This is a genomic window from Flexivirga meconopsidis, assembly GCF_026162425.1.
Lineage (GTDB): Bacteria > Actinomycetota > Actinomycetes > Actinomycetales > Dermatophilaceae > Flexivirga > Flexivirga meconopsidis.
In genome coordinates this window covers 681762-795216 of sequence record NZ_JAOBQJ010000002.1, presented here as the reverse complement: position 1 = coordinate 795216, position 113455 = coordinate 681762, and the positions used below count along the sequence as shown (strand labels likewise).

110 protein-coding genes and 2 tRNA genes (2 of these 112 only partly in view) are annotated in these 113455 nt (G+C 68.1%); 72 read left to right on the top strand and 40 right to left on the bottom strand.

The features are described from left to right. The 3 genes in view from N2M23_RS09070 to N2M23_RS09060 are tightly spaced (at most 10 nt apart) and all read left to right on the top strand, a layout consistent with a single transcriptional unit that may run on beyond the window. Positions 1 to 1497 carry the 3' portion of an NAD(P)/FAD-dependent oxidoreductase gene (locus tag N2M23_RS09070; RefSeq protein WP_265444888.1) on the top strand. The gene continues 207 nt to the left of window position 1, outside the view, so the window shows 1497 of its 1704 coding nt (coding positions 208-1704); its start codon lies beyond the left edge, outside the window; the stop codon is at positions 1495 to 1497. A 10-nt stretch (positions 1498 to 1507) separates the two neighbouring features. Continuing rightward, the gene (locus N2M23_RS09065) at positions 1508 to 1819 is read left to right on the top strand and encodes an MTH1187 family thiamine-binding protein (protein ID WP_265444886.1); all 312 of its coding nucleotides are present in this window, start codon (positions 1508 to 1510) and stop codon (positions 1817 to 1819) included. Continuing rightward, positions 1816 to 2358: a GNAT family N-acetyltransferase gene (locus N2M23_RS09060; RefSeq protein WP_265444885.1), complete on the top strand. Its 543-nt coding sequence runs from the start codon at positions 1816 to 1818 to the stop codon at positions 2356 to 2358. Before N2M23_RS09065 ends, N2M23_RS09060 begins: the two co-directional genes overlap by 4 nt. On the opposite strand, the gene N2M23_RS09055 is transcribed toward N2M23_RS09060, so the two are convergent. The 5 genes from N2M23_RS09055 to N2M23_RS09035 all read right to left on the bottom strand — a co-directional run bounded on the left by N2M23_RS09055 (position 2349) and on the right by N2M23_RS09035 (position 8012). After that, positions 2349 to 3380 carry an ABC transporter substrate-binding protein gene (locus tag N2M23_RS09055; protein WP_265444884.1) on the bottom strand — a complete coding sequence of 344 codons (1032 nt, stop codon included), beginning with the start codon at positions 3378 to 3380 and terminating at the stop codon, positions 2349 to 2351. The genes N2M23_RS09060 and N2M23_RS09055 overlap by 10 nt on opposite strands. Before the next feature lies 1 nt (position 3381). After that, a complete protein-coding gene (locus tag N2M23_RS09050) occupies positions 3382 to 4410 on the bottom strand; it encodes an ABC transporter permease (RefSeq protein ID WP_265444883.1) in 1029 nt (342 codons plus the stop codon). 40 nt (positions 4411 to 4450) lie between these two features. Further along, positions 4451 to 5986 (bottom strand): sugar ABC transporter ATP-binding protein, encoded by a 1536-nt coding sequence (locus tag N2M23_RS09045; RefSeq protein ID WP_265444881.1) that lies wholly within the window; start codon positions 5984 to 5986, stop codon positions 4451 to 4453. A gap of 65 nt (positions 5987 to 6051) precedes the next feature. Further along, positions 6052 to 7743, bottom strand: a complete 1692-nt coding sequence (locus N2M23_RS09040) for a phosphoenolpyruvate--protein phosphotransferase (protein WP_265444879.1) — start codon at positions 7741 to 7743, stop codon at positions 6052 to 6054. Beyond that, complete coding sequence (locus N2M23_RS09035) at positions 7740 to 8012, bottom strand: HPr family phosphocarrier protein (RefSeq protein ID WP_265444878.1); 273 nt, start codon at positions 8010 to 8012, stop codon at positions 7740 to 7742. Before N2M23_RS09035 ends, N2M23_RS09040 begins: the two co-directional genes overlap by 4 nt. Positions 8013 to 8135: 123 nt before the next feature. Here N2M23_RS09035 and N2M23_RS09030 point away from each other — a divergent pair, with 123 nt between their 5' ends. Genes N2M23_RS09030 through N2M23_RS08995 form a run of 8 tightly spaced genes read left to right on the top strand, consistent with a single transcriptional unit; the run spans position 8136 to position 16111 of the window. Further along, a complete protein-coding gene (locus N2M23_RS09030; RefSeq protein WP_265444877.1) occupies positions 8136 to 8651 on the top strand; it encodes a MarR family winged helix-turn-helix transcriptional regulator in 516 nt (171 codons plus the stop codon). Between the two features lie 32 nt (positions 8652 to 8683). Continuing rightward, entirely contained in the window at positions 8684 to 10429 is a 1746-nt protein-coding gene (gene icmA, locus N2M23_RS09025; protein WP_265444875.1) for a coenzyme B12-dependent isobutyryl-CoA mutase large subunit, read from the top strand. Positions 10430 to 10487: 58 nt separating this feature from the next. Further along, a complete protein-coding gene (locus N2M23_RS09020; RefSeq protein WP_265444874.1) occupies positions 10488 to 11426 on the top strand; it encodes a tetratricopeptide repeat protein in 939 nt (312 codons plus the stop codon). Positions 11427 to 11434: 8 nt separating this feature from the next. Beyond that, positions 11435 to 12448, top strand: coding sequence for an alpha/beta hydrolase (locus N2M23_RS09015; protein WP_265444872.1), 1014 nt, complete (start codon positions 11435 to 11437; stop codon positions 12446 to 12448). Between the two features lie 4 nt (positions 12449 to 12452). Then, on the top strand, positions 12453 to 13196 hold the full coding sequence (locus N2M23_RS09010; RefSeq protein ID WP_265444870.1) for an esterase family protein: 744 nt from the start codon (positions 12453 to 12455) through the stop codon (positions 13194 to 13196). A 23-nt stretch (positions 13197 to 13219) separates the two neighbouring features. After that, positions 13220 to 14458 carry an ATP-grasp domain-containing protein gene (locus N2M23_RS09005; protein WP_265444868.1) on the top strand — a complete coding sequence of 413 codons (1239 nt, stop codon included), beginning with the start codon at positions 13220 to 13222 and terminating at the stop codon, positions 14456 to 14458. Positions 14459 to 14465: 7 nt separating this feature from the next. After that, a complete protein-coding gene (locus N2M23_RS09000) occupies positions 14466 to 15923 on the top strand; it encodes a purine-cytosine permease family protein (protein WP_265444867.1) in 1458 nt (485 codons plus the stop codon). Beyond that, a complete protein-coding gene (locus tag N2M23_RS08995; protein ID WP_265444865.1) occupies positions 15920 to 16111 on the top strand; it encodes a hypothetical protein in 192 nt (63 codons plus the stop codon). Before N2M23_RS09000 ends, N2M23_RS08995 begins: the two co-directional genes overlap by 4 nt. A gap of 13 nt (positions 16112 to 16124) precedes the next feature. Here N2M23_RS08995 and N2M23_RS08990 read toward each other — a convergent pair whose 3' ends face one another. The 3 genes from N2M23_RS08990 to N2M23_RS08980 are packed head-to-tail and all read right to left on the bottom strand — an operon-like array spanning position 16125 to position 18107. Beyond that, entirely contained in the window at positions 16125 to 17138 is a 1014-nt protein-coding gene (locus N2M23_RS08990; RefSeq protein ID WP_265444863.1) for an LLM class flavin-dependent oxidoreductase, read from the bottom strand. After that, a complete protein-coding gene (locus N2M23_RS08985) occupies positions 17135 to 17722 on the bottom strand; it encodes a nucleoside/nucleotide kinase family protein (protein WP_265444861.1) in 588 nt (195 codons plus the stop codon). Before N2M23_RS08985 ends, N2M23_RS08990 begins: the two co-directional genes overlap by 4 nt. Before the next feature lie 25 nt (positions 17723 to 17747). Continuing rightward, a complete protein-coding gene (locus N2M23_RS08980; RefSeq protein ID WP_265444859.1) occupies positions 17748 to 18107 on the bottom strand; it encodes a MerR family transcriptional regulator in 360 nt (119 codons plus the stop codon). Between the two features lie 56 nt (positions 18108 to 18163). On the opposite strand from N2M23_RS08980, the gene N2M23_RS08975 reads away from it, so the two are divergent. Together N2M23_RS08975 and N2M23_RS08970 are read left to right on the top strand one after the other, a co-directional pair. Further along, positions 18164 to 18964, top strand: coding sequence for an alpha/beta fold hydrolase (locus tag N2M23_RS08975; protein ID WP_265444857.1), 801 nt, complete (start codon positions 18164 to 18166; stop codon positions 18962 to 18964). Then, positions 18961 to 20115 carry an MFS transporter gene (locus tag N2M23_RS08970; protein ID WP_265444855.1) on the top strand — a complete coding sequence of 385 codons (1155 nt, stop codon included), beginning with the start codon at positions 18961 to 18963 and terminating at the stop codon, positions 20113 to 20115. The genes N2M23_RS08975 and N2M23_RS08970 overlap by 4 nt, the downstream gene beginning before the upstream one ends. A 10-nt stretch (positions 20116 to 20125) precedes the next feature. On the opposite strand, the gene pgm is transcribed toward N2M23_RS08970, so the two are convergent. Next, positions 20126 to 21763, bottom strand: coding sequence for a phosphoglucomutase (alpha-D-glucose-1,6-bisphosphate-dependent) (pgm, locus tag N2M23_RS08965; protein ID WP_265444853.1), 1638 nt, complete (start codon positions 21761 to 21763; stop codon positions 20126 to 20128). Positions 21764 to 21829: 66 nt separating this feature from the next. Here pgm and N2M23_RS08960 point away from each other — a divergent pair, with 66 nt between their 5' ends. Continuing rightward, a complete protein-coding gene (locus N2M23_RS08960) occupies positions 21830 to 22234 on the top strand; it encodes a DUF2185 domain-containing protein (RefSeq protein WP_265444852.1) in 405 nt (134 codons plus the stop codon). 361 nt (positions 22235 to 22595) lie between these two features. Here N2M23_RS08960 and N2M23_RS08955 read toward each other — a convergent pair whose 3' ends face one another. Continuing rightward, positions 22596 to 24251, bottom strand: coding sequence for an HNH endonuclease signature motif containing protein (locus tag N2M23_RS08955; protein ID WP_265444850.1), 1656 nt, complete (start codon positions 24249 to 24251; stop codon positions 22596 to 22598). Between the two features lie 211 nt (positions 24252 to 24462). Next, complete coding sequence (locus N2M23_RS08950; RefSeq protein ID WP_265444847.1) at positions 24463 to 25092, bottom strand: LysE family translocator; 630 nt, start codon at positions 25090 to 25092, stop codon at positions 24463 to 24465. Positions 25093 to 25159: 67 nt separating this feature from the next. Between N2M23_RS08950 and N2M23_RS08945 the strand changes: the two genes are divergently transcribed. Next, positions 25160 to 25825 (top strand): class I SAM-dependent methyltransferase, encoded by a 666-nt coding sequence (locus N2M23_RS08945; RefSeq protein ID WP_265444846.1) that lies wholly within the window; start codon positions 25160 to 25162, stop codon positions 25823 to 25825. Between the two features lie 95 nt (positions 25826 to 25920). Further along, entirely contained in the window at positions 25921 to 27900 is a 1980-nt protein-coding gene (locus N2M23_RS08940) for a S53 family peptidase (RefSeq protein WP_265444845.1), read from the top strand. An 80-nt stretch (positions 27901 to 27980) separates the two neighbouring features. Here the strand turns inward: N2M23_RS08940 and glgB are convergent, their stop codons facing one another. The 3 genes from glgB to N2M23_RS08925 are packed head-to-tail and all read right to left on the bottom strand — an operon-like array spanning position 27981 to position 35578. Then, complete coding sequence (gene glgB, locus N2M23_RS08935; protein ID WP_265444843.1) at positions 27981 to 31793, bottom strand: 1,4-alpha-glucan branching protein GlgB; 3813 nt, start codon at positions 31791 to 31793, stop codon at positions 27981 to 27983. Between the two features lie 7 nt (positions 31794 to 31800). Continuing rightward, on the bottom strand, positions 31801 to 33567 hold the full coding sequence (treS, locus tag N2M23_RS08930; RefSeq protein WP_425270207.1) for a maltose alpha-D-glucosyltransferase: 1767 nt from the start codon (positions 33565 to 33567) through the stop codon (positions 31801 to 31803). Then, positions 33527 to 35578, bottom strand: coding sequence for an alpha-1,4-glucan--maltose-1-phosphate maltosyltransferase (locus tag N2M23_RS08925; RefSeq protein WP_425270206.1), 2052 nt, complete (start codon positions 35576 to 35578; stop codon positions 33527 to 33529). The genes treS and N2M23_RS08925 overlap by 41 nt, the downstream gene beginning before the upstream one ends. Before the next feature lie 135 nt (positions 35579 to 35713). Between N2M23_RS08925 and glgP the strand changes: the two genes are divergently transcribed. The 3 genes from glgP to N2M23_RS08910 are packed head-to-tail and all read left to right on the top strand — an operon-like array spanning position 35714 to position 39136. After that, positions 35714 to 38308 (top strand): alpha-glucan family phosphorylase, encoded by a 2595-nt coding sequence (gene glgP / locus N2M23_RS08920; RefSeq protein WP_265444840.1) that lies wholly within the window; start codon positions 35714 to 35716, stop codon positions 38306 to 38308. A gap of 26 nt (positions 38309 to 38334) precedes the next feature. Beyond that, a complete protein-coding gene (locus tag N2M23_RS08915) occupies positions 38335 to 38697 on the top strand; it encodes a hypothetical protein (protein WP_265444839.1) in 363 nt (120 codons plus the stop codon). Positions 38698 to 38701: 4 nt separating this feature from the next. Next, the gene (locus N2M23_RS08910) at positions 38702 to 39136 is read left to right on the top strand and encodes a hypothetical protein (RefSeq protein ID WP_341870588.1); all 435 of its coding nucleotides are present in this window, start codon (positions 38702 to 38704) and stop codon (positions 39134 to 39136) included. 2 nt (positions 39137 to 39138) lie between these two features. Here N2M23_RS08910 and glgX read toward each other — a convergent pair whose 3' ends face one another. After that, complete coding sequence (gene glgX / locus N2M23_RS08905; RefSeq protein ID WP_265444837.1) at positions 39139 to 41283, bottom strand: glycogen debranching protein GlgX; 2145 nt, start codon at positions 41281 to 41283, stop codon at positions 39139 to 39141. Between the two features lie 47 nt (positions 41284 to 41330). Here glgX and N2M23_RS08900 point away from each other — a divergent pair, with 47 nt between their 5' ends. The 5 genes from N2M23_RS08900 to N2M23_RS08880 all read left to right on the top strand — a co-directional run bounded on the left by N2M23_RS08900 (position 41331) and on the right by N2M23_RS08880 (position 44958). After that, positions 41331 to 41855, top strand: a complete 525-nt coding sequence (locus N2M23_RS08900) for a hypothetical protein (protein ID WP_265444834.1) — start codon at positions 41331 to 41333, stop codon at positions 41853 to 41855. Further along, complete coding sequence (locus N2M23_RS08895; protein ID WP_265444833.1) at positions 41852 to 42646, top strand: enoyl-CoA hydratase/isomerase family protein; 795 nt, start codon at positions 41852 to 41854, stop codon at positions 42644 to 42646. The genes N2M23_RS08900 and N2M23_RS08895 overlap by 4 nt, the downstream gene beginning before the upstream one ends. A 64-nt stretch (positions 42647 to 42710) precedes the next feature. Then, positions 42711 to 43076 (top strand): hypothetical protein, encoded by a 366-nt coding sequence (locus N2M23_RS08890; protein ID WP_265444832.1) that lies wholly within the window; start codon positions 42711 to 42713, stop codon positions 43074 to 43076. A gap of 105 nt (positions 43077 to 43181) precedes the next feature. Then, positions 43182 to 43967: an electron transfer flavoprotein subunit beta/FixA family protein gene (locus tag N2M23_RS08885; RefSeq protein ID WP_265444831.1), complete on the top strand. Its 786-nt coding sequence runs from the start codon at positions 43182 to 43184 to the stop codon at positions 43965 to 43967. A 34-nt stretch (positions 43968 to 44001) separates the two neighbouring features. Next, a complete protein-coding gene (locus N2M23_RS08880; protein ID WP_265444830.1) occupies positions 44002 to 44958 on the top strand; it encodes an electron transfer flavoprotein subunit alpha/FixB family protein in 957 nt (318 codons plus the stop codon). A 57-nt stretch (positions 44959 to 45015) separates the two neighbouring features. Here N2M23_RS08880 and N2M23_RS08875 read toward each other — a convergent pair whose 3' ends face one another. After that, a complete protein-coding gene (locus tag N2M23_RS08875) occupies positions 45016 to 46062 on the bottom strand; it encodes a hypothetical protein (protein WP_265444828.1) in 1047 nt (348 codons plus the stop codon). Positions 46063 to 46113: 51 nt separating this feature from the next. On the opposite strand from N2M23_RS08875, the gene N2M23_RS08870 reads away from it, so the two are divergent. Genes N2M23_RS08870 through N2M23_RS08840 form a run of 7 tightly spaced genes read left to right on the top strand, consistent with a single transcriptional unit; the run spans position 46114 to position 53924 of the window. Further along, the gene (locus tag N2M23_RS08870; protein WP_265444826.1) at positions 46114 to 47313 is read left to right on the top strand and encodes a cysteine desulfurase family protein; all 1200 of its coding nucleotides are present in this window, start codon (positions 46114 to 46116) and stop codon (positions 47311 to 47313) included. Continuing rightward, positions 47313 to 48389: a tRNA 2-thiouridine(34) synthase MnmA gene (gene mnmA, locus N2M23_RS08865; RefSeq protein WP_265444824.1), complete on the top strand. Its 1077-nt coding sequence runs from the start codon at positions 47313 to 47315 to the stop codon at positions 48387 to 48389. Before N2M23_RS08870 ends, mnmA begins: the two co-directional genes overlap by 1 nt. Positions 48390 to 48439: 50 nt before the next feature. Continuing rightward, positions 48440 to 49351 (top strand): septum formation family protein, encoded by a 912-nt coding sequence (locus N2M23_RS08860; protein WP_265444823.1) that lies wholly within the window; start codon positions 48440 to 48442, stop codon positions 49349 to 49351. A 44-nt stretch (positions 49352 to 49395) separates the two neighbouring features. Then, entirely contained in the window at positions 49396 to 50292 is an 897-nt protein-coding gene (locus N2M23_RS08855) for a septum formation family protein (RefSeq protein ID WP_265444822.1), read from the top strand. 5 nt (positions 50293 to 50297) lie between these two features. Continuing rightward, positions 50298 to 51290 carry a uroporphyrinogen decarboxylase/cobalamine-independent methonine synthase family protein gene (locus N2M23_RS08850; protein ID WP_265444821.1) on the top strand — a complete coding sequence of 331 codons (993 nt, stop codon included), beginning with the start codon at positions 50298 to 50300 and terminating at the stop codon, positions 51288 to 51290. A gap of 32 nt (positions 51291 to 51322) precedes the next feature. Further along, positions 51323 to 53443 (top strand): NAD-dependent DNA ligase LigA, encoded by a 2121-nt coding sequence (gene ligA / locus N2M23_RS08845; RefSeq protein WP_265444820.1) that lies wholly within the window; start codon positions 51323 to 51325, stop codon positions 53441 to 53443. Beyond that, on the top strand, positions 53436 to 53924 hold the full coding sequence (locus tag N2M23_RS08840) for a mycothiol transferase (protein ID WP_265444819.1): 489 nt from the start codon (positions 53436 to 53438) through the stop codon (positions 53922 to 53924). Before ligA ends, N2M23_RS08840 begins: the two co-directional genes overlap by 8 nt. 123 nt (positions 53925 to 54047) lie before the next feature. Here N2M23_RS08840 and N2M23_RS08835 read toward each other — a convergent pair whose 3' ends face one another. Continuing rightward, positions 54048 to 54695 (bottom strand): cytidylate kinase-like family protein, encoded by a 648-nt coding sequence (locus N2M23_RS08835; protein ID WP_265444818.1) that lies wholly within the window; start codon positions 54693 to 54695, stop codon positions 54048 to 54050. A gap of 95 nt (positions 54696 to 54790) precedes the next feature. Between N2M23_RS08835 and N2M23_RS08830 the strand changes: the two genes are divergently transcribed. The 7 genes from N2M23_RS08830 (at position 54791) to N2M23_RS08800 (ending at position 61889) form a co-directional block, all read left to right on the top strand. Beyond that, positions 54791 to 55036 carry a glutaredoxin domain-containing protein gene (locus N2M23_RS08830; RefSeq protein ID WP_265444816.1) on the top strand — a complete coding sequence of 82 codons (246 nt, stop codon included), beginning with the start codon at positions 54791 to 54793 and terminating at the stop codon, positions 55034 to 55036. Positions 55037 to 55117: 81 nt separating this feature from the next. After that, positions 55118 to 55414, top strand: a complete 297-nt coding sequence (gene gatC / locus N2M23_RS08825; protein WP_265444814.1) for an Asp-tRNA(Asn)/Glu-tRNA(Gln) amidotransferase subunit GatC — start codon at positions 55118 to 55120, stop codon at positions 55412 to 55414. Between the two features lie 14 nt (positions 55415 to 55428). Further along, positions 55429 to 56949: an Asp-tRNA(Asn)/Glu-tRNA(Gln) amidotransferase subunit GatA gene (gene gatA / locus N2M23_RS08820; protein WP_265444813.1), complete on the top strand. Its 1521-nt coding sequence runs from the start codon at positions 55429 to 55431 to the stop codon at positions 56947 to 56949. Next, positions 56946 to 58457: an Asp-tRNA(Asn)/Glu-tRNA(Gln) amidotransferase subunit GatB gene (gene gatB / locus N2M23_RS08815; RefSeq protein WP_265444812.1), complete on the top strand. Its 1512-nt coding sequence runs from the start codon at positions 56946 to 56948 to the stop codon at positions 58455 to 58457. The genes gatA and gatB overlap by 4 nt, the downstream gene beginning before the upstream one ends. A 175-nt stretch (positions 58458 to 58632) precedes the next feature. After that, positions 58633 to 59895: a cytochrome P450 gene (locus tag N2M23_RS20965; RefSeq protein ID WP_265444810.1), complete on the top strand. Its 1263-nt coding sequence runs from the start codon at positions 58633 to 58635 to the stop codon at positions 59893 to 59895. A gap of 36 nt (positions 59896 to 59931) precedes the next feature. Then, positions 59932 to 60849: a 2-hydroxyacid dehydrogenase gene (locus N2M23_RS08805; protein WP_265444809.1), complete on the top strand. Its 918-nt coding sequence runs from the start codon at positions 59932 to 59934 to the stop codon at positions 60847 to 60849. Next, the gene (locus N2M23_RS08800) at positions 60846 to 61889 is read left to right on the top strand and encodes a hypothetical protein (protein WP_265444807.1); all 1044 of its coding nucleotides are present in this window, start codon (positions 60846 to 60848) and stop codon (positions 61887 to 61889) included. The genes N2M23_RS08805 and N2M23_RS08800 overlap by 4 nt, the downstream gene beginning before the upstream one ends. Here the strand turns inward: N2M23_RS08800 and N2M23_RS08795 are convergent. From N2M23_RS08795 to N2M23_RS08785, 3 genes are read right to left on the bottom strand one after another with little or no spacing between them, the layout of a single operon-like run. Next, positions 61810 to 62850, bottom strand: a complete 1041-nt coding sequence (locus N2M23_RS08795) for an MAB_1171c family putative transporter (RefSeq protein WP_265444805.1) — start codon at positions 62848 to 62850, stop codon at positions 61810 to 61812. The genes N2M23_RS08800 and N2M23_RS08795 overlap by 80 nt on opposite strands. Position 62851: 1 nt before the next feature. Further along, positions 62852 to 63313: an ImmA/IrrE family metallo-endopeptidase gene (locus tag N2M23_RS08790; protein WP_265444804.1), complete on the bottom strand. Its 462-nt coding sequence runs from the start codon at positions 63311 to 63313 to the stop codon at positions 62852 to 62854. After that, positions 63310 to 63765, bottom strand: a complete 456-nt coding sequence (locus tag N2M23_RS08785) for a helix-turn-helix domain-containing protein (protein ID WP_265444803.1) — start codon at positions 63763 to 63765, stop codon at positions 63310 to 63312. The genes N2M23_RS08790 and N2M23_RS08785 overlap by 4 nt, the downstream gene beginning before the upstream one ends. 180 nt (positions 63766 to 63945) lie before the next feature. Between N2M23_RS08785 and N2M23_RS08780 the strand changes: the two genes are divergently transcribed. The 7 genes from N2M23_RS08780 (at position 63946) to ilvC (ending at position 72038) form a co-directional block, all read left to right on the top strand. Beyond that, positions 63946 to 65007, top strand: a complete 1062-nt coding sequence (locus N2M23_RS08780) for a PrpF domain-containing protein (RefSeq protein ID WP_265444802.1) — start codon at positions 63946 to 63948, stop codon at positions 65005 to 65007. Beyond that, on the top strand, positions 65004 to 66080 hold the full coding sequence (locus N2M23_RS08775) for an AbrB family transcriptional regulator (protein ID WP_265444800.1): 1077 nt from the start codon (positions 65004 to 65006) through the stop codon (positions 66078 to 66080). The genes N2M23_RS08780 and N2M23_RS08775 overlap by 4 nt, the downstream gene beginning before the upstream one ends. Beyond that, positions 66077 to 66607: a SixA phosphatase family protein gene (locus N2M23_RS08770; RefSeq protein WP_265444799.1), complete on the top strand. Its 531-nt coding sequence runs from the start codon at positions 66077 to 66079 to the stop codon at positions 66605 to 66607. The genes N2M23_RS08775 and N2M23_RS08770 overlap by 4 nt, the downstream gene beginning before the upstream one ends. 45 nt (positions 66608 to 66652) lie before the next feature. Then, positions 66653 to 68353, top strand: a complete 1701-nt coding sequence (gene ilvD / locus N2M23_RS08765; protein ID WP_265444797.1) for a dihydroxy-acid dehydratase — start codon at positions 66653 to 66655, stop codon at positions 68351 to 68353. Positions 68354 to 68579: 226 nt separating this feature from the next. Further along, entirely contained in the window at positions 68580 to 70442 is a 1863-nt protein-coding gene (locus N2M23_RS08760; RefSeq protein WP_425270204.1) for an acetolactate synthase large subunit, read from the top strand. After that, a complete protein-coding gene (gene ilvN / locus N2M23_RS08755) occupies positions 70442 to 70954 on the top strand; it encodes an acetolactate synthase small subunit (RefSeq protein ID WP_265444796.1) in 513 nt (170 codons plus the stop codon). The genes N2M23_RS08760 and ilvN overlap by 1 nt, the downstream gene beginning before the upstream one ends. A 49-nt stretch (positions 70955 to 71003) precedes the next feature. Continuing rightward, the gene (gene ilvC / locus N2M23_RS08750; RefSeq protein WP_265444794.1) at positions 71004 to 72038 is read left to right on the top strand and encodes a ketol-acid reductoisomerase; all 1035 of its coding nucleotides are present in this window, start codon (positions 71004 to 71006) and stop codon (positions 72036 to 72038) included. Positions 72039 to 72103: 65 nt separating this feature from the next. Here the strand turns inward: ilvC and N2M23_RS08745 are convergent, their stop codons facing one another. Genes N2M23_RS08745 through N2M23_RS08725 form a run of 5 tightly spaced genes read right to left on the bottom strand, consistent with a single transcriptional unit; the run spans position 72104 to position 77998 of the window. Beyond that, a complete protein-coding gene (locus N2M23_RS08745) occupies positions 72104 to 73741 on the bottom strand; it encodes an ATP-binding cassette domain-containing protein (RefSeq protein ID WP_265444793.1) in 1638 nt (545 codons plus the stop codon). Further along, the gene (locus tag N2M23_RS08740; protein ID WP_265444792.1) at positions 73738 to 75393 is read right to left on the bottom strand and encodes an ATP-binding cassette domain-containing protein; all 1656 of its coding nucleotides are present in this window, start codon (positions 75391 to 75393) and stop codon (positions 73738 to 73740) included. The genes N2M23_RS08745 and N2M23_RS08740 overlap by 4 nt, the downstream gene beginning before the upstream one ends. Continuing rightward, the gene (locus N2M23_RS08735; RefSeq protein ID WP_265444791.1) at positions 75377 to 75586 is read right to left on the bottom strand and encodes a hypothetical protein; all 210 of its coding nucleotides are present in this window, start codon (positions 75584 to 75586) and stop codon (positions 75377 to 75379) included. Before N2M23_RS08735 ends, N2M23_RS08740 begins: the two co-directional genes overlap by 17 nt. Then, positions 75583 to 76632, bottom strand: coding sequence for a cytochrome d ubiquinol oxidase subunit II (locus N2M23_RS08730; protein ID WP_265444790.1), 1050 nt, complete (start codon positions 76630 to 76632; stop codon positions 75583 to 75585). Before N2M23_RS08730 ends, N2M23_RS08735 begins: the two co-directional genes overlap by 4 nt. Then, positions 76622 to 77998 (bottom strand): cytochrome ubiquinol oxidase subunit I, encoded by a 1377-nt coding sequence (locus N2M23_RS08725; RefSeq protein WP_265444788.1) that lies wholly within the window; start codon positions 77996 to 77998, stop codon positions 76622 to 76624. Before N2M23_RS08725 ends, N2M23_RS08730 begins: the two co-directional genes overlap by 11 nt. A gap of 205 nt (positions 77999 to 78203) precedes the next feature. On the opposite strand from N2M23_RS08725, the gene N2M23_RS08720 reads away from it, so the two are divergent. From N2M23_RS08720 to N2M23_RS08705, 4 genes are all read left to right on the top strand, one after another. After that, positions 78204 to 78785, top strand: coding sequence for an NADPH-dependent FMN reductase (locus tag N2M23_RS08720; RefSeq protein ID WP_265444786.1), 582 nt, complete (start codon positions 78204 to 78206; stop codon positions 78783 to 78785). An 878-nt stretch (positions 78786 to 79663) separates the two neighbouring features. Next, complete coding sequence (locus N2M23_RS08715) at positions 79664 to 80719, top strand: 3-isopropylmalate dehydrogenase (protein ID WP_265444784.1); 1056 nt, start codon at positions 79664 to 79666, stop codon at positions 80717 to 80719. A gap of 105 nt (positions 80720 to 80824) precedes the next feature. After that, positions 80825 to 81925 carry a branched-chain amino acid aminotransferase gene (locus N2M23_RS08710; protein ID WP_265444783.1) on the top strand — a complete coding sequence of 367 codons (1101 nt, stop codon included), beginning with the start codon at positions 80825 to 80827 and terminating at the stop codon, positions 81923 to 81925. Positions 81926 to 81929: 4 nt separating this feature from the next. Continuing rightward, entirely contained in the window at positions 81930 to 82733 is an 804-nt protein-coding gene (locus N2M23_RS08705) for an HAD family hydrolase (protein ID WP_265444781.1), read from the top strand. Between the two features lie 3 nt (positions 82734 to 82736). Here N2M23_RS08705 and N2M23_RS08700 read toward each other — a convergent pair whose 3' ends face one another. Next, positions 82737 to 82940, bottom strand: a complete 204-nt coding sequence (locus tag N2M23_RS08700) for a hypothetical protein (protein ID WP_265444780.1) — start codon at positions 82938 to 82940, stop codon at positions 82737 to 82739. A gap of 275 nt (positions 82941 to 83215) precedes the next feature. Between N2M23_RS08700 and cimA the strand changes: the two genes are divergently transcribed. Further along, positions 83216 to 84799: a citramalate synthase gene (gene cimA / locus N2M23_RS08695; protein WP_265444779.1), complete on the top strand. Its 1584-nt coding sequence runs from the start codon at positions 83216 to 83218 to the stop codon at positions 84797 to 84799. On the opposite strand, the gene N2M23_RS08690 is transcribed toward cimA, so the two are convergent. Continuing rightward, on the bottom strand, positions 84771 to 85652 hold the full coding sequence (locus N2M23_RS08690; RefSeq protein ID WP_265444778.1) for a 3-methyladenine DNA glycosylase: 882 nt from the start codon (positions 85650 to 85652) through the stop codon (positions 84771 to 84773). The two genes, cimA and N2M23_RS08690, sit on opposite strands and share 29 nt — an antisense overlap. A gap of 61 nt (positions 85653 to 85713) precedes the next feature. Between N2M23_RS08690 and N2M23_RS08685 the strand changes: the two genes are divergently transcribed. The 4 genes from N2M23_RS08685 to N2M23_RS08670 all read left to right on the top strand — a co-directional run bounded on the left by N2M23_RS08685 (position 85714) and on the right by N2M23_RS08670 (position 89307). Next, positions 85714 to 86805, top strand: a complete 1092-nt coding sequence (locus N2M23_RS08685) for an SGNH/GDSL hydrolase family protein (RefSeq protein WP_265444776.1) — start codon at positions 85714 to 85716, stop codon at positions 86803 to 86805. 38 nt (positions 86806 to 86843) lie between these two features. Next, entirely contained in the window at positions 86844 to 87623 is a 780-nt protein-coding gene (locus tag N2M23_RS08680; protein ID WP_265444774.1) for a fumarylacetoacetate hydrolase family protein, read from the top strand. Positions 87624 to 87691: 68 nt separating this feature from the next. Beyond that, the gene (gene murI, locus N2M23_RS08675; protein WP_265444773.1) at positions 87692 to 88525 is read left to right on the top strand and encodes a glutamate racemase; all 834 of its coding nucleotides are present in this window, start codon (positions 87692 to 87694) and stop codon (positions 88523 to 88525) included. Then, complete coding sequence (locus tag N2M23_RS08670; protein WP_265444771.1) at positions 88522 to 89307, top strand: MBL fold metallo-hydrolase; 786 nt, start codon at positions 88522 to 88524, stop codon at positions 89305 to 89307. The genes murI and N2M23_RS08670 overlap by 4 nt, the downstream gene beginning before the upstream one ends. Here N2M23_RS08670 and N2M23_RS08665 read toward each other — a convergent pair. Further along, entirely contained in the window at positions 89293 to 89649 is a 357-nt protein-coding gene (locus N2M23_RS08665; protein WP_265444770.1) for a GatB/YqeY domain-containing protein, read from the bottom strand. The two genes, N2M23_RS08670 and N2M23_RS08665, sit on opposite strands and share 15 nt — an antisense overlap. A gap of 75 nt (positions 89650 to 89724) precedes the next feature. On the opposite strand from N2M23_RS08665, the gene rph reads away from it, so the two are divergent. The 3 genes from rph to N2M23_RS08650 are packed head-to-tail and all read left to right on the top strand — an operon-like array spanning position 89725 to position 92706. After that, positions 89725 to 90486, top strand: coding sequence for a ribonuclease PH (gene rph / locus N2M23_RS08660; protein WP_265444769.1), 762 nt, complete (start codon positions 89725 to 89727; stop codon positions 90484 to 90486). Beyond that, positions 90483 to 91109, top strand: coding sequence for an RdgB/HAM1 family non-canonical purine NTP pyrophosphatase (gene rdgB, locus N2M23_RS08655; protein WP_265444768.1), 627 nt, complete (start codon positions 90483 to 90485; stop codon positions 91107 to 91109). The genes rph and rdgB overlap by 4 nt, the downstream gene beginning before the upstream one ends. Before the next feature lie 34 nt (positions 91110 to 91143). Then, positions 91144 to 92706: a molybdopterin-dependent oxidoreductase gene (locus tag N2M23_RS08650; RefSeq protein ID WP_265444766.1), complete on the top strand. Its 1563-nt coding sequence runs from the start codon at positions 91144 to 91146 to the stop codon at positions 92704 to 92706. Here the strand turns inward: N2M23_RS08650 and N2M23_RS08645 are convergent. The 3 genes from N2M23_RS08645 to N2M23_RS08635 are packed head-to-tail and all read right to left on the bottom strand — an operon-like array spanning position 92693 to position 95935. Further along, complete coding sequence (locus N2M23_RS08645; protein ID WP_265444765.1) at positions 92693 to 93928, bottom strand: NAD(P)/FAD-dependent oxidoreductase; 1236 nt, start codon at positions 93926 to 93928, stop codon at positions 92693 to 92695. The two genes, N2M23_RS08650 and N2M23_RS08645, sit on opposite strands and share 14 nt — an antisense overlap. Positions 93929 to 93956: 28 nt before the next feature. Beyond that, the gene (locus N2M23_RS08640) at positions 93957 to 95510 is read right to left on the bottom strand and encodes a multicopper oxidase family protein (protein WP_265444764.1); all 1554 of its coding nucleotides are present in this window, start codon (positions 95508 to 95510) and stop codon (positions 93957 to 93959) included. Next, positions 95507 to 95935 (bottom strand): hypothetical protein, encoded by a 429-nt coding sequence (locus N2M23_RS08635; RefSeq protein WP_265444762.1) that lies wholly within the window; start codon positions 95933 to 95935, stop codon positions 95507 to 95509. Before N2M23_RS08635 ends, N2M23_RS08640 begins: the two co-directional genes overlap by 4 nt. A gap of 366 nt (positions 95936 to 96301) precedes the next feature. Between N2M23_RS08635 and N2M23_RS08630 the strand changes: the two genes are divergently transcribed. Genes N2M23_RS08630 through N2M23_RS08595 form a run of 8 tightly spaced genes read left to right on the top strand, consistent with a single transcriptional unit; the run spans position 96302 to position 103451 of the window. Next, positions 96302 to 96805 (top strand): PhzA/PhzB family protein, encoded by a 504-nt coding sequence (locus N2M23_RS08630; RefSeq protein WP_265444761.1) that lies wholly within the window; start codon positions 96302 to 96304, stop codon positions 96803 to 96805. Next, positions 96802 to 98010 (top strand): 3-deoxy-7-phosphoheptulonate synthase, encoded by a 1209-nt coding sequence (locus N2M23_RS08625; RefSeq protein WP_265444759.1) that lies wholly within the window; start codon positions 96802 to 96804, stop codon positions 98008 to 98010. The genes N2M23_RS08630 and N2M23_RS08625 overlap by 4 nt, the downstream gene beginning before the upstream one ends. Next, positions 98007 to 98648, top strand: a complete 642-nt coding sequence (locus N2M23_RS08620) for an isochorismatase family protein (RefSeq protein WP_265444758.1) — start codon at positions 98007 to 98009, stop codon at positions 98646 to 98648. The genes N2M23_RS08625 and N2M23_RS08620 overlap by 4 nt, the downstream gene beginning before the upstream one ends. Further along, a complete protein-coding gene (locus tag N2M23_RS08615; RefSeq protein ID WP_265444756.1) occupies positions 98645 to 100486 on the top strand; it encodes an anthranilate synthase family protein in 1842 nt (613 codons plus the stop codon). The genes N2M23_RS08620 and N2M23_RS08615 overlap by 4 nt, the downstream gene beginning before the upstream one ends. Then, on the top strand, positions 100486 to 101316 hold the full coding sequence (locus tag N2M23_RS08610; protein ID WP_265444754.1) for a PhzF family phenazine biosynthesis protein: 831 nt from the start codon (positions 100486 to 100488) through the stop codon (positions 101314 to 101316). The genes N2M23_RS08615 and N2M23_RS08610 overlap by 1 nt, the downstream gene beginning before the upstream one ends. Continuing rightward, positions 101309 to 101956 (top strand): phenazine biosynthesis FMN-dependent oxidase PhzG, encoded by a 648-nt coding sequence (gene phzG / locus N2M23_RS08605; RefSeq protein ID WP_265444752.1) that lies wholly within the window; start codon positions 101309 to 101311, stop codon positions 101954 to 101956. The genes N2M23_RS08610 and phzG overlap by 8 nt, the downstream gene beginning before the upstream one ends. A gap of 20 nt (positions 101957 to 101976) precedes the next feature. After that, the gene (locus N2M23_RS08600) at positions 101977 to 102420 is read left to right on the top strand and encodes a PhzA/PhzB family protein (RefSeq protein WP_265444751.1); all 444 of its coding nucleotides are present in this window, start codon (positions 101977 to 101979) and stop codon (positions 102418 to 102420) included. Positions 102421 to 102446: 26 nt separating this feature from the next. Continuing rightward, positions 102447 to 103451, top strand: a complete 1005-nt coding sequence (locus N2M23_RS08595; RefSeq protein ID WP_265444750.1) for a methyltransferase — start codon at positions 102447 to 102449, stop codon at positions 103449 to 103451. Here the strand turns inward: N2M23_RS08595 and N2M23_RS08590 are convergent. The 3 genes from N2M23_RS08590 to N2M23_RS08580 form a co-directional block, all read right to left on the bottom strand. Next, entirely contained in the window at positions 103444 to 104361 is a 918-nt protein-coding gene (locus N2M23_RS08590; RefSeq protein WP_265444749.1) for a LysR family transcriptional regulator, read from the bottom strand. The two genes, N2M23_RS08595 and N2M23_RS08590, sit on opposite strands and share 8 nt — an antisense overlap. Positions 104362 to 104545: 184 nt before the next feature. Continuing rightward, positions 104546 to 104959 (bottom strand): hypothetical protein, encoded by a 414-nt coding sequence (locus N2M23_RS08585; RefSeq protein WP_265444747.1) that lies wholly within the window; start codon positions 104957 to 104959, stop codon positions 104546 to 104548. Positions 104960 to 105229: 270 nt separating this feature from the next. Further along, complete coding sequence (locus N2M23_RS08580; RefSeq protein WP_265444746.1) at positions 105230 to 105553, bottom strand: antibiotic biosynthesis monooxygenase family protein; 324 nt, start codon at positions 105551 to 105553, stop codon at positions 105230 to 105232. A gap of 49 nt (positions 105554 to 105602) precedes the next feature. Between N2M23_RS08580 and N2M23_RS08575 the strand changes: the two genes are divergently transcribed. Genes N2M23_RS08575 through N2M23_RS08565 form a run of 3 tightly spaced genes read left to right on the top strand, consistent with a single transcriptional unit; the run spans position 105603 to position 107625 of the window. After that, on the top strand, positions 105603 to 106472 hold the full coding sequence (locus N2M23_RS08575; RefSeq protein WP_265444745.1) for an alpha/beta fold hydrolase: 870 nt from the start codon (positions 105603 to 105605) through the stop codon (positions 106470 to 106472). An 11-nt stretch (positions 106473 to 106483) separates the two neighbouring features. Continuing rightward, the gene (locus N2M23_RS08570) at positions 106484 to 106969 is read left to right on the top strand and encodes a glutathione peroxidase (protein WP_265444744.1); all 486 of its coding nucleotides are present in this window, start codon (positions 106484 to 106486) and stop codon (positions 106967 to 106969) included. 5 nt (positions 106970 to 106974) lie between these two features. Beyond that, positions 106975 to 107625 (top strand): phosphotransferase family protein, encoded by a 651-nt coding sequence (locus tag N2M23_RS08565; RefSeq protein ID WP_265444742.1) that lies wholly within the window; start codon positions 106975 to 106977, stop codon positions 107623 to 107625. Between the two features lie 85 nt (positions 107626 to 107710). Here the strand turns inward: N2M23_RS08565 and N2M23_RS08560 are convergent. The 3 genes from N2M23_RS08560 to bcp form a co-directional block, all read right to left on the bottom strand. Further along, positions 107711 to 107785: transfer RNA gene (locus N2M23_RS08560), tRNA-Leu, on the bottom strand. A 372-nt stretch (positions 107786 to 108157) separates the two neighbouring features. Then, positions 108158 to 108289, bottom strand: coding sequence for a hypothetical protein (locus N2M23_RS08555; protein WP_265444740.1), 132 nt, complete (start codon positions 108287 to 108289; stop codon positions 108158 to 108160). Between the two features lie 52 nt (positions 108290 to 108341). Further along, positions 108342 to 108809 carry a thioredoxin-dependent thiol peroxidase gene (bcp, locus tag N2M23_RS08550; RefSeq protein WP_265444738.1) on the bottom strand — a complete coding sequence of 156 codons (468 nt, stop codon included), beginning with the start codon at positions 108807 to 108809 and terminating at the stop codon, positions 108342 to 108344. 77 nt (positions 108810 to 108886) lie between these two features. Between bcp and N2M23_RS08545 the strand changes: the two genes are divergently transcribed. Together N2M23_RS08545 and N2M23_RS08540 are read left to right on the top strand one after the other, a co-directional pair. After that, complete coding sequence (locus N2M23_RS08545; protein ID WP_265444736.1) at positions 108887 to 109171, top strand: DUF3618 domain-containing protein; 285 nt, start codon at positions 108887 to 108889, stop codon at positions 109169 to 109171. A gap of 45 nt (positions 109172 to 109216) precedes the next feature. Next, positions 109217 to 109516: a GroES family chaperonin gene (locus tag N2M23_RS08540; RefSeq protein WP_265445128.1), complete on the top strand. Its 300-nt coding sequence runs from the start codon at positions 109217 to 109219 to the stop codon at positions 109514 to 109516. Between the two features lie 96 nt (positions 109517 to 109612). On the opposite strand, the gene N2M23_RS08535 is transcribed toward N2M23_RS08540, so the two are convergent. From N2M23_RS08535 to N2M23_RS08525, 3 genes are all read right to left on the bottom strand, one after another. After that, positions 109613 to 110803, bottom strand: a complete 1191-nt coding sequence (locus N2M23_RS08535) for a glycine C-acetyltransferase (protein ID WP_265444735.1) — start codon at positions 110801 to 110803, stop codon at positions 109613 to 109615. Positions 110804 to 110806: 3 nt separating this feature from the next. Beyond that, positions 110807 to 111844, bottom strand: coding sequence for an L-threonine 3-dehydrogenase (gene tdh, locus N2M23_RS08530; RefSeq protein WP_265444733.1), 1038 nt, complete (start codon positions 111842 to 111844; stop codon positions 110807 to 110809). 60 nt (positions 111845 to 111904) lie between these two features. Next, positions 111905 to 111980 (bottom strand) — tRNA-Lys (locus tag N2M23_RS08525). Between the two features lie 133 nt (positions 111981 to 112113). Here N2M23_RS08525 and N2M23_RS08520 point away from each other — a divergent pair. Both N2M23_RS08520 and N2M23_RS08515 read left to right on the top strand, forming a co-directional pair. Then, positions 112114 to 112317: a hypothetical protein gene (locus tag N2M23_RS08520; protein WP_265444731.1), complete on the top strand. Its 204-nt coding sequence runs from the start codon at positions 112114 to 112116 to the stop codon at positions 112315 to 112317. A 54-nt stretch (positions 112318 to 112371) separates the two neighbouring features. Next, on the top strand, positions 112372 to 113455 hold the 5' portion of the coding sequence (locus tag N2M23_RS08515; protein WP_265444730.1) for a YihY/virulence factor BrkB family protein. It continues 1043 nt past the right edge of the window; only the first 1084 of its 2127 coding nucleotides appear in the window; the start codon lies at positions 112372 to 112374; its stop codon lies beyond the right edge, outside the window.

The following is a 113455-nucleotide window of genomic DNA, read 5'->3' as shown; positions in this document are numbered from 1 at the left end:
CTCATCACCATGGACTGTCTGCACGCGGTCAGCGCGACATCGCGTCGTGTCATCCTCTACGGCTGGGGCGAGTTCAAGGTCAATCGGGAGACCTTCCGGGAGGCGCAGAGCGAGGGCCGCATCGAGGCCGCGCTCGCCGTGCCGCGCGGTGAGCGGGACGAGGAGTTCCACACCGCGATCACCGAGCTGTTGTCGGACTGGGCCTGGAGCTCCAGCAAGCCGGTGGTCGAGGCGGTGCAGGTGATCTCGCCGGCCGGCAATGCCCAGGCGGGCCGCATCCGCGACTTCCTGGACCGGCTCGGCGTGCCCTCTCGCAGCTACGAACCGGACGCACCGGTGGCGCAGGAGATCCTGGCCGACGTCGAGTGGCCGGACGGTGCGCCGGCATACCCGGTGGTGACCTCACAGGTGAGCGGACCGATGGTGCAGCCGGAGATCGCTGATCTGGGCCGGCGGCTCTACGCGATGGACGACTTCGACGAGGACGACGTCTTCGACCTGGCGGTCGTCGGCGCCGGCCCTGCGGGTCTGGCCGCGGCGGTGTACGGCGCGTCGGAGGGCCTGGCGACAGTCGTCTTCGACGCCGAGGCCATCGGGGGCCAGGCCGGCACGAGCTCGATGATCCGCAACTATCTCGGCTTCCCGCGCGGCATCTCCGGCATGCGGCTGGCGCAGCGGGCGCGCACTCAGGCGGCTCGCTTCGGTGCCAAGCTCTACTCGGCGCGGCCGGTCGAGGGCGTGGAGTTCGGCACCGACGGCGGCATGCACCGCCTGCGGCTGGCCGACCGCGACGTGCGTGCGCGGGCGTTGATCATCGCGACCGGCGTCGCCTACCGGCGGCTCGGCGTGGAGCGGATCGAGGACTTCGTCGGACTCGGCGTGCACTACGGCGCCGCGACCAGCGCCGCCCGCGACTGCCAGGGCAAGGACGTCATCGTGGTCGGCGGCGGCAACTCGGCGGGCCAGGCCGCCGTGCACCTGTCGCGCTTCGCCCGCTCGGTGAAGATCGTGGTGCGGCGGCCGGACCTGTCCGAGACGATGTCGGACTACCTGATCCGCGAGATCGAGGCCAACCCGCGCATCGGCGTGAAGGGTTGCGCCGAGATCGTCGATGCCGGCGGCACGAACAAGCTGGAGTGGATCACGTTGCGGGACAACGAAACCGGGGCGGAGTTCCAGAAGCCGTGCGCCGGGTTGTTCCTGCTGTTGGGCGCCACGCCGTCGTGCGACTGGCTGTCCGACGAGGTTGCGCTCGACGAGAAGGGCTTCGTGCTGACCGGTCGCGACGTGCCGATGGAATCCTGGGTGGACGGCTGTCCTCCGGAGCCGCTCGGCACCACCGTGGCTGGGGTCTTCGCGGCCGGCGACATACGGTCGGGATCGATGAAGCGGGTTGCGTCGGCCAGCGGTGAGGGCGCGGCCGCGATCCCGTCGGTGCACGCCTATCTCGCTTCGATCGCGCCCCGGGTCGAGCCGGTCGACGTCGCCCCGGCGTAGGTTTGGGGGCATGCTCTTCGCCTTCTCCATCGCACCCGGCACCACCGACGACCCGGACGGCTCGGTGAGCGCGGCCGTCGCCGACGCGATCCGCGTCGTGCGCGAGTCCGGGCTGCCCAACGAGACGACCTCGATGTTCACCACGATCGAGGGCGACTGGGATGAATGTATGACGGTCATCAAATCCGCATGCGAGGCGGTCGCCGCCCGTAGCCCGCGGGTCAGCCTGGTGCTCAAGGCGGATATGCGGGAAGGCTTCACCGGACAACTCACCGAGAAGGTCGAACGCATCGAGGAGCAGCTGCGTCATCCCGGCGCATGAGCGCCGACTTCCGCATCGAGCCGTTCGCAGACGCCGACGCACGCGAGCTCGCCACTCTGCATATGCAGGTATGGCGGGACACCTACGCCGGGATGCTGTCGCAGGCCTACCTGGACTCCATGGAGCTCGAGCCTCGAATAGCTCACTGGCGAAAGCGGATCGGCGTCGCCAATGCACGCGAGCACGAGGCGGGCGGTGAGGTCGGCGGGGTGCGCTATCGGTCGCGGCTAGCGCGTCACCTGCCGAGCGGACGGATCGCCGGTTTCTGCCAGGTCGGCGCCGCCCGCGACGAGGACGCCCCGGTGCCGCAGGAGCTCGGTGCGCTCAACGTGCTGCGCGACTTCCACGGCACCGGGGTCGCCCAGCAACTGATCGACGCGACGCTGGGGGAGCTGCAGGCATACCTCTGGGTCGTTGAGCAAAACCTTCGCGCCCAGTCCTTCTACGCCAAGGTCGGGTTCGTGCTCGACGGCGGCCGGCAGCGGGACGACGAGCTGGCAGCCGATGAGCTGCGGATGGTGCGTCGCGCTCAGCGGTAGAGCAGCGGCTTGATCTTCGGATCGTCGATGTTGGTCTTGTCGTACCAGAAGTAGCCGGTGTCGATCTTCTTCGGAAGAGGTTCGCAGCGCAGCGCTTTCATCGCCGAGGCGACGACCTGCTCACCGATGCCGATGGGGTTTTGCGTGATCGCGCCATACTCCAGCCCCGACCTGATGGCATCCAACTGGGCGCCACCTGAGTCGAAGCCGACGACGACCACCTTGGTGTTGCCGCTCTCCTTGACGCCCTGCACCACGCCGGCGGCGGCACCCTCGTTGGTGCCGTAGATGCCGGCAAGGTCGGGATGGGCGGCGAGCAGTGACTTGGCCAGGTTGGCCGACTTCGACACGTCGCCGGCGCCGTACTGCGGGGTCAGCAGCTTCACCTTGGGCGCGTTTTTCTTCATCCAGTCGACGAAACCGTCACGTCGGTCGATCCCGGAACTGCTGGTCTGATCGTGCACGACGAGGCCGACCGTCCCCTGATAACCGATCTTCTCCGCCAGGTGTTTGGCAGCCGCGGCTGCCGCGGTCCGGCTGTCAGTTGCCGCCGTGGTGAGCGGCACCGGGGATTCGACACCGGAGTCGAAGGCGATCACCGGGGTCTTGGACTGTTGCAGCTGGGTCATGATCGGGGCGACAGCCTTGGAGTCCAGTGCGGCGAAGCCGACCGCGTCGGGGTTCTTGGTGATCGCGGTCTTGAGCATGTCGATCTGCGCCTGGATCTCGGCCTCCGTTGCCGGCCCGTTGAAGGTGATCGTCGCGCCCTCCTTGGCTGCCTGCTTCTTTGCACCGGCATTGACGGCTTGCCAGAACTGATGCTGAAAGCCCTTGGAGATGATCGCAATGTAGGGCTTCTTGCCCTTCGCGATCGGCTTGCAGCCGGCCTCGACACCTGCGGAGTTGCTGCCGCTGCCGGCGACCTCCGCCTGGTAATCGCTGGCCCGCATGCAGCCGGCGGTGCCGGTGGCAAGGAGCGCCGCGGCGATCACCGCGGCCGGTCGCGTCATACGTGGGGACATCTCAGACCACCTCCGAGCTCTTCTTGCGCAGCATGTCGACGTAGACGGCGGCCAGGATGACGACGCCGAGGATGACGTACTGCCACTCCTGAGGGACACCCATGATCTGCAGACCGTTGTTGAGCACGCCGATGATGAGCGCACCGATCACCGAGCCGACGATCGTGCCCTTGCCGCCGGCCAGCGACGTGCCCCCGATAACCACCGCCGCGATCGCCTGCAGCTCCAACCCTCCTCCGGCGGTCGGGCTGGCGCCGATCCGCGCGGACGACAGGATCCCGGCGCACGCGGTGAAGATGCCGGCGACGGCGTAGATGATCAGCTTCCACTTGCGCACGTTGATGCCGGACAGCGCGGTGGCCTCTTCGTTGCTGCCGATGGAAACCGCGTAGCGCCCGAAGATCGTGCGGTTCAACAGCACCCACGCGATGACCGCCAGCACCAGGAAGATCAACACCGCGTTGGGGAATTTCGGGATGAGCGTGCCGCCGGAAAGGTCTGCGTATGGCGGGAATTGGCTGTTCAGGTAGATGGTCGCGCCGTTGTCGCTGATCACCAGGGGCAGGCCCTGACAGACCAGCATCATGGCGAGCGTCGCAATGAATGGCGGCATGCCGAGGATCGAGACATTGAAGCCATTGACGAAGCCGAGCAGCAGGCCGACGAGCAGCGTCATCAGCAGGCCGAGGCCGAGCGGCAGGTCCCAGGTGATCAGGAAAGTGCCCGCCGCCATGCCGGTCAGGGCGATGCCCCAGCCGATCGACAGGTCGATGCCGCCGGTCACGATGACGAACGTGGTGCCGATCGCCAGCACCCCGATCAGCACCGACGACAACAGCACGTTGTTGACCAGGTTGTCGTAGGTGAAGAAGTTGTCGCCGGCGACGCTGAAGAAAATGGTGATGATCACCAGGCCGGCGAACGCGGCCAGCTGTTGCAACCGCATGCGCAGTTGCGGACTCATGCCCCGCGCCGCGGGCGGTGGCTCCTCGGGCTTCTTCTGCAGTCCTACGCCTGCGGTCTCGGTCATCGAAGGGCTCCTCGATCAGCTGTATGACGGTGCTCGCGCCTCACGCAGACGCGGTGTCGTGATGGGTCATGGTGGCCAAGCTCATGACGGATTCCGGTGTGGCGTCGGAGGATTCGAGGGTGCCGGTGATGCGGCCCTCGGCCATGACGACGATGCGGTGGCTCAGCCGGAGCACCTCGGGCAGTTCGGAGGAGATCACGACGATCGCCTTGCCCTGAGCGGCGAGGCGTCCGATGAGCGCGTAGATCTCTTCCTTGGCGCCCACGTCGATGCCACGCGTCGGCTCGTCGAAGATCAGGACGTCGCAGTCCTTCAGCAGCCACTTGGCGATGACCACCTTCTGCTGGTTGCCGCCGGACAGGTTGCCGACGATCGATCGCACCGAGGGGGTCTTGATCCGCAACTCCTCGACATACCGCTCGGCGTCCTTCGCCGCGGGCCCGTCATTGACGAATCCGCTTCGGGAGAAACGGGACCCGAGAGAGGGCAAAGCGATGTTCTGCGCCACGGTCTGCTGCAACAGCAGGCCGAGGCCCTTGCGGTCCTCGGAGAGGTAGCCGATGCCGGCGGCTCCGGCCTGGGCCGGGTTCTGCAGTCGGAGCGGCTTGCCGTGCACGCAGATCGTGCCGGCGGTCCGGCGATCGGCTCCGACCACGGCGCGCGCCACCTCGGTGCGACCGGCGCCCATCAGGCCGGCGAAGCCGAGGATCTCGCCCGCTCGCACCGAGAAGCTGATGTCACGCAGGAGTTTCGGGGTGGCCAGGCCCTCGACTTGCAGCGCCACCGGCGCGTCCTCCGCAGGGGCGTCGGCGTGAGCCTGCTCGACCGGAGCCCGCTCGCGGCCCACCATCAGCGAGACGATCTCCTCCATGGACGTGGTCTCGGTGTCCATCGTGCGGATGAACCGCCCGTCGCGGATCACCGTGGTCCGCTGTGAGATGCCCTTGAGCTCGTCCATCTTGTGCGAGATGTAGATGACGCCGGTGTCCGGGGTGACAAAACGTCGGATCAATTCGTGGAGGGTCGCCACCTCGGCGTCATTCAGCGCGGCGGTCGGCTCGTCCATGATCAGGATCCGGGCGTCCAGGCTGAGCGCCTTGGCGATCTCGACCATCTGCTGCCCGGCGACCGACAGTCGGCCGACCAGCGTGCTCGGCCGCAGCGGGAGCTTGAGTCGCTCGAGAAGCTCGGTGGCGCGCCGCTCCAGGGCGCGTGGGTTGAGCAGCAGGCCGCCGCGCGGTCGCTCCCGGCCGATGAAGATGTTCTGCGCGACGGTGAGGTCGGGCATCAGGTTGAATTCCTGGAAGATGATGCCGACTCCGGCCTCTTGGGCCTCCCGTGGGGTGGCGAACCGGCGGGGGATGCCGTCGATGCGCAGTTCTCCGGCGTCCGGCTGGTAAACGCCGGACAGCACCTTCATCAGGGTCGATTTGCCGGCGCCGTTCTCGCCGACCAGGGCGAGGACTTCACCCGAGCGGAGGTCGAGGTGCATGTCGTCGAGTGCTCGAACGCCCGGAAAGGTCTTGCTGATCCCGGACATGGCGAGCAATTCGGCGGGGTGAGGCTCCGTGCTCATCGGCTCAGGTTAGCGCGAGACATCGGATGGATGTGCCATTTATGTGAGGTGGATCTCGTGGAGTCTCACAGCACGTCACGCAGCCCGGCGGCTGCCAACCGCAGTGCACTCTCCCGCGCGAGTGAGGGGCTGTCGGCGGCGCGGGCGGCGGTCGCCATCTGTTCGCAGGTCGACAGGGTGTGGCCGGCGAGCGCGAACCGCACCAGCCCGACCCGTGCCGCCGTCATCGACAGACTGGTGACCCCGAGTCCGACGAGGACACAGGCCATCAGTGGATCGCCCGCGGACTCGCCACACACGCCGAGCGGCCGGTCCGCTGCACGGGCACCGTCGGCGGCGTGGGCCAGCAGGTCGAGCGTCGCCGGCTGCCAGGGGTCGAGCAGCTCGGCGAGCGGCCCGAGGGTCCGGTCGGCCGCCATCGTGTACTGCGCCAGGTCATTGGTGCCCACAGAGCCGAAATCGACTGCGCCCAGGATGTTTTCGGCGCGCAGGGCGGCTGCGGGCACTTCGATCATCACGCCGACGCTGGACAGGCCCTGTGCGTGCGCCTGCTCGGCGAACCAGGTCGCCTCCGCGGTGGTGGAGACCATCGGTGCCATCACCCGCACGGGCGTGCCGGTGAGTGTGGCCGCTTGGGACAGCGCGCGGAGTTGACCGGTCAGCAGGTCCGGGTTGCGCGCGCTGAGTCGCAGGCCGCGGGCCCCGAGCGCGGGATTGCTCTCCTCGTCGGGTGCGGCGCCAGCTGCGGCCGCGAAGTCGAGCGGTTTGTCCGCGCCGGCGTCCAGGGTGCGCACCACGACTGGCCGGTCGCCGAAGGGCGCGAGCGCCTCGCGGTAGATCTGCGTCTGTTCCTCGACCGTCGGCGCGGTGTGGTGTCCGAGAAAGAGCACTTCGGTGCGGAAGAGACCAACGCCCTCGACGTCGGTCGCCGCCGCGACCTGCGCGTCCTGCGGGGTGCCGATGTTGGCGAGCAGCGCCACCGGGTGCCCGTCCTTCGTGCGCCCGGGGCCGGTATGGCGAGAGGCTGCCGTCATACGGGCAGTCGCCTTGTGCTGCAACGACTCTCGCAGCTCGTCGTCGGGGTCGACGGTGACCGTCCCGGTGTCTCCGTCGACCGCGACGACGGTGCCAGGAGCGAGGGCGGTGGCGCCGGCGACTTGCACCGCGGCCGGGATGCCGAGCTGTGCGGCGATGATCGCGGTGTGCCCGCCGCGCCCACCCGCGGCGAGGACGACGGCCTGGACGAGGTCGCTGTTCAGGGTCGCGGTGTCGGCCGGCGCCAGGTCGTGCGCGACCAGCACGCAGGGTTCGGTGAGCGGTGGCACGCCGGTGTCCGGGGCGCCGAGCAGCCGGGCGACGACTCGATTGCCGACGTCGCGCACGTCGGTAGCCCGGTCGGCGAAGTAGCCGCCGAGTGCGATGAAGGAGGACGAGATCTGCTCGACCCCGCCGGCGACCGCGGTGAGCGGACCGGACCCGGTGGAGATGCGTTCGTCGACCGCACCGCGCAGCGTCTTGTCACGGGCGATCATCGCGGTGGCCTGCAGCACGTCGCGGGCTGCGGCAGTCGCCGACTGGGCGCGGCGATCGAGCGAGGTGGCAACCGCCTCGAAGGCGTCGGCGACCCGTGCCTTGGTGGCGTCGACCGCGGTTGTCGGCTCCTCGTGGTCCGGCAACGGGGGAGGGGCGGCGACCTGCACGACTTTCCCGACCGCCCAGCCCGAGCTGACCGGCACTCCGTGCAGTTCGCGGCTCACCCGGGCGCGTCCAGGTCGGTCGCAAGCAGGGTGATCAGCGTGTCCAGTGCATCGTCGGAGTCGTCGCCCTGCACCGAGACCTCGACCATTTCGCCGTGCTTGGCGCCGAGGCCCATCACCGCGAGGATGCTGGTGCCGTCGACGGCCTCGTCGCCGGGGCGCCCGATCGTGACGGTGTCCCCAGTGGCGGTCGCGGCCTGCACGAAGAGCGCCGCGGGGCGCGCGTGCAGGCCTACTGCTGAGGCGATCTCGACGGAACGGGTCGGCATTGGACAAGTCTCCTTAGGCTCGCGCCGGGCGAGCGACGGTCGGGGCGTTAAGAGTGTGTCAGGCGATCTCGCACCCCGTGTGCCTCTGCGCCGATCGAGTTCATCCGGTTACATTCCCAGACCATGAGCGCGACCACCGGGCCTGGCTTCGACCCGATCCAGCGGGCCACCGAGTTGTGGCAGCAGCGATGGGGTGAGGACTCGCCGCACGCGGCGATGGCGAGCGCCACCTCGATCATGCGCGTCCAGCAACTGCTGATCGCCCAGCTCGACGCGGCCGTCGCGGCATACGACCTGACATTCGCACGCTATGAGGCGCTGGTGCTGCTGACCTTCTCCCGTCGCGGGGAGCTGCCGATGAGCAAGATCGGCGAGCGGCTGATGATCCACCCGACCAGCGCGACCAACATCGTGCAGCGGCTGTCGGCGGACGGGTATGTCGAGCGGCGCCGCAACCCACGCGACGGCCGGGGCACACTGGCCGCGATCACCCCGCGTGGCCGCGAGGTGGTCGAGCTGGCGACGGCCGCATTGCACGGGATCGAGTTCGGATTAGCGGCGTTGGGGGACGGGGAGCACGCGGCGCTCCAGGAGTCGTTGCGCAAGGTGCGCCGGGCGTCGGGAGACCTGCCCGATTAGCGGATACTAGGAAGTCCTAGTAAATTTGCGGTATGGGATCTGACGAGCAGCTGACCGGTGAGCAGCGGTGGCAGGCGGCGTATGACGCAGCCGACGCGAAGGGCAAGGTCCGCGACGCCGACTTCACGACGCTGTCCGGCATGGAGGTCGACCCGGCATACGGCCCCGACGAGGTGCCCGAGTCGATCGGCTGGCCGGGCGAATTCCCTTACACCCGAGGCCTTTACCCGACCGGATACCGAGGTCGGCCGTGGACGATCCGGCAGTTCGCCGGCTTCGGCAACGCGGTGCAGACCAACGAGCGCTACAAGCTGATCCTGAAGCGCGGTGGCGGCGGACTCTCGGTCGCGTTCGACATGCCGACGCTGATGGGACGCGACTCCGACGACCCGCTGAGCCTCGGCGAGGTCGGCCACTGCGGTGTCGCGATCGACTCGGCGGCCGACATGGAGGTGCTCTTCGAGGACATCCCGCTCGGCGACATCACCACCTCGATGACGATCAGCGGGCCCGCGGTGCCGGCGTTCTGCATGTACCTCGTCGCCGCCGAACGGCAGGGCGTCGACCCCGCGCAACTCAACGGCACCCTGCAGACCGACATCTTCAAGGAGTACATCGCGCAGAAGGAGTGGCTCTTCGGCCCCGAGCCGCACCTGCGCCTGATCGGCGACCTGATGGAGTACACGTCGTCGAAAATCCCTGCGTACAAACCACTTTCGGTGTCCGGCTACCACATCCGCGAGGCGGGCTCGACCGCAGCGCAGGAGCTGGCCTACACCCTCGCCGACGGGTTCGGCTACGTCGAGCTGGGGCTGTCCCGTGGCCTCGACGTGGACGTCTTCGGCCCCGGTCTGTCCTTCTTCTTCGACAGTCACATCGACTTCTTCGAGGAGGTCGCCAAGTTCCGCGCAGCGCGTCGCATCTGGGCGCGCTGGATGCGCGACGTCTACGGCGCCAAGACCGAGAAGGCGCAGTGGCTGCGCTTCCACACCCAGACGGCCGGCGTCTCGCTCACCGCCCAGCAGCCGATGAACAACGTGGTCCGCACCGCGGTCGAGGCGCTCGCGGCGGTGATGGGCGGCACCAACTCGCTGCACACCAACGCGCTCGACGAGACGCTCGCCCTGCCGACCGATCAGTCGGCCGAGGTGGCGCTGCGCACCCAGCAGGTGCTGATGGACGAGACCGGCGTGACCAATGTCGCCGACCCGCTCGGCGGCTCCTGGTATGTCGAGGCGCTCACCGACAAGATCGAGGCCGAGGCCGAGGCCATCTTCGACAAGATCCTGCAGATGGGCGGCAGTGAGCTGCGCTCGGCCGACACCGACGGGCTGCGTGCCAAGGTGGAGGAATCGAAGGGCACGTCCGGCAAGGACGCCTGGCCGATCACGGCCGGCCTTTTGCGCGGGATCGAGGACGGCTGGTTCATGTCCGAGATCGCCGAGGCGGCCTTCCAGTATCAGGTTGCCCTCGAGAAGGGCGACAAGAAGGTCGTCGGCGTCAACGTGCACACCGAGTCGCTCGCGAGCGAGCTGGAGATCCTGCGCGTTTCGCACGAGGTCGAGCGCGAGCAGGTCCGGGACCTGGGCGCGCGCAAGGCCGCTCGCGACGACGCCGAGGTGCAGCGCGCGCTGCAGGCGATGGTGCAGGCCGCCCGCTCCGAGGCCAACATGATCGAACCGATGCTCGACGCCGTGCGTGCCGAGGCGACCATGGGCGAGATCTGCGACGCGCTGCGGCAGGAGTGGGGCGTCTACCGCGAGCCCGCTCGGTTCTGAGGAAACCAACCTTCGGGGGCCGCGCCCGCGCGACTGATCGGTCGGTAAGAATGAGGGCATGACTGACCAGCCCATCACGCCCGCCTCGCTGCGCGGCGCCGTCGACCTGTCCAGCCTGGCTCGTCCGGCGGGTTCTTCCTCGTCCGCGCCCGGCGCGGGGGGAGCAAGTGACGACATCGTCATCTCCGTCGACGACGCGACCTTCGGTGAGGTCATGCAGACCTCGACGCAGGTGCCGGTCATCCTGGCGCTCTGGTCGGGCGCGCGGCCGAAGTCGAAGGAACACATCGATCTGCTGGCCACCGAGGTGCGTTCGTATGACGGCCGCCTCCAGCTCGCCACGGTCGACATCGACCGGGCGATGCAGATTCGGCAGGCACTGCAGGTGCAGCAGGTGCCAATGGTGCTCGCCGTCCTGCAGGGGCAGCCGTTGCCGCTCTATGCGGGCGATCAGCCGGCCGACGCGATCCGCCAGGTGCTGGACAAGGTGCTCGAGGCTGCGCAGGCCAACGGCGTGACCGGAAGGCTCGACGCTGCGCCCGCGGGTGAGCAGGCCGAGGCCGACGACGCCGCCGAGCCGGAGTTGCCAGAGACCCACCAGCGCGCCTTCGACGCGATCGAGCAGGGCGACTACGACGCTGCTGTCGTGGCCTACGAGGAGGCGCTCGCCGCCAACCCCGCGGACGACGAGGCGCGGCTCGGACTGGGACAGGTCAAGCTGCTGAAGCGCACCGACGGAGTCGACCTGACACAGGCCCGGGAAGCGGCGGCCGCCGCGCCGACCGACGTCGCCAAGCAGACGGTGGTCGCCGACCTCGACCTGCTCGGCGGGCACGTGGAGGATGCCTTCACCCGGCTCATCGACCTGGTCAAGGCGACGACCGGTGATGAGCGCAATGCCGCCCGCCAGCACCTGATCGAGCTGTTCGACGTGGTCGGCCCGACCGACGAGCGGGTGAAGAAGGCGCGCACGGCTCTCATGTCTGCGTTGTACTGACGTCCTCCGTGATTTTCACCCTGCCCGACGCCGAACGGCGTTGGCGCAGCGTCGATTTCGACTCGGTCGTCGGAGCCGGGCCGTGCCGCTGGCGGGCCGGGGAGTGGCGACGCCAGGTGACCGTGCGCAGCTGGCGGCTGGAATACCAGTTCGCGGCCCGGGACGGGCGCGGGCGCCGTCATACCTTGCTGGACCCTGCGGAACCACGGCGTGCCGACACCGAGTTCGGGGCCCGCTCGGTGTGGACGGCCGCGGACTACCGCCCGCCCGACTGGTTGACCGAGTCGGCCGTCGGCGGACGGCGGCAGCGGGTGACGCTGCCCAGTGCCCTGAGTGATCCGCTGCCGGTCGAGGTGTGGTCACCACACGGACTTCGGGGGCGCGCTGCCGCGCCGATGCTGTGGTGCTTCGACGGCTCGTCGTACGCCCGCACCGGGCAGCTGCTGCAGTGGGCCGGTGCGGCGATAGCGGCAGGCCGGCTGCCGGCTTTTCGGATCGTGTTGGTCGACGCGCGCCGCCGCATGCAGTGGTTTTCCGGATCCGAGCGGTTTCTGCGCAGCGTCGATCTCGGTGTGGCCGCCCTGCACGAGCGGTATGCCGTGACCGGACCGCTGGCGATGCTCGGCTCGAGCCTCGGCGGACTGACCGCGATGCTCGTGGCGATGCGACGCTCCAACGTGGGCGTCGTTGTCTCCCAATCGGGTTCGTTCTTCAACGCCTCATCTCGCGAGGGTGCGTGGCCCTGGCTGACCCGGGTCCGCAGGCTGGTGCGCGCCATACGGGATGACGAGCCGATCTGGGGCCGACAACGCGGTGACCACGGGGTGCTGATCGGGATGACCTGTGGTCGTCACGAGGGCAACTTCGCCGCCAACGAAGAGCTCGCCACCGCCCTTCGCTGGCGCGGGTACGACGTGACCTTCGAGCCCGGGCGCGATCTGCACAACATGGTCGCCTGGCGTGATCAACTCGAACCGATGTTGCCAAACCTCTTGCAGCGGGCGTGGTCTGCGACAGGATGAGCGGGTGAGCCAACGTGTTCAGCTGCCCGTGCCCGGGACCGACGCGTCCCTGGGTGTGATCCGGCACGGTCACTACGGTCGGCCCGTGCTGGTCTTCCCCAGCGAGGCCGGGCGCGCCGAGGATTTCGCCGCGAACGGCATGGTCGGCGCGGTGCAGGATCTGGTGGATGCGGGGCGGGTCAGCTTCTTCTGTGTGGACGCGGCCGACAAGTGGACCTGGTCGGACAACGCGGCGACCACCGAGGAGCGCGCACAACGCCATCAGGTCTACACCGCCTGGCTGGAGCAGTCGGTGCTGCCGTGGATCGACGAGCAACTGGGCAGCAGGCAACCGCTCGTGACGCTCGGCGTCTCCATGGGCGCCTATCACGCGGTGCATTTCACGCTGACGCACGCGCACGTCGCACCGCTTGCCATCGGCATGTCCGGCAACTACGACGTGTCGTCGTGGCACGGCCGCGGCTCGCGCGGGGACGCGACCTATTTCGCCAACCCGGTCGACTACGTCGGCGGCATGCAGGGTGACCACCTGCAGTGGTTGCGGGACCGCGCAAGCGTGCTGCTGGTGGTGGGGCAAGGACCCTTCGAAGTCGACCCGACGCGCGCTCTGCCGTCGACCACCAGTTTTGCAAACCTGTTGGCGGAGAAAGGGATTCCGCACCAACTGGATATGTGGGGATACGAGAGCGCACACGATTGGCCCTGGTGGCAAAAGCAGCTCGCCCACCATCTGCCCCGGTTCTGTTGAGCCACGTCGGAAAGGATCGAGGTATGACGGAGCACCTTGTCGGACTGCTGCTCGGCGCGGAGGAGGACTGGCCGCAGGCCTTCGAGGAGCTCATGCGCCGGGTCGGTCCGGTGACCGCCCCCGACGGCACCACACACGAGGTCCGCAGCGAGCGACTGACGATCGAGCCGTTCAATCTGCGTGACAAGCCGCGCACCGAGCTGGTCATCGACCGGCTCGCGCACTGGTATTACCACCCGCGCGAGTGGCTCAAGAAGGTGTCGTTGATGGACGACGTCTACCTGCTGAATTCGCCGTTCACCTTCCAGTCGATGGAGAAGCACTCGGCCTATTGCGCGTTGATGCGGCTCGGCATGCACGTGCCGGAGACCGTGCTGGTGCCCTATAAGAATCCGGTCGACAACGTGCGCTGGGCTTACACGTCGTCCAAGTACAACCGGTCATTCGACCTGGACTCGGTCGCCGCCGAGCTCGGCTATCCGATGTTCATGAAGCCGTTCGACGGCGGTGCCTGGCGCGGGGTGTCGATGATCCGGAACGAGGACGACCTGCACAAGAGCTACGACGACTCCGGCGAGATGCTCATGCACCTGCAGCGGGCGGTCGACGGATTCGAAGTGTTTGCAAGGGCACTCACCATCGGCCCGGAGACGATGGTGATGAAGTTCCGCCCGGACGAGCCGATGCACGACCGCTACGAGGTGGCCTACGACTTCCTGACGCCGGAGGTCGGTGCCGAGACCCGGACGATTGCGCAGACCGTCAACGCGTTCTTCCGCTGGGAGTTCAACAGTTGCGAGATGCTGGTCAGGGATGGCGTCGTCTACCCGATCGACTATGCGAACGCCTGTCCCGACGTCGCGGTGACTTCACTGCACTACTACTTCCCGTGGGCGATCAAGTCGCTGCTGAAGTGGTCGATCTTCTGCACGGTGACCGGCCGCAAGGGCTATAGCCAGGTCGACACCGGACCGTGGTTCGACATCGGCGACGCCGACACGGACTATCAGACGAAACTGGAGTCCTACCAACGACTTTCGGACGAATACTTCGAGACGGAGAAATACCGCGACTTCGTCGAGAACTCGCTCGGGCATGTCGACGAGATGGTGCTCGACTGGGTGCTGTCCGACGACTTCGACCGGTTGCTGGTCGAGACGGTGAAGTCCACCTACCCGCAGCACGAGCACGAGCGCTTCCTGGGCCACTTCCGGGGCCTGACCGGGCTCTGGGCCAAGGACGAAGAAAAGATCCTTGGGTGACCTCGTCATGACAGACACCACCACCGCGCCGGCACCGGCCGGCGTCGAGGCCAACGGGCTCAACGTCATCGACGAGTCGGAGCGGCACGGCAGCCCGGCGACCCTTTTCTGGCCGTGGTTCGCCTCCAACATCTCGGTGCTGGCGATCAGCTATGGGTCGTTCGTGCTCGGCTTCGGCATCAGCTTCTGGCAGGCATTGGCCGCAGCGGTGATCGGGATCGTGGCCTCCTTCTTGTTGTGCGGCTTCGTGTCACTGGCGGGCAAGCGGGGGTCGGCACCCACCCTGGTGCTGTCGCGCGCCGCCTTCGGGGTGCGCGGCAACAAGCTGCCGGCGGCGTTGTCCTGGATCCTCACCGTCGGCTGGGAGACCGTGCTGGTGGTGCTGGCTACGCTCGCGACGTCCACCGTCTTCGAGCGGCTCGGCTGGGGAGGTGGCACCGTCACCAAGCTCGTCGCGCTGCTCGTGGTCGCCGCAGTCACAGTGTTCGCAGGGGTTTTCGGCTTCGCAGTGATTATGCGGCTGCAGACGTTCATCACGATCGCCACCGCGGTGCTGACGATCGTCTACATGGTCCTGGCTGCCGATCACATCCACTGGTCGTCGGTCACCGCGGCGAAGTCCGGCGGATTTGCTGAGGTAGTCGGCGCGTGCGTCCTGGTGATCACGGCGCTCGGGCTCGGTTGGGTCAACTGCGCGGCCGACTACTCGCGCTACCTGCCGCGCACGGCATCAAGCGCCGGCGTAGTTGGTTGGACGACGTTCGGTGCTGCACTCGGGCCGATGGTGCTGGTGATCTTCGGGTTGCTGCTGGCCGGGTCCGACCCCAAGTTGGCGGATGCGGTCGGCGCCGACCCGATTGGCGCGTTGACCGGCATCCTGCCGACCTGGTCATTGATCCCGTTCCTGCTCGTGGCTCTGCTCGGCCTGATCGCCGGCGCGGTCCTCGACATTTACTCGTCCGGGCTGTCCTTGCTCAGTCTCGGGCTGCCGGCACCGCGCTGGGTGGCCGCGCTCATCGACGGCACGATCATGACCGTCGGGGCGATCGTCGTGGTCTTCTTCGCCGACGACTTCCTCGGGCCGTTCCAGGCATTCCTCGTCACGATCGGTGTGCCGATCGCGGCGTGGTGCGGGATCTTCCTGGGCGACCTGGCACGTCGTCGAGGTCCGTATGACGATCAGGCGCTGTATGACGCACGCGGACGCTACGGGTCGGTCAACCCGATTGCCTTGGCGTTGCTGGTGATCGGGACCGCGGTCGGCTGGGGCCTGGTGACCAGCGTGAGCAGCAGCACCGACTGGCTCACCTGGCAGGGCTACCTGCTCGAGCCGTTCGGGCTCGGCGGGAAGACCGGCCTGTGGGCGGGTGCCGGACTCGGTGTGCTGGCAGCTCTGGCGATCGGTTTCGTGGGCACGCTGTTCACCTGGCGTGGCGACCGGGGCATAGCGAAGCAGACCGGGTGACGCGGCGAATCCATCTGGTGCGACACGCAATGCCGCAGATCAGCGGTGAGCAGACGCCGGATCTGTGGCCGCTGTCGGACGAGGGGCGCGCGGCCGCGGCCGCTTTGCTCGGCTCGTTGCCGTCCGGCGCCGTGGTCTTGAGCAGCGGCGAACCCAAGGCGGTCATGATCACCGTGCGGCTGGACTGACGTCAGCGCGCCGTCACCGTGCGGGCAACCCCCACGACTGCGCCAGCAACTCGAACGATCGGACCCGAAGCGCCGGGTCGTAGGTGTAGGTCGTCACGATCAGCTCATCGACCTGGAGATCGGCGACGATCGTTTCGAGTTGACCGACCACCGTCTCGGGCGAACCGATGGCGCGGACCTGCTGGAAGTCGTCGACGAACGCGGCGACTTCCGGCGGCAGCACCTTCCCGATGTCGTCCACCGGCGGTTGCAGCGGCACCCGGCGTCCGGTCCGGATGCCCGCCGCCATCTGCTGCGCGGTCGTGAACAGCCGATGAGCTTCGTCGTCCGTGGGGGCGACCAGCACGTTGACACCGGCCATCGCGTACGGTGCCTGGAGCTCCGCGGTGGCGAATTCTGTCGAAAAGCGTTGGCGATAAAGGGAAAGAGCCTCATGGCGCAGCTGCGGCGCGAAGTGCGACGCGAAGGCGTAGGGCAGCCCGAGGTATGCCGCGACTGCTGCGCCGTCCATGCTCGAACCGAGCATCCAGAGTGGCACGTCGGTGCCCAGCCCGGGTCGTGCGCTGACGCCGTTGGGCGTCTTGCCGTCGCCGAGGTAGTGGTGCAGGTCCACCACGTCCTGCACGAAGGTGTCCGCTGCGGCGGAGCCGCGGCGCAGTGCGGAGGCCGTGATCGGGTCGGTGCCCGGCGCACGTCCGAGGCCGAGGTCGATGCGGTCGCCATACATCTCGGCGAGGGTGCCGTAGTACTCCGCGACCATGAGCGGGCTGTGATTGGGCAGCATCACCCCACCGGAGCCGAGTCTGATCTGCTTGGTGTGTTCGGCCGCGCGGCCGATCAACAGTGCCGTTGCGGACGATGCGAACGTCGCAGTGTTGTGGTGCTCGGCATACCAATAGCGTTGGTAGCCGAGCTGATCAGCTCGTTGGGCCAGTGCGACCGACTGGTTGAGGGCGTCCTGAGTCGTGCTACCGGCCGAGATCGGCACCAGGTCCAGGATGGACAGCGGCACCCGCAGATCACTCATAACGCCTCTTCGTTCGGTTCGGTGTCGAACTCGCTGGTGTCGACGACAGCCTCGTCCACCCGCTGCAGAATCTGCGTAATCGTCTGCGCCACCGACAGATTCGTGTTGTCGATCCACAGCCCGACGCGGCGCGTGCCGCGCTCGACCGATTCGACGAGCGACTCGACGGTGAAGCCGTCACGGTAGGCGTTCTTGCGCCGGCCCTCTTCGCGTTGGTAGATCGCGTCGACCGACGGTGTGAGCATCACCAGATGCAGCTGCGCCGGGGCGGCGATCGACAGGTAGTCATCCAGGAAGGTGCCGAAGATATTGTCCGCGATGACCGCATCGAATCCGGCCGAGCGATAGACGTCGGCCACGGTGAGAGCCCCGGCATACCGCAGGAAGAGCTGCTCGACGGCCTCGACGGTCGGCGACTCCGACATACTCGCCTTCCCGGAGGCGACCATGCCGCCGATGGTGTCGCCGTCGATGAAGACCGCCTTGCGCAGGCCTTCGGCCAGCGCTTGACCGACGGTGGACTTGCCGGCCGCCTGGGCGCCGGTGATCACGAAGAGTCGGCCTAGCTGTTCCGGTGCGCTCACCAGGCCGAGCCTAACGGGCGCGGGTTCAGCCGGCTCGCCGGCCGGTGCGGGGGAGCAGTGTCGACATACATGCGTGTTTGCCCTCGAGAGTGGACAGCTCGGCCTCGATCCGGTCGAGCGTCTCGCGGACCAACGCGACCGTCTTCGGGCAGTGGTCCAGCAGCGGCTCCTCGCCCCGGGCACACGGCAGGAGCTCGGCGATCGCAGCGGTCGAGAAGCCGGCTCGCAGCAGAGCCCGGATCTGTCTCACGGTCAGCACCGCATCAGTGCCGTAGCGCCGGTAACCGTTGGTGTCGCGTTCGGACTGCAGCAGACCATGCTGCTCGTAGTAGCGAAGGGTCCTGGTCGACGTGCCGCACTCGCGCGCCAGCTCACCGATCTGCATCGCGGCTCCTCACCGACTTGACCTTGACGCCGAGGTCAATGCTTAGCGTCCGCATCATGACTTCCATCAAGTATGACGAATCACCTCGCGGACTCGAAGTGGTGAGCGCGGGGCACGGACCTGGGCTGGTGCTGGCACACGGTGCAGGTGGCGGCGTGCGGGCGAACTTTGGTGGGCTCATGGACGCGTTTGTGCCGGGACGTCGGGTGGTTGGGCTCAACTACCCGGGCACTGAAGGCAGCCGGAGGACCACGGAGCCGCTGCAACTGGACGACCTCGCGGACGCGCTGGTCGCCGCCGCAGATCAGGCCGGCTTGCAACGATTTCCGGTGCTCGGGCTGTCCCTGGGATCGGCAGTTGCGGTGACGGCCGCCGTCCGCCACCCCGAGCGGGTGTCGGGGCTGGTGCTCACGGTCGGCCTGGACCGGCTCGATGCGCAATCCTCCGCGGTCACCGAGGTATGGCGCGCGCTGCACCAGGCTTGCGATCGGGCCGCGCTGGCGGCGTTGCTTGTCGACGTCGCTTCCAGCCCCACGACACTTGCGGCCCTGTCAGCTGCGCAGCTGCAGGAGGCGATCCGGCTGACACAGGAGGCCTACCCGGTCGGTGCGCTCGAGCACGTCGACCTGGTGCGACGCGTCGACATCCATGAGCAGGCCGCGAGGCTGGACCTGCCAGCAATCTCCTTCGTCGCAGGTCAGGACCGGCTCGTGCTGCCATCGACGAGTCGACGTCTCGCGCGCGCGGTGGGCGGCGAAGTCGTCGAATACGTCGACGCCGGGCACATTTTCACTGCGGATGAGCAGGCACGATGGATTGCCGACATCCGCGGTTTCCGGACCGAGGCGGCATTGTGACCGAGACCGCCATCCGGCCTCGGGCCGACGGCATCCGCAGCCGTGCGGCGGTGCCGCTGCTCGCCGCTCTGTTGTTCGTCTATCTCACCGCCGAGGTGTTCCCGGTCGGGGCGTTGCCGGAGCTGGCGGCCGGGCTGCACACCGGTGAGGGCGAGATCGGACTCCTCGTGTCGGGTTACGCGATCTTCGCGGCCGTCGTCGCGGTGCCGGTGGCAACGCTCGTCCGCCGCATCGACCGTCGCCTCGTGCTCGTGGGTTCGACGCTGCTGTTGGCGGCGAGTCAGTTCTTCCTGGCCGCCGCCGACAACCTCCCGATGGCGGTGCTCGCGCGGGCTTCCTCGGCCGCGACGCATGCGGTCGTCTGGGGTGGCGCACCCGTCGTGGCCGCCCGCCTCGCCCCCGCCGGGAGAGAGGGCCGAGCGACCGCGTCCGTCTTCCTCGGGACCTCGCTCGGCCTCGTCCTCGGCGGTCCATTGTCGGCAGCGGCGAGTCAGCTGCTCGGCTGGCGGCCGTCGGTGCTGTTGCTGGGTGGGGTCGCGATGCTCCTTGCCGGACTGCTGTGGTGCGGCCTGCCGTCGGTGCCGGCCGAGCCGGTGCTCGGCTCCGGGTCGACGTCCCGCGATCGGCGACTGCTGGTGCTGTATGCCGCCACGATCCTCCTGGTGGTCGCACACTTCGTCAGCTACCCATACCTGGCGCCCTTGGTGGAGCGAGTTGGCATCACGGGTGGTCAATTCACGTTGCTGCTAGCGCTTTTCGGCATCAGCGGCTTCATCGCAGTGCGCCCGGTCGGCGCCCTCATCGACCGGGCGGCGCAGGTCGGCGCGCTCGCCGTGCTGGGTGCGCTCGCGGCGGGCCTGCTAATGGTGGCCACCGGACAGGTAATCGCCGTGTGTGCAGGGGTGATCGCGTGGGCCGTGGGCGCTGTCTGCCTGCCCGTGGTGCTGCAGACGGCGGTCCTGCGAGTGGCGGCAGACGCGGACTCGGCATCTGCGACCTACGTCGCCGCCTATCAGGTTGGCATCGCTGCCGGTTCGGCCTTGGGTGCCGTGTTGATCAGCGCCTGGGGTGCCGCATCGCTGCCGCTTGTGTCGGCGGTTGTCGTAGTTGCAGTGGCCGTGCCGCTGCTGGCGCGGCGGTCACTCGCGTGACGGTCCGACCTCAGCCAAGCGCTGCCGAGACGATGTCGCGAGCCTCGTTCTGGACCTTTGCCAGATGCTCTGGGCCCTCGAAGGATTCGGCGTAGATCTTGTAGACGTCCTCGGTGCCCGACGGCCGGGCGGCGAACCAGGCCTTGTCGGTGACCACCTTCAGTCCGCCGATCGGTGCGTCGTTGCCGGGAGCCTTGGTCAGCTTGGCGGTGATCGGGTCGCCGGCCAAGGAGGTCGACTTCACGTCGTCGGGGGAGAGGGCGGCGAGCTTGGCCTTCTGCTCGCGATCAGCCGGAGCGTCGATGCGGGCGTATGCCGGATCACCGTGCTGCTCAACGAGTTTCGCGTAGTGCTGGCTCGGGGTCTGCTCGGTGCGGGCCAGGATCTCGGACGCCAGCAGCGCCATTGCCATGCCGTCCTTGTCCGTTGTCCACACCGTGCCGTCCTTGCGCAGGAACGAGGCGCCGGCGGACTCCTCACCGCCGAATCCGACACTGCCGTCGAGCAATCCGGGCACGAACCACTTGAATCCGACCGGCACTTCCCACAGCTGTGCACCGAGTGACGCGACGACCTTGTCGATCATCGACGAGGAGACGAGGGTCTTGCCGACTGAGGTGGACTTCCAGTCGGGGCGGGCTCCGCCATACAGATATTGGATGGCGACGGACAGGTAGTGGTTGGGGTTCATCAGGCCTGCGTCCGGGGTGACGATGCCGTGACGGTCGGAGTCGGCGTCGTTGCCGGTCGCGATGTCGTAGTCGGCGCGCTTGTCGATCAGCGAGGCCATCGCGTAGGGCGACGAGCAGTCCATCCGGATCTTCTCGTCCCAGTCGAGGGTCATGAAGCGCCATGTCGGGTCGACCAGGGGGTTGACGACCGTGAGGTCCAGGCCGTAGCGGTCGGCGATCGCCTGCCAGTAGGCGACGGAGGCTCCGCCGAGCGGGTCGGCGCCGATGCGCACGCCCGCGTCCTTGATCGCTTGGAGGTCAATGAGGTTCGCCAGGTCGTCGACGTATGTCGACATGAAGTCGTAGGAGCCGGCTGCGGCCCGTGCCTTCTCGAAGGGCGTGCGCTTCACGCCCTTGAGGCCGCCGCGCAGGTAGTCGTTGGCAGCCGCGGCGATGATCTTCGTCGCGTCGCTGTCGGCGGGCCCGCCGTGGGGCGGGTTGTACTTGAAGCCGCCGTCGGTGGGCGGGTTGTGCGACGGGGTGACGACGATGCCGTCGGCGAGACCGGCGCCGGTCGTGCGGCCGCTGTTGGCGCGCAGGATCGCGTGCGAGACCGCAGGGGTCGGGGTGTAACCGTCGGCGCTGTCGACGAGGAAGTTAACGTCGTTCGCGGCCAGCACTTCCAGCGCCGACGCCCAGGCTGGTTCGGACAGGCCGTGGGTGTCCCGGCCGACGAAGAGCGGCCCGTCATACCCCTGCGCGTTGCGGTAGTCGACGATCGCCTGCGTCGTGGCAAGGATGTGTGCCTCGTTGAACGCCGATCGCAGGCTCGAGCCGCGATGGCCTGAAGTGCCGAAAACGACCTGTTGGTCGAGGTTTTCGGGATCAGGTTGCAGCTCGTAGTAGCTGGTGACGAGGTGGGGGACGTCCACCAGGTCGCTGGGCTGTGCGGGCTGACCGGCTCGGCTCTGGCTCATGGGTCCCAGCCTGCCATGCGACTGGTGCACGGTGGCTGCCGAGCGGGCAGAATGGTGTCGACGTCGATGACGCGAGGGCGAGAGATGGGGCTGTTCGGTAAGCGCCGTGCGAGTGGGGATGACGCGGGCGCGGCGGGGTCGCGACGGGAGCCGGAGTTCATTGCCGGCGCGGGTGCTTGGCTGGTGACCACGAACGTGCGTGACGAGGTCGCTCCGGTCGCCTGGATGTATCGGGAGGAGTCGCAGCATCCGGCGGACAACGGCTGGCGGATCTTCAGTGCTGCGGACACCCAGGAGTACATGGACAGCGGCAACCCGTTCGTGATCATGGACTTCAACGAGGCGTGCGCCATGGAGCCCGCGCTCATCGGGATCTACGACCTGCCCGTTGGCTCGGATCTGGCAGTAGAGCGTGGCGAACGCATCACCGTCTTTGACGTCACGACCGGCCGGGAGCTTCCGCTGGTGTGAGACTGGGCGAGCGGGCCCGGGGTGGACGTATGCCGCCTCTTGTGGGTGAGGGTGCCGCTGCCGGTCACGGTTGCTTACGGGATGGCTGAGCGGGCGCTGCCGGTCGAGTGCATCCGCTCGCCTCGTCAGCGAAGTCGCCGCTCCCGTCCCCCTCGCTCACGAGCAGGCGCGCTGTCCGGATCGCCGGTTAGCGACGCGCGCCTGTTCGCACCCTGCGTGTGCTGGCAGAACGGGTGTCGTTGACGTGATGTCCGCTCACGAGATGCGCGCCGCAGCTGCGTCGCCGGGCGCATTCGCTCGCGCGAGCGGTGGTGGTTCTATGGTCCCGGTTGCTGACGAGATGCCCGACGTGGCCGACTACCTATGTGCTGCGCGGGTGCGTGATGCGAGCGTGCGGAGCAGGTTGGTCGCCTGGTCGGGTGAGGTAGGTGTAGCCGCCGGGGCTGGTCCAGGTGCACACCCCGTCAGCTGTCATGGTGACGGTCCAGCCGGCTTCGTGCTTCGCGCGGTGGTGGTGCCGGCAGAGGCATTGCAGGTTGTGCGCCGCCGTCGGCCCGTTGGGGTAGCGGGTGACGTGGTCGATATCGGTGAGGGTGGCAGGGCGGGTGCAGCCGGGGAAGCGGCAGTGCTGATCCCGGGTTCGGATGAACCGGACCAGCCGGGCGTTGGGTGTGTAGGTGCCGCAGCCGGTTTCGGCGGTGACGCCGGTGGCGGTGTCGACCAGCGCACGAGACGTGCTGGTGCCGAGCAGGCCGGTCAACTCCCGAATGGCTGCGGCGGGGATGGTGCCGATGCCGGGCACAAGCACGTCGCCGAGCGTGCATGGTGGTGGTTGAGCGGGTGGTTCGTCGGCTGGGCTCAGATACAAGCCCGGTGTGGCGAGAAGGATTTCGAGTTCTTCGTCGAGCAATGCTTCGGGTGAGTAGTGGCGTTGGTAGTCGATCCAGTCATTCGGATCGGTGACGGGATCGGGGATCGCAATGCCGTCGGCCCCGCCGGTGCTGGTGCTCGTGCTGGTGGCGAGTTGCTGGCGGCGGGTGTTGAGATCGGCGATCTGGTCGAGGTAGTCCTGGACGCTGATCGGGCACTCAGCCGACACCCGCACCTGCACGTGCGGGTGCGGTGCGGGAGCGTCCGGGGTGGTTGTCGGGTGGACCGGGACGTGGAAAACGAGTTCGGTGTCGACCCGGACGTCGGACAGCAGCAGGTCGGTCAGCGCGTCGACACGGTGCTGGCCGATGGTCTTGTCCGTGGTGGTTGACTTTTTCAGCAGGCGGGAGTGCGTGTTGACCGTTGCCATCAACTTCGCGGCGTCCGATGCGGGCAGCACCGCTGTGAGGGTGGACATGCCCGGTTCCCAGTGCGGTTCGCAGGTCACGTCGGTGTAGTCGCGGCGTCGGGCGACCGCAGCTTGGTCGGCTTCCACAGGTGCGTGCTTGGCCAGAAGCCGTCGTGCTCGTCGGGTGAGTGCGGTCGACGTGGACGTCTCGGGGCCAGAGGCGAGGAGTTCGTCCTCGATCGCACCAGCGGCGTTGCCTGGTGCATCGGTGAGCACGCTCGCCACGGCGGCGACCTTGCGGCCGTCCATCACCCCGGCACCGGCACGGTCCACCAGCCGCGAAGCATGCCGCACGGTGTCGCCCGCCTCTGTCAACCGGTTGGTTGCTTGCCGGTCGGACCAACCCAGGCGGGCACCGACCTCGAGCGGGATCCAGGTATCCGGGCAGTCAGGGTGTTTACGCAGTTCGTCCGCCGCGAGACGTTCTAGGCACACGGTTTGCGTCGCCCACGCAGAGTTCTGCACCCGCTGCGCGGCAGCCACCACCTCAAGCAACCCGTTGTCCGGTAGCTCGTTGCCTTCGCGTCCGTCGTCCGTCGGCTCGTGCGGCGGGGCGGTTGAGTCGCCGCGGGCGTGATCGAACGCGGCCTGCAGCAGCGTGTGTGCTGCCTCCAGTAGCTCGCGGGTGGACGCAGCACGGATCACCTCGGGGGTGAGCGTCAACTGCGGGTTGGACACGCGTCAACCATACACCTGTTCGATGGTTCTGGGAAGAGGTACACAGGACGAATATCGAGTGCTTCCAGTGTTATTCGTGGGATTTGTACGGCTTGTCAGTGTCGGCTGGGATGGTGTTGCATGGTGGAGTGGGTGGTCTCGATACGGGCTCCCCCGCTTCGCTCCTCCGCCCTACTCGACCACCGCCGCCTGCGCCCTACTCGACCAGCCCTCACGGGCGCCGCTCGAGCGCCAGCGAGCCGGCGATGCCGAGGTAGCCGACTCCGGTCGCCCGGTCCACTTGACGACGACGCCGAGTGTCGTTGAGTCGGCCGCGAATGCTGTTGCCCAACAACACATGACCGGCCGCAGTCATCGCCTCGACCCCGATGTAGGCGACGCCGACAACGCACAGTGACACCCAGTCGCGAGGGCCGGTGATGAACTGTGGCACGAACGCAGCGAAGAGTAGGTAAGCCTTGGGGTTGCTCATGGCGGTCAGGAACTCCCGGCGCACCGGTGTGTGCAGCGCGACGTTGCCCGCGCGCACGGCGTCATGCGGCTGCGGCGACGTGCCCGCATCACGAAAAGCCTTGAACCCCAGCCAGATCAGATAGCCGACTCCCAGCCACCGCAAGATCTCGAATGCCGCTGCCGACTGCAGCATGATCGCGGCGAGACCGGCTGCGACGAGGCCGACCTGTATGCCGAACGCCGCGAAGCGGCCGATCAGTCCGGAAAGCGCCGCACGCACGCCGAGCCGCGCGCCGTGCTGCAGGCTGAGCAGCTGGTTGGCGCCCGGCACGAGTGAGACGAGGACTGCCGCGGGCAGGAAGGCCGTCCAGTCGATCGAGGTCAGCATCGTTCGACGGTAGCGCCGGAGGCCGACGGCCGGTGGTTGTCGGCGGTCGCCGCTAGCGTCCGCGGGCATGGACGCATCGACCCTCGAACTCCGTGACGCGCACGACGTACTCGCCGGGGTCTACCGCGAGAAATTGGGCACGATCATCGACGAGATGCCGATCGAGCAGGCGGTGCTCGGCCTCTTCTGCGGCTGGGTGCGCGATGCGCCGGGGGACAACGTGATCGGCGACATCGGTTGTGGCACAGGCAGACTCGCGCCATACCTCGCTGCCTACGGTATGACGCCGCGCGGAGTGGATCTCTCGCCGGAGATGGTCCGCGTCGCGCGGGAGGACTACCCGGACCATGACTTCCGCCAGGCCGACGCGCGCGAGCTGCCCTTCGCAGACGGTGAACTCGCGGGCGCGATCGGGTGGTACTCCCTGATGTACCTCGACCCGCAGCAACGGCGCCGAGCGTTCGCGGAGCTGGCCCGCGTCATACGGCCCGGTGGGTACTTCGCCATGGCGTACAAGCAGGGGAACGACCAGCACCGGCGGGCGAGTCGGGCGAGGGCGTTCGGTGTCGACTTCGACATCTATTGGTTGTCGGCGCAGGAGGTCGAGTGCCGGGTGACGGAGGCAGGCTTCGGCACCCTTTTCTGGGCGGGTCGACCGGCGGGCACCGACGAACTGCAGCCGCAGGGTTACCTCGTCGCCCAACGGCGTTGCGACTCAACCAAACCTGAGTGAAACCTGGGAGTGCAGCGCGGCACACGGCCGGCCAAGCGTGGCTAATTTGGTTTCCGTGCGTGATGCACACCACACCCCCGGAAGGATCCTTCTTGATGCGTACAAAGCTCGCCCTGCTCGGCGCGATCACCCTCGTGGCCGGAGCGGCCGCAACGCCGGCGATGGCGGCCGGCAACCCCGGCAGCTCAGGAAACGCCAAGGGCCGCAAGGTCGTCGCGCACGCCGTGCAACGCCCTGGCAAGGCGCTCGGCGCCGCGGCTCAGAGCAGCACCACCAACTTCATCGTGACCTTCAGGTTGCGTGACGAAGCCGGTGCGGAGAGCTTCGTGAAGTCGGTCTCGGACCCGTCGAGCCCGCAGCACGGCAAATACCTGAACCCGCAGCAGTTCACCAGCCGGTTCGCCGCATCACAGGCCGACGTGTCCAAGGCACTCGCCTGGCTACGCAGCCAGGGGCTGAAGCCGGGCACCGTGTCGCCGACTCGCAGCTACGTCCAGGTCAGTGGATCCGTCGCCGCAGTCAACAAGGCGTTCTCCACCTCGATCCGGTCCTACCGGACGTCCGGGCGCACTTTCACCGCTCCGGCCTCCGCGGTGTCCGTTCCCACCGACGTCGGCACGATCATCTCCGGAGTGGTCGGACTCGACCGGTCCAAGCTGCTCGCCACCAGCAACTCACGCTCGGACGAGGCGAGCCAGCGGAAGGCAGCGGGTTCGGTCAGTGCGCTGGGTGCCAAGCCCGGCGGGAAGTCCGGCCGGAGCGACGCGTGCTCGTCCTACTACGGGCAGTACACCTTGCCCAACATTCCGAACGCCAAGTCGCCGCTGAAAGGCACCCAACCGGGTGCGATGTGCGGTTACACCCCGCAGCAGATGCGGGCCGCCCGCGGCATCGACAAGGTCAAGAACACCGGCAAGGGGATGAAAGTCGGAATCACGTTGTGGTGCAACGATCCTCGGATCGCCGACGACACCAACACCTGGGCGAAGGACCTCGGCTTCCAGAAGCTGAAGAACGGTCAGCTGCAGGTGATCGCACCGGCCGGTGGTTACGACCCGCAATACTGCGACGACAAGGACTCCGGCGGTGTGAACGGCGAGCAGGCCCTCGACGTTCAGTCGATCCACGGCGCCGCACCCGACGCCAACATCGTGTATGCCGCCGCGTCGCGTCCGTTCGATGACGCCCTGCTGACGTCGCTGCACACGCTGGTCGACGGAAACAAGGTCGACGCCATCACCAACTCGTGGGGCGGCGGCGAGGTCAACGACCCGGCGACCAACGACGCATACAGCTCGGTGTTCATGCAGGCAGCGGCGCAGGGCATCTCGGTCTTCTTCTCCTCGGGTGATAACGGCGACAACACCGGTGGTGACCAGGCGACCACGCCGCCGAGTCCCGACTACCCGGCGGCCAACCCGTGGATCACCTCGGTCGGTGGCACCTCGCTCGCCACCGGCAACGCGTCGGGCTCGAAGGTCAGCTGGGAGCAGGCCTGGAACACATCGCGCAGCGTGCTGCGCGATGACGCCTGGGGCACATGGAGTTACCGGTATGGCGGTGGCGGCGGCGTCAGCCAGTACCACCCCGAGCCCTACTACCAAAAGGGCGTGGTACCAACCCGATTCACCGGTGTCGACCCGCACCGTGCCTACCCCGACCTCGCCGGAGCCGGTGACCCGTACACCGGTTACCTGATCGGCTTCCACGACGGCGAGGCAGCATCCGGCAACTTCGGGCTGACGAAGATCGGCGGCACGAGCTGGTCGTCACCGTGGACCGCCGGCACCGTGGTGCTCGCGGGCAAGCGGGTTGGCTTCATCAACCCGGCGATCTACGGCGCCGGTCATGCCGGGTTGACCGACATCGCCGGCAACGAGCTCACCCACGGGTTCGAGGTGAAGGCGACCATCGTCCCGAAGGGCGGTGCGCCGTACACCGCATTGACCACGGTCGGGGTCAACTCCCAGGAGGTCCAGAACCAGACACTCACCTCCGAGAGGGGTTACGACAACCTCACCGGATTCGGCGTGCCGGCCTCGACGAAGGCGTTCCTCGCGGGGGTCAGCAAGTAGCAGGTGTATGGCGAAACCCTGGGTGGTCTCGATACGGCCTCGGCTAGCGCCTCGGCCTACTCGACCACCCGGGGTTCTCGCTACGTGCGATTCGGCGTCAGCCAGACCGCACCGAGCGGCGGCACGGTGACAAGCGCGGAGTAGGGCTGGCCGTTCCAGGGCTGCTCCTGCGCCTCGACGCCGCCGAGGTTGCCGCGGCCGGCACCGCCATACGTCTCGGCGTCGGTGTTGAGCACCTCGGCCCAGCGGCCGCCGCGCGGCAGCCCGACCCGCACGTCACGCGCCTCGACACCGCTGAAGTTGATCACCGAGGCGACCACGTCACCCGTGCGCTCGGAGTCTTCGAAACGCAAGTAGGAGAACAGGTTTGCGTCGGCAGCGTTGGCGTCGATCCACTGGAAGCCGTCCGGGTCGTGGTCGAGCTGCCACAGTGCCGGGTGCTCGGTGTAGAGCGCGTTGAGGTCGCGCACCAACTCCGCGATGCCGCGGTGGGCGGGCTGGTCGAGCAGCCACCAGTCGAGACTGCGACCGTCGGCCCACTCCGCTTCCTGCGCGAACTCCGAACCCATGAAGAGCAACTGCTTGCCCGGGTGGCTCCACATGTTGGCCAGGAACGCCCGGACGCCTGCCAGTTGCTCCCACCGGTCGCCCGGCATCTTGCGCAGCAGCGAACCCTTGCCGTGCACGACCTCGTCGTGGCTGATCGGCAGCACGAATTGCTCGCTCCACGCGTAGACGAGCGCGAACGTCATCTTGTCGTGGTGGTAGCGCCGGTAAATCGGTTGCTGCGCAACGTAATCCAGCGTGTCGTGCATCCACCCCATATTCCACTTGAAGCCGAAGCCGAGGCCGCCCTGGTCGGTCGGTTTGGTGACGCCGGGCCACGAGGTCGACTCCTCGGCGATCATCACCGTGCCCGGCATGCGCCGGTAGGTAGTCGCGTTGGTTTCCTGCAGCAGTTGCACCGCTTCGAGGTTTTCCCGGCCGCCGTGCTTGTTGGGCACCCACTGGCCCTCGCCGCGCGAGTAGTCGAGGTAGAGCATCGACGCCACACCGTCGACGCGCAGCGCGTCGGCGTGGAACTCCTGCATCCAGTAGACCGCGTTGGCGACCAGGAAGTTTCGCACTTGCGGACGACCGAAATCGAAGATGTACGAACCCCATTCGGGGTGCCACCCGCGCCGCGGGTCCGGGTGCTCGTAGAGCGGCGTGCCGTCGAACCGGGCCAGCGCCCACTCATCGGTCGCGAAGTGTCCCGGCACCCAGTCGAGGATGACGCCGATGCCGGCCTGGTGCAGCTTGTCGACCAGGAAGCGGAAGTCGTCGGGGGAGCCGAGCCGCGAGTTCGGGGCGTAGTAGCCGGTGACGTGGTAACCCCACGACGGCGGATAGGGGTGCTCCATCACCGGCATGAACTCGACGTGGGTGAAGCCGAGTTCGCTGACGTAGGAGACGAGTTCGTCGGCGAGGTCACGCCACGTCTTGCCCTGACGCCAGGACATCGGGTGCACTTCGTAGATGCTCATCGGCTGGGTGTGCGCGTCCACCGACGAACGCTTCGTCAGCCAGTCGCCGTCGCCCCATTCGTATGACGTGTCGGTCACGACCGACGCGGTCGCGGGTGCCACCTCGGCCTGGCGCGCCATCGGGTCGGCCTTCTCCCGCCATACGCCGTCGGGGCCGAGCAGGTCGAACTTGTAACGGGTGCCCGCTTCGACGCCGGGCACGAACAGCTCCCAGACGCCGCTGGTGCCGAGCTGTCGCATCGGGTGGCTCTGACCATTCCAGAGGTTGAAGTCGCCGATCAGCCGGACGCCCTGGGCATTGGGTGCCCACACCGAGAACGCCGTGCCGCGCACGTCGCCCAGCGGGCCGGCGTAACTGCGCACGTGCGCACCGAGGACGGTCCACAACTGCTCGTGCCGGCCCTCGCCGATGAGGTGCAAGTCGACCTCGCCGAGCGTCGGCAGGAAGCGGTAGGGGTCGTCGGCGATGTGGTCGACCCCGTCGTCGTAGGTGGTCACCACGCGGTAGTCCGGCACCTCGTCGACCGGCAGCCGCCCGCTCCATAGCCCCTCGACCTCGTGGGTCAACGGCGACCGCGAACCGTCCGGCAGTTGCACCTCCACCGACCGGGCGAGCGGGCGGAAAACCCGCACCAACACACCGGATCGGTCCTGGTGCGGGCCGAGGAGTTGGTGCGGGTCGCCGTAGCGGCCGGTGAGCAGCTTGGCCGCTGCGTCGTCGGGCAGGGCGTCGGTGGACGGGGTATCGGTCGGCATGTCGGTGCTCCTTGGTCTCGATACGGGCTCGCCCTGGGGGGCTCGCCCTACTCGACCGGCGGGGGTGAGGTCGGCCCCGGCGGGCTCGCCTCCACCGGCGGGGGTGGATTCGCCTCGACCGGCGGGGCTGGGCTCGCCCAGTAGCCGGTCGATCGCGCTGCGGGGGATCGGCAGCCAGGTGGGGCGGTTGCGCACTTCGTAGACGACCTCGTAGGAGGCCTTGTCGACCTCGAACGCATCGAGCAGCGCCCGGTGCGCGGCGAGATCGGCGCCCAGTTCGGTGGCGTAGCCGTCGAGGAACGCGGCGCGTGCGTCGGCGGCCCAGCCGCGCCGGTCGCCGTTGGTGAGCCCCTGCCCGACCAACTCCTGCCCGACCAACCCCTGCCCGGCCAGTTCCTGCTCGATCGAACCCGCCGCGTAGTCGAACGACCGCAGCATGCCCGCGACGTCGCGCAGCGGCTGGTCGAGCTGGGTGCGTTCGGGCAGCGGGCGCAGCGGCTCGCCCTCGAAGTCGAGCAGCACCCAGCCCCGCTCGGGGGTGTCGAGCACCTGACCGAGGTGGTAGTCGCCGTGGATCCGTTGCAGCGCAGGCCAATCCGAGTCGGCGGCAGCGGCAAGGAGCGCCTCGAACTCCTGCCGGCGCCCACCCAACTCGGGCACCGCAGCGGCGGCCGCAGCAAACCGGGCCCGCATGGCGTCCAGCGACCTGCGGGTGGTGTCGGCATCGGCAGCGGCGGTCGGCAGCGCCTGCGCGAGCTGGCGGTGCACCTGCGCGGTGGCAACGCCGAGAGCCCGGGCCGGCTCGGCGAACGAACGGTCGGCGCGTGCCGCGTCGAGCGCCTCGCGCCACGCGTCCCGCACCCCGGGGAAGAACTCCTGCGCGAAGGCCAGATCACCGGCCGGGCGCAGGTCGGTCGACTCTCCGGAAACGGCTGGCCATTCGCCCCGCAACGAGGCGATCATCTGCGGCACATGCTCGCTGCCGGCGGCGCTCAGCACGGTCTGCAACTCCACGTCCGGGTTGTCCCCGGGCTGCACGACACGGAACACCTTGATGATCAACGGGTCGTCACCGTCGGTCTCGACGATGATCGAGGTGTTGGATTGCTCACCGGACAACACGCGGCTCGCGCTGATCGCCGGGACGGCCGCATGCCGAAAACCACTGCCTCGCACGGTGATCGGCGGGTCCAGCAGTTCGCCGGTCGGGCCGCTGTCGTCGTGCACCTCGGCGGTCGCCTGTCGCCCGCCCGTCACCATCGCGCGCAGCAGGGTGGCCACGAAGACCGGGTCGTGCGGGCCGTCGTAGACCCACCGGCGGCCGAGGGCGGAGTGCTCGACATTGCCGATGAGCGCGTGCTCGCCGCCGGGCAGCGGTGCGCCGCGGTAGGTCACCGGCACCTGGTAGACCACCGGCTCGGCGCCCGACTCGTCGACCAGGAAGAGCACCTCGACACCGACCTGACCAGCCGGGTCGTCGAAGCGGTAGCTGCCGAGTGGGCGCAGCTTGGCGGCGCTGCCCTTGCCGACATACCAACGCTGTTCGCCGATCCAGGCCTCGACGAGGTCCTTCTTGGACGGCGTCAGGGTCGCGCGGTGGATGATCGCCATCGGTGCCTCAGTCTCCCTGCTGCGGGCGCACGGCCAGCCAGAAGAAGTCGCGGGAGCCGAGCGTCAGCGTGACCGAGCCGTCGTCGCCGACCGGAGGGAAGTAGCCGCCGCCGAACGTGTCGCGCAGCCGGGCTCCGGCGAACCGCTCCGGCAGCTGCACCGTCACCGACTGGGGACGACTCGACAGGTTGTTGACGCAGAGCACGTCGCGCACCTCGATCTCGTCGTCGGGGTCGTCCTCGGGACGCAACGACCTGGTGAACGCGAGGATCGCCTCGTTGTCGGTCTCCTGCGTGGCGTAGTCGCCGAGACCGAAGACCGGGTAGCGCTTCCGGATCGCGAGCATCTCCCGGGTCCAGTGCAGCAGCGACGACCCGGAGCCCATCTGGGCCTCGACGTTCACATTGTTGTAGTGGTAGACGAGGCTGGAAACGATTGGCAGATATAGCTTTCCGGGGTCCGAGGTCGAGAAGCCGGCGTTGCGGTCGGGTGACCACTGCATCGGCGTGCGCACCGCGTCGCGGTCCTCCAGCCAGATGTTGTCGCCCATGCCGATCTCGTCGCCGTAGTAGAGACACGGCGACCCCGGCAGCGAGAGCAGCAGCGCATTGATCAGCTCGGTCTCGGCCCGCGAGTTGTCGAGCAGGGTCGCGAGCCGCCGCCGGATGCCGACGTTGGCGCGCATTCGGGGGTCGGGGGCGTACCAGCCGTACATCGCGGCGCGCTCCTCGGGCGTGACCATCTCGAGGGTGAGCTCGTCGTGGTTGCGCAGGAACGTGCCCCACTGCGTGCCGCCCGGGATCTGGGGCGTCTCGTCCATCACCTCGATGATGCGGGTCGCCTTCTCGTCCCGCAGGGCGTAGTAGAGCCGCGGCATGATCGGGAAGTGGAAGCACATGTGGCACTCGGGATCCTCCGGGGTGCCGAAGTAGTCGACCACCTCGTCGGGCATCTGGTTGGCCTCCGCCAGCAGCACCCGACCCGGGTATTCCTCGTCCACCATCGTGCGCAGCTTGGCGAGGAATTCGTGTGTCCTCGGGTGGTTTTCGCCGTTGTGCCCCTCCTCGATGTAGAGGTAGGGGATCGCGTCGAGGCGGAACCCGTCGATGCCGAGGTCCATCCAGAACCGGACGATCTCGAAGATCTCCTCGTGCACCTTCTCGTTCTCGAAGTTGAGATCGGGCTGGTGGGAGAAGAAGCGGTGCCAGAAGAACTCCCGGCGCACCGGGTCGAAGGTCCAGTTGGAGACCTCGGTGTCGACAAAGATGATGCGCGCGTCGGCATACTTCTCGTCGGTGTCGGACCACATGTAGTAGTCGCCGTAAGGCCCCTCGGGGTCCGACCGCGACGCCTGGAACCACGGGTGCTGGTCACTGGTGTGGTTGATCACCAGGTCGGTGATGATGCGTATGCCGCGGGCGTGCGCCTGCGACACCAGCTCGGTGAACTCCGGCAGCGTCCCGAACTCCGGCAGCACCGCGCGGTAGTCGGCGATGTCGTAGCCGCCGTCCCGCAGCGGCGAGGCGTAGAACGGCGGCAGCCAGAGGCAGTCGACACCGAGCCACTGCAGGTAGTCGAGCCGGTTGATCAGGCCGGTGAAGTCGCCGGTGCCGTTGCCGGTCGAATCGCCGAAGGCACGCACCAGCACCTCGTAGAAGACGGCCTTGCGAAACCACTGCGGGTCGTGACGCAGACCGGGCTGCTGCAGGCTGAATCCCTGGACGGACAACGGTCTAGAACCTCCGGACTTCGACGATGTGCACCGGCTGGGCATCGGGTCCCAGCCGGACGTAGTTGTGCTCGCCCCACTGCCAGGTCGAGTCGGTCAGCAGGTCATGCGCGACGAACGAGTCACCAGGCTGCAGGCCGAGCGCCGCCAGGTCCAGGTGGATCGTCGACTCGCGTGTCGCGTGCGGGTCGGTGTTGGCCACCACGACGATGACATCGTCGCCGCGACGCTTGGAGAAGACCAGCAGCGCCGGGTCGTCGACCCGGTGGAAGGTGATGTTGCGCAGCCAGTGCAACGCCGGGTGCGCACGGCGAATCTCGTTGAGCTGCTTCAGGTATGGCGCGAGCGACTGCCCCTCACGCTCCCCGCCGGGCTCGTAGAGCTCCCACCGGCGGTCCTTGTACTCGTACTTCTCGTTGTCGATCTGCTCCTCGGCGCCGGGGCGCGCGACGTGCTCGACCAGCTCGTAACCGGAGTAGATGCCGTAGGTCGGCACGAGGGTCGCGGCCAGGGCGGCCCGCAGCTTCCAGGCGGTGGGTCCGCCGTACTGCATGTAGGGGGTGAGGATGTCGTGCGTGGTCGGCCAGAAACTGGGCCGCATGTAGGGCGCGTCCTGCGACGCGAGCTGCTCGACATACTCCTGCAGCTCGGCCGCGCCGTTGCGCCACGCGTAATAGGTGTAGCTCTGCTGGAAGCCGATCTTGGCGAGCGTCGCCATCATCGCCGGGCGGGTGAAGGCCTCGGCGAGCCACACCACGTCGGGGTGGTCGCGGGCGACGTCCTCGATCAGCCACTGCCAGAACTCCAGCGGCTTGGTGTGCGGGTTGTCGACCCGAAAGATCTTGACGCCGTGGTCGATCCACACCTGCACCACGCGGCGCACCTCGGCGTAGATGCCCTCTGGGTCGTTGTCGAAATTGACGGGGTAGATGTCCTGGTACTTCTTCGGCGGGTTCTCCGCGTAGGCGATGGTGCCGTCGGCCCGGGTGGTGAACCACTCCGGGTGCGAGGCCACCCACGGGTGGTCGGGGGAGCACTGCAACGCCAGGTCGAGCGCGACCTCCAGCCCGAGCTCACCGGCGCGGGCGACGAACGCGTCGAAGTCCTCGAACGTCCCGAGGTCGGGATGTATGGCGTCGTGGCCTCCGTCGGCGCTGCCGATCGCGTAGGGGGAACCGGGGTCGTGCGGCCCGGCGGTCAGCGTGTTGTTTGGCCCCTTGCGGTTGGTGGTGCCGATCGGGTGGATCGGGGTGAGGTAGACCACGTCGAAGCCCATGTCGGCAACGGCCGGCAACCGCTCCTGGGCAGTGCGCAGCGTGCCCGAAACCCATTGCCCCTTCTCATGATCGAAGTGGGCCCCCTCGCTACGCGGGAAGAGTTCGTACCACGCGCCGTAGAGCGCGCGGTCGCGCTCGACCAGCCAGGCGTAGGTGGCGCTTTCGCTGACGTAGTCGCGCAGCGGCGTCTCGCGCATGATGCGCTCGACCTCGCCGGTGGTGCCGGCGGCGAGCCGGGTGCCGGGCGGGGCCGTGGTGTCCCGCAGGGTGGCGATGGCGTCGGTCAGCACGGACTTGTCGGCGTCGGTGTGCGGCACCTCGGCGACGGCCCGCTCCAGGACGCGCGCCCCCTCCTCGAGCATCAGCTCGACGTCCACCTCGGCTGCGATCTTGATCACGGCGTCGTGCTCCCACGTGCCGTAGGGATCGGACCAGCCCTCGACCCGGTAGGACCACAGACCCGGCCGGTCGGCGACGAGCGTGCCCTCCCAGGCGTCCAGGCCGGGATTGGTCAAGGTCATCGGCAGCAGCGTCGTCACGTCGTCGGGGTCGGTGACCACGATCGTCGCGTTGACCGCGTCGTGTCCCTCGCGGAACACGGTGGCGGTGACCGGAAACTCTTCCCCGACAACGGATTTGGTCGGCAGCACGCCGCCGTCGACGGACGGCGCGACATCCTGCACCGGGATGCGACCGATCGGTCGCGCGCTCGGGGTCTTGCTGTGCGTAGGGGTTTTCGTGGTCGGCAGGGGACGGGCGATCGGCTCCTGGTCAGTCACCGCACCGACGCTACACAATCTCGACCGTCGACTGACACCTGTCGCCGCAACCTCCGGCCGCACGAATGAGCGGCTCGCCACATCCTCACCCTTTGGTGTCCGCGACCATGGGCGAGCGCCCTACCATCGGTGCTCGTGAGAGCCATCCGTCGCTTCAATGTCCGCACCGCGCTGCCCGAGCCGCTGTCCCCGTTGTCCGAACTTGCCACCAATCTGCGGTGGTCGTGGCACAGCCGCACCCGGGAGCTCTTCCGGGACATGGACCCGCAGGCCTGGGAGCGGGTGCACGAGGACCCAGTCGCGCTGCTGGCGGCGCTGCCTCCTGAGCGGCTGGCGCAGCTGGCCGCGGACGAGTCCTTCGTCGCCCGGGTCCGTGCCGCGAGCGAGGGTTTGTCGTCATACCTCACCTCGAAGGTCTGGTACGACGACTTCCGCGGCGAGCAGCAGGCGCCGGCGTCGATCGCCTACTTCAGTGCCGAGTTCGGGCTGACGCACGTGCTGCCGCAGTATTCCGGCGGCCTCGGCATCCTCGCCGGCGACCACCTGAAGTCGGCGAGCGATCTCGGCGTCCCGATCGTCGGGATCGGCCTGTTCTACAAGTCCGGCTACTTCAAGCAGCAGCTGTCGGCCGACGGCTGGCAGCTCGAGACCTACCCGCTACTCGACCCCGACGACCTGCCGTTGTCGCTGGTGCGTGAGGCCGACGGCACCCCGGCCGAAGTCGTGCTCGCCCTGCCCGGCGAGCGCACCGTGCGGGCCCGGATCTGGAAGGCGCAGGTCGGCCGAGTGCCGTTGCTGCTGCTCGACTCCGACGTCGAGGGCAACGACGCGGCCGCCCGCGAGCTGACCGGCCGGCTGTATGGCGGGGGCGGCGACCAGCGCCTCGAGCAGGAGATGTTGCTCGGCATCGGTGGCGTGCGGGCGCTGCGCACCTGGTCCCGGCTGACCGGTGCGCCGGAGCCCGAGGTCTACCACTGCAACGAGGGTCACGCCGGCTTCCTCTCGGTGGAGCGGATCAGTGAGTTGGTCACCCGGCAAGGCCTGGACTTCGACCAGGCGCAGCAGGTGGTGCGCGCCAGCAACGTCTTCACCACGCACACCCCGGTGCCGGCCGGCATCGACCGCTTCGATGCTGAGGCGGTCCGGGCACACTTCAGCGGGCACGGCGAGCTCGCCGGGGTGCCGGTCGACCGCGTGCTGCCGCTCGGCGCGGAGGACTACGACGGCGGTCAGCCCGGCATCTTCAACATGGCCGTGATGGGCCTGCGCATGGCACAGCGCAGCAACGGGGTGTCGTTGCTGCACGGCGAGGTCAGCCGCGAGATGTTCGACGTGCTGTGGCCCGGCTTCGACGACACGGAGGTGCCGATCACCAGCATTACCAATGGTGTTCACGCGCCGACCTGGATGGATCCGAAGGTGGTGGACCTGGCCCGGCGCCACCTCGGCGAGCAGGACGTGCGCGAGGCGATCGGCTGGGATCACGTCGACCGCATCCCGCGTGCCGAGCTGTGGGCGGTCAAGCGGGCGCTGCGCGAGCAGCTGGTCGCCGACGTGCGCACCCGCATGCGCAAGTCCGCGCGTACCCGCGGCGCAAGCGAGGCCGAGCTGGGCTGGACCGAGCAGATCCTCGACCCCGACGTGCTGACGATCGGCTTCGCGCGGCGGGTGCCGACCTACAAGCGGCTCACGCTGATGCTGCGCGACCCCGAGCGGCTGAAGGCACTGCTGCTGCACCCGGAGCGGCCCATCCAGCTGGTCATCGCGGGCAAGTCGCACCCGGCCGACGAGACGGGCAAGAAGCTGATCCAGGAGATGGTGCGCTTCACCGATGACCCGCAGCTGCGGCAGCGGATCGTCTTCCTGCCCAACTACGACATGGAGATGGCTCAGACGCTGATGCCCGGCGTCGACGTCTGGCTCAACAACCCGCTGCGGCCCTACGAGGCGTCCGGCACCTCCGGCATGAAGGCCGCGCTGAACGGTGGGCTCAATCTGTCGATCCTCGACGGCTGGTGGGACGAGTGGTATGACGGCGAGAACGGCTGGGCCATCCCGTCCGCCGACCCGACCGGCGTGACGGGCACGCCGACGATGGACGAGAGCCGGCGTGACGACCTCGAGGCCGCCGCGCTCTACGACCTGATCGAGTCGCAGGTCGCGGCGCGGTTCTACGACGTCGACGAGCAGGGCGTGCCGCAGCACTGGGTCGAGATGGTCGAGCACACGCTGCGGGTGCTCGGCCCGAAGGTGCTCGCAACCCGGATGGTGCGCGACTACACCACGTTGCTCTACACCCCGGCCGCGATCGCCGGGCGTGCGGCCAGCAGCGACGACTACGCCCTTGCCCGGGACCTCGCGGCATACCGGGAGAACGCGCGAAACGCCTTCTCGCACCTGCAGATCGAGCACGTCGAAGCCGAAGGCGTGAGCGACGCGCCGCTGGTCGGTGACCAGCTCACCGTGCGGGCTTACGTCCAGCTTGCCGGGCTCGCGCCCGACCAGGTCACCGTGCAAGCGGTGCACGGCCGGGCCAGCGACAGCGACGAGCTGCGCGACGTCGAGGTCGTCGACCTCGCAGCCGCGCAGGATCTCGGCGACGGCCGCTGGCGCTTCGACGGGTCGGTCGCGCTGCGCCGGTCCGGCGCATTCGGCTACACCGTCCGGGTGCTGCCCAAGCACCCCGCGCTGGCCAACCCGGTCGAGCTGGGCCTGGTGGTGAACGCATAGGAACGCCGGCTCCGTACGATGTCCGGGTGCTGCTGCCCCTCACCGTCGTACTTGTCGTGCTGCTGGCGGCGCTGGCCGGATACGCCGCCTACGCCACGATCGCCGGGCGGGCGATGGACAACCCGATGTTCTACCTGGCCTGCGCCGCCGAGCTCGCGGTCATCGCGCAGCTGGTGGTCGGCATCGCGCGGATCGGTGACAGCCCGGCGCACATGTCGCAGGGGCTGTTTATCGCCTACCTGGCGGGGCTGGTGCTCGTGCTGCCGGTCGCCGGCTTCTGGGGCATCGCCGAGCGGACCACCCGGTGGGGGACCGGCGTCGTGCTCGTGGGCGCCCTCGGTCTGCTGGTGATGGTCGGCCGCCTGCTGCAACTGTGGAACGGGAGCTGAGTCGGTGGCTCGAGCGGCAACATCGATCAACACCGGCCCGGGGCGGATGCTCGTGGCGGTCTACGGCCTCTTCGCGCTCGCGGCGACCGGTCGCTCGGTCATGCAGATCGCGCAGACCTGGCCCGACCAGCACCTGCCCTACTGGCTGTCGGCGCTGGCCGCCGTCGTCTACTGCGTCGCCACCGTTGCCCTTGCCCGCGGCGATCGCACCAGCGCGCGAATCGCGCTGGGAACCATAAGTTTCGAGCTTCTTGGCGTGATCGCCGTGGGCATCTGGTCGTATGTCGACAAGGCCGCGTTCGTCGCGGCCGGCCAGGCAGGGGACACCACCGTGTGGTCGAGGTTCGGGCAGGGTTACGGCTACGTGCCGCTCATCCTGCCGATGGTCGGCTTGTGGTGGCTGCGGCACACGGCTCGTCGGCGCGCGGCCACAAGCTAGGGTCAGCGTCCCCGCCATACGGCGAACGAGGCTGCGGTCATGGGATATTCGTCGCCGACCGCGACCTCCTTGCTCGGCACCTGGTCCGGCCGGTCGTAGCTGCTCTCCCAGACCAGGTCCCACGTCGTGACGCCGGTCTGCTCCGGCAGCCGCACCGGTCCGTCGTGCGCGGCACCGTGCAGCACCAGCAGCAGCCGGTCGTCCTGCACGTCGGTGCCGTCGAAGACGACCTGCACAGTGCGGGTCGACCCGTCGTTCCACTTGTCCGCTGTCATCACCGCGCCGTCGGCGTCGTGCCAGTGCAGCGCGGCGAGGGTGTCCCCGTCGATCGGGTCGCCCGGGAAGAACTCGCGTTGCCGCAGCACCGGGTGCGCGGCGCGCAACTCCACCAGGAACGCCGTGGTGTCCGCGAGATTGCGTTGCCAATCCTCGAGTTTCCAGTTGTACCAACTGATCTCGTTGTCCTGGCAGTAGGCATTGTTGTTGCCCTGTTGAGTGCGTCCGAACTCGTCGCCACCCAGCAGCATCGGCACGCCGGACGAGAGCAGCAGCGTCGCCAGCAGGTTGCGCATCGCCCGGCGCCGGTGCTGTTCGAGCTCGGAGTGCACGCCCTCGTGGCCCTCGACCCCGAAGTTCCACGAGTGGTTGTTGTCGTTGCCGTCCCGGTTGTCCTCGCCGTTGGCCTCGTTGTGCTTGGTGTTGAAGGCGGTCAGGTCGGCGGCGGTGAAACCGTCGTGGGTGGTGACGATGTTGATCGACGCCATCGGTGACCGCGACCCGAACAAGTCGCGGGACCCGGCGAGCCGGGTGCCGAGGTCGCTCACGCCGTGCGCCGGCTGACCGGCCAGGTCGGCCGCGACGTCGCACAGCCAGAAATCGCGCACGGTGTCCCGGAACCGGTCGTTCCAGTCGGCGAACGGCGGCGGGAACTGTCCGGTGCGCCAGCCGTGCGAGCCGACATCCCACGGCTCGGCGATCAGCTTGACCCGGGACAGCACCGGATCGGAACGCAGCGCCATCAGGAACGGGTGGTCGGGGTTGAACGCGTCGTCCGCGCCGCGCGCCAGCGCCGGCGCGAGATCGAAGCGGAAGCCGTCGACGTGCATCTCCTGCGCCCAGTAGCGCAGCGAGTCCAGCACCATCCGCAGGCCGGCCGGCTGCCGCAGGTCGACGGTGTCGCCGCAGCCGGTCACGTCGACGTCGTTGCCGCGCTCGTCCAGCCGGTAGTAGGTCGCCTCGGCCAGCCCGCGCCAGGACAACGTCGCACCACCGCCCGCGCTCTGCTCGGCGGTGTGGTTGTAGACCACGTCGAGAATCACCTCGATGCCCGCCGCATGCAGCAGCTTGACCATGCCCTTGAACTCGGCGATGACCTCCTGCGGCTTCGCCGCCGAGGCGTATGACGCGTGCGGCGCGAAGAAGCCGAGTGTGTTGTAACCCCAGTAGTTCGTCCGGCCGGTCTGCACCAGACCCGGCTCCGAGGTGAACGCGTGCACCGGCAGCAGCTCGACCGCCGTGATGCCGAGTTGCTGAAGGTGCGCGATCGTCGCCGGGTGCGCGACGCCGGCATACGTCCCGCGCAGGTGCTCGGGGACGTCCGGCAGCTCTTTGGTCAGGCCACGCACGTGCGTCTCATAGAGGACCGTGCGATCCCACGGAGTGTGTGGCGGCTTGTCGTCGCCCCAGTCGAACCCGTCGGCGACAACCACGCTGCGCGGCACGTATGGCGCACTGTCACGGTCGTCCCGGACGGCCCCGTCACCGGCCAACGAGTCGTCGACCCGATGCCCGAAAATCTCCGGACGCCAAGTGACTTCGCCGACGATGCCGCGACCGTAGGGGTCGAGTAGCAGCTTCGCGTCGTTGAACCGGTCGCCCTGCTCCGGCGCCCACGGCCCGGCTGCGCGGTATCCGTAACGCTGCCCGGCGCCGACGCCCGCGACGTGCGCCGCCCACACCCCGTGCGCGTGCGCGGTCAGCGGGAGCCGGCGTTCGGTGCCGTCCACGTCGAACAGACACAGCTGCACGGCGGTCGCGCGATCGGCATACACCGCGAACTCGACGCCGTCCTCGGTGATGGTTGCGCCCAGTGGGGGCGGTGCGTCGGGTGAGTTGCGGACACTGACGAGAGGGTCGCTGGCGGGCATGGTGGGGAGGGTACTGAGCGCCCTGCCGGTCAAGTAGCGTGGCTCACATGACTGATCCGACTTCGTTGCCCAACTTCCCGCCGCCCGCCGACGAGCACCCGCTGCGCGGCCGGGTCCTGGACGCCCTGCAGGACGAGGGCTTCCGCCCCGACATCGACTCCGACGGCGACGTCAGTTACAAGGTCGAGGGCCAGCAGCTGTTCGCCCGCTGCATGGAGGGCGAGCCGGCGATGCTGCGCATCTTCGGTCAGTGGCAGATCACCGACGACCTGCCGCAGGACGTCACCAAGCAGTTGCTCGCCGCCAACGACGTGACTCTCAGCCTCAACATCATCAAGACCGGCATCGCCAACGGCACGCTGGTCGTCACTGGAGAGCACCTCGTCGCGCAGAACGACGACGTGCGCTCGCTGGTGCAGTCGACCACTCAGATGGTGCTGCAGGCCGTGCAGCTGTGGCACCAGAGTGTGACCGGCGACGGCCCGCACGCGGCGACCTCGGCGCAGCCGCCGAACATCGGCCAGCCGGGCGCGGACGGCGAGCAGCCCCCGGCGGACGGCGAGCAGGCGTGACCGACACCGCCTTCGGCGAGTTCGTCTCGCTGAGCGTGCAGGACGGCATCGGCGTCATCCGCGTCGACCGGCCGAAGATGAACGCGCTGAACAAGGACATCCAGGAGGGGCTCGCCGCCGCCGCTGCGGCGGTGACCCAGGACGACCAGATCGCCGCCGCGATCGTGTATGGCGGGGAGAAGGTCTTCGCCGCGGGCGCCGACATCAAGGAGATGGAGCCGCTCGACCACGCCGAGATGGTCGGCCGGGCGGCCCGCCTGCAGGAGTGCTTCGCAGCGATCGCCGCGATCCCGAAGCCGACGGTCGCCGCGGTCGCCGGTTACGCGCTGGGCGGCGGCTGCGAACTGTCGATGACCTGCGACTTCCGGGTTGCCGCGAACGACGCGACGTTCGGCCAGCCGGAGATCCTGCTCGGCATCATCCCGGGCGCCGGTGGCACCCAGCGGCTGACCCGGCTGGTCGGCCCGGCGAAGGCCAAGGACCTGGTCTTCACCGGCCGTTTCGTCTCGGCGCAGGAGGCACTCGCGATCGGGCTGGTCGACGAACTCGTCGAGCCCGGCACCGTCCTGGAGTCGGCCAAGGCGAAGCTCGCGCCATACGTCGGCGGCCCGCGGCTCGCGCTGCGCGCGGCCAAGGAGGCGATCGACCGAGGTGTCGACGTCGATCTGGGCACCGGCCTGGCGATTGAGACCCAGCAGTTCGCGTCGCTGTTCGCCACCAAGGACCGCGCCGCCGGGATGAGGTCGTTCCTCGAGAACGGGCCCGGCAAGGCCAAGTTCGAGGGCCGCTGATCCGGCGCGAGGACCGCCGTTCCCGCTACTCTCGGCCCCGACAACCAGCAAACGAGGAGGCGCCATGAGCACCCAGGAACCCGTGCTGCCGGGCAGCGACGCGGCCGACCGCAGTCGCGTGATCGCGATCGTGGTGGCCCTGATCGGCCTGGTCGGCATGTTCGTGGCCCTGCTGGGCTGGACCGGGATGATGCGCGATGTCGACAAGACGATCGGCATCCCGCCGTGGGTGATCTTCGTCGTCGGCGCGGTGATCACCGTCGGTGCCGCGCTGTTCGACCTAGCGGCCGGCAGTCGCTCGGACGTGTTCGCGGTGGCTCCCGGGCAGCAGCTCACTGCGTTGCAGTTCACCCTCAACAAGCTGGCGCCGTGGATCATCGTGCTGCTGACGCTGGTCGGCATGCTGATCATCTGGCTGCGATACCGCTGACGGGGTGGCCCCCTGTCCACGCATTGTTACTGACGGGTAGCCTGACCGTCAGTACGTCCCGTAGTACCCGAATCACCCGTTCCCACCGAAAAGGACGATCGACACATGAACATTGTGGTCTGTGTCAAGTACGTGCCGGACGCCCAGGCGGACCGTACGTTCTCGCAGGACAACACGACTGACCGCACCAACGTCGACGGTTTGCTGTCCGAGCTGGACGAGTATGCCGTCGAGGAGGCGCTCAAGCTGGCCGAGGCCGGTGAGGGTGAGGTCACGGTCGTCACGGTCGGCCCGGACGGCGCCGCCGAGGCGATCAAGAAGGCCCTGCAGATGGGCGCCGACAAGGGCGTGCACGTGCTGGATGACGCGATCCACGGCTCGGACGCGCCCGCGACGTCGCTCGTGCTCGCCGAGGCGGTCAAGAAGGCCGCCGGTGGCAGCCCGGAGCTGGTGCTGATGGGTCTGGCCTCCACCGACGGCACGATGAGCGTGGTGCCGGCGATGCTCGCCGAGCGTCTCGGCCTGCCGCAGATCACCCAGCTGTCCTCGCTGGAGATCGCCGACGGCAAGGTCACCGGTCGCCGCGACAGCGATGCCGCGTCGGACACCCTGGAGGCGCCGCTGCCCGCGGTGGTCTCGGTGACCGACCAGATCAATGAGCCGCGCTACCCCTCGTTCAAGGGGATTATGGCCGCCAAGAAGAAGCCGGTGGAGACCTGGTCGCTCGCCGACCTGGGTGTCGACGCCGGTCAGGTGGGTCTGGAGAGCGCCTGGACCAAGGTCGAGTCGTTCACCGCGCGCCCGCCGCGCGAGCAGGGCGAAATCGTCACCGACGAAGGCGACGGCGGCACCAAGCTGGCCGAGTTCCTCGCCAAGGCCAAGTTGATCTGACCGCGAACGACTAGCGATACCAAGGAGATTCATCATGGCTGAAGTACTCGTTCTGGTCGACCACACCGATGGTCAGGTCAAGAAGAACACCGCCGAACTGCTCACCCTGGCCCGCCGGCTCGGCGAGCCGTCCGCCGTCTTCGTCGGTAAGGACGTTGAGGCTGCGCGCCCGCGACTGGCGCAGTTCGGCGCCGAGAAGGTCTACGTCATCGACAACCCGGACGTGACCGGTGCACTCGCCGCCCCGCTGGCCGAGGCACTCGCTGCGGTCGCCGAGCAGGCGAGCCCGGCGGCGATCCTGCTGCCGACCAGCGGCGTCAACAAGGAGGCCGCGGCCCGCCTGGCGGTCAAGACCGGCTCCGGTCTGATCACCGACGCGACCAACGTCGAGGCCGGTGACAGCGGGGTCAAGACGACTCAGTCGGCGTTCGCGTCCAACTTCACCGTCACCTCGACGGTCACCACGCCGACGGCGATCGTGACGGTCAAGGCCAACGCCACCGCTCCGCAGGCCGCGCAGGCCGGTGCCACCGCCGTACCGGTCGAGGTGACCGTTTCGGACGCCGGCAAGGCGACCCAGGTGACCGCATCGGAGCCCAAGCAGAAGTCGGGTCGTCCGGAGCTGACCGAGGCCCAGATCGTGGTCTCCGGCGGTCGCGGCACGGGCGGTGACTTCTCGCCGGTGGAGGCGTTCGCCGACACTCTCGGCGCTGCCGTGGGTGCCTCGCGCGCCGCGGTCGACGCGGGCTGGTACCCGCACTCCAACCAGGTCGGTCAGACCGGCAAGCAGGTCAGCCCGCAGCTGTATGTCGCGGCGGGCATCTCCGGCGCGATCCAGCACCGGGCCGGCATGCAGACGTCCAAGACGATCGTCGCGATCAACAAGGACGAGGAGGCGCCGATCTTCGAGCTGGTCGACTTCGGGGTCGTGGGCGACCTGTTCACCGTGCTCCCGCAGGCCAACGACGCGGTCAAGGCTGCCAAGAGCTGACCGTCATACCAACGCAGCGCGGCCCGGCACCCGATCAGGTGCCGGGCCGCGCTGCGTTCAGGGCAGGGGAGCCAGCGTGTCGGTGCCGTGCCAGGCCGCGACCACCTTGGAGCCGCCCGGCTTGTCCAGCTGCAACAGCGAAAGTCCTTTGATCGTGCGGCCTTTCGGCACCCAGAAGACGATGGTGTAGTTGCCCGACTTGCCCGGCTGCACCAGAGCGCTGGTGAGGTTCTCGCCCTGACTGCCGAGTTTGGAGCTGCGGCAGGTGTGGTGCCGGTCATCGACCAGCACGAAGGCCGCGCGATCGACGTATGCCGGTGCGCCCTTGGCGCTCACCTGCAGTGTGACGTCGATCGCGTCGACGTCGTTGGGCTGCGTCGTGCCCGGTTTGAACGCCCGCCGCGTCGGGTTCTGCGCCCGGATCGTCGCCGAGACGGTGCTGTCACCCACCGTCACCTGCGAGCCGTATGACGCAGCACCCTTGTCGCTCAGCTTCGATGTCGGCCCGTCACAACCCGCGGAGGCTGCGCTCGACGACGGGGCACTGGCGTCCGCGCGCCACTCGGCCGCCGCACTGCTCGCTCCCGGCGCGGCCAAATAACGCACCCGGAACGAGTCGGGGCCGAGCTGCTGCGGAACGAGGAACGCCACGGCGCCGGTGCCCTGGCTCTGCTCGTCGACGGTCAGTGCCGCGAACCCGTCGGACAGCGGGTTCACCGACGGGGTGGCGCACGTCTTGCCGTCGGCGCTCACCAGGACGAACTGGCCGCTGTTCACCGCGAACGTGCCGTTGGTGCGCACACTCGCCGTCACCGGCACCTGGATCACCTTCATGCCGTCCTTGCCGGCCGCCGCCGATGCGGTCGGCGTGCCGACCTGCACCTGGAGCGCGCCGCCGTTGCCGGTGGTCGCGGCGGCGCCATACGGCAGTGCAGTGCCGGAGAAGGTGGGCGCCGCCTTGCCGGTGCAGCCGGAGGGCAGCGGCGAGGTCGAGGTGTTGCCGGCGGTCGGTGCCGCCTCGTCCTGGCCGGAGGAGGTGCAGGCGGTGAGTGCGAGCGACGTGACGCAGAGTGCGGCGGTGGCGAGACGGCGAGTGGGGCTCACGCGCCATAGTGTGGCAAAGAGTGCGATGAGTCACGCGCGTAGGCTTGCTGGGTGAGTTTTCCCGTCTACCTGGACCACGCGGCAACCACGCCGGCCCGCCCCGAGGTCATCGACGCGATCGCGCAGCAGCTGGCGACGGTCGGCAATGCTTCGTCCCTGCACACGGCCGGCCGGGCCGCTCGCCGGGTGGTCGAGGAGTCCCGTGAGCAAGTGGCCGCCGCGCTCGGCGCCGGGCCATCCGAGGTCATCTTCACCTCCGGCGGGACCGAGTCGGACAACTTGGCGATCAAGGGCACCTTCTGGCGCCGGCGTGGCGACGACCCGCGGCGCGACCGTCTGATCGTCGGCAGCACCGAGCACCACGCGGTGATCGACTCGGTGGAGTTCCTCGTCGCCGAGCACGGCGCCCGCGTCGACTGGATCGAGGTCGACTCCGAGGGCCGCGCGGACCCGGAGCGGGTGCGCGCGCTCATCGAGCGCGACCCGGGCTCGGTGGCCCTGGTGTCGCTGATGTGGGCCAACAACGAGGTGGGCACGGTGCAGCCGGTCGCCGAGATTGCGGCGGTGGCACACGAGTTCGGCATTCCGTTCCACACCGACGCGGTGCAGGCGGTCGGGCAGCTCCCGGTCGATTTCGCTGCCTCCGGCGCCGACCTGCTGAGCGCCAGCGCACACAAGTTCGGCGGCCCGCAGGGCGTCGGTCTGCTGCTCGCGCGCCGGGATGCCCAGGTCGTGCCGCTCACCCACGGCGGAGGTCAGGAGCGCGAGTTCCGCAGCGGCACCCTCGACGTCCCCGGCATTCGCGGCCTGGCCGTGGCCATCCAGCTCGCGACGGCGTCGCTGCAGGACGAGCAGGACCGGTTGGTCGCATTGCGCGACAAGCTCATCGGGGGTGCGCTCGACGCGGGTCTCGACATACAGGTGACGGGGGCGCATGAGGTGGGTGACGTCACCCGGCGGCTGCCCGGCAATGCGCACCTGCGGGTGCCTGGCTGCGACGGTGACTCACTGCTCTATCTGCTCGACGCCGCCGGTATCGAGTGCTCGACGGGATCGGCGTGTCAGGCCGGGGTGCCGCAACCGTCCCATGTGCTGTTGGCGATGGGCATTGCCGAGGACGACGCCCGTGGTGCGCTGCGGCTGACCCTCGGGCACTCCTCGAGTGACGCCGACGTCGCCGCGTTCCTGGATGCACTGCCCGCCGCCGTCGAGCGCGCCCGCCGGGCGCGCGCCGCGAGCCGGGGTGCCTGATGCGCGTCGTTGCTGCCATGAGCGGAGGCGTCGACTCTGCCGTCGCCGCAGCCCGCATGGTCGAGGCCGGTCACGAAGTGGTCGGCGTCCACCTGGCGCTCTCCCAGTCCGCGGCGACCCTGCGGGAGTCGGCGCGCGGCTGCTGCACGATCGAGGACGCCGGGGACGCCCGCCGGGTGGCTGACCGGATCGGCATACCGTTCTACGTCTGGGACATGGCCGCGCGCTTCAAGCAGGACGTCGTCGACGATTTCGTCGCCGAATACACCGCGGGGCGCACCCCCAACCCGTGCCTGCGCTGCAACGAGCGCATCAAGTTCGCGGCCCTGTTGGACAAGGCGCTCGCGCTCGGTTTCGACGCGGTCGCCACCGGCCACTACGCCCAGATCGTCGACGGGCCCGGCGGCCGGGAGCTGCACCGCGCGGTCGACCCGGCCAAGGACCAGTCCTACGTGCTCGGGGTGCTGGACGCCGACCAGCTGGCCCGGTCGTTCTTCCCGCTCGGCGACACCACCAAGCCGCAGATCCGGGCCGAGGCCGCCGAGCGCGGCTTCTCGGTGGCCAAGAAGCCGGACAGCCACGACATCTGTTTCATCGCCGACGGCGACACCAAGGGCTGGCTGACCCGGCGCCTCGGCGAACAGCCCGGCGACATCGTCGACACCGACGGCGAGGTCGTCGGGCAGCACGAGGGTGCCTTCGCCTACACGGTCGGCCAGCGGCGCGGGCTCGGGCTGAAGGTGCCGCGCACCGACGGTGCGAAGCGTTACGTGGTGGACGTCGAGCCGCGCACCAACACGGTCGTGGTCGGCACGCAGGACCTGCTCGGGGTCGACCTGATCCACGGCGATCACGCCCGGTGGTGCGGTGCGGCACCGGTGGGGGAGCGCCGGGTCGGAGCTCAGTTGCGGGCACACGGCGAGGAAATCCCTGCCGTCGCAACGGCTTCCGGCGACAGCATCGAGGTGCGGTTGGACCGCCGAGCGCGCGGGGTCGCCCCCGGGCAGTCCGTCGTCCTGTATGACGGCACTCGTGTGGTCGGCTCTGCAACCATCAGCCGGGCTGGGCGCGTCTGAGGGTTGCGCCGCGGGATATCGTTGCGGCGCAACCAGAGGGAGACAAGCACATGCAGCCTGCACGAAAGTCCGCACGACGACTCATGGCCACCGGGGCAGCGGGAGCCGCGTGCCTCGCCCTTGCCGCCTGCGGCAGCGACGGGGGAACGGTGTCCGTCACGGCACCGTCGACCACGTCGAGCGCGCCGACCGCGCCGAGTTCGTCGCCGAACACCTCGACCGCCCCGAGTGAGCCGGCCACCTCGGCCGCGGCCGACTTCGCACCCGGTCAGTGCTACGACGACACCGTCAACTGGCAACTCACCCCGTGCGACCAGGAGCACAAGATGGAGATCACCAAGGTGGTCCCCACGTCGCAGTACAACGACGATGTCAAGAAGCGCTCGGTGCTGCGGACCTGGACGTGCAACGACGTCCTCGGCGACTACGTCGGCAATCAGGCCGGCTACTTCTCCCGGGTGCTGGCACAGCCGGTGCCGACCTCGGCCGACCCGAAGAACACCAGCCGCATCGTGTGCGCGACGGCGGTGACCAAGGACGACGACTCCGGCTACGAGAAGATCACCTACCCGATCAAGAACCTGCTGAAGGACAAGGGGTACGTCGACTACCGGGTCTGCACCCCCGATCGCCCCAGCCAGTCCGACTCGCCGACGATCGTGCCGTGCAGTCAGCCGCACGCCGCCGAGACGATCGGCGGCTACGTGATCGGGAAGGCCAACACGCCATACCCCGGTGAGGCGGCGACCGACAAGATCGCCTACGACAAGTGCAAGACCCTGGCCAAGACCTACCTCGGCGGCGTCGAGCGCAAGGACGTCGTTGCCGCGTCCAACCACTCCGGCCCCGGGCCGTGGGGCCGGGGTACGACGCTCACCGCCTGTTTCGTGGAGGCGACCAATGGCAAGTTCGTCAAGCCGCTGAAGGACATGAAGAATCAGCCGTTGTCGAAGTATCAGTGATCTGAGGGGGTTTCGTGAAGCTAGGGGAGCTTTCGCGAGGTGTGATGGCGGGGGCGGCAGTGGTCGCGCTGGTGACCGCTTGCGGGTCCGGCACGGCGTCGGTGGTGGTGGCGCCGCCGTCATCGTCAGCGCCGTCGTCATCGCCGGCATCGACGCCGTCGTCGAGTGGCGCCACGACGACGCCGACCCCGGAATCGACCGTGCGCGGACCCGGTCTCATGCGCGGGCTGAAGGTCGGCCAGTGTCTCGACGACGACCAGGTCGGCGGGTTCCAGGCGAGCGACTGCACGATGGGCCACACCTACGAGGTGGCGGCCATCGTGCCGAATGCCAAGCAGCCGTCGGACCTCAAGGAACGCAACCGGGTGCGCAACACCACCTGCATCACGCAGGTGGAGAAGTACATCGGCGGCCAGACCGAGGTGACCAGTCGGCGGTCGATCGCGGCATCGGTCTCCTCCGACCCGGAGGCCGACCAACGCATCGTCTGCCTGACCTTCCCGATGAACGCCGCGGGTGACAGCGCCGGGATGACCGCCAAGGTGGCCAAGGACGTGCTGCGGGACCCGAAACGGCTGCTGCGCGGGCGCGTCTGCCTGGACAAGCGGACCTTCGACAAGGGACAGACCGGCGAGACGGTGCCCACCTGCGAGGACCCGCACAGGGCGGAGGCGATCGCCAAGGTGCCGCTCGGCAAGCCGGGCGACCGCTACCCGGGCATCAAGGAGTTGGAGAAGCGCGCGAGGCCGTTGTGCACCACGGCGATGAAGTCCTACCTGGGTGGGGTGACCCGCAAGGACATCGAAGGCGGATTCAGCACCCGCACGCAGGCGCAGTGGGACCTTGGTTACGTGACCGCCATTTGCTTCGTCAACACCGCCGAGCCGGTGCGCGGTTCGCTCGAGGGCATCGGTAACAAGCCGCTGGCCGACTATCGTTGACCGGCGTGACTGACGCCAGCGCCATCGGTTCGCTGCCCGGTGAGGACATCGCCCGTGCCATGCGCACCGTGCGGGAGTTGTATGACGACAAGGGGATTCCCTACCTGCCGGAGCTGCCGGGCCGAGGACCCGGCGCCGATCTGATCGGTCGCACGGCGGCGCTCCTGGTCGAGCTGCCGGTCGATCTGCAGCCCTCGGGGTGGCGGCTGACCGACGCGCCCGGGCGGGACGTCGTGCGAGCAGGTGGTTTCCTGCGCCAGGACCTCGACGAGTTGGCCGAGGTGTATGACGGCTACTCCGGTCCACTCAAGCTGCAGGTGTGCGGCCCGTGGACCCTCGCGGCGACGGTGTCACTGCCGCGCGGCGAACGCGCGGTGACCGACCCGGGAGCGACCCGTGACCTGATCCAGTCGCTCGCCGCCGGCGTTCGGGATCACGTCAGCGCCGTGCAGCGGCTGGTGCCGGGCGCCGACCTCATCGTGCAGTGGGACGAGCCGTCGCTGCCCGCGGTGCTGGCCGGTCGGTTGCCGACGGCGTCCGGCTTCGGGCGGGTGCGCGCGGTCGAGCCGATCGCCGTGCGCGACGGGCTTGCCGTTGTCACCGAAAGCATTGCGGGACAGGTTAATTCGCAGGTGCTGCACTGCTGCGCACCGGACGTCCCGGTGCCGCTGGTGCGGCAGTTGGACGGCCTGGAGCTAGCGATCGACGTCGCATTGCTGAAGGCCCCGCAGTGGGACGGTGTCGCGGAGCTGGTCGAGTCCGGTCGTCGCCTCTGGGCCGGCATCGTGCCGACCGATTCGGTCGCGCGGCACCCGGGCGAGCACGTCGACCCCTTCGTCGATCGGTGGCGCCGGGTCGGCTTGGAGACGCGGCTGCTGGACGCAGTGGTCGTGACGCCGGCGTGCGGTCTTGCGGGGGCGGCACCGGCCGCAGCTCTCGCCATACAACGGTTGAGTGTGGAGGCGGCCGACCTGCTGACCGAGGCGGCGCAGCACTGAGGTGTCGGTGATTTACGGAATGATGACGCAACGTGAGTGAGATCGAGATCCCGGCCGACGCCCGCCACGAGTGGACCGAGCTTGCCGAGGAGGTGCGCGGCCACCAGTTCGCCTACCACGTCAAGGATTCCCCGACGATCAGCGACGGCCAGTACGACGCGCTGAACCGCAGGCTGAACGAGCTGGAGGAGCAGCACCCAGGGCTGCGCACCCCCGACAGTCCGACGCAGCAGGTCGGCGGGGCGGTCTTCAACACCGACTTCGCTGCGGTCACCCACGCCGAGCGGATGCTCAGCCTGGACAACGTGTTCAGTGCCGAGGAGCTGGCCGCGTGGATCACCCGGGTGCAACGCGACATCGGCGACGCGCGGGTGCACTTCCTGTGTGAGCTGAAAATCGACGGGCTGGCGATCAACCTCACCTACGAGAACGGCCGGCTGGTGCGCGCGGCGACCCGTGGCGACGGCACCACCGGCGAGGACGTGACCTCGAATGTCCGCACCATCGAAGGGATTCCGCACAAGCTGAGCGGCGACAACGTGCCCGAGCTGGTTGAGGTGCGTGGCGAGGTCTTCATGGGGATGGCGGACTTCGAGAAGCTCAACGCCTCGCTCGTGGCGGCCGGTAAGCCACCCTTTGCCAATCCGCGCAACACCGCCGCCGGCTCGCTGCGGCAGAAGGACCCGCGAGTGACCGCGAGCCGGGCGTTGAGGATGCTGGTGCACGGCATCGGCGCGCGCCGCGGCTTCGACATCCAGCGGCAGTCGCAGGCCTACGACCTGCTGCGCGACTGGGGTCTGCCGGTCTCGACCCACTCCAAGGTCGTCGACACCGGCGCCAAGGTGGCCAAATACGTCGAATGGGCTGGCAACAATCGGCATTCGGTGGAGCACGAGCTCGACGGAGTAGTCGTCAAGGTCGACGAGATCGCCACCCAGCGCGCGCTCGGGTCGACCTCGCGGGCGCCGCGGTGGGCGATCGCCTACAAGTATCCGCCGGAGGAGGTCAACACCAAGCTGCTCGACATCGAGGTCAACGTCGGTCGCACCGGCCGGGTGACACCGTTCGGGGTGATGGAGCCGGTGGTCGTGGCGGGCTCGACGGTGGCCAACGCGACCCTGCACAACGCCTCCGAGGTGCAGCGCAAGGGCGTGCTGATCGGCGACACGGTCGTGCTGCGGAAGGCCGGTGACGTCATACCCGAGATCGTGGGGCCGGTGGTCGACCTGCGCGACGGCACCGAGCGGGAGTTCGTGATGCCGACGCACTGCCCCGCGTGCGGCACCGAGCTGGCCTACGAGAAGGACGGCGACAAGGACATCCGCTGCCCCAACTCACGCACCTGCCCGTCGCAGCTGCGGGAGCGCCTGTTCAGCCTTGCCGGCCGGGGCGCCTTCGACATCGAGGCGCTCGGCTGGGAGGGTGCTGTCAGCCTGCTCGACTCGGGTGTGCTGACCGACGAGTCGACGCTGTTCGGGCTGACCCGTGAGCAACTCTCGCGGGTGCCGGTCTACACGAGGGCGGCCAAGAAGACCGACGACCCCGAGCACGTCGTCGACGGAAAAGTGTTGTCCGCCAACGGAGTCAAGCTGCTGGACAATCTGCAGCAGGCGAAGTCGCAGCCGCTGTGGCGGGTGATCGTGGGGCTGTCGATCCGGCATGTCGGGCCGACGGCGGCGCGTGCGCTCGCCGCCGAGTTCGGCTCGATCGAGGCTCTGCGTGCGGCGAGTCTTGAGGAGCTGGCGGCCGCCGACGGAGTCGGGGGAGTGATCGCCCAGGCGGTGACCGAGTGGTTTGCTGTCGACTGGCACGAGCAGATCGTCCAGCGTTGGGCGGCCGACGGGGTGCGGATGGCCGACGAGCGCGACGAGTCGATCGAGCAGACGCTCATCGGGCTCACGGTCGTGGTGACCGGGTCGCTCGAGGCGTTCAGTCGCGACTCGGCCAAGGAGGCGATCCTGGCCCGTGGTGGCAAGGCCGCCGGGTCGGTGTCGAAGAAGACGTCGTATGTCGTGCTCGGAGCCAATGCCGGCTCCAAGGCCGACAAGGCCGCCGAGTTGGGCGTGCCGACGCTCGATGAGGCCGGATTCGTCGAGTTGCTGGAGCAGGGCCCACCCGGAACACCCGGTGACGAGGAGTCAGCCGATGACTGACGCCGTCCCGGTGCACGCCGTGCAGGTGCACATCGACCGGGCGCTCGACGGCATGTGCGCCACCGTCCGCGCATTGGGTGACGACCTGGCCAACGCCGGCACCGGGCTGCCCGGAGGCAACACGGCATACCAGTTGTTGCGGCATTGCGCGGGGGTGCTGGAGTTCTGGGGCGGCCGGGTGCTCGCCGACCGGCCGATCGAGCGCGACCGCGATGCGGAGTTCGTGGCGTCTGGCCCGGTGCACGAGCTGCTGGAGCTGGTGGCGGCGCAACGCGCCCGATTTGCTTGCGATCTCGACGGATTCGACGGTGTGGCACCGCCGCGTGGCCCGCTGCGCGAGCGCGACCTGGACCGTGACGAGGTGCGCACCCAGGGCGGGGTGCTCATGCACATCTACGAGGAACTGGCCCAGCACCGCGGCCACCTCGAGCTCACCGCCGACATCGTCCGCGCGGCCGCCGCATCTCATAAGCAAGCGTGACGTCGGGCGCACTATCGCTTACGGGATGCGCGCAGTCCGGGAGACGCGGCTCTCAGGAGACGCGCTCCCCATCGCGGGGCCGTAAGCATCCGTGACGTCAGCGGCACTTTCGCTTACGAGACGTCAGCCGGCTGCGACGCGCTCGCCCTTCTTGGCCAGGAACGCCTGGTAAGCGTCGACGATCATCTCGATGCACTGACCCTGTTCGAGCAGCGGCGTGTTGAACTGCAGGTGGTAGAGCGACGGGTCGTTGATGTCGCGACCGTAGAGGTGGTGCACGTACTTCGCCCGGGCGGCGTCGGTCCGCTCCATGTGCCCGCGCGCCTCGTCCTCGCTCACCCCGCTGAACCGCATGGCCGCGTCCAGTCGCTGCTCCGGTGTGCCGTAGAAGCGGATGTGCAGGACGTCGTCACGGTCCTGGAAGGCGGCCGCGCCGCCGCGACCGAGGATCACCGCGCCCTTGTCGAGGGCGTCGCTCATGATCTTGTTGGCGTCCGTGCGGAACTCGGTCGCGCCGGCCTGATCGCTGCGCGCGATCTCGGCGTCGCCGGCAACGGTGTCGGCAAGCGGGGCGAGCGCACAGAAGAACCGGTCGGCAAAGCTCTGCTTGCGCTCGCCGTGCTGCGCCTCGTCGAGCGAGACCTGGAGGTCGTCCGCGACGCGGGCGCTGATCGCCCGGTCGAGCATGGCGACGCCGAGGCGCTCGGCAACCTTGGGTGCAACGACACTGCCGCCCGCGCCATACGCGGAAGAGATGGTGATGCCTGGCATGACGTCCTCCTTGGTGAACCACTTGAGAAGTTAGCTCTGCTATTCATTTCTATCACCGCGGAATGCCGCGTCATACACCGGCGTTGGTCGCTGGTGTGAATGCCGACGTGACGATCTACTGGCGACCTGGTTGTCCCTTCTGTACCAGACTCGAAGCCATCATCGGGGCCGATCGGAGCAAGGCGCAATGGCGCAACATCTGGCAGGACGCCGATGCTGCGGAGTTCGTCCGTAGCGTGAACGACGGCAACGAAGTGGTGCCGACGGTGGTCATCGACGGCATCCCGATGACCAACCCCGACCCGGCCGTGGTCAAAGAGGCTCTGGCTGCGAAGGGCTGATTCGTCCCTCATCGCCCCTTCGCGCCCCTCATGTCTATGGCCGTCCTTCGGCCGGTCTGGACCGCGAATAGACTGCGCGGCATGTCTGCGCTGTCCCGCGACGAGGTCGCCCACGTCGCCATGCTCGCCCGCATCCAGCTGTCCGACGACGAACTCGACCGGCTCGCCGGCCAGCTCGATCAGATCGTCGGCTTCGTCGCCACCGTCGGGGAGATCGCGGCCGACGACATCCCGCCGATGTCGCACCCGCTGCCGCTGGAGAACGTCACCCGCACCGACGAGGTGCGCCCCAGCCTGACCCCGCAGCAGGCGCTTGCTGCTGCTCCCCGCGCCGAGGCAGACCGCTTCGCGGTGCCGCGCATCCTGGACGAAGAGTGAGGCTGAACCACCCGATGACTGACTACACCCGTATGACGGCGGCCGACATCGCCGCCGCGCTCGCCGCCGGTGAGACCACCTCCGTCGAGGTCACCCAGGCTCACCTGGACCGCATCGCCGAGGTCGACGGCGACGTCCACGCCTTCCTCCAGGTCGACGCCGAGGGCGCGCTCGCCACCGCGAGGGCCGTCGACGAGGCGCGGGCCGCCGGCAAGGAGCTGGGCCCGCTCGCCGGCGTGCCGGTCGCGGTCAAGGACGTGCTCGCCACCGAGGGCCTCACCACCACGGCCGGCAGCAAGATCCTCGAGGGCTGGGTGCCGCCGTACGACGCGACGGTGGTCGCCAAACTGCGCGCGGCCGGTATGCCGATCCTGGGTAAGACCAACATGGACGAGTTCGCCATGGGCAGCTCGACCGAGCACTCGGCATACGGCCCCACGCACAACCCGTGGGACCTCGACCGCATCCCCGGTGGCTCGGGCGGTGGCTCCTCGGCCGCGGTTGCCGCGTTCGAGGCGCCGCTCGCGATCGGCACCGACACCGGTGGCTCGATCCGCCAGCCCGCTGCCGTGACCGGCACGGTCGGCACCAAGCCGACGTATGGCGGGGTGTCCCGATACGGCCTGATCGCGCTGGCGAGTTCGCTCGACCAGGCCGGGCCGTGCACCCGCTCGGTGCTCGATGCCGCGCTGCTGCACGAGGTCATCGGCGGGCACGATGTGATGGACTCGACGTCGATCGACGCACCGGTGCCGCCGGTCGTCGAGGCCGCACGCAAGGCCGACGTCAAGGGTCTGAAAATCGGTGTCATCAAAGAGATTTCGGGTGAGGGCTTCCAGCCCGGCGTTAAGCAGCTCTTCGACGAGTCGGTGCAGTTGCTGGTCGACCGCGGCGCCGAGGTCGTCGAGGTCAGCTGCCCCAGCTTCGAGAAGGGGCTGGCCGCCTACTACCTGATCCTGCCGAGCGAGGCGAGCTCCAACCTGGCCAAGTTCGACGGCATGCGTTACGGCCTGCGCGTCGGCCCGGAGGGTGTCGCCAGTCCGAGCGCCGAGCAGGTGATGGCCGCTACTCGCGACGCCGGCTTCGGCGACGAGGTCAAGCGTCGCATCATCCTCGGCACCTACGCCCTCTCGGCCGGCTATTACGACGCCTACTACGGGCAGGCGCAGAAGGTCCGCACGCTGATCGCGCGCGACTTCGCCGCGGCATACGAGAAGGTCGACGTGCTGGTCACCCCGACCGCGCCGACGACGGCGTTCAAGCTGGGCGAGAAGCTGGACGACCCGATGGCCATGTACCTCAACGATGTTGCGACGATCCCGGCCAACCTGGCGGGTGTGCCCGGCATGTCGATCCCCAACGGCCTGGCGGCCGAGGACGGTCTGCCGAGCGGCTTCCAGATCCTCGCGCCGGCGACCAAGGACGAGCGGCTCTACCAGGTGGGTGCCGCCCTGGAGGCCGCGTTGCAGGAGAAGTGGGGCGGGCCGATTCTCGCGCAAGCTCCGGAGCTGGCCGGAAAGGCGGACGCACGATGACCGACGCAGTCGTCGACTACGACGAGGCGCTGCAGACCTACGACCCCGTCATGGGTCTCGAGGTGCACGTCGAGCTCAACACCAAGACCAAGATGTTCTGTGGCTGCTCAACGGTTTTCGGCGCCGAGCCGAACAGCCAGGTGTGCCCGGTCTGCCTCGGGCTGCCCGGTGCGCTGCCGGTGGTCAACGCCTCGGCCGTCGAGTCGGCCATCCGCCTCGGCCTGGCTTTGCACGGCAGCATCGCCGACTGGAGCCGCTTCGCCCGGAAGAACTACTTCTATCCGGACATGCCGAAGAACTTCCAGACCAGCCAGTATGACGAGCCGATCGTCTACAACGGCTACCTCGACGTGGAGGTGCCGACCGAATCCGGTGACGGCACAGAGGTTTTCCGGGTCGAGATCGAGCGTGCCCACATGGAGGAGGACACCGGCAAGTCGCTGCACGTGGGTGGCGCGACCGGTCGCATCCAGGGCGCGGAGTATTCGCTGGTCGACTACAACCGGGCCGGCATCCCGCTGATCGAGATCGTCACCAAGCCGATCGTCGGCGCAGGCACCCGCGCTCCGCAGATCGCCCGTGCCTACGTCGCGGCACTGCGAGATCTGTTGAAGGCCCTCGACATCAGCGATGTGAAGATGGAGCAGGGCTCGGTGCGCTGCGACGCCAACGTGTCGCTGCGCCCGGTCGGCACCGAGAAGTTCGGTACCCGCACTGAGACCAAGAACGTCAACTCGCTGCGGTCGATCGAGCGCGCGGTCCGCTACGAGATCAGCCGCCAGGCGGCGGTGCTCGACGCCGGCGGCACGATCACCCAGGAGACGCGGCACTGGCACGAGGACACCGGCATCACGACCGCCGGGCGCCCCAAGTCGGACGCCGACGACTACCGCTACTTCCCGGAGCCGGACCTGGTGCCGGTCGCACCGGCCGCCGAGCTGGTCGAGAAGCTGGGTGGCACGTTGCCCGAACCGCCGGCGCAGCGTCGTAAGCGTCTCCAATCCGACTGGGGTTACAGCGATCTGGAGATGCGCGACGTCATCAACGCCGGCGCTGTCGACCTGATCGAGCAGACCGTTGCCGAGGGTGCGAGCCCGGCCGGTGCCCGCAAATGGTGGACCGGTGAGCTCGCGCGTCGCGCCAACGTCGAGGGCAGGACCGTCGAGGACTTCGGCGTCACCCCGGCACACGTCGCTGAGCTGGACGGCCTGGTCAAGGGCGGCCGGCTGAACGACTCGATGGCCCGTCAGGTGCTCGAGGGCGTGATGGCCGGTGAGGGTGCGCCGACCGCGGTCGCTGACGCCCGCGGCCTGGAGCTCGTGCAGGACGACGGAGCGCTGGAGGCGGCGGTCGACAAGGTGATTGCCGCCAATCCCGATGTCGCGGACAAGGTGCGCGGCGGCAAGCTCAACGCGGCGGGCGCGCTCATCGGCCAGGTGATGAAGGAGCTCAAGGGGCAGGCCGACGCGGCCAAGGCGCGCGAGCTGATCCTCGCCAAGCTCACCTGACGCTGCCCGGCTGCCGACGTGCACTTTTGTGACGACGGTCGGCGGGAATGGGCAGGTGCGTGCGCCGGTGGTGCACTTTTGTGACGACGGTCGGCGGGAATGGGCAGGTGCGCCGGACTCGGATCGTAGGCGGCGGCCGTAGCGGGTGTGACCGGTTTCGCACTACGTTTGTAGCGTGAAGTCACCGATCGACTGGCAGGAGCTGCGGCTGGCGCGGGCCTTCGCCGGCCAGCTCTACTCGGCGAAACTCAAGACCCAGCTGGACGCCCGGCTGCGCGGCGACCCGCTCGCCCGGGTCGGCCTCACCCCATGGCATGGCGACCCCTACCCGCTCTACGACCAGGTGCGGGAGCGCGGCGAGCTCAGCCGTGGACGGTTGCCGGGCACGTGGGTGACCGCGACCCATGCCGTGTGCAAGGACGTGCTGAAGAATCGCGACTTTGGCACCGTCGGGCGCGAGGGGGTGGGCCGGGAGTCGGACGAGTTCGACCTGTCGATGCTGGAGAAGAACCCGCCCGACCACACCCGCCTGCGCCGGGTCGCCGCTCCGGCCTTCACCCCGCGCCGGATGGCCTCCTACGAGACCAGCATCGACAAGACCGTGCACTCGATGCTCGACCGGGTGCCCGCCGGCGAGACGTTCGACCTGCAGCGTGCGGTCTCGGCACCCCTGCCGATCAACGTGATCAGCGATCTGCTCGGGGTGCCGGACGCCGACGCCGACAGGTTCACCCGCTACGGCACCGCGCTCGGCAAGGCGCTCGACGGCATCAAGTCGATGCGGCACGCTCATCAGGCGTATGGCGCCAAGCTCGCGCTCGAGCGGATGTTCTCCCGACTGCTGCAGGAGCGCGCGGCGGACCCGCGTGACGACCTGCTGTCGGTGCTCGCGGCCGAACGTGGCGAGACGATCCGGCCGGAGGAGATCCTGCCGTTGTGTCAGCTGCTGCTGGTGGCCGGCTTCGAGACCACGGTCAACCTGATCGGCAACGCGGTCCACGCCCTTCTGCGGCACCCGGGCCAGTGGCAGTTGCTGGTCGACGACCCGTCGCTCGCGGCGGCCGCGATCGAGGAGACCCTGCGCTGGGACCCGCCGATCCAGTTCACCTCACGCGTGGCGATGCAGGAGACCGAGATCGCGAACACCGTTGTGAAAAAGGGCTATTGGGTTGTCACCGCACTCGGTGGCGCAAACCGCGATCCGGCAGCCTTCGGCCGGCCCAACGATTTCGACATCACCCGCACCGACGGCGGCGACCACCTCGCGTTCTCCAGCGGCATCCACTATTGCCTCGGCGCGGGCCTGGCCCGGCTCGAGGGCGAGATTGCGCTTCGCGCGATCGCCGAGCGCATGCCGAGGCTCCACCTGGCCGGCAAGGTGCCGATGCGACGCACCACGACCATCCGCGGCGTGCGCTCCCTGCCGGTGCGTGCCTGAGCACCACTGCCGGAGGCGGACGATACCGTGCAACGCATGGTCGTGGTTTCCATCGCGGAGCAGGAGTGGGTCGAGCCGCTGAGTGACGTGCCCGGGGTGGAGGTCGTGCACTGGGACATGAAGGCCGACCCGCCGCGGGACGACATCGAAGTGGTCGTCCCGCCATACATGGGCAACCCGAAGCGCCTCGAACGCCTCGCCCAGCTGCCGAAGCTGCAGGCGGTGCAACTCGTGACCGCCGGTTACGAGCACGCCATCCCTTATCTGCCGGACGGGGTGCAACTCGCCAACGGCCGCGGCATCCATGACACCTCGACCGCCGAGCTCGCGGTCGGTCTCGCGATTGCCGCGCAGCGCGGCATCGCCGAGGCGGTTCGGGCGCAGCCCGAGGGTGATTGGCTGCGTATGGCGGGACGACCGTCGCTGGCCGACCGGCATGCCCTGGTGATCGGCTACGGCTCGATCGGTCGCGCGCTCGCGAAGCGGCTGCTCGCCTTCGAGGTGGAGGTCACGGCGGTGGCCTCCAAGCCGCGCGACGGGGACGAGCTGGTCGACCGGGTGCACGGCATCGACGAGCTGCCCGACCTATTGCCGCAGCACGACGTCGTCTTCCTGATCGTGCCGTTGACCGACGCGACCCGTCATCTGGTCGACGCCGACTTCCTGGCTGCGATGCCGCCGAATGCGTTGCTGGTCAACGTAGCTCGCGGAGGAGTGGTCGACACCGACGCGCTCGTCGAGGCATGTGCGGCAGGCCGGGTGCGCGCGGCGCTGGATGTCACCGAGCCCGAGCCGCTGCCGCAGGAGCATCCGCTCTGGCGGACGCAGGGTGTGCTGATCACCCCACACGTGGGTGGCGCGACGACGGCCTTCACCCCGCGGGCACTGCGCCTCCTTCGCACCGAATTGCGCCGCTACGCGGCCGGCGAGCCATTGCAGAACCCGGTGCGGTGAAGCAGCGCTCCCTCGGCGTCCGGGTGCTGTGGCTGGCGATCGTCGCGCTCGGCGTGCAGGCAGTCTTCGTGCTGACGTATGTCGGGGCATTCGAGTCGGGCGCGGACCGACTCCGGGTGACCGTCGTGTCGCCCGACCGGGGCTGGGCGGGCCTGATGGCCAACCGGATCAATGCCATTGACGGTGGGCCGATCTGGGCCGACATCGGCTCCGATCGGGCAGGCGCCGAGCAGTCGCTGCGTCAGGATGATGTGCAGGCCGTGCTGGTCTTCGACCCACAACGCAAGCAGGACCTGCTGCTGACCAGCTCCGCGCAGGGGCAAACGGCCGCAACGGGACTGCGGCTGGCGATCACCCAGGTCGATGCGAGCCAGGGACGCACGGTCCGCGCGCAGGACATCACGCCGGTGCAACCGAACGATCCCGGCGGCGTGACCGGCTATTACCTGGTGGTGTGTTGGCTGGTCAGCGGATACCTGTTCGCGGCGTTGCTGGTGACCAGCCGCGACATCGTCCGTCGACCGGAGCGCCGTCACCCCGCGTGGTGGCTGGTCGGATCGCTCGTATTCGCAGCAGCCGCAGGGCTTTCCGGCAGTTTCCTGGTCACCGGCTTGCTGAGTGCCTTCGACACTGACACGGCCCAGCTCGCCGGTCTCGGTGCCCTGGTCGTGCTGACCGGTGCCGTGCTGACGCTGGCATTGGCTCGGCTCTTCGGCGGGTTCGGGCTCGGCCTGTCGGTGCTCGTGCTGGTCGCGGTCGGTGGTCCGGCCGCCGGCGGCGCTTATGGCTTCGCGTTGCTGCCGCCGGTCTGGAGTGCGGTGGTGCGGTGGCTGCCCGGCGGCGCCGGCGTCGACGCCGTGCGGTCGATCACCTACTTCGACGGCGATGGGCTGACTCTGCCGGTCGGCACCCTCGCCTGGTGGTTGGTGCTGGGCGCGCTCGTCGTCGTGCTCGCCGGCGTCAACGCTCCAGCGGCCACCCGTGGCCGACCCGCACGTCATGGCGCCGCTCCCGCGCGTAGGTCCGGCCGACGCGGGTGAGCCACTCGTCGTCGGTGCCGGCGCTCGCCACCCGGTGCCACACGCCGAGCGCGTGCAGGCCGTCGCAGATCTCGACCCGGCGCCGATAGAGCCGGAAGTCCAGGTCGCCCACTCGGCTCCCGGCAGGGTCCAGAGCCACGTGCGGCAGGGCGCCGACGACGTCGCGCCACAGCGGTTCCAGAGCGCGGTGCGCGCGCCATACCGACCACCGGGTGTGGCACCACAGCACGTGTCGCCACCAGATGGGAGCGGTCAGGCCGAGCATCATGATCGTCGCTCCGACGCCGGTCAGCACAGGGGAGGCGAACTCGATGGCCAGGTCCGGACCGTGCACCAGCCCGCTGCCGATGACGAGCAGGCGATTGAGGGAGAAGAGCAGGTAGCACGCGCTGCCTAGGGTCGTCGCGATCAGCGCGCCGCGCACCAGCGGGGATCGGACGTGGTGGAGAAAACGGCGTGCGGAGACGGCCAACGCAACCAGCGCGACCGTCATCGACAGGTGGTAGATGCCCATCAGTGCGGCGACCGACCACTCGTGCGCGCCGGCCGCGGAGAAGCCGAGTGCCGTCTCGGGCAGGGCCGACTCGGGCAGGTTCGCCCTGACCCACAGCACGATCGATGCCGCTACGGCGGTGCCCGCGATCGCGGTCCAGCGGCGCAGGGTCAGCTCGGCGTCGGCCCGCGGTCGGCTCCAATAGAGCACGGCCGCACCCACGGCGAGACTCCAGACGATGCCGCAGATGTTGATCAACAGACGCGTGGTGTTGGTCTCGCCGACGACCCGGTCGACGACGCCATAGACCCGAGGTGCGCCGAGCAGGAAGGCGGTGCCGCGTGCGACGAACGAGACAAGGATTGCCGTGACCGCCGGATTGGGGTGACTACGAAGGAAATTCAGACAGTAGACCGCACCGCACCAGCAGAGCAGGGCCGGCACCAGGAAGGCGATGTTGAGCAGCATGTCACCTGCCGAGCAGCCCGAAGGAGTCCAGCAGCCGGTGCACCTGCGGATCGACGGGCTGCAGGTGCAGCGGATCGGCCGCGCGGCGCAGATGCTGACCCAGCAGTGAGGCGATGACCTCTGCCTCGTACTCCAGCGGATCGGTGTAGGTGCTGCGGGTGAGCAGGCCATGGGCCTGGTCGCTGTGGTCACAGAGCAGATGACCGAGTTCGTGCAGCAGGATGTGCTGCTGGTGATCGGGGCTGGTCTGCGACTCGACGATGACGTAGTCGATGTCCGCGGTGCGCACCACCGCGCCGTGCACCGTCGCCGCGTCGAGGTGGGTGGCCGACCGCACCAGCTGTCGTCCGGTGTGCTGCTCGACGGCGGCGCAGATGTGGTCGAGCTCGCGACAACGCCAGACTCCTGCCGAGCGCAACAGACTCCTGCTGTGCTCATGCACTCGCCGGGCGCGATCGCTCATCCGTCGCCTTCGGCTTCGTCGTCGACCGGCGGTAGACCCTGTAGTTCGCGCACGTGGTCCAGCAGCGCGAGCACGGTCGAGCGACCGACGTCATCGAGGCCGACCGCCCGGAGGGCGATCGAACGAACACCGAGCTCGTCCAACTGGTCGCGTATGACGGCGTCCGACTCGTCCGGCAGCTGCCCGTCGAAGAAGTAGGACACCGGCACCCCGAAGTGGTCGGCGATCGCGAGCTGGAGCTCGGTCGACGGGTGGCTGCGCCGCCCGGTGCGCAATGCGGACAGGTAGGCGCCGCTGACCTTCAGACCGGGGGAGGACCGTTTGAGCGCGGCCGCGAGCTCGTCATTGGTGAGCGGTCCACTGTCAGACGATTGAGTTGTCCGCCGGTTTCGGACGAGAGCATCGAGTCGCCCGCCCCAGGACTGGGGATCCGGTGCGACACGACTGGACACCTTCCCATGATGTGGGTGAAACACCCGTCAGAACAAGGGTTTCCGACGACCTTGCTGTGTGACTCGACGCACAGGACACGGGGGTGGCCAAATCGGCGAACACTCGACACAATTCAACTGACAGTTGATTTTGTGGTTTCAGTCAGTTTCCGGTTGTCAGCCAGATGGAGCCAGCCAGCGATGTTTCTGTCCGTACCGGCGATGATGATGCGCGGCGGCACGTCGCGCGCCATGTACTTCCTCAAGTCCGACCTCGACGCCACGCATGCCGACCTCGACGAGTTGCTGCCCGCGGTCATGGGCTCGCCCGATCAGTTGCAGATCGACGGGCTCGGCGGTGGCAGTCCGACCACCAGCAAGGTCGCCATCGTGAGCCCGTCCCGTGAGCCCGATTGCGACGTCGACTATCTCTTTGCGCAGGTGCGTCCCGGCGCGATCGGCGTCGACTGGAAGCCCACCTGTGGCAACGTGCTCGTGGGGGTCGCCCCGTTCGCGATCGAGCGCGGCCTGGTCGGGTCCCGCGGTGCGCAGACGCCGGTGCGGGTGCGACTGGTCAACACCGGTGCCCGAGTCGAGTGTGTCGTCAACACCCCCTCCGGCCAGGTGGAGTATGCCGGGAGTCGTCACATCAGCGGCCTGACCCGGCCAGCCGCCCCCGTCTCCCTCGCATTCCGCGAATTCGCAGGAGGCACAACGGGATCGCTCTTCCCGGCCGGCAGCCGACAGGGTTGCGTGGACGGGGTGCCCTTCACCGCGATCGACGCGTGCGTCTGCGCGGTGCTGCTGCGGGCCACGGACCTCGGGCTCACCGGCGCCGAGAGTGCTGCCGCGCTGAACGAGGACTCGATGCTGCTGCGACGCATCGAGACGCTGCGTCGCGCGATCGGCGAGCGGATGGGACTGGGTGACGTCAGCGGCTCGGTGCTGCCCAAGGTGATGGTGCTGTCCGCCGGTGCGGACGGCGCCATCCGCTCCCGCTACTTCGTGCCGGACCAATGTCATCCGGCGCACGCGGTCTCGGGCGCCATCTGCCTCGCCAGCGCTGCCGCGCTGCCCGGGACGCTGGCTGCCGAGCTGGTGCCGAGCCGCGCGACGAGCGTGGTGGTGGAGCACCCGAGCGGCTCGCTCACCGTCGGCATCGACGTGGACGGTGGTTCGCCGACCGTCGCCCGAGTCGAACGCACGGCTCGCAAACTCTTCGATGGCACCGTTTTCGCGCAGGTGGGCAGGTTGGCCAGTTGACCCGCTGGATGACCGTCGTCGCCGGCACGCTCGTGCTCGGCGTCACCGGAGATGTCCTGGGCGTGCAGGCCTCCTGGCTGATCGCGGCGCTGGTCGCCGGCGGCGCGGTGGCGCTCGTGGGCGGGGAGGAGCTCACGCCGCCCAAGCAGCTGCTGCGCCCGGCGCAAGGGCTGGTCGGCGTGAGTGCTGCCGCCCCGTTGTCGTTCGTGACCTGGCCGCAGCTGCGGCAATACCTCGGGGTGTCCCTGGTCTGTGTCGTGCTGACGTTGGTGATCTGTCTCGGATCGAGTGCGCTGCTCACTCGCATCGCACCCGAGGTGCGCCCGGCGACCGCGGTGCTGTCGACGCTCGCCGGCGGGGCCAGCGGCATCTCGACCATGGCGCCGGAGCTCGATGTCGACCACCGCTACGTCGCGCTGTCGCAATACCTACGGCTGATCGTCGTCACCCTCACCATGCCCGCGCTGCTCGCGCTCGCCGGTGGGTCGTCGGGAAGCTCCGGCGCCGAGATCGGGCAGTTCGGTGCGGCCTCGGTCGCGATCCTCGCCGTCCTCGTGCTGGCTGTGGGGTATGCCGGCCGGCGGCTCCATCTGCCGGCGCCCTTCCTGCTCACCCCGCTGTTGGTCACCGCGGCGATAGGCATGGCTGGGGGAGCGGACGTGGTGCCGACGGCGCCGGTCTGGTTGAGCGCGTTGTCCTACATCGTGATCGGCTGGCAGGCCGGCGGCGCGTTCTCCCGCTCGTCGATCCGCGTCTTCGTCCGATTGCTTCCGGTGACCGCCACGTTCATCGCGGTCGCGCTCGTGGGCTGCTTCGGGCTGGCCGTTCTCGTGCAGCACTGGCTCGCCATACCGCTGTCGCAGGCCTACCTCGCGACCACCCCCGGCGGCATCTACGCGGTGCTGGCGGTTGCGCACGGCTCCGGCTCGAGCGCGGTGGTGACCACGATGCAGGTGGTGCGGTTGCTCGCCATGCTGTTGACAGCGATCATCGCGGCCAAGTTGCTTTCGCGGCGTGAGCAGCGGGTCGAGTCCACGGCTCGCACACAGGAAGTGACATCCTCGTCGGTATGACCGCACCCCGGCAGCTCATCGTCATCCGGCACGCGAAGGCCGCAAGCCCCGAATCCACCACCGACCACGAGCGAGCGCTCACTCCTCGGGGAGTCGCCGACGCCAAGGCGATGGGCGCGTGGCTCAAGGAGCAAGGCATCAGCGTCGACCTCGTGCTGTGCTCGACAGCCACCCGCACCCGGGAAACCTGGGCGGCGATCGTCGAAGGCGGCAAGCTCGGTGCGCTCGTCGAGCACGACCCGCGGATCTACAACGCATCGGTCGAGCGGCTGATCGGCGTCCTCCGCGAGCAGGGCAGGTCGGCCCGTTCGGTGGCTCTGGTCGGGCACGCTCCCGGCATACCGGGTCTTGCTGCGACGCTCAGTGAGGGCCGCGGCGACGACGACGAAAAGCTCAAGATGGCAAGCGGATTCCCAACGTGTACGGCGGGGTTGCTCGAGGTGGAGGTGCCGTGGAAGGACCTGACCGCCGGCGCCGCCGAACTGAGCAGGGTGCACACGGCGCGCGCCGACGAAGCGTCCGATTAGTGGGATCCTCGTCCCAACAGGTGGACGCGGGCATACGATGCCCACATGACCGACACGCCGGATCCCAAGCCCCGTAGCCGCGACGTCACCGACGGTCTGGAGAAGACCGCCGCGCGAGGGATGCTGCGCGCGGTAGGTCTCGGCGACGACGACTTCGCCAAACCCCAAGTGGGAGTGGCGAGTTCGTGGAACGAGATCACTCCGTGCAACCTCTCCCTGGAGCGGCTCGCCCAGGCGGTCAAGGAAGGCGTGCACGCAGCGGGGGGTTACCCGCTCGAATTCGGCACGATCAGCGTCTCCGACGGCATCTCGATGGGCCATGAGGGCATGCACTTCTCGCTGGTCTCGCGCGAGATCATCGCCGACTCCGTCGAGACGGTGATGAACGCCGAACGCCTCGACGGATCGGTGTTGCTCGCCGGTTGCGACAAGTCCCTGCCCGGCATGCTGATGGCCGCGGCACGGCTCGACCTGGCGAGTGTGTTCTTGTATGCCGGTTCGATCCTTCCGGGCATCGCCAAGCTGTCCGACGGCAGCGAGAAGCAGGTCACGATCATCGACGCCTTCGAGGCGGTCGGCGCCTGTGCCGCGGGCCGGATGAGCCGCGCGGACGTGGATGCGATCGAGCGGGCCATCTGTCCCGGCGAGGGAGCCTGCGGCGGCATGTATACCGCGAACACCATGGCGTCGGTCGCCGAGGCGATCGGTATGTCGTTGCCCGGCTCGGCCGCTCCGCCGGCCACCGACCGCCGCCGCGACGGATTCGCGCACAAGTCGGGTGAGGCCGTCGTGGAGCTGTTGCGCCGCGGGATCACCGCGCGCGACATCATGACCAAGGAGGCGTTCGAGAACGCCATCGCCGTCGTGATGGCCTTCGGCGGCTCGACCAACGCGGTGCTGCACCTGCTGGCGATCGCGCACGAGGCCGATGTGGACCTGGCCATCGACGACTTCCAGCGGGTCGGCGCCAAGGTGCCGCACCTGGCCGACGTCAAACCCTTCGGGCAGTTCGTGATGACCGACATCGACCGGGTGGGTGGTGTGCCGGTCGTGATGCGCGCCCTGCTCGACGCCGGGCTGCTGCACGGTGACTGCCTCACGGTCACCGGTCGCACGATCGCCGAGAACCTCGCTGACATCGCGCCGCCCGACACCGACGGCAAGGTGCTGCGTGCGATGAGCAAGCCGATCCACCCGACCGGTGGCCTGACGATCCTCAAGGGTTCGCTCGCCCCCGAGGGTGCGGTGGTGAAGTCGGCCGGTTTCGACAGCGATGTATTCGAAGGAACCGCAAGGGTTTTCGACGGGGAGCGGGCCGCCATGGATGCGGTCGAGGACGGCTCGCTGAAGTCCGGAGACGTTGTCGTCATACGTTATGAAGGGCCGAAGGGCGGTCCTGGCATGCGGGAGATGCTCGCGGTGACCGGCGCCATCAAGGGCGCGGGTCTCGGCAAGGACGTGCTGCTGCTCACCGACGGCCGCTTCTCCGGAGGCACTACCGGACTGTGCGTCGGCCACGTAGCGCCGGAGGCGGTCGACGAGGGGCCCATCGCGTTCGTCCGTGACGGCGACCGCATCCGGCTCGACGTCGCCGGCGGCACGCTCGACCTGCTGGTCGACGAAGCCGAGCTCGACCACCGTCGGGCCGCGGGCGTGAGCCAGCCGGAGCCGAAGTACACCCGCGGGGTGCTGGCGAAATATCGCAAGTTGGTCGGTAGCGCGAGCGGCGGGGCGGTCTGCGACTGATGCCGGCCACCGAGCGGAGTGTCCACATGACGAGACGTGCGTCTCAGAATGTTGACCTTCGCTCGGTTGGCGGCGGAGACTGTCCGCGTGGCACGAATTCTCGTACTTCCCAGGCGCGCAAGCTGATTCGACGACTCAGCTAGCGCGCCAGCCCTCACTACCCGAAATCGGGATTGAGGGTTTTTTTGTGCTCAACGTCCGTTAACGAACCACGAGGGACGACATCGTGACAACGCAGATCCCGACCCCAGCAGAGGTCGCGGCAAAGGCCTCGGCACCGGCCGCCGCGCAGGAAGTGACCGGAGCGCAGAGCCTCGTGCTCGCGCTCGAGGCGGCCGGCGTCGAGGTCGTATTCGGGCTCCCCGGCGGTGCGATCCTGCCGGCATACGACCCGCTGCTGGACTCGGTGAAGCTGCGCCACATCCTGGTGCGGCACGAGCAGGGCGCCGGGCATGCGGCCGAGGGTTACGCGTCGGCGACCGGCAAGGTCGGGGTGTGTATGGCGACCAGCGGGCCCGGCGCGACCAACCTGGTCACCGCGATCGCCGACGCCTACATGGACTCGGTGCCGATGGTCGCGATCACCGGACAGGTCAACTCCCGGACCATCGGCACGGACGCCTTCCAGGAGGCCGACATCCGGGGCATCACCATGCCGATCACCAAACACAGCTACCTGGTGACCGATGCCGCCGACATCCCGGCGGCGGTCAAGGAGGCGTTCCACATCGCGTCCACCGGTCGACCGGGCCCGGTGCTGGTCGACATCACCAAGGACGCGCTCGTTGCCAAGACGCACTTCGAGTGGCCGGCTGACGTGGAGTTGCCGGGCTACAAGCCGGTGACCCGCCCGCACCACAAGCAGATCAAGGCCGCCGCGAAGCTGATCCGCGAGGCGAAGCGCCCGGTGTTCTACCTGGGCGGCGGCGTCGTCCGGGCCGGAGCCGCCGACGAACTGCGCGAGCTGGTCGACCTGACCCGGATCCCGCTGGTGACGACTCTGATGGCGCGGGGCGCGGTCCCGGACAGTCACCCCCTGCACCTGGGCATGCCCGGGATGCACGGGTCGGTCGCCGCGGTGACCGCGCTGCAGAAGGCGGACCTGCTGATCACGCTCGGCGCGCGATTCGACGACCGGGTGACCGGCGACCTTGCGTCGTTCGCGCCCGGCGCGAAGGTGATCCATGCGGACATCGACCCGGCCGAGATCTCCAAGAACCGCGCCGCCGACGTGCCGATCGTCGGCGACGCCCGCGAGGTGATCCGCGACCTCACGACCGCGCTGCGCACCGACATCGAGGCCGGCAACGGCGGTGACTACGAGGCGTGGCGACAGCGCACCAAGGGCTGGACGCGCACCTACCCGCTGGGCTACACGACGCCGGAGGCCGCGACCGCGATTGCCCCGCAGTACGTCATCGAGCGGCTCGGCGCTCTGTCCGGACCCGACGCGGTGTACGCCGCAGGCGTCGGGCAGCACCAGATGTGGGCCGCGCAGTTCGTGCAGTACGAACGACCGAACGCCTGGCTCAACTCCGGAGGGCTTGGCACCATGGGCTATTCGGTGCCGGCCGCGATGGGCGCGAAGGTCGGCGAACCCGACCGCACCGTCTGGTCGATCGACGGCGACGGCTGCTTCCAGATGACCAATCAGGAGCTGGCCACCTGTGTGATCAACAAGATCCCGATCAAGGTCGCGATCATCAACAACTCCAGCCTCGGCATGGTGCGTCAGTGGCAGACGCTGTTCTACAACGAGCGCTACTCCAACACCGACCTGCACACCGCCATCGGTGAGTCGCGCGTCCCCGACTTCGTCAAGCTCGCCGAGGCCTACGGGTGCGTCGGCTTGCGCTGTGAGAAGCCGGAAGATGTCGACGCCACCATTGCAAAAGCGTTGGAGATCAACGACGTTCCGGTGGTGATCGACTTCGTCGTCGAGCGCGACGCGATGGTGTGGCCGATGGTGCCGGCCGGCGTCTCGAACGACCTGGTGACGACCGCGCGCGCCATGACGCCGGTTTGGGACCGCGACGACGACGCCGCGATCAGCGAGGAGACCGCGATCATCGAAGAGGAGGAGCGCTGATGGCACGTCATACCCTGTCGGTGCTGGTGGAGGACAAACCCGGTGTGCTGGCACGCATTTCGGGGTTGATCTCCCGGCGTGGGTTCAACATCAACTCGCTCGCGGTCGGTCCGACCGAGCACCCCGAGATGTCCCGTATGACGATCGTCGTCGACGTCGACGAGACCGCGCTGGAGCAGGTCACCAAGCAGCTCAACAAGCTCGTCGAGGTGCTCAAGGTGGTCGAGCTGGAGACCAGCGCATCGGTGCAGCGGGAGCTGGTGCTGATCAAGGTCCGCTGCGATGCCACCTCGCGCGCCGAGATTGTTCAACTCACCCAGATGTTCCGCTGCAACGTGGTCGACGTCGGCCTCGACTCGGTTGTCATCGAGGCGACCGGCACCCCGGAGAAGCTCGACGCACTGCTCGCGGTGCTCGAACCCTACGGCGTGCGCGAGATCGTGCAGTCCGGTCTCGTCGCGGTGGGGCGTGGTGGCAAGTCGATCACTGACCGCGGTCGCAAGACCGCCTGAAAACCAAACATTCCCAACGAAGTTCACGCAACACTACAAGGAGATTCCAGTGGCCGAGATGTTCTATGACGACGACGCCGACCTGTCGGTGATCCAGGGTCGCAAGGTTGCCGTCATCGGCTACGGCAGCCAGGGCCACGCCCACGCGCTCAACCTGCGGGACTCGGGTGTCGACGTTCGCGTCGGCCTGCGCGACGGCTCGTCGTCCAAGGAGAAGGCCGAGAACGAGGGCCTGCGCGTGGTGCCGGTCGCCGACGCCGTCAAGGAGGCCGATGTCGTGGTCATCCTCGCCCCGGACCAGGTGCAGCGCACCCTCTACACGGAGCAGATCGAGCCCAACCTGCAGGATGGTGCGGCGCTCGTCTTCGGGCACGGCTTCAACATCCGTTACGACTACATCAAGCCCAAGTCCGACTCCGACGTGCTGATGGTCGCGCCGAAGGGCCCGGGTCACATCGTGCGACGCGAGTATGTCGACGGCCGTGGGGTGCCCGTGCTCCTGGCAGTTGAGCAGGACGCTTCGGGCAACGCGTGGGACCTGGCGAAGTCCTACGCGAAGGCGATCGGCGGCCTGCGCGCCGGCGGCATCAAGACGACCTTCACCGAGGAGACCGAGACCGACCTGTTCGGTGAGCAGTCGGTGCTTTGTGGCGGTGCTTCGCAGCTGGTGCAGTACGGCTTCGAGACCCTGACCGAGGCCGGTTATCAGCCGGAGGTCGCCTACTTCGAGTGTCTGCACGAGCTGAAGCTGATCGTCGACCTGATGATCGAGGGCGGCATTGCCAAGCAGCGCTGGTCGGTCTCCGACACCGCGGAGTACGGCGACTACGTCTCCGGCCCGCGCGTCATCGACCCGCACGTGAAGGAGAACATGCAGGGGGTGCTGAAGGACATCCAGGACGGCACCTTCGCCAAGCGGTTCATCGACGACCAGGACGCCGGCGCGCCGGAGTTCAAGGCGTTCCGGGAGAAGGGCGCGCAGCACCCGATCGAGAAGACCGGCAAGGAGCTGCGTGGCCTGATGAGCTGGCTGAAGGACAACGACACGGACACCGATTACGTGGAGGGTTCAGCCGCCCGCTGACAGCAGCGCGAGGACACGAGCGAGGTACGAGCGAGGCCCGCAGCGGTGCGCGGAAGCGGGCAGTTCTACACCGCCCGCTGACCCGTTTGAGGCGAAGGCCGCACCCGAGAAGCGTTCTCGGGTGCGGCTTTTCGTTGCCGGTCGTCAAGTGACATGAGGCGGGTGTCGGCCCACGGCACCAGCCGCAGGTCACGATCGTGGATCGCTGCAACCACGGTGGTGGCAGGCAAGTGCTCGCGGATCGCCCGTAGTGTCCTTGTGGCGGTGTCCGGGTCGAGGCCGTCGGTGGGTTCGTCGAGCAACAGCACGCGCGGCGCGGCCGCGACCGCCCGCGCGATCGTCAGCCGGCGCTGCTCACCACCGGACAGGGCCCGGGCGCCTCCGGCACCGACGGTGTCGTCGAGGAGCACGTCGGTCAGTCCGAAGTCATCCAGCAGGGCCCGTGCTTCTTCCTCGCTGAGTTGCGGGGCACCGAGTCGTAGGTTGGCCAGCACGTCCGCGCCGATCAGCGGATCATCGACTGCAACGGATACCAGGTGCCCGGGACGGAGCCGGTCGGTCGGCACCCCGCCGATCACCACGTCGGCAACAGCCTCACCCGCCAGTTGCCGCAGGAGCGTTGTCTTTCCGGCCCCTGAGCGACCGCTGATCACCAGCGTCCCGCCGGCCTTGACCGCCAGATCTAGCGAGTGCGCGCCGGGGACCCGCAACTCGGTGGCGGCCAGGTCGTTCTCCGCTGGTGCTTCGCGCGCGCCGGGCGCAGCCTCCTCGGTCCGCAGGCGCCGTGCGGCCCGCGTCGCCTCGGTCGCAGCGGCCGCCGCGGCCCCGAATCCCTCGACGAGTTGGAGTGTCCCGGCCGCGAGCAGCGCGATGAGTGCGACAGTCGCGACGTCGGTCGTGCCACCGGAGCGCACCGGGCCGAGCGCCGCGAGCACGGTCACGCCGCTGAGCACGCCGGCCCACGTGCCGGCCGCGGCGAGCCGTAGTCCGCGGGTCGCCTCCTGTGCGGTGAACCCGGCCAGTCTGCGTTGCGCCTCCTGCGCCGCGACGTCGGCCGCGCCGAGGGAGACCAACTCGGGCAACGCCTCGCCGACCGCGATGATGCGACCGCGCGCCGACGCGCGCAGCTCGGCCGGATCGGGGACTCGGCTTCCGGCTCGCCAGGCGAAGCCGGCGACGGCCACCACGCCGATTCCCAGCACGATCGCGGCGTATGACGAGAGTGTCGCGGTGACCGCGATCCCGGCCAGGCCGACCGCCGCCGTCGTCAACACCGGTGCCGCGGCGCTCGCCAGCAGTCCATCAAGCGCATCGACATCACGCATCGCCTGGTCCAGTGCGGCGCCGCGCTGCACCGCCGCGACCTGTGGGAGCGGGGCCCGGGCCAGGTCCAGAAAGAGCCGAACTCGCAGGCGTACCAGCCATTTCAGCGTCGCGGCGTGCACCAGGAGTCGCTGCAGGTAGCGGGTGGCGATGCGGGTGATCGCGAGTGCCCGCACGACCCCGCTGGGGGTCACGTAGGAAAACGTGGACCCGGGCTGATTGCCCGCGACCGCGCAACTGGCGATGAACCAGCCCGACGCGCCGAGTAGGCCGACCGCGCTCGCGTCGGCGAGGAAGCCGACCGTGACGCCGGCGAGCAACAGCAGCGCCGGTGCACCGCGCAACTGCCGGAGCGCTCGCAGTAGCGGGTGGCCGGTCACGTGCGTTCCTCCACGTGCACGGTGGCGCGCTCGATGCGCCATACGACATCGGCCCGCTCGATCAGCGCGGGGGAGTGCGTGGCGATCACGACCGTGCGGCCGGCGGATGCCGCGAGCAAGCCGTCGAGGACGTCCTGCTCGGTGCGCGCGTCGAGGTGCGCGGTCGGCTCGTCGAGCAGCCAGAGGGCGCTGCCCCGCAGGATCGCCCGTGCCACGGCGACCCGGCGGGCCTCACCTGCGGACAGCGGATGCCCGCCGTCGCCGACGGGCTCGTCGAGCCCGGCCGGCAGGCTGTCGACCAGTTGCGTCAGGCCGGCGCCCGCGGCAGCGCGCGCGACCCGGTCATCGCCTGCTGTCGGGTGGCCCAGGCGAATGTTGTCGCCGAGGGTGTCGGGGAGGATGACGGTGCGTTGGCCGATCCAGCTCGCTGCGCCTGGGGTCGGCTCGACGGATTGTCCGTCGCTCACCCAGCGGGTAATGCCGGAGGTCGGTATGCGCATGCCTGAGATGCATTGCAGGAGAGTGGTTTTCCCCGATCCAGATGGTCCGACGAGAGCGACGACCGCGCCCGCTGCCGCGGTCGCGGTGACGTCCCTCAGCACGGTGCGTCCGTGCAGTCGGACCGTCACTCCCGACAGTTGCACCGCCGGCGGCTCGGGCATTGGTGCGGCGCTGGTCATGGCGGGAGCATCGGCGTCGTGCATCAGCACTGCCGCGGCTGCCTGCGCGCGGTCCTTCTCGTGATAGCCGCCAGCCACCGCGCGCAGCGGCTCGTAATAGAGCGGCACGAGCAGCAGCACCGCGAGGCCGGTCGCCAGGTCGAGGTCGCCGCCGGGCAGATGCAGATAGCCGAGCAGGGTCAGGCCGACGTAGGTCGCCGCGATCGCGATGGCGAAGGTGACGATCGTGTCGAGCACGGCGGCCGAGACGAACGCACGGCGCAACACCCGCATCGTCGAACGACTGAGGTCGGCAGCGGCGGCCTCCACCGTCGCCGCCTCGCGTTCCGCGGCGCCCAGGGAGCGGAGCGTGCGCAGTGCGGCGAAGCGGTCGAGGAAGATGTCGGACAGCCGTCGTACGTCGGCCAGCTGACGCTCACTCGCGTCGCGCGCCGACAGGCCGGCCAGTCGGAGGTTGGCCGGGATGAAGGGCGTCGTGAGCAGCAGCAGGACCGCCACCGGCCAGTGCTGCCAGGCGACGACGATCAGCACGACCGCGCAGCTCGGCCCGGCGGCCAGCGCAGCGGGCGCGGCGGCGCGGTGGTATGACGCGACGTCCTGTGCCAGTTCGATCGTCTCGTGCGCGAGCCGCGCCGGTGACTCGATGGCGTGCGGGCGGGTGGCGGCGGCAAGGGTCCGGGACTGCACCCAGCGCGCGATCTGCTGCTGACCTGCGGCTTCGGCGCGTGCAGCGCAGGCCCGGCACCCTGCGCCGAGTAGGAGCGCGAGCAGGCCGAGTGCTCCCCAGAGCGTGAAGCTGCCGCCGGCGACCAGGTGTGCGACGCATTCCCACCACAGCACCAGGGCCGTGATCGCCCCGACTCGCCACGCCGCCGCGGTGCGAAGGTTTCCTCCGCCGGGTTTCCTTGCAAGAGTGAGGAATTGGTCGGCGTCGGCGGTCGATGTGCCGACCGGATCAGTCGAAATCGTCATCGTCGTCACTGACACGGCTGTGCCATGCCCAGACCGCAATGCTCCCGACGATCAGCAGGCCGATGGCGACGCGGGTGAGCAGTTCGCTGTGCACCTGCGGGTAGCCGCCGAACATGTCGATGCACATCGCGTAGAGCACGATGCCGAGCGCGACGAGCACCAGCACGCCGAGCCCGCGCAGCACGCGGCTCATCGGCGGTCACCTCCCTTGGTGGGCCGTATCGCGGCGCCGACCGGCGTCATACCCGATGGTCGGTGCTCTGCCGGCAGGCGGTACTTCCCACGGAACACGTGATGCGCATACCAGTTGTAGAAGAACACCAGCGGGATGTTGATGCCGACGCCGATCAGCAGGAAGGTCAGCGCGCCACTCGGGGCAGCCGCGCTGTCGATCGTCACGTCGGGTGGCACCACGAGCGGTGCAATGCCGACGAAAAGCGCTACCAGTCCTGCGATTTCAGCCGTCACCACCCCACGGAACGCCAGCGAGTCCGGGCCGCGGGCGAAACCGATCCAGGCGGCTCCGGCGGCCACCACTGCCACCACCACGAGCAGCCAGAAGGCGATGCCACGCGCGGTCGGATGCAGCTGGAGCGGCGCGGCGGTGGCGCCGGTCCACAGCGCGGTGATCAGGACGAATGGGACTGCAAAGACCAGCAATACGCGCCCGGAGGCCGCGGCGCGATGCTCGGTCGCGCCCTCGCTCTTGTGCTGCAGGTATGCCGCGCCGGCAACCGCATAGACCAGCACCGTCGAGATGGCGGTGAACACCGAGAACGGCGCGAAGAAGTCGAACGTGCCCCCGGCGAAAACCTGGCGCTCGACCCGCACGCCGTTGAGCAGGCCGCCGATCACGAAGCCCTGCGCCACCGCTGCGACCAGCGACCCCGCCCCGAACGCGAACGACCAAACGGCAGGCGTACGAGGCGAACTCGAGACCATTTCGATCGCGACCCCGCGGAAGATCAGTGAGAACAACATGATCACCAGCGGCAGGTAGAGCGCGGGCAACATGGCACCGTAGGCCGCCGGGAGCCCGCCCCACAGGGACACCCCGAGCAGCACGATCCAGGACTCGTTGCCGTCCCACGCGGTCGCGACGATCTCGATCATCGAGCGGCGGCGTTCGCGGTTCGGTTCGCCGAGCAGCAGGATGCCGATGCCGAGGTCGTAACCGTCGAGCAGGACGTACATCGTCAGACAGAGCGCGATGATCCCGAACCAGAAGTCAGCGGCCATCCGCGGGCACCTCCAACGTGTCGGGTCCACTGCGAACGGTGCGTATGACGTAGCCGATCCAGACCGCGAGCATTGTCAGGTAGATCAACAGGAAACCGACGAACGTCGCGATGACCGTGCCGGTCGCCAGGTGCGAGGCGCCGTCGGTGGTGCGCAGCTGCCCGTAGACCAGCCATGGCTGGCGGCCGGTCTCGGCGGTCATCCAGCCGCCGATGATGGCGATCACGCCGATCGGCATCAGCCACATCACGAAGGTGTGGAACCAGTGCGCGTAGTAGAGCCTCCGTCGCAGCCGCAGGACGACCGCGATCATCGCCGCCGCGAACATGAACATCGATCCGTAGAACATCATCCGGAAGCCGTAGAAGGAGCCCCACACGTTGGCCCGCAGGTCGGGCTTGACCGCATCAGCGCCCGGGGTGGTGCTCTTGCCGGACAGGTCCTTGGCGCCGATCGCGCTGCCCAGCCACGGCACGCCGATCTCGACAGCGTTGCGGTTGGCCTTCTCGTCGGGCACCACGAACAGCAGGTAGCTGTTCTGCGTGGAGACCCGATGTCCTTCGATCGCAACGATTTTCGCGGGCTGGTCGGGGCCGACGTAGTAGCCGGCGACGTTGTCGCCGAGCCACAGCTGCATCGGCAGGAGTATGGCGATGACGCCCATCGACCAGGAGAACGTCTTGCGGGCGAACGCGAGCGAACGTCCGGCACGCAGGTAGTAGGCGCCCACGCCGGCGACCAGGAACGCGGCCGAGATGAGCACCGCGAGCAGCATGTGCGGGAAGCGCCACGGGAAGGACGGGTTGAAGATCGCATGCCACCAGTTGGTCGGCTGGAACTGCCCGTTCACCATGCGGTAACCGGCCGGCGTCTGCATCCAGGAGTTCGCGGCAAGGATCCAGGTCGTCGACAGGATCGTGCCGAGCGCGACCAGGCAGCAGCAGATGAACATGGTGCGCTCGCGGACGCGGCCATCGCCATACAGCATGACGCCGATGAAGCCGGCCTCCAAGAAGAACGCGGTGACGACCTCCATGCCGATGATCGGGCCGAGGATCGGGCCGGTTGCGGCGGCGAACGGGCCCCAGTTGAGCCCGAATTCGAAGGTGATGACGGTGCCGGCGACGACGCCGAGCGCGAAGCCGACGGCGAAGATCCGTTTCCAGAAGCGGAAGATCTGCAGGTAGACCGGCTTGTGGGTGCGTAGGTAGGCGCCGTAGACGGCCGCGAGGAAGACCGACAATCCGACGGTGATCGCCGGGAAGGTCATGTGGAAGGCGATGGTGACCGCGAACTGCCACCGCGACATCGCGATCAGATCGGGGGAGAGATCTGCCGCGGCAAGGAGCGGGCCTGCGCTCGTCATACTGCCCCCGATCCCTAGCACTACGACGGGTGATCGCCGGATGAGTCATTCGTACCGCATCGAGCACCGCGGACGGGCGTGAACTTGGCAGTTGGTCCGGGCGGCCGGAATACCCCGCGGGGGTCTGCCGTTGGGCAGCAGTGTCGGTTTCGCATCGTGAGATTCAGATTCCGATTCATGAGACCACTTCAGGAGGCAGTCCGACATGAGCACCACCACCCCGATGATCCGGTTGGTCGTCGCCAGCACCCGCCCCGTGCGGGTCGGCGATCAGTTGGCCGAACAAATCGCCCCCCGGCTTGCCGCCGCGACGGGGGCGAACGTCGAGGTCACCGATCTCGCCGAGCTCGACCTGCCGTTCCTGGATGAGCCGCGGATGCCGGCGCTGGGTGACTACCAGCAGGAACACACCAAGCGGTGGGCGCAGCTGATCGAGGGCAGCGACGCGGTCGTCTTCGTCAGTCCGCAGTACAACGGCGGCTACCCCGCGTCACTGAAGAACGCCATCGACTTCCTCTATGCGGAGTGGGACGACAAGCCCGGCCTGCTCATCACCTATGGCGGACGCGGCGGCGGTATGGCGGCGGAGGCTCTGCGCAATGTCTTCGCCTTCGTCAAGATGCGGATGGTGGAGCCGCCTGTCGCGATCACGCTCGGGCAGGACGACTACGGCCCCGACGGCCGGCTGGTGGACGCGGCTGCAGTGGTCGCCCGCAACGAGCCGGGCCTCGCCGCGGCAGGGTCGGCGCTGGCCGCGGAGATGGCCGCCGAAGTGTCCGAATCATGAGAATCAGGTATCGCGAAGTGGACGACGCGGCGTACTCTTCGACGTTATGACGCGGTGGATCATCCTCATTCCCAGCCGCGGCGAGCTCTAGGTCAGCCCCTCGCCGCGGAGAACCCGCGCTGCGCTGACCACTCGCAATCGCCTTAATTTGCAACACCGTTCGGCTTCCAAACTTGGGGGATGAGCCGAACCGAGATCCCCCGGAGGATGACATGACCGAAGAACAGCAGGAGTCCCGCCGCGCGTTGCAGGAGTCGATGGACCTGCGCGACTGAGTTCTTTCGTTCGGCTCCCCGCGCGCCAGTCGCGGGCGGTCAGCAGTGGCCCGCTGGCTCGCTCGATCCGCCTGACGTAGGTCGTCGTCGGATAGCCCTGGGCGTGCCGAGAAAGCAACCTGCGAGAAGCCCTGAGCAGCCCGCGCTGCCCAGGGCTTTCTCATGCCCGGGCTGGGCCTGCGTCCTGCAGCGAAACTCACCGATTAGGTGAGTGTGCGGGTCCGGCTGCAGCGAAGCTCACCGATTAGGTGAGCGTGCGGTCCGGCTGCAGCGAAACTCACCGATTAGGTGAGTGTGCGGTCCGGCTGCAGCGAAACTCACCGAATAGGTGAGTGTGCGGGTCCGGCTGCAGCGAAACTCACCGATAAGTGGAGTGGCGCGCCGTCGGAGGAGCGGATCGCGGCGTGTCGGTCACCTATTCGGTGAGTTTTGCGGGGGCGCGAGGGATCGCGGGCTCGCTGGGGTCGCGCGACCGGCGTATGGCGCAACCCCTGCCCCCGTCGCAGCCCCTGCCGCCGACGCTGCGATCCGCCCGACGCCGACTCGTGTCCGACATACAAGACTCAGATATCGTATGGCGAGACGCGCGCCTATGGTGTCGTCATGACGACAGCGACTGGCGACACGATCAATCTGGCGGTCATCGGCGGCGATGGGATCGGCCCGGAAGTGGTGGCCGAGGGCCTGAAGGTGCTGGACGCCGTCTCCGACGCGAAGGTCGCACGCACCGAGTACGACCTCGGCGCCAAGCGCTGGCACGCAACTGGCGAGACGCTGCCCGACTCGGTGCTGGAGGAGTTGCGCGGTCACGACGCGATCCTGCTCGGCGCGATCGGCGATCCGAGTGTGCCGAGCGGCGTGCTGGAGCGAAACCTGTTGCTGCGGCTGCGGTTCGAGCTCGACCACTACATCAACCTGCGGCCGTCCAAGCTCTACCCGGGCACCGCCTCACCGCTCGACGTCGACCGCGTCGCACCCGACGGCATCGACTTCGTCGTGGTGCGGGAGGGCACCGAGGGCCCCTACACCGGCAACGGCGGGGCGCTGCGCGTCGGCACCCCGCACGAGCTCGCGACCGAGGTGAGCGTCAACACCCGCTTCGGCGCCGAGCGCGCGGTGCGCGACGCCTTCGCCCGCGCCCAGTCGCGCGAGCGCAAGAAGCTGACGCTCGTGCACAAGCACAACGTGCTGACCCACGCCGGCCACCTGTGGCGCCGCACCGTCGAGGAGGTCGGCAAGGAGTTCCCCGACGTCAGCCACGACTACGCGCACGTCGACGCCGCGACCATCTACCTGACCACCGATCCGGGCCGGTTCGACGTGATCGTCACCGACAACCTCTTCGGCGACATCGTCACCGACCTTGCCGCGGCCGTCACCGGCGGCATCGGCCTGGCGGCATCGGGCAACATCAACCCGGACCGCACCGCGCCCAGCATGTTCGAGCCGGTGCACGGTTCGGCGCCGGACATCGCGGGCCAGGGCAAGGCCGACCCGACTGCGGCGATCCTCTCGGTCGCGCTGTTGCTCTCCCACCTCGGGCGCGATGCCGAGGCGCAGCGCATCGAGGACGCGGTCACCGCCGATCTCGGGGAGCGGGGCGACAAACCGCGTTCCACCAGCGAGGTAGGCGACGCGATCGCCGCCCGCATCGGCTGACCGTCTGTGGCAGCGGCCACACCGCCGCGCAACCCCCGCCGGCGGTGGCTCTACCCTTAGTAGGAAGACCTACTAATTCCCGTTCCGGAACCGTCGGAGGTTGCCATGGCCCTGGAGTTCACCGTCACCGAGCGTGCCGACCGCGCGAGCGATGCGCAGCGCCAGGAGGTCCTCGCCAACCCCGGCTTCGGTGACCACTTCACCGACCACATGGTGCGCATCGAGTGGGATGCCGAGAAGGGCTGGCACGACGCGAATGTCGCGGCATACGGCCCCTTCCAGCTGGACCCGGCCGCAGCCGTCCTGCACTACGCGCAGGAGATCTTCGAGGGGATGAAGGCCTATCGGCACGCCGACGGGTCGGTCTGGACCTTCCGCCCGGAGGCCAACGCCGCCCGGTTCGCGCGCAGTGCCACGCGTATGGCGCTGCCGCAGCTGCCCGAGGAGGACTTCCTGCAGTCGCTGCGCGAGATCGTCTCGATCGACCAGGCCTGGGTGCCGGACGCCTCCGGCGGTGCCGAGACCTCGCTCTACCTGCGGCCGTTCATGTTTGCCTCCGAGGCATTCCTCGGTGTCCGACCGGCCCGCAAGGTCACCTATTCGGTCATCGCCTCCCCGGCGGGCGCCTACTTCGGTGGCGACGGGATCAAACCGGTCAAGCTCTGGATCTCCACCGACTACGCGCGCGCCGGCGAGGGCGGCACCGGCGCAGCCAAGTGCGGCGGCAACTACGCGTCCTCACTGGCCGGTCAGCTCGAGGGCATCGCCCACGACTGCGACCAGGCGGTGTTCCTGGACTCCTCGACGCACACCTACATCGAGGAGCTCGGCGGGATGAACCTCTTCTTCGTCTACAAGGACGGCCGCATCGTCACCCCCGAGCTGACCGGCACGATCCTGGAGGGCGTCACCCGCAGCTCGATCCTCGAGCTCGCCAAGGACCTTGGTCTGTCGCCGGAGGAGCGCCGCATCCCGATCCAGGAATGGAAGGACGCCGCCGAAAACGGTGAGTTGGCAGAGGTTTTCGCCTGCGGCACCGCCGCGGTCGTCACGCCGGTCGGTGAGCTCCGGTGGGACGGCGGCTCGGTCGACCACCGCCGCGAAGGTCACACCGACGAGATCGCCACCAAGATCCGGTCGACCCTGCTCGACATCCAGTACGGCCGCGCGGAGGACACCCGCGGCTGGATGACGCGCCTGGTCTAGCCCGGTGAAGCGCCCCCGGCTGGTCGCCAGCGACCTCGACGGCACGCTGCTGGCACCGGACGGGACGGTCTCGCCGCGCACCGCGGCCGCCTGGAGCCGGCTGCCCGCGCTCGGCATCGAGTCGGTGCTGGTCACCGCCCGCCCGCCGCGGTGGCTGCACCCGCTGCAGGACATCGTCGGCGCGCACGGTCTCGCCATCTGTGCCAACGGCGCCTTCGTGTATGACGTGAGCGGCCGAACCCTCCTGCAATCACAAGGGATCGAGCGCTCGCTCGTGTGCGAGCTGGTGGCCGAGCTGCGTGCGGAGCTGCCCGGCGTCGGCTTCGCGGCCGAACTCGCCGACGGGCTGCACATGGAGCACGAGTATCCGGACCTGCACTCCCAGTGGGTGCCGGCGGACGCGGTGCGGGCCCCGATGGACGACCTCGCCGACACGGCGGTGGTCGGCAAGCTGCTCGCGCGCAGCATGCAGGTGCCCGAGCAGTGGTTTCTCGACCGAGTCGCCGAACTCGTCGGTGACCGCGCGGTCGTGTCCTACTCCGGCGCCGGCGGGCTGGCCGAGATCGCGGCGGCCGGCGTCACCAAGGCGTCCGCGCTCGCGCGCTGGTGCGCCGCGCGCGGCATCGACGCGGCAGACGTGTGGGCGTTCGGCGACATGCCCAACGACCTGCCGATGCTGCGCTGGGCCGGCACGTCATACGCGATGGCGAACGCTCACCCCGACGTGCGCGCCGCAGCCGGCCACGTCTGCCCGAGCAATGCCGACGACGGGGTTGCGCAGGTGCTGGAGGGGCTCGGCGACGGATAGGGATCAGGTGTCTTTGAGCCGACCAAGCAGCTCGTCCCACTTCCCGGCCATTCGATCGGTTGCCTCGTCGACGAGGCGGGTGTGCTCAGCTGCCCGGTGCCGCTCAAGGATCGCCGAGCGTGCGACTTCCTCGGGCGGCCGGCCCTCGCGTTCACTGAGCTCGCGAAGTGCCGTCTCCAACGCGTCGTCGTCGAAAATCAGCTCCATCATCACAGCGTAGATTGCTTCTGTCCGGATCACGAGACACCCATTTCGCGCACCGGACGCGCAGTGGCAAGCTACGACCGTGGCTTCAGCACTGACCGCGGTTACCGCCGCACAGGTCATTATCAGCTAGCGCGTCGGACCCGGTCCGACGCGCAACCTCCCGTTACCCCGGGAGGTTTTTTCGTGTCCGGGCCACCCACACCCGATGCGAAGCCGAGGACCGGCCGACGCGGCCACCGAAGACACCGCGACGAAAACACCTGAAGGACAAGGCAATGAGCGACTTCCACGTCTACGACACGACGCTGCGGGACGGCGCGCAGCAGGAGGGGCTGAACCTCTCGGTCGCGGACAAGCTCGCGATTGCGGCCTACCTCGACGACCTCGGCGTCGGCTACATCGAGGGTGGCTGGCCCGGCGCCAACCCCAAGGACACCGAGTTCTTCCGGCAGGCCCGCACCGCGCTCGACCTGCGCAGCGCCAAGCTCGCGGCGTTCGGCTCCACCCGGCGGGCCGGTGCTGTTGCCGCGGACGACCCGCAGGTGCGCGCGCTGCTCGACGCGCAGACCGACGTCGTCACGCTGGTGGCCAAGTCGCACTCGCGGCACGTGACGGAGGCGCTGCGCACCACGCCCGAGGAAAACCTGGCGATGATCCAGGACACCGTGAGTTTCCTGGTGGGAGAAGGGCGTTCGGTCTTCCTGGACGCCGAGCATTTCTTCGACGGCTATCGTGCCGACCCGGCATACGCACTGGAGGTCGTGCGCACCGCCGCTGCCGCCGGCGCCGAGGTCATCGCCCTTTGTGACACCAACGGCGGCATGCTGCCGCCCCAGGTGACCGACGTCGTCGGCGAGGTCATCGCCGGCACGCAGGCGCGCCTCGGCATCCACTGCCACAACGACACCGGCTGCGCGGTCGCCAACTCCCTGGCCGCGGTGGAGGCCGGTGCGAGCCATGTGCAGGGCACGATCAACGGCTATGGCGAACGCACCGGCAACGCCGACCTGGTCACCGTGGTCAGCAACCTGCAGCTCAAGCAAGGCCGCGAGGTGGTCGAACCCGAGCGACTGCGCCAGGCGCTGCACCTGTCGCATGCGATCAGCGAGGTCACCAACGTGGTGCCCTACAGCCGCCAACCGTATGTCGGGGCAAGCGCTTTCGCGCACAAGGCAGGCCTGCACGCCTCCGCGTTGAAGGTCGACCCGGACCTCTACCAGCACACCGATCCGTCATTGGTCGGCAACTCGATGCGCACGCTCGTCTCCGACATGGCCGGGCGCGCCAGCATCGAGCTGAAGGGCAAGGAGCTCGGCTACGACCTCACCGGCCAGCCCGACCTGCTCGGCCGCGTGGTCGGCCGGGTCAAGGAGCTGGAGCAGCAGGGCTGGACCTTCGACGCCGCCGACGCGTCGTTCGAGCTCCTGCTGCGCGAGGAGGTCACCGGCGAGAAGCTCGACTACTTTGACGCCGAATCCTGGCGGATCATCACCGAATCCGGCGACCAGTCACCGTCACTGTCGGAGGCGACGGTCAAGCTCACGGCCGCCGGCAAACGGGTCGTCGCCACTGGCGAGGGCAACGGCCCGGTCAACGCGCTGGACCACGCGCTGCGCGAGGCCCTGACCGACGCCTACCCGGAGCTTGCGACGTTCGAGCTGATCGACTTTCGGGTGCGCATCCTGGACGCCGCGCACGGCACCGACGCGACGACCCGCGTGCTGATCGAGACCAGCGACGGCAAGGACAGCTGGCAGACCCTCGGAGTGGCGCCGAACATCGTGCATGCCAGCTGGACCGCGCTGGTCGACTCGTTCAGCTACGGGCTGCTCAAGCAGGGAGTGCTGCCTCGCAGGTGAGGAGCGCGTCGCAGGCAGAGACCAGCCGCGCCCGCAACGCTTGCCCTCGGTCGGCGAATGCCCTTTGCTGGCGGACGTATTCGGCCTTGCCCTCGGGCGTCTCGATCGGCACGGGCAGGTAACCCAGCTCGCTCAGATCGTATGGCGAGGCGCGCATGTCGAGGGTGCGCACGTCGCGGGCCAGCTCGAAGCAGTCGGCGACCAGCTCGCTCGGCAGCGCGGGCGTCAGCTTGTAGGCCCACTTGTAGAGGTCCATGCCGGCATGCAGGCAGCCCGGCTGTTCGTCGGCGACCTGCGTCGCCCTCGTCGGGGCCAGAGTGTTGCGCGGTCTGGCGTCGTCGGTGAAGAAGCGGAACGCGTCGTAGTGCGAGCACCGCACCGTATGCCGCTCGACCACCTCGTTGGTGCCGTCCTGTCCGAGCCGCAGCGGCCACGCCTCGTGCCGGATGTCCCGCGCCCGGTAGACCATCGCCCACTCGTGCAGCCCGAAGCAGCCGAGGCTGGCCGACCGTCCCGCGGTCGCCGACAGCAGCGACCGGACGAAGCGCACCGTGCTGCCGCGCTGCGCAACAAACGCGTCGACGTCGACCGACACCGCCCCATCAACGGCGCGGTAGAACTTCCACTCCGAGTGCTCGGGGGCATGGGTCAACGCCACGCCCGCGCCTGGGTGCCACCGGCGCAGCAGCCGCGGCCGATGCGAGTAATAGGTGAAGAGGAAGTCCTCGACCGGGTGCGCGCGGCCACCCGCGGAACGTTCGCGGTGTGCGCGGGTCAGGGCGTCGACGCGCGCCTGGTGAGTAAGGGCGCGCGGGCGCCATACCTCCGGCGCCAGGATCTGCAGATCAGCCATCCGGACCAGGGTAAAACGTGGCAGAGTAGCCGTGATTCGGCTCACTTCCGGGAGGAAATCCATGTCTCGTGCTCTGCGTGTGGCAAGTGCCCTGGCGCTCGCGACCGCGTCGGCAGGCGGCGCCGCAGTGTTCACTCAGTCGGCGAACGCGGCTCCCTCGTCGTCCGGCAGCTACTACGTGGCGCTCGGTGACTCGCTCGCCGCGGGTTACCAGCCGGGGCAGGGCGACGACAAGACCGGCGGCTACGTCGGCGACGTCCTGGCCCACCTCAAGCAGACCGAGCCGGGCGTGCAACTGGAGAACCTCTCCTGCTCCGGCGAGACGACCACCACCATGCTCGGCGGCGGCAAGTGCAGCTACCCGCAGGGCAACCAGGTGGACGCCGCCGTCGCCTTCCTCAAGGCCAACCCGCAGGTCAGCCTGGTGACGATCGACATCGGCGCCAACAACGTGCAGAAGTGCGCCACGACCAGCAAGGTCGATCTGCAGTGCATCGCCAAGGGGCTCGGTGAGGTCGCCGCCGACATGCCCAACATCCTGGGCAAGCTGCGCGCCGCCGCGCCGAACGCGCGGATCGTGGTGGCCAACTATTACAACCCGTTCCTTGCCGCGTGGTTGACCGGCACCAGTGGGCAGAGCCTGGCCAAGACCTCGGTGCAGTTGCAGGCACAGCTCAACGGTTCGATCGAGAGCGCGGCCAAGGGCATCGAGGCGCCGGTCGCCGACGTCGCCACCGAGTTCTCCAGCACCGACTTCACCACCACCAAAACCGTTGCCCCGTATGGCGAGCTGCCGCTCAACGTCGCGCGCATCTGTGAGTGGACCTGGATGTGCGCCAAGCAGGACATCCACGCCAACGACCTCGGCTACCCGCAGATCGCCAAGGCGGTCATCGCCGCGATCCCGGCAGCGCCGCCGACCAGCCCGAGCCCGAGTGGGTCCGGCTCCACGAGCACCTCCACCACCGCGAGCTCAACCGGGACGTCGACCACCACCGCGACGTCGACCACGACCGGGCCGCCGATCATCACCGACGGTGGTGCGGCCGGCGGGAGCAACGACGGTCTGCTGGTCGGTGCGGGCGCGCTCGCGGTCGGCGCGGCAGCGGTGGCGGGCGGTGCGGTGGTGCGCACCCGCCGGCGTCGCGACTGAGGCATCGCGACTCCCGTCATACGCACTAGGGTTGTCCGGTGCGCATCGCGAGATACACCACGGGAGACGATCCGACATACGGGCTGGTCGACGGGGCGGGGGAGAAGATCGCCCAGATCAGCGGTGACCCGCTCTACACCAAGATCGAGCTGACCGGAGTCACCACGACGGTCGAGCAGGTGCGGCTGCTCGCGCCGGTCATCCCGCGGTCGAAGATCATCGGCATCGGCCGCAACTACGCCGAGCACGCGGCCGAGCTCGGCAACGAGGTGCCGAAACAGCCGCTGATGTTCCTCATCCCCAACACCGCGGTGGTCGGCCCCGGTGACCCGGTGGTGATGCCGCCGCAATCGCAGCGGGTCGACTACGAGGGCGAGCTCGCCGTGGTCATCGGCCGGCTCTGCAAGGACGTCAGCCCGGACGAGGCGCGCACCGCGATCTTCGGCTACACCTGTGCCAACGACGTCACCGCGCGCGACCTGCAGAAGCCGGACGGGCAGTGGGCCCGCGCGAAGGGCTTTGACACCTTTTGCCCGCTCGGGCCGTGGATCGAGACCGACCTGGACCCGGGCGCGCAGCGGGTGCGGACCCGCGTCGCCGGCGAGACCGTGCAGGACGGCACCACCGCCGACCTGATCTTCGACATCCCGACGCTGATCTCCTACGCGTCGCACGCATTCACCCTGCTGCCCGGTGACGTGATCCTCACCGGCACGCCCGAGGGCGTCGGCCCGGTCGAGCCGGGTCAACGGGTCGAGGTCGAGGTGAGCGACATCGGCGTGCTCGACAACATCTTCGTGCGCCACGACGACGAGTGACTGCGGTGTGATCGGCGTGACGCGCCGAATGGTCATCCGTGCGTCGCCGACGTTTTACCCTGGACATCGTGTCTGACGCGCCGATCGGGATCTTCGACAGCGGGTACGGCGGTCTGACCGTCGCTCGCGCAGTGCTCGATCAGCTCCCGCACGAGTCGATCGCCTACCTCGGGGACACCGCGCGGGCGCCATACGGCCCGCGGCCGATCGGGCAGGCCCGCGCCTATGCCCTGGAATGCCTCGACCGGCTGGTCGCGCACGGCGTCAAGGCCCTTGTCATCGCGTGCAACACCGCGTCGGCGGCGGTGTTGCACGACGCGCGTGAGCGGTATGACGTGCCGGTCGTCGAGGTGATCCGGCCCGCGGTGCGGCGTGCGGTGCGGGCCACCCGCAACGCACGGGTGGGCGTGATCTCCACCCGCGGCACGCATCAGTCCGGCGCCTACATCGACGCCTTCGCCGCCGCGCCCGACCTGCAGGTGGCGAGCGTGCCGTGCCCGCGTTTCGTGGAGTTCGTCGAGGCCGGGATCACCGCCGGTCCCGAACTCATCGAGTGCGCCCGCGCCTATCTGGAGCCACTGCAGCGCGACCAGATCGACACCCTCGTGCTGGGCTGCACGCACTACCCGCTGCTCACCGGCGTCATCTCCTACGTGATGGGCGACGGGGTGACGCTGGTGTCCTCGGCGGAGGAGACCGCCAAGGACGTCTACCGCGTGCTCGCCGACGGTGACATGTTGCGCGACGACGCCCTGCCGCCGCCCGGGCATTCCTTCACGACCACCGGTGACACCGACGAATTCCGAAAGCTGTCAAGGAGATTCCTCGGGCTCGGTCCGGAGTTCGATCACGTCTTCCGGAACAACTTCCATCACGTCGGGGTCGAGGCGGGAGCGTCATGAAGTTGACCGTCGTCGGTTGCTCCGGCTCGTTCGCCGGCCCCGAGTCACCCGCTTCGTGCTATCTGATCCAGGCCGAGCACGAGGGACGTGACTGGAACCTCCTGCTCGACTTCGGCAACGGCGCCCTCGGGGTGCTGCAGCGCTTCCTGGACCCGGCCGCGCTCGACGCGATCGTGATCTCGCACCTGCACCCGGACCACTGCGCGGACCTGTCGGGGCTGCACGTGATCTACCGCTACCACCCGCAGTCCGACGAGCCCCTCACCGTGCCGGTCTGGGGCCCGCCCGGCACCGACCTGCGCGCGGCGCGCGCGGCCGGCGTCACCGACGAGGAGGCCGAGGACCCCGACCTGTTGCGGCCGGAGTTCGACTTCCGTGACCTGGTCGACGGCGGCTCCTTCGAGGTCGGGCCGTTCACCGTCACCTCCTACCGGGTCAACCACCCGGTGACCGCATTCGGGCTGCGCGTCGAGGCGGACGACGCGGTCCTGGCCTACACCGGCGACACCGACAGCACTCCTGCGCTGACACCGTTGCTCGCGGGTGCCGATGTGGCGCTGATGGACTCGGCATTCTGCGAGGGCCGCGACGACGAGGTCGTCGGAGTGCACCTGACCGGACGCCGCGCCGCCGAGGCGGCCGTGACCGCCGGGGGCGTCAAACGACTCATGCTCACGCACATCCCACCGTGGAACGACCCGCAGTGCTGCCACGACCAGGCCGCGGCCGTCTGGCCGGGCGATGTCGAGCTCGCGCAGCCGCTCACGTCATACGAGATCTGACAGGTATGCCGAGAGCGTCTCGGCCTCGGCACGCAGCGCCGCCGCGTGGTCGGGTGCGGCTGACTCGTAATCGGTTGCGGCCGAACGACGTTCGCTGATCTCGGCCTGAAAGATCGCGCGGATGTCGTCCGTGCCCAACTCACGCCTCACCGCCTCGGTGCTGCCCGCGCCCACGGAGGCCTGCTCGATCGCACCGGCCCTGGCGTCGGTCGGCACCGCTTCGGCGTTGTCGAGGGCGGCGAGGGCACCGCGCAGTGTGCAGGCCCGGTCGGAGTCGCGATCGCGCATCGCCTGCCGCAGGTCGGTTCGAAGGCGGGTCCGGACGGTCTCGATCGCGGTCATGCCGAGCACGGTAACGACGCTCGCCCTCGCGGCCCAGCGCATTTTGCGGCGGCCGACCTCTCTACCCTGGTCGGCATGAGCGAGAACGACGCAGCCCGGCACGACGGACGCACCCCCGACCAACTGCGCGAGGTGCGGATCACCCGCAACTGGCTGGACCACGCCGAGGGCAGCGTGCTGATCGAGTTCGGGCGCACCCGGGTGCTGGTCGCGGCGTCCTTCACCGAGGGCGTGCCGCGGTGGATGAAGGGCCAGGGCCGCGGCTGGGTCACCTCCGAATACGAGATGCTGCCGCGCTCGACCAACACCCGCTCCGACCGTGAGGCCCGCAAGGGCAAGGTCGGCGGCCGCACCCACGAGATCTCCCGGCTGATCGGACGGTCGCTGCGCGCCATCATCGACCTGAATGCGTTGGGGGAGAACACCATCGTGGTCGACTGCGACGTGCTGCAAGCTGACGGGGGCACCCGCACCGCGTCGATCACCGGAGCGTATGTCGCGCTCGCCGACGCCGTCGAGGACGCTCGCAAGCGTGGCCTGATCGCCGCCAAGGCACAGCCGCTGACCGGGTCGGTCGCGGCGGTGAGCGTCGGGATCGTCAAGGGCACACCGGTGCTCGATCTCGATTACCCCGAGGACTCCACCGCCGAGACCGACATGAACGTCGTGATGACCGGCGGGGGCGGCTTCGTCGAGGTGCAGGGCACCGCCGAGGGTGCGCCGTTCGACCGCGCCGAACTCGACGCCCTGCTCGGCCTCGCCGAGAAGGGCATCGCCGAGCTGACCACGCTGCAGCGGGCCGCGCTCGACGCGCCCGCGCGGGAGCGCCTCCAGTGAATGACCTCGACGTGAGGGAGGTCGTGCTCGCCACCCGCAACGCGGGCAAGCTGCGCGAGATGCAGGCGATCGTCGCCTCGGTGCCCGAACTCGCCGGGGTCGAGGTCGTGTCGGTCGCGTCGTTCGAGGGCGTGGACGACGTCGTCGAGACCGGCGTGACCTTCGAGGAGAACGCCGCGCTCAAGGCGCACGCGGTCGCAAAGGCGACGGGACTGCCTGCGATCGCTGACGATTCAGGTCTTGCCGTCGATGTGCTCGGCGGCTGCCCCGGTGTCTTCTCGGCGCGCTGGTCGGGCGCGCACGGCGCGGACCAGGCGAACATCGACCTCCTGCTGGCGCAGACCGGCGACGTCGACGCCGAGCGACTCGCCGCGCACTTCGCGTGCTGCGTCGTACTCGCCCTGCCGGACGGCACGCAGCGGGTGCGCTTCGGCGAGTTGCACGGGCGACTGACCCGCGACCAGCGCGGCGCGGGTGGTTTCGGTTACGACCCGATCTTCGAACTGCCCGACGGCCGCACCCTCGCCGAGCTGGATGCACAGGAGAAGAACGCGATCTCGCACCGCGCCAAGGCGCTGCAGGCGCTGCGGGCCGATCTGGCCGAGGTGCTGACTGCTTCCTGAGTCAGGTGCCAGGAATGCGTGACACGATCGGGCCATGCACCAGAAGGCACCGACCACCAAGCCGTCGTGGGCGCTTGCACCGCTCGGCGGCCTGCTCGCGGGTGTCGTCACGGTCGGGCTCGCCGAATTCCTGGCCGGTGTCGTGCTGCGCATGGGCTGGAGCAACGGGACTCCGTCACCGGTGCTCGCGGTGGGCGGCGCGTTCATCGACCGAACACCGCCCTGGCTGAAGACCTTCGCCGTCGACAATTTCGGCACTCATGACAAGCAGGTGCTGCTCGGCGGCATCGCGGTCGTGCTGGTGCTGCTGAGTCTGCTCATCGGCTGGTTGGCGCGGACCCGATTCACCACCGCACTCGTGCTCTTCGTTGTGCTCGTGGCGGTGGCCGCCGCGGCGGTGACGTCCCGGCCGCACGCCGGGGCGCTCGACGTCCTACCGCTGCTCGTCGGCGCGGTCACCGGTCTAGGCGTGCTCTTTCAGTGGCGGCGAAATCTACTAGTGCCCAACGCTTCCGACGAGCGCCTTGTCACGCTCGACCGGCGCCGGGCCGTGCTGCTGGCCGGGGGAGCCGCGGCCGGCGCGGTCCTGCTCGGCATCGCCGGCAGGGCGTGGAGCACCGGTGCCCGTGCGGTGCAGGACGCACGGCGGGCGTTCCGGGTGCCGCGGGTCGGACGGCCGGTGACGATCCCGGCGGGGGCGAGTGTCGGCGTGTCAGGGGTGACACCGTTCGTGGTGCCCAACGGCGAGTTCTACCGCATCGACACCGCGCTCACCGTGCCACAGGTCGACCCCGCCGGGTGGCGGCTCCGGGTGACCGGGATGGTCGACCGCGAAATCGAAATGGACTGGCAGACTTTGCTTTCCAAGCCGATGCAGCAAGCCATGGTCACGTTGATGTGCGTGTCGAACGAAGTGGGTGGAAGCCTCAACGGCAACGCGATCTGGACCGGGTGGCCGGTGCGTGAGTTGCTCGCCGAAGCGGGCATCCAGTCCGGTGCCGACATGGTCCTGTCGCGCAGCGTCGACGGCTTCACCGCGGGCACCCCGGTGGAGGCGCTGACCGACGATCGCAACGCGCTGCTCGCCGTCGCGATGAACGGCGAGGCGCTGCCGGCTGAGCACGGGTTCCCGGTGCGGCTGGTGGTGCCCGGGCTGTACGGCTACGTCAGCGCGACCAAGTGGCTCACCGAGCTCAAGGTGACGACCTACGCCAAGGACATGGGCTACTGGACACCGCGCGGCTGGTCCGCGAAGGGGCCGGTGAAGACCTCGTCCCGCATCGACGTGCCGCGCAATGGAGCGAAGCTGAAAGCCGGCACCGTCGCGGTCGCGGGCGTCGCCTGGCACCAGCACACCGGCATCGAAAAGGTCCAGGTGCGAGTCGATTCCGGCGACTGGCAGGACGCCCGGCTCGGCACGTCCGCCGGTGCCGACGTGTGGCGGCAGTGGGTCTACGAGTGGCCTGCGACGCCCGGGCACCACACGCTGACCGTCCGCGCGATCGACGCTGCCGGCCAGGTGCAGAGTGCGGTCGTCGCGCCGCCGGCGCCCGACGGGTCGAGTGGTTATCACTCGGTGTCGGTCACCGTGTCGTGAGTTGTTGCCCGAGCTCGTCCAGCGGCACGGACTCGTCGGCCAAGGCTGCTGCATCGACCTGAGCACGGCTCTCGATCAGGCTGCGGATGGAGTCGGCGGCGCCCCAGGAGTTTGCGTTGAGGCCGGCCTCAATCACGTTGTCCTGCAACCAGAACGCCATGAAACTGCTGCCGGTTGGGTCACCCCGCACGACCAGCCGGTGCGCCGCGTCGGGCCGACCGGTGACTTCGATGGTCACGTCGTACTGGGTAGAGAAGAAGTAGGGCACTCGCTCGTAGACGCCGTCCGCGCCCAGCATCGACGAGCCGGCGAAACCACCCTGCTGCATTGCGTTGTCCCAGTGCTCGACCCGAATGGCCTCCACATAGCGAGGATGATCCGCCCTCACGACGTCACCTGCGGCATACACCTCGGGTGCGCTGGTGCGTAGCTGGTCGTCGACCAGGACTCCACGGTCGACGCGGATGCCCGCGCGTTGGGCGAGCTCGGTATTGGGCTCGGCGCCTACGGCGATCAACACCAGATCGGTGTCGATGACGTCGCCACCGTCGGTGCGAACCCCCGTGACGCGGCCACCTTTGCCGTCGATGCCGGTGACGAGCCGACCGGCGCGCAAGTCCACTCCGTTGTCCGTGTGCCGAACGCCGAACGCCCGGCCGAGTTCGGCGCCCAGGACGGACTCGAGCGGAGCCGTGAGTGGATCGAGCACAGTCACCTCGGCGCCGAGGGAACGCGCCGTGGCCGCGACCTCCGAACCCACCCAGCCCGCACCGACGATGGTCAGGTGCACCCCGGGTGCGAGGCGTGCCCGAAGCGCATCGGAGTCGTCGATCGTGCGGAGGTAGTGCACGCCGTCAAGGTCGATCCCGGGCAGGGCAGGCGTGCGTGGCCGAGCGCCCGTCGCGATGAGCAACTGGTCGTAGACGATGTCGTCGCCGTCGTCCACGGCCAGTCGTCGCGACGCGGTGTCGACGGCGGTCACCCGCGTGCCGAGACGGAGGTCGACGTCCAACTCCCGGTAGCGATCCTCCGGGTGTACGAGCAGCTCTTCGGGTCCGTCCTTGCCCAGGAGGTATCCCTTGGACAGACCCGGCCGCTGATACGGCAGGTGCTTCTCTGCGCCGACGAGAACGATGGCGCCGTCGTGACCACGGTCGCGCAACGCACTGGCGGCGTGTGCACCGGCGAGGCTGGCGCCGACGATCGCGATTGTGCTGGGCATGGATCTGCCTTTCGTTGAGAGTTGCTGATCAGATCACTCGGAAGTTGGCCATCATGGCCATGTCTTCGTGCTCGGAGTTGTGGCAATGGAAGACGAATCGCCCTCGGTATGCGTCGAACCGGGTGATGACTTCGGCGGCTTCGCCGGGCCGGAGGTCGATGGTGTCCTTCACACCGGTGTCGAATACTCCCGGCTCCTTGCCGCCCCGGGACAGCACCTGGAAGCCCACCTGGTGCAGGTGGATCGGGTGGTGCAAGTCGGTGATGAAGCGCCAGATCTCGACCGCTCCCAGTCTTGGCTCCGCGGCGAAGTAGTCCGGGGTAAAGGGGCGGCCATTGATCACCCAACCCGCGTGCCCTCCGTGGACCTTTCCGGCGCGGAACGAAAACTCCCGAGTCACGGTGGCATCTGAGCGCCGGAGTGGCTGAATCCGCCTGAGCTCAGCCGGGATCCGGCTCTCGTCTGCGGCGCGGCGCGCGACGTTGAAGCGCATGACGCGGCTGGTCGTGCCACTGCCGAGAGAGTTGACCAGTTCGACCTTGGCGCCCACTTGGACCTTCGCGAAGTCGATGACGACATCGAATCGTTCGGCCGGGGCGATGACGAGGTGCTCATGCGCTCGCGGCCGATCGAGCAGGCCCTGGTCGGCGCCGACCTGCACGAACGGCACCGGTTTGCCGTCGACCCGAAACGCGAGGTCGTAGCGACGAGCATTGGAAGCGTTGAGGATGCGCAGGCGATAGCGTGCAGCGTCGACCGCATGCTCAGGCCAGGGCGCACCGTTGACCAGGATGACGTCGCCGAGAACGCCGTCGATGTAGGTCTCCCGGACACCGGGTGTGCGGGTCAGCGTCGGGTCCTTCGACGGATAGGCGAACTGCCCGTCAGCGGTGAACGCGCGGTCGGCGATCATCAGCGGCAGGTCTCGCTCCCCGGAGGGCAGCCCGAGGCCCTGCTCGCGGTCGTCGGTGACCACGTGGAACCCGGCTAGGCCGCGGTAGACGGCGGGGCCGGTGAAGTCCATCCGGTGATCGTGGTACCAGAGGGTGGCAGCCGGCTGCTGCAGGGGATACACATAGCGCCGCGATCCGCGGGCAAGGTTGGCGAGCCGGTCGCCCATTGGTGCAGAGCCCGGCCAATTGTTACGGGGCAGCACCAAATCAGTTGGGTATCCGTCGGATTCGGCGGGAGTGCGAGCTCCGTGGAGATGGACTACCGTCGGCACGGGCAGCTGGTTGTCGTGCTCTACCTCGGTCCGGCGACCGCTGCGGCTGACAATCGTCGGCCCTGGGAAGCTCCCGTCATACCCCCAGATCGGGGTCTGCACGCCAGGCAGGATCTCGGCGATCGCCTCGCGCTGCACCAGCCGGTAGCTGTCATGATCTGGCCCGCTGCTGACGGGGCGAGCGACAGGCGGGATGGGGAGCGGGAGCCGATAGGGCGCGGGCAGCTCCAGCTGACTGCGCACCAGGTGCCCGGTGCCGCCCGAGCCGATGACTGCCGGCAGACCGACTCCCGCGCCGACGGTCAGGCCCGCGCCGACGGCCCCACCGACGAACATGCGGCGTGATATGTCGGTCATGGCTGCTCCGATGAGCCGGACCGACGCTTCGACCGGAAGATCCACACGGCGAAGAGGACGACCCCGACGGCGATGCTGACCCCGAGTGGGATGTGCACGTAGAGCGCGCCGGCGACGCCGGCGAAGTATTGAGCGGTCTCCGCGATCACGATCAGCGCGGTGAAACCCGCGGCGGTCCACGAGCGGCTCGACCAGCCGAGCCCGAGGGTGCCGAGCAGCTGGAGCAGGCCGCCGTACCAAACCAGATCGGCGCCGTGCTGGTGCAGGCCGAGCATGTCGTAACGGCCGCTGAGGAAGAGTCCGGCGAACGATGCCTGCCCCATGACGGCGACGACCTGGATCACCGCGAGCACGCGCACGACACCGAGCAGCACTCCGGTCGTCCTGGACGGTCGTGCTTCGGGCACTGCGTCGACTGCGACCATCGTCCCTCCTTCGAAGCGCATCAAGATGCTTCGAAGTTATGTCGCAGCGGACATGACGTCCAAGACCAGTTGGGGTATGACGGCATGCGCCTCGGGCTATGAGGCCGGACCGTCGAGGGCCGCGGAGGCACGGATGAATATCGCGAAAACCGTTGGCATGGAACATGATTCAGCGAGTCATGGACGCGGGGTGACAGTGTGTGAACAGCACCTATCGTGCGGGTTTCCCGCGGCTTCATTCAGCGGGCCTTGTGGCGACGCCCAGGCGGCCCACAGGCTTTCGATTGGCCGATCGACCGGGGTGTGGCACGAGCGCGGTGTGGCTCCACGGTGGGTGCAATCAGATTTGAGTAAGGGGAGGACGAGATGTCGGAAAACAAGTTTCTGCGGAAGCCGGATCCGGGAGAGTTCGCACGCGAGTTGGATCTGCGAAGCCAGAATCAGGCGACCGTTGAGGCGTACATGGTCTGCACTGGGCAGGCTCGGCTCCGCCGGCATGAGATGTTCGCCGAGGATGGTGAAGGCGGCCTGTGGACCTCGGACAAGAACGAGCCGATCGTTACTAAGGGCCGCGACCGGCTTGCAGAGCACGCGAAGTGGTCACTGCGCTGCTTTCCGGACTGGCAATGGTACAACATCGAGATCTTTGCGACGCATGACCCAAACCGTTTCTGGGTGGAATGCGACGGGCGCGGCATAATTGATTTCGACGGCTATCCAAGGGGTTTTTATGAGAACCATTTCATGCATTCATTCGAGCTCGCGAACGGGAAGATCGTGCGCAATCGCGAGTTCATGAACCCGCTCAGGCAAATGGCTGCACTGGGAATTGACGTTCCGCAGATCTCCAGAGAGGGGATTCCGCTATGACGATGGATCTCATGCCGCGTGAAAGAACCGGGCCGCTCGCGTCGATCGAGGAGCGAATGGGGGCCGCCCTACAGCAACCGCAATGGCCCGATCCTGATCGGGTAGACGCGGTCCGTTCCGCGTTGCGGGGACGCCCAGCCTTGGTGCGCCCCGAGCACGTCATCGACTTGCAGACGCGATTGGCACGGGTGGCCGGTGGCGACGCAGTTGTCATCCAGGCCGGCGACTGCGCAGAACACCCTGAGGAGACGGATCCGATCTCAGTGGGCCGCAAGGTCGCCTTGATCAGTTCGCTCGCCGGGATCCTCAGTGCTGAGTTGGGTCGCCCAGTGATCAAAGTGGGCCGCATCGCAGGTCAATTCTCCAAGCCTCGATCGCGTGCGACTGAGTTAGTCGACGGTGTCGAGCTCACGGCGTATCGCGGTGAGATGGTCAACTCCCAGCAGCCAACGGAGTCCGACCGGCGTCCCGACCCGATGCGAATCTTGACCGGCTATCTCGTGGCTTCCGATGTCATGCGTCACCTGGGCTGGCTGACGCCGAGCCGCGGGGTCAGGAGCACTGCCAGGACGTGGACTTCGCACGAGGCACTGCTCCTGGACTACGAGCTGCCCATGGTCCGTACCGACGAGTACGGGCGTCTATTTCTCGCCTCGACCCACTGGCCCTGGGTGGGTGCGCGCACCCGGAACCTGAACGGTCCACACCTGGAGCTGATGAGCCGCGTCATTAATCCGGTCGCCGTCAAGATCGGGCCTGACGTCGGGGTTGCAGAAATTCGGGAGCTATGTCAGTTGCTGGACCCGCACCGGCTGCCTGGCCGGCTAACGCTGATATCGCGGATGGGCGCGGACCAAGTTTGTGAGGGATTGCCCAGACTGGTCGGCGCGGTTCGTGATGCCGGGCATCCCGTGATTTGGATGTGCGACCCGATGCACGGCAACACCATCACGGTCGCGGGTCGAAAGACACGAATGGCTCGGGACATCGTCGCGGAAGCCGAGAGTTTTGTCCGAATAGTCCGCAACGCTGGCGTACACCCCGGCGGACTCCACTTGGAAGCCACGCCGGACGCGGTCACCGAGTGTGACCTAGGTGACGGCACAGCTGACCCGGATGCGTACCGCACTCTGTGTGACCCCCGGTTGAACCCTGAACAGGCAACACGCGTTGCTTCGGCGTGGGCGCGGGGTGGTGTGCGGTGAACACCACAGCGAGCGGGGTCGGCTTGCCGATCATCGACAGCTACCGGTTGCCTGTCCACCGGCCGATGCTGCCGGTGGCGTTGGATTGGATCGTTTCGCCGGCGCGCACTCTCGTCCTAGTCCACGATATGCAGCGGTACTTCGTGGAGCCATTCCCCGAACAAATGCGAGCGGATCTCGTCGGCAACGTCGCCGCGGTCACTCAAGCGCTCCGTGAGCGAGGGGCGATCGTAGCGTTCTCTGCACAGCCGGGCGATATGACCAGCACCGAGCGGGGTCTGCTGAACGATTTTTGGGGTCCAGGGATGAAGGCCTCGCCCGATCAGCGTCAAATTATGCCGGAGCTCGCTCCTCACCCAAGTGACTGGCATTTCACGAAGTGGCGTTATAGCGCGTTTCACCGGTCGGATCTGCTCCAGTGCATGCGGGAGTCCGGACGGGACCAGCTGGTGCTGTGCGGGGTGTACGCCCATGTCGGCATTCTGGCGACTGCTCTCGACGCCTTCACCAACGACGTGCAGACCTTCATCGTCGCTGATGCCGTCGCTGATTTCTCCGAGCAGGAGCACCGGTGGGCCTTGGACTACGCCGGTCGCCGTTGCGCTCAGATCATTATGAGCACCGAGGTAGTCGCATGAATCTGCTGCAGCGAATCCTTAAATCACCGCCACCGGCCTTCGCCATCATCGCACGCGGTGACGACCAGACAGTCACTGTTCACGTGGGGGATGTCGCTTACCCCCGGACCATCGATGAACTGCCCGATGGCGACAGTGGGCCAACCATTGCAGTCGTTCCTTTTCGGCAGGTCTCAGAGCGAGGGTTTAGCTGCGTGGACGACGGCACCCCACTCCTTGCCATCCGATCATCCTCCCAAGAGGACATCTCGATGAGTGAGGCACTTGAAGCCCTGCCTGATGTCGACACCGAACTTTTGGACGGAGCATTCGACCAGTCCGACGACGAATACGCCGACATGGTGAACACCGTCAAACAGCACGTGATCAGTGCCGGTGACGGTGCGAACTTCGTGCTCGCCCGACAGTATGAGGCGCGCCTGGCCCGGCCCGGCGCGAATGCGGGTCCTAGCGTGTTGCGCCGATTACTGGCGAACGAGGTATCGGCGCACTGGACCTTTCTCGTGCACGCGGGCGGTCGCACCCTAGTCGGCGCGAGTCCTGAACTGCACGTGAGTTTGCGAGGCGGCGTTGCCGCAATGACACCAATCAGCGGCACCTACCGATACCCGGCGACGGGTCCGAGCGAACTGGGCGTCCTGCGGTTTCTTCGCGATCAGAAGGAGACGAGTGAACTCTTCATGGTTGTGGACGAGGAACTCAAGATGATGACTGAGATCTGCTCGGAAGCCCCGACTGTCACCGGGCCGTTCTTGCGCACCATGGCGCGCCTTGCTCACACCGAGTATCGAATCGAGGGCCGCTGCGAAGAGGACCCGCGGGTCGTTCTCCGCGAGACGCTGCTCGCTCCGACCGTCACTGGTGCGCCGTTGGAGAACGCTTGCCGGGTAATCGCTCGGCACGAGCCATCTCCTCGGGGGTACTACAGCGGGGTAGCCGCATTGATTGAATCCGATGACGACGGGACGGCGGCCCTGGATTCCGCCATTCTCATACGCACGTGTGAGATTGACTCGGAGGGCGGAGTCCGCCTCGGCGTCGGAGCGACCCTCGTTAGCGGTTCGGATCCCAGAACCGAGGTTGCGGAGACCCACACCAAAGTCGCGACTCTCCTCGCCTCCTTCGCGCGAACTGCACGGGCTCCCGACCTGCACACCGAGTCTGTGCAGCGCGCTCTTACGCAACGTAACTCACGCCTGTCTCAGTTCTGGGTCGGCGGACGCCCAGCGCGGTCGATGCAGAGGCGCTGCCGTGGCCTGTTGATAGACGCGGAGGATTCGTTCACCGCGATGCTCGACGCCCAACTGGACGCGATCGGGATCGATGTGCGCAGGCACCGCGTCGACGACGTCCAAGCTCTCGACGATGACTTTGACTTGCTCATTCTCGGTCCCGGCCCTGGTGACCCAACCGATCTGTCGTTACCGAAGAATCAGGTCCTTGGGCTTCTTGCGGACCGGATGCTGGCTTCGAGACAGCCAATGCTCGCCATCTGCCTCAGCCATCAAATCCTGTCGGCCAGGATGGGCCTACCAGTTCAACGCAAGCAGACACCAAACCAAGGGGTGCAGCAGGAGATCGATCTGTTCGGTGCGCATGAGCGGGTCGGCTTTTACAATTCCTTCGCAGCAATACTGGCCGGAGATCAGCCGCCGCCGGCCGGCCTGGAGATCGCCTTTGATCGCGCGACGCGCGAAGTACACGCCATGCGGGCGCCTGGCCTGTCGTCGATGCAGTTTCACCCGGAGTCCGTGCTGACGATGAATGGACCGGATCTTCTGGCTCGGGAGATCGATCACGTCTTGGCGACGTCACGGGTTCGCGCGGAGGCGGATTGATGAGGCGCTTTGTGACGGTCGACTGTTTCACCAAGACCAGGCTGCACGGCAATCCGGTGGCAGTCTTCGGCAACGCAGACGGGATGAGCGCGGAGCTGATGCAACGCGTCGCTCGGGAGATGAACCTCTCGGAGACCACTTTCGTGGTTCCCCGGCCACAACGTGGAGAGTTCTCGGTGAGGATCTTCACCCCGGTCAATGAGCTCGCGTTTGCGGGCCATCCGCTGCTGGGCACGGCGCTTGCGCTCGCAACGGAAGCCGAGGACGGCGAGCTCGGATTGCATACCCAAGTGGGGCGAATTCCGGTGCGTCTATCGGAAGATGACACTTGCGTGCGAATGACACAGCCCACTCCGACGGTGAAGACGTTCGACCAGTGGGAGGAACTTTTGGGTGCCCTCGGTGTGACTGAGTCCGCGATGCCGTTGGAGATTTACCACAACGGCCCGCGGCACGTCCTCGTCGGCCTGGCCAGTGTCGCTGAATTGACGAGCCTGCGGCCCGATCATCGTGCGCTTGGTGCCTTCGAAGATATGGCTGTGAACTGCTTTGCCGGGTCCGGGACGCAGTGGCGAAATCGAATGTTCTCGCCGGCCTACGGTGTGGTCGAGGACGCCGCGACCGGTTCGGCCGCTGGCCCGATCGCCATACACCTCGCCCGCCATGGAGCGGCCCGACTCGGCACGCCCCTATGCATCACCCAGGGTGTCGAGATAGGGAGGCCGTCGGACATGTACGCGTGTGTCTCACAAGACCACGAAGGGGGATCCCGGATGGTTCAGGTCTGGGGCCACGGCGTCCTGTGCGCGGAAGGTCGAATGCATGTCTGACCTTGCCGAACGCCACCGATCCGAGTCGATGACGGCCACTCGGCCGGCGGAGTTCCCCGAATATCAGTCACCGCCATCCGATCCAATGCCGTTGCTACACAGATGGATCGAGCGGGCCGCCGAGCTCGGAGTACGAGAACCGTTGGCTCTCGCGCTTGCGACGGTGGACGCTAGCGGCCACCCATCAAGTCGCATCGTCGTGGTTGGCGAAGTGACCAATGCCGGTCTGGTCATCGCCACTCACTCAACGAGCCGGAAGGCGCAGGATGTTAGGTCGAACGAGCGAGCCAGCGGCGTACTCTACTGGAGGGAAACGAGCCAGCAATTGCAGTTCGAGGGCCGAATGATCGCTCTCGATGAAGCATCGTCCGATCGACTTTGGGACAAGCGGCCGACCTTTACCCACGCGATGACGGTCGCATCCGAGCAGAGCGCGAACCTGACAGATCCCACCGAACTGCGTTCTCGTGCAGCCCGGTTGGCTGCCGAAGGACGCCTGCCTCGACCCGCGCGATACACAGCATACGAGTTCGTCATATCGACAATCGAGTTCTGGGCGAACGGAACAGACCGCCTGCACGAGCGACTGCGCTACACCCGGGCATCGGCCGGATGGTCCTGGGACCGACTTCAACCGTAGATCGGCGAAGGAGAGTGGCATTGAAACCTGGACTCGAATTGATTGACGCGTACCTCGACGTCAGTCACGAGGCGCGCCTAAATCGTTACCAGCTTTATGACGAGAACGGCTCTGCGTCGTTGTGGTTCACCGATCGCGGCAAACCGATCACGGTTCGTGGCCGCGGTGACCTGCGTAAGCACAACGAGCTCTCTATCCAAGTCCTGCCCGACTGGCAGTGGCACGATGTCGAAATTCATCTCGACGACAACGGCCGCACTGCATGGGTTGAATGCACAGGAGAGGGAACAATTCTGTTTCCCAGCTACCCCCGAGGTCACTATCGCAACAATTTCGTGCACCGGTTCGAGTTCTGGGACGGGCTGATTGTATCGACGCGTGAGTACACCAACCCGCTGGAACACATGCGAGCATTGGGAATCGCGATCCCACAGATTCGACGCGATTGGATACCCGAAGCATGACCGGGTCCGGCCAGACGGAGACATCTGTGATCGAACTCTTGACGGGTGGATGGCGCGCGCAACTGGCGCGCGTTGGGGTCGAGCTGCGCATACCCGACCTCCTCACTGCTGCCGATCGCACGGTCGCCGAGCTGAGTACCCGCACCGCCGTTCCACAGGACCTCATGTATCGGCTGATGCGCGGGCTGGACTCGATCGGTATCGCCGAGAGACTTCCGTACGAGCTAGGCAGGATCACCGAGGCTGGCGCGACCTATACGCTCGGACCGTTGGGTGTCCACCTGGTCGATGCGCCCGGGAGCATGCGTGACGCATGCCTGCTGTACGGCGGCGAATTCCACAGCGCGTGGGGCAACGCTCCAGCGGCCTTTGGCTCCGGCTCAACGGGATTCGAGGCTACCTACGGCACCGAGTTGATCCCGTATCTCGCGGCGAATCCACCTGCTGCTAAACGGTTCCAGAGTGCATTGGCGGCAACTAGCTTCTATTTTGATCTGCTGGCGGATGCGTTAGAGGTTCCCGTTCACGGTGTTGTCGTGGACATTGCGGGTGGAAGTGGCGCATTGCTCGCCCGGGTTCTGCAGGCCCGCCCGCGCGCCCGCGGCGTGCTTACCGACCTGCCGCACATGGTCGCGATTGCGGATGGCACCTTCGTAGATGCCGGGCTGACGGAGCGAGTGACCACGATGCCCCTCGATTTGTTCAGCGGACGCTTGCCGCAGGACGCGGACACCTACGTCTTGTCGCGGGTACTCGGCGACTGGAGCAACGAAGAATGCGAGCGGATACTCACGAACATCAAGGTCTCAATGGGTCATGAATCGCGACTGTGGATAGTGGAACGGCTGACCAGAGATGACGGGTCCGCGCCACTGGCGACGCTTTGGGACCTGCACCTCCACGTCATCAATGGGGGACGTCAGCGATCGATCCGGGAATATCAGCGGTTGGCCAAGGAGTGCGGTTTGGAGATCGTCGAGGACAAGCGCCTTCCCGCGGACAATGCCGCTCTGGCCCTACGGCTCAGGTAGTGCGTCGGCCACGTCGCCGTGACTCCTGCGCGCGATGGTTCATGAACGGCCGACTGGTGACGACTTCACGGAAGGCGACTGCGGAAGCGGGGAGTTCGCGGTCTCTGCGCCACATCAGTCGCAGGGTGCGGTGTGCGCCGGGCGAGGCGATGTGGGCCCATGCAACCGGCGCGTGAGTGCCGGCTCGCTGGGACATCGCGGGGATCAGGCCGATGCCCAGACCGGCGCTGATGAGATCTTGGGAGACGCCTGGTTCGTTGGACTCACACGCGATGGTCGGTTGGGCGCCGGCATCGGCGAAGAGGCGTTCCAGCAGTTCCCGCTGCCAGTGCCCGCGTCGCGTCGTCACCCAGTCCTCGGTGGTGAGGTCGGCAACGGGTATGGCGTCCTGGTGGGCGCGCGGGTGTGACTGTGGCATGGCGAGTAGCACTTCCTCGCGCACCAGCTCGACCGACTCGAGATCTTCGGCATTGACCGATTGGGATGCGATGCCGAAATCTATTTCCCCGGAGCGCAATTGGCGGCGCATCTCTCCGGCCGCCGCCTGCTGCAGGCGCACCCTAATCTCGGGCTTCACGCGACGAAAGGTCGAGAGTACGCCGGTGAGGGTGAGCAGCGACTCGGCTGCGACCACGACCTCGCCGCCGGCGCCGCCCTTCAGGTCGTCCAGGGCGCGGCGTCCGTCATCCAACTCGCTCAGCGCACGTTCGACATGTCGCAGGAACACCCGGCCGTTCTCGTTCAGGCGGACGCGGCCCTGTCGGGTGAACAGCGGCACACCCAGCTCGTCCTCGAGCCTTGCAATCGTGCGGCTCAGCGACGGCTGGGCGACGTGCAACTCGTCGGCGGCCCGGCTGAGGTGCTCGAGCCGGGCGACCGTGCGGAAGTATTGCAGTGCGAGTAGATCCATCCACCCTCCCTCAACGATGCGACCGTATCGGGTGAGCAGAGCCTGATGGACGGGAGCGGTGACAGACGTCCGGGGCGACGGGGTGGAAGGGGCGACCCGTCATACACGATCGAGCGGCGGCCGGTCCCGGCTCCGGACCGACCTGCCGCTCGACGTGTGACGTGCAGGATCTGACGACTTGTTGTTACAGGCCCTCGCCGTTGTTGTCCGCGCCCGCCCAGTTGTTGTCCCAGTTGACGTCGGTGGTGCCCGACGGGTAGCTGTCGATGTAGACCTCGACGTGCACCCGGTGCCACGGGGCGTAGTGGTAGACGCTCCAGTTGAAGGAGAAGGACTGGCCGGGGGCGAGCGGCTTCAGCGTGCGAAGGCCGTTGCCGTTGAGCCCGATCGGGAAGACGCTCAGCTCGCCGGAGCCCTTCGGCGAGACCATGGTCGCGTGGACCTCGTTGGGCATGCCGGGCATGTTCATCACGCCGTACTTCACGACCGTCCCGGCGGGAATGGTCGTGGTGCCGTTGTTGACGATCGAGGCGACGCCCCAACCGCTGATGCCCTGCATCTCGCCGGTCTGCTGCATCGTGACGGTCCCGTCGACCATCGTGTCTGCCGCGTGTGCTTGCGGTGCCGCCATCCCAAATGTGGCCAAGGCCGTTACCGCTGCGCCTGCGGTTGCGACTGCGACTTTACGTTTCATGACTTTCCTACCTCCGGGTGTGGGTGCCATCGTCGGACAACTGGACTAGACAGCTGTCCAGTCGCACAGTAGCGGGCGCTGAGGGGGCGGCGGGTTAACAGTTCGTACGGAGATCACCAAGAATGTGTCGACGCGGTCGGGCGTGCTGCCTCAGACGTGCTCACGTCGACGTGGTCACGGGTGGGACTCGGCCCGTACGTCCTGGAAGTGGTCGACCATCGGCACCGGGTCGTAGAAGTGGTGCAGGGCGGCACGCCAGCACTGATAGTCGTCGGACTCACGAAATCCGACGGTGTGGTCGGCGAGTGAGTCCCACTCGACGTGGAGCAGGTATTCATTCGGACGCTCGACGCAACGAGAGAGACGAAGACTGCGAAAGCCCTTCTGCCGCTTGATGATCGGCACAGCGTCTGCGAACGCCGCTTCGAACGCGGCCTCGTGCCCGGGGCGCACTGGCAGCACGACGGACTCGATGCAGGGTGCGTTGTCGGAGGTCATATCCGCACGCTACCGAGCCGGCTCACATCCGCCGTGGCAGTCTTGCCACATGACCCTGATCAAGCTGCCCGACGGACGTGACCTCGACATCCGGATCAGTGGAGCGGCCGACGGTCCGGTGCTGCTCTTCCACCATGGCACGCCCGGATCGCTGCTCCCGCGGTCCGCCATGGTCGAGTCGGCGAAGGAGCGGGGCATCCGTCTGGTCACGTATTCCCGTGCAGGGTATGGCGATTCGGCTCGCAAGCCGGGCAGGTCCGTGGCCGACATCGCGGACGACGCAGCCGCCATACTCGACCACCTGGGTGTGGAGAAGGCGATGACCGCCGGATGGTCCGGCGGCGGACCGCACGCGCTGGCGACGGGAGCCCTGCTGCCCGACCGCATCACCGGCATCCTCAGTATTGCGGGGGTCGGGCCGTACGACGAGCCGGATCTGGCCTTCCTCGAAGGCATGGGGGAGGGCAACCACGTCGAGTTCAATGCTGCCGCCGAGGGCGAGGAGGCGCTGCGGCGAGTGCTCGAACCGATGCGCGCCGAGCTCGCGGACGCCAAACCCGCGGACATCATCGCCGAGCTGAGCAGCCTGCTGCCCGATGTCGACCGGGCGGTCATCACCGACAAGACTGGTGATGAAGTCGCGGCCAACTTCGCCGAGGCGCTCAAGAACGGCGTCGACGGCTGGGCCGACGACGACCTAGCCTTCACCCAGCCGTGGGGATTCGAACTCGGCAGCATCACCGTGCCGACCTTCGTCTGGCAGGGCAGCCTCGACCTGATGGTGCCGTTCGCGCACGGGCAGTGGCTGGCCGCCAACATCCCCGGCGCGACCGCGCACCTGGTCGACGGCGAAGGGCACCTGTCGATCGGCATCGGCGCCACCGACGCGATGCTGGACGAACTGCGCGAGACGTTCTGAGTGAGGCTGACGTGACCACGCTGGGTGACTTCACCGCCGACCTGCTCGACGGCACGCCGCAACCCCTCGACGCGTATGACGGCAAGGTCGTCCTCGTCGTCAACACCGCCTCCAAGTGCGGATTCACCCCGCAATACAAGGAATTGGAGCAGTTGTGGCAGGACTACCGGGACCAGGGGCTGGTGGTGCTCGGCTTCCCGTGCAACCAGTTCGGGCACCAGGAGCCCGGTGACGCGGACGAGATCGGCGGCTTCTGCGAGCGCAACTACGGCGTCACCTTCCCGATGTTCGCCAAGGTCGACGTCAACGGCGACGACGCGCATCCGCTCTACGCCTGGCTGCGCAACCAGGCGAAGGGCGCGCTCGGCAGCAGCGGGATCAAGTGGAACTTCACCAAGTTCCTGATCGGCAGGGACGGCTCGGTGCTCGCGCGCTACGGATCGGCAACCAAGCCGGGCAAACTCGCCCAGCCCGTGGAGCGAGCGCTGGCCGGCTGAGATCTGTGCGCCACGGTTACACCAACAGCACCGAGCGGGTCGGCGACCTGGTCCTCAAGAGGTATGCCGGGCCGGACGCGGAGCATCGCGCGGTCGCCGAGAGACGAGCGCTGATCGCACTCGGCGGACGATATCCGGTGCCGGAAGTCGTTGCGACAGAGTCACATTCGCTGGTGACGCAGTGGGTCAGCGGTGACCACGGACAGGATCTGATCGACGCCGGCGAAGCAGTGACCGTGCTTGCGGCGTGTGGTGCTGTGTTGCGGGTGCTGCACGGACTCGATCGCAACCTGCTGTCCAAACGCGCGACCGGTGGCGTCATCAGTCATGGGGACTTTGGGCCGAACAACGTCCTGCTCGACGCAGGGCGACGCGTATGCGCGGTGCTCGACTGGGAGTTCAGCGGGATCGGTGCACCGATCACGGACGTCGCCTGGTGTGAGTGGATCGTCAGGATGCATCACCCCGACGCCGTCGGTGCCCTACCGGCCTTCTTCGATGCGTATGGCGAGCGTCCCTCGTGGCGGCAGCGGCAGGCAGAGATGTTGCGCCGGTGCTCCTGGCTGGAGGACTTCACCCGCCGCTGGGATCCCGAAGGCGCGGGCGTCCCGCTCTGGCAGGACCGGGCCGCCGTCACACGCAGGTGGCGGGAGTGACCCGAGCTCCCCGGGCGAGTCCGGCCGCTACCGCTCTACACATCGTGCGCCATACCGCACGATGTGTAGAGCGCCGGCCGCAATGTGCGGCCGGTGAGATTCGAACTCACACTGTCGGGTACCTAAAACCCGTGCCTCCTGCCAGTTGGGCTACGGCCGCTCCGCGGTGGAGTCTAGTTCGTGATTGTGGTCGGGCTGGACTTGGTCCAACGGCGCATGGCGAATGTTGGGCATTGGGAGTGGCAGTTGGGACACAGCAACCGGAGATTCTCCGCGACGTTGTTATTGAGGTCCCCATCGATGTGGTCGACCTGCAGGACCAGGGGTGCGCCTCGCCATTCCGGCGCGTCCTCGCAGATCGCACAGCAGTCCTGCCTGCCAAGCAGGAGCAGTGCCCGCTTCGGCCGAGCGCCGTGAGTGCGTGGCGACCCGCTGGGTCGCCGGACGAGAAGACTCAGCGGATCGGTCCGAGGGGTGCGGTCTAGGTGGCGCCTTTGACGGGTGAAATGGGACGTGTCGATGCCGTACCGCTTCAGCAACCGGCTGATATGAGCGTGAGTGCGCCCGCCTGTTGAAGTCCGAGGTTTCGCAGCACATCGGTTACTGAATCGGCGTCGCGCACGGCCTCGGTCAGCAACTCCGGGGTGTACTTCAATCTGCCCATGATCGAACGCTATTAGTCAGCGCCGACAACCGGACCAGGCGGCGGAGCCGCGTCATACCAGCTGGAGCGCCTTGCTCAACGAAGCGACGTGGCCGGTGGCCTTGACGTTGTAGCGGGCGAGCTCGACCGTGCCCTCCGGGCCAACCACGATCGTCGAACGGATGACGCCGACGACGGTCTTGCCGTAGAGCTTCTTCTCGCCATATGCGCCGTAGGCCTCAAGCACCTGCTTGTCCGGGTCGGCGAGCAGCGGGTAGGTGAGCGACTCCTTCTCCACGAACTTCGCCAGCTTCTCCGGCTTGTCGGGCGAGATGCCGACGACCTCGTAACCGGCGCCCTGCAGGGTGGCGAGCGAGTCGCGGAAGTCACAGGCCTCCTTGGTGCAGCCGGGCGTCATCGCGGCGGGGTAGAAGAAGATCACCAGGTGCTTGCCGGCGTAATCGGCCAGGGACACCTCCTTGCCCGAGTCGGACGTCAAGGTGAAGGCGGGGGCTTTGTCACCGATCTCGAGCCGCGGCATGGCATGTCCTCCTGGTTACGAACGGGGGTTCCTGCGTTATCGTCTCAGGCGAATCGCGACCCGCCTAAGGAGACATCATGGCTGACAAGGCCCCCGCGAAGCCCGCGACCCGATCCGCCCAGCAGATCGAGGCCGACCTCGCGGCGACGCGTGAGCGACTCGCCGGCACGATCGACGAGCTGAGCTTCCGCGCGCAGCCGAAGGAGATCGTCAACCGGGCCGTCGAGGACGTGAAGCTCAAGGCCAACGACGCCACCCGCACGCCCGACGGTGAGCTCAACACCCAAAAGCTCGGTATGGCGCTGGGCGGCGTCGCTGCAGTGCTGCTCACGCTCGGCATTCTTCGCCGCGCGCGCAGCTGACACCCCGTGGCTGACGCAGCTTCCTCGGGGAACCTCCCGATCAAGATGCTGCACGACCGGCTGCTGGTGTCCGCGGACGCCGAGTCGGGTGAGCGCAAGTCCGGCGGCGGCATCGTCATCCCGGCGACCGCCTCGGTCGGCAAGCGGCTCGCCTGGGCCGAGGTCGTCGCCGTCGGCCAGCACGTGCGGCAGGTCAAGCTCGGGGATCGGGTGCTCTTCGACCCCGAGGAGCGTGCCGAGGTCGAGCTGCAGAGCAAGACCTACCTGCTGCTGCGCGAGCGCGACCTGCACGCGGTCGCGGCCAAGCGCGTCGACTCCAGCAGCTCGACCGGGTTGTACCTCTAGTCGCTGGTTTCGATACGCGGCTCGTGCCTCGCCGCTACTCAACCAGCGGGGCTTTCCTCGCCGCTACTCAACCAGCGGGAGTTTCGTCGCCGCTACTCAACCAGCGGAGTCGCGGGCCTCGATGAAGGCCTGCACGCAGGCGCGCACGTCGGCCTCGCTGTGCGCGGCCGACAGCTGCACCCGGATGCGTGCCTTGCCCTGCGGCACGACGGGGTAGGAGAACGCGATCACGTAGACCCCGCGGGCCAGCATCGCGTCGGCGATCTGCGCCGCCTGCCGCGCGCCGTCCTCACCGGGGAACATGATCGGCGTGATCGGGTGGCTGCCCGGCAGCACCTCAAAACCGGCCTCGGTCATCAGCGACCGGAACAGCTCGGTGTTGGCCGTCAGCTGCGCGCGCTGCTGCGTCGAATTGCCAGCGATCTCAAGGGCTTTCAGCGACCCTGCGACGACCGATGGGGCGACGGCGTTCGAGAAGAGGTAGGGACGCGACCGCTGTCGCAGCAGATCGACGATCTCCTGATGCGCCGCGACATACCCGCCGGAGGCCCCGCCCAGCGCCTTGCCGAGCGTGCCGGTGATGATGTCGACCCGGTCCATCGTGCCGGTGAACTCCGGTGTGCCGCGGCCGCCGTCGCCGACGAAGCCCACCGCGTGGGAGTCGTCGACCATCACCAGCGCGCCGAATTCCTCTGCCAGGTCACAGATTTCGGCCAACGGCGCGTAGTAGCCGTCCATCGAGAAGACTCCGTCGGTCACGATCACCGTATGACGGGAGCCGGCGTCTTTCGCGGCCTGCAGCTGAGCCCGCAGATCGTCCATGTCGGCGTTCTTGTAGCGGAATCGCTTGGCCTTCGACAGCCGGATGCCGTCGATCAGCGACGCGTGGTTGAGTTCGTCGGAGACGATCGCGTCCTCGGGGCCGAAGAGCACCTCGAAGATGCCGCCGTTGGCGTCGAAACAGGAGGAGTAGAGGATCGCGTCGTCCGTCGACAGGAAGCCGGCCAGTGCGCGCTCGAGGTCGCGGTGCTGCGTCTGCGTGCCGCAGATGAAGCGCACGCTCGCCATGCCGAAACCCCACTCGTCCAACGCGTTTCGCGCCGCATCGAGCACGTCGGGGTGGTCGGCCAGGCCGAGGTAGTTGTTGGCGCAGAAGTTCAGCGCCTCGGAGCCACCGGTGGCGACGTGCGCCGACTGCGGCGTCGTCAGCTCACGCTCGTGCTTGGTCAGGCCGGCGTCGTCGATCTCGCGCAGCGTCTGCTGCAGCGCGTCCTTGTTGGCGTACATCCGTCAGCTCCAATCCATCACGACTTTGCCGACCTCGCCCGAGCGTGCGGCGTTGAAGGCGTCCTGCCACTGCTCCGCCGGGAAGCGGTGGGTGATCACCGAGGCGACCGCACGCTCCAGCTCCGGGGAGGATTGCAGCATCGAACTCATGGCATACCAGGTGTCGTACATCTCCCGGCCGTAGATGCCCTTGATCGTCAGCATGTGGGTGATGACCCGGCCCCAGTCGATCGCGAACTCGTCGGCGGGCAACCCGAGCATCGCGATGCGGCCGCCGTGGTTCATGTTGTCGATCGCCTCGCGCACCGCGGACGGGTTGCCGGACATCTCCAGCGCGATGTCGAAGCCCTCGCGCATGCCGAGGTCGTGCTGCGCGTCGGCGATCCGCTCGCGCGAGACGTTGACCACCCGGTCGGCGCCGGCGGCCTTGGCCAGGTCGAGCCGGTAGTCGCTGACGTCGGTCACCACGACGTAGCGGGCACCGACGTGCTTGGCGATCGCGGCGCCCATCACCCCGATCGGTCCGGCACCGGTGACCAGCACGTCCTCGCCGGCGATCGGGAAGGACAACGCGGTGTGGGTAGCGTTGCCGAACGGGTCGAAGACCGCGCCCACGTCGGGGTCCAGGTCGTCCGGCTGCACCCACACATTGGAGGCAGGTATGACGACGTAGTCCGCGAACGCGCCGTTGCGATTGACCCCGACAGAGCTGGTCCGGATGCACAACTGGCGACGCCCCGCCCGGCAGTTGCGGCACTCGTTGCACACCACGTGCCCCTCGCCGGAGGCGAGCTGGCCGACCTTGACGCTGGTCACACCCGGGCCGATCTCGACGACCTCGCCGAAGAACTCGTGCCCGATGATCAGTGGCGGATTGACGGTCGAGGCTGCCCAGTCGTCCCAGCCCTCCAGATGCAGGTCGGTGCCGCAGAGGCCGGCCCGCCATACCTTGATCTTCACTTCACCCGCGCCGGCAGTCGGCTCCGGAGCATCGATCAGCTCCAGACCGGGACCGGCACTCGTCTTTGCAAGTGCACGCACCGAACCAGTCTCGCATGCGAAAAACCCCAGGTCACAAGGGGACCCGGGGCTCTTCGAGGGTGGTGCGCCATCAGGGACTCGAACCCCGAACCCGCTGATTAAGAGTCAGCTGCTCTGCCAATTGAGCTAATGGCGCAACGAGGGAAAACCTTAGCAGGCAGTTGTCGCAGATCTGAAATCGAGCCGATCAGCGACGCATCTCGCGCAGGGCGACACCCGCGGCGAGCAGTGCGACGACCACCGACCCGGCGACGATCACCGTGCGCGTGGTGTCCGACGACCCGCTGACCGGCCGTCCCGACGCGGACGGGCGGTCAGTGGTGGACTGGCTGAACGACAGCGTCCCCGTGGATGACGAACTGCTCGCGCGACTGCTCGACGAGGTCGATGGAGCGTCCGGGGTAGTCGTCGCGACCTGGCCGGTGGGTGCAAGCACTGCCGGGCTCGTGCTGCTCGCGGTGTTCGTGCTGTAGGTCGGCAGCGGCGGCGCCGACGACGTCGCCGAGGAGTACGTCGGTGCCGAGCTGGTGGGGGAGAACGGCGTCTGGGTGGAGCTCGTCGGCTGCCACGGCGGCAACGTCGGCCGGGTCGTGGGCGGCCGGGTGGTCGGTGGGCGCGTCGTTGGGGGAGGCGTGCTCGGCTCGGTCGGGCCGGTGCTGCTGCTGGATGACGAGCTGCCGGAGCTGGACGACGAACTCGAGGAAGGTTCGGCAGGCTCTGCCGTCGCCGAAGTCGCGGCCACTGCGAGCGCGCAGCCAACGCCCACCATCAAGCCGGTGGCCGTCAGCCCACCCCTCCACCTCATGGCGTCATTCTGCACTGCGGTGGGCGCGCGATCTCGCATCTTGGCGAGTCCGGGCGCTAAGTTGCTGGGTCAGTGCCAGAAGTTACAGCCCCGATCTGCAAGAGGACATATCCGAATGTCGTTGCTGTTACTCAATGACGAAGAGGTAGACCGGCCGAAGGAAGACATTCCGGACGCCCCCGCCAAGCCGGACTGGAAGGTCGCGCTCAAGCGGGCAGTCAGCAAGTTCTCCACCGATCAGTGCACCGACAAGGCGGCAGCGCTGACCTATTACTCGATGCAGTCGCTCTTCCCCGGGCTGATCGCGGTGCTGTCGCTGATCAGCGTTTTCGGCAACGGCAAAGAGACCACCGACAGCCTGGTCAAGATCCTTGCCGGGATCGCCGGGAAGGACCCGAACGACAAGTCGCTCAGCTCGATTCGCGACTTCATCGGCAACATCAGCACCCAGGGTGGCGGCGGGATCGCCCTGGTCGTCGGTATTTTGCTGTCGATCTGGTCGGCATCGGGGTACGTCGGCGGATTCAGCCGCGCGCTCAACAAGATCTACGAAGTCCCCGAGGGCCGCCCGGTCTGGAAGCTGCGGCCGGCGCTCTACCTGGTCACGATCATCGAGGTGATCCTGATCATCGTGGTGATGATCGCACTCACCACGACCGGCAGCGTCGCCCGATCGATCGCGAGCGAGGTCGGCATCCCGAGCAACGTGGTCACGATCTGGGACATCGCCAAGTGGCCGTTCGTCGTGCTGATCGTGGTCTTCATCATCGGGATGCTCTATTGGGCGACCCCGAACGTACGCAAGA

Bases quoted from the DNA above. Each gene is read 5' to 3' on its own strand.
- N2M23_RS08980 (WP_265444859.1), bottom strand. From the start codon at position 18,107: ATGCAGATCGGTGAGCTGGCGCGCGAGTGCGGCACGTCGACCAGGACC.
- N2M23_RS08585 (WP_265444747.1), bottom strand. From the start codon at position 104,959: ATGGTCGACGGGACCGTCACGATGCAGCAGACCGGCGAGATGCAGGGC.
- gatB (WP_265444812.1), top strand. From the start codon at position 56,946: ATGACCGACGCAGTCGTCGACTACGACGAGGCGCTGCAGACCTACGAC.
- N2M23_RS08645 (WP_265444765.1), bottom strand. From the start codon at position 93,928: ATGCCCAGCACAATCGCGATCGTCGGCGCCAGCCTCGCCGGTGCACAC.
- icmA (WP_265444875.1), top strand. From the start codon at position 8,684: ATGGGATCTGACGAGCAGCTGACCGGTGAGCAGCGGTGGCAGGCGGCG.
- N2M23_RS08650 (WP_265444766.1), top strand. From the start codon at position 91,144: ATGCACCAGAAGGCACCGACCACCAAGCCGTCGTGGGCGCTTGCACCG.
- N2M23_RS09050 (WP_265444883.1), bottom strand. From the start codon at position 4,410: ATGACCGAGACCGCAGGCGTAGGACTGCAGAAGAAGCCCGAGGAGCCA.
- N2M23_RS08700 (WP_265444780.1), bottom strand. From the start codon at position 82,940: ATGGAGCTGATTTTCGACGACGACGCGTTGGAGACGGCACTTCGCGAG.
- N2M23_RS08555 (WP_265444740.1), bottom strand. From the start codon at position 108,289: ATGGGCAGATTGAAGTACACCCCGGAGTTGCTGACCGAGGCCGTGCGC.
- N2M23_RS08625 (WP_265444759.1), top strand. From the start codon at position 96,802: ATGACGATGGATCTCATGCCGCGTGAAAGAACCGGGCCGCTCGCGTCG.
- ilvN (WP_265444796.1), top strand. From the start codon at position 70,442: ATGGCACGTCATACCCTGTCGGTGCTGGTGGAGGACAAACCCGGTGTG.
- N2M23_RS08975 (WP_265444857.1), top strand. From the start codon at position 18,164: ATGACTTCCATCAAGTATGACGAATCACCTCGCGGACTCGAAGTGGTG.
- N2M23_RS08790 (WP_265444804.1), bottom strand. From the start codon at position 63,313: ATGAGCGATCGCGCCCGGCGAGTGCATGAGCACAGCAGGAGTCTGTTG.
- N2M23_RS08715 (WP_265444784.1), top strand. From the start codon at position 79,664: ATGACGACAGCGACTGGCGACACGATCAATCTGGCGGTCATCGGCGGC.
- N2M23_RS09035 (WP_265444878.1), bottom strand. From the start codon at position 8,012: ATGCCGACCCGTTCCGTCGAGATCGCCTCAGCAGTAGGCCTGCACGCG.
- N2M23_RS08610 (WP_265444754.1), top strand. From the start codon at position 100,486: ATGAGGCGCTTTGTGACGGTCGACTGTTTCACCAAGACCAGGCTGCAC.
- phzG (WP_265444752.1), top strand. From the start codon at position 101,309: ATGTCTGACCTTGCCGAACGCCACCGATCCGAGTCGATGACGGCCACT.
- gatA (WP_265444813.1), top strand. From the start codon at position 55,429: ATGACTGACTACACCCGTATGACGGCGGCCGACATCGCCGCCGCGCTC.
- N2M23_RS08545 (WP_265444736.1), top strand. From the start codon at position 108,887: ATGGCTGACAAGGCCCCCGCGAAGCCCGCGACCCGATCCGCCCAGCAG.
- N2M23_RS08880 (WP_265444830.1), top strand. From the start codon at position 44,002: ATGGCTGAAGTACTCGTTCTGGTCGACCACACCGATGGTCAGGTCAAG.
- cimA (WP_265444779.1), top strand. From the start codon at position 83,216: ATGAGCGACTTCCACGTCTACGACACGACGCTGCGGGACGGCGCGCAG.
- N2M23_RS08940 (WP_265444845.1), top strand. From the start codon at position 25,921: ATGCGTACAAAGCTCGCCCTGCTCGGCGCGATCACCCTCGTGGCCGGA.
- N2M23_RS08960 (WP_265444852.1), top strand. From the start codon at position 21,830: ATGACGCGAGGGCGAGAGATGGGGCTGTTCGGTAAGCGCCGTGCGAGT.
- N2M23_RS09055 (WP_265444884.1), bottom strand. From the start codon at position 3,380: ATGTCCCCACGTATGACGCGACCGGCCGCGGTGATCGCCGCGGCGCTC.
- N2M23_RS08730 (WP_265444790.1), bottom strand. From the start codon at position 76,632: ATGGCCGCTGACTTCTGGTTCGGGATCATCGCGCTCTGTCTGACGATG.
- N2M23_RS08900 (WP_265444834.1), top strand. From the start codon at position 41,331: ATGACTGATCCGACTTCGTTGCCCAACTTCCCGCCGCCCGCCGACGAG.
- N2M23_RS08855 (WP_265444822.1), top strand. From the start codon at position 49,396: ATGGCGGGGGCGGCAGTGGTCGCGCTGGTGACCGCTTGCGGGTCCGGC.
- N2M23_RS08640 (WP_265444764.1), bottom strand. From the start codon at position 95,510: ATGACCGACATATCACGCCGCATGTTCGTCGGTGGGGCCGTCGGCGCG.
- pgm (WP_265444853.1), bottom strand. From the start codon at position 21,763: ATGAGCCAGAGCCGAGCCGGTCAGCCCGCACAGCCCAGCGACCTGGTG.
- N2M23_RS08780 (WP_265444802.1), top strand. From the start codon at position 63,946: ATGTTTCTGTCCGTACCGGCGATGATGATGCGCGGCGGCACGTCGCGC.
- N2M23_RS09000 (WP_265444867.1), top strand. From the start codon at position 14,466: ATGACAGACACCACCACCGCGCCGGCACCGGCCGGCGTCGAGGCCAAC.
- N2M23_RS08885 (WP_265444831.1), top strand. From the start codon at position 43,182: ATGAACATTGTGGTCTGTGTCAAGTACGTGCCGGACGCCCAGGCGGAC.
- N2M23_RS08590 (WP_265444749.1), bottom strand. From the start codon at position 104,361: ATGGATCTACTCGCACTGCAATACTTCCGCACGGTCGCCCGGCTCGAG.
- bcp (WP_265444738.1), bottom strand. From the start codon at position 108,809: ATGCCGCGGCTCGAGATCGGTGACAAAGCCCCCGCCTTCACCTTGACG.
- N2M23_RS08795 (WP_265444805.1), bottom strand. From the start codon at position 62,850: ATGCTGCTCAACATCGCCTTCCTGGTGCCGGCCCTGCTCTGCTGGTGC.
- N2M23_RS08740 (WP_265444792.1), bottom strand. From the start codon at position 75,393: ATGACGATTTCGACTGATCCGGTCGGCACATCGACCGCCGACGCCGAC.
- N2M23_RS09045 (WP_265444881.1), bottom strand. From the start codon at position 5,986: ATGAGCACGGAGCCTCACCCCGCCGAATTGCTCGCCATGTCCGGGATC.
- N2M23_RS08540 (WP_265445128.1), top strand. From the start codon at position 109,217: ATGCTGCACGACCGGCTGCTGGTGTCCGCGGACGCCGAGTCGGGTGAG.
- N2M23_RS09005 (WP_265444868.1), top strand. From the start codon at position 13,220: ATGACGGAGCACCTTGTCGGACTGCTGCTCGGCGCGGAGGAGGACTGG.
- N2M23_RS08580 (WP_265444746.1), bottom strand. From the start codon at position 105,553: ATGACCTCCGACAACGCACCCTGCATCGAGTCCGTCGTGCTGCCAGTG.
- N2M23_RS09060 (WP_265444885.1), top strand. From the start codon at position 1,816: ATGAGCGCCGACTTCCGCATCGAGCCGTTCGCAGACGCCGACGCACGC.
- glgB (WP_265444843.1), bottom strand. From the start codon at position 31,793: ATGGCGATCATCCACCGCGCGACCCTGACGCCGTCCAAGAAGGACCTC.
- ilvD (WP_265444797.1), top strand. From the start codon at position 66,653: ATGACCGACACGCCGGATCCCAAGCCCCGTAGCCGCGACGTCACCGAC.
- N2M23_RS08835 (WP_265444818.1), bottom strand. From the start codon at position 54,695: ATGCCAGGCATCACCATCTCTTCCGCGTATGGCGCGGGCGGCAGTGTC.
- N2M23_RS08950 (WP_265444847.1), bottom strand. From the start codon at position 25,092: ATGCTGACCTCGATCGACTGGACGGCCTTCCTGCCCGCGGCAGTCCTC.
- N2M23_RS08725 (WP_265444788.1), bottom strand. From the start codon at position 77,998: ATGACGAGCGCAGGCCCGCTCCTTGCCGCGGCAGATCTCTCCCCCGAT.
- N2M23_RS08710 (WP_265444783.1), top strand. From the start codon at position 80,825: ATGGCCCTGGAGTTCACCGTCACCGAGCGTGCCGACCGCGCGAGCGAT.
- N2M23_RS09065 (WP_265444886.1), top strand. From the start codon at position 1,508: ATGCTCTTCGCCTTCTCCATCGCACCCGGCACCACCGACGACCCGGAC.
- N2M23_RS08890 (WP_265444832.1), top strand. From the start codon at position 42,711: ATGAGCACCCAGGAACCCGTGCTGCCGGGCAGCGACGCGGCCGACCGC.
- N2M23_RS08805 (WP_265444809.1), top strand. From the start codon at position 59,932: ATGGTCGTGGTTTCCATCGCGGAGCAGGAGTGGGTCGAGCCGCTGAGT.
- N2M23_RS08535 (WP_265444735.1), bottom strand. From the start codon at position 110,803: ATGTACGCCAACAAGGACGCGCTGCAGCAGACGCTGCGCGAGATCGAC.
- glgX (WP_265444837.1), bottom strand. From the start codon at position 41,283: ATGCCCGCCAGCGACCCTCTCGTCAGTGTCCGCAACTCACCCGACGCA.
- N2M23_RS08945 (WP_265444846.1), top strand. From the start codon at position 25,160: ATGGACGCATCGACCCTCGAACTCCGTGACGCGCACGACGTACTCGCC.
- N2M23_RS09020 (WP_265444874.1), top strand. From the start codon at position 10,488: ATGACTGACCAGCCCATCACGCCCGCCTCGCTGCGCGGCGCCGTCGAC.
- rph (WP_265444769.1), top strand. From the start codon at position 89,725: ATGAGCGAGAACGACGCAGCCCGGCACGACGGACGCACCCCCGACCAA.
- N2M23_RS09030 (WP_265444877.1), top strand. From the start codon at position 8,136: ATGAGCGCGACCACCGGGCCTGGCTTCGACCCGATCCAGCGGGCCACC.
- N2M23_RS08635 (WP_265444762.1), bottom strand. From the start codon at position 95,935: ATGGTCGCAGTCGACGCAGTGCCCGAAGCACGACCGTCCAGGACGACC.
- N2M23_RS08575 (WP_265444745.1), top strand. From the start codon at position 105,603: ATGACCCTGATCAAGCTGCCCGACGGACGTGACCTCGACATCCGGATC.
- N2M23_RS08860 (WP_265444823.1), top strand. From the start codon at position 48,440: ATGCAGCCTGCACGAAAGTCCGCACGACGACTCATGGCCACCGGGGCA.
- N2M23_RS08690 (WP_265444778.1), bottom strand. From the start codon at position 85,652: ATGGCTGATCTGCAGATCCTGGCGCCGGAGGTATGGCGCCCGCGCGCC.
- N2M23_RS08615 (WP_265444756.1), top strand. From the start codon at position 98,645: ATGAATCTGCTGCAGCGAATCCTTAAATCACCGCCACCGGCCTTCGCC.
- N2M23_RS08630 (WP_265444761.1), top strand. From the start codon at position 96,302: ATGTCGGAAAACAAGTTTCTGCGGAAGCCGGATCCGGGAGAGTTCGCA.
- N2M23_RS08840 (WP_265444819.1), top strand. From the start codon at position 53,436: ATGACTGACGCCGTCCCGGTGCACGCCGTGCAGGTGCACATCGACCGG.
- N2M23_RS08990 (WP_265444863.1), bottom strand. From the start codon at position 17,138: ATGAGTGATCTGCGGGTGCCGCTGTCCATCCTGGACCTGGTGCCGATC.
- N2M23_RS08735 (WP_265444791.1), bottom strand. From the start codon at position 75,586: ATGAGCCGCGTGCTGCGCGGGCTCGGCGTGCTGGTGCTCGTCGCGCTC.
- N2M23_RS08685 (WP_265444776.1), top strand. From the start codon at position 85,714: ATGTCTCGTGCTCTGCGTGTGGCAAGTGCCCTGGCGCTCGCGACCGCG.
- N2M23_RS08670 (WP_265444771.1), top strand. From the start codon at position 88,522: ATGAAGTTGACCGTCGTCGGTTGCTCCGGCTCGTTCGCCGGCCCCGAG.
- N2M23_RS08665 (WP_265444770.1), bottom strand. From the start codon at position 89,649: ATGACCGCGATCGAGACCGTCCGGACCCGCCTTCGAACCGACCTGCGG.
- treS (WP_425270207.1), bottom strand. From the start codon at position 33,567: ATGCCCAGCCGGTGCACATCGTCGAAGTCCGGAGGTTCTAGACCGTTG.
- N2M23_RS08720 (WP_265444786.1), top strand. From the start codon at position 78,204: ATGAGCACCACCACCCCGATGATCCGGTTGGTCGTCGCCAGCACCCGC.
- gatC (WP_265444814.1), top strand. From the start codon at position 55,118: ATGTCTGCGCTGTCCCGCGACGAGGTCGCCCACGTCGCCATGCTCGCC.
- mnmA (WP_265444824.1), top strand. From the start codon at position 47,313: ATGCGCGTCGTTGCTGCCATGAGCGGAGGCGTCGACTCTGCCGTCGCC.
- N2M23_RS08770 (WP_265444799.1), top strand. From the start codon at position 66,077: ATGACCGCACCCCGGCAGCTCATCGTCATCCGGCACGCGAAGGCCGCA.